Source organism: Pseudomonas sp. NPDC089395 (genome assembly GCF_044749525.1).
Lineage (GTDB): Bacteria > Pseudomonadota > Gammaproteobacteria > Pseudomonadales > Pseudomonadaceae > Aquipseudomonas.
Genome location: NZ_JBIVID010000004.1, coordinates 336,359 through 428,829, shown reverse-complemented (window position 1 = coordinate 428,829; position 92,471 = coordinate 336,359). Strand labels below are relative to the sequence as shown.

Genomic DNA, 92,471 nt, shown 5'->3' with positions numbered 1-92,471 from the left:
ATGCTGATAATCTTTGTGACTATCAGTCCGTACTCACAAGCACCCACACGAATTGCTTGATTCGATTTGTTAAAGAGCGTTTGGTTAAGAGCTTTCCGTCTCAACCGAGGTGCGCATTCTACGCTTTCCTCAGAGCCTGTCAAGCGTTTATTTTGAAGTTTTTTGCGAGAAACTCGTTTAGCTTCAAACACTTGGCTCGCTGCGATCTCTCGTAGCGGGAGGCGAATCATACAGCGTTTAGAAGCACTGTCAACCACCTTTTCAACCGCTATCGATCATTCGATCGAAGCACTTCCAGCATTACTTGGCTCGATTAACTCTTTGAATTTCAAGGAGTTTTTCGTTCCGACTACGCTGGAAGTGGGGCGCATTATAAGGGGATTCGAGAGCCCGTCAAGGCTTAATTCCAAGAAACTTCAATATCGCTGAAAAAGCGAAGCGGGGAGGCCTGACGGCCTCCCCGCTTTACATCTAATAGTAGCGTCACAGCACACCAGCACCGCGCAAGCGCTGCACGGCTTCGGTATCCAGCCCCAGCACATCGACCAACACCCGCTCGGTGTGCTCACCCAACAAAGGTGGCGCATGCCGATACTCGACCGGAGTCTCCGACAACCGAATCGGGCTGGCCACTTGCGGCACACTTCCAGCTAGGGCATGCGGCAGGCTTACCGCCAGCTCACGCGCCAGCACCTGTGGGTCCTGGAACATCTGCGCCAGATCATTGATCGGCCCGCAAGGCACCCCAGCAGCCTCAAGCTGCTGCACCCACTCAGCCGTGGTCTTGAAAACCGTAGCCTGGCGAATCAACGGAATCAGCTCGGCGCGATTGGCCACCCGCTGCTTGTTAGTGGCGAAGCGCGGGTCGTCCGCCCACTGCGGCTGCCCGGCCACTTCAGCGAACTTGCGGAACTGGCCATCGTTGCCCACGGTGAGAATGAAGTTGCCATCCGCCGTCGGGAAGTCCTGGTACGGGACAATATTAGGATGGGCATTACCAAGCCGACGAGGCGGACTCCCCGTGGTCAGGTAATTCATCGCCTGGTTGGCCAGGCAAGCTACCTGCACATCGAGCAGCGCCATATCGATATGCTGGCCAACGCCAGCTTGATCACGATGAGCGAGGGCGGCCAGGATCGCCACGGTGGAGTACAGCCCCGTGAGGATATCGGTAAGTGCCACCCCCACCTTCACCGGGCCCGCACCCTCTTCACCATCCGGGCGCCCGGTCAGGCTCATCAGCCCGCCCAGGCCCTGGATCATGAAGTCATACCCGGCACGCTTGGCATACGGCCCTGTCTGCCCGAAACCGGTGATGGAGCAATAGATAAGCTTCGGATTGACCGCCTTCAGACTCTGGTAGTCCAACCCATAGGCCGCCAAACCGCCAACCTTGAAGTTCTCGATAACGATATCCGACTTGGCCGCCAGCTCGCGCACCAGGCGCTGGCCTTCTGGCTGGGTGAAGTCGATCGTCACAGAACGCTTGTTGCGGTTGGCGGACAGGTAGTAAGCCGCCTCGCTGGTGTTCTCGCCTTGTTCATCCTTAAGGAAGGGCGGCCCCCATGAACGGGTATCGTCGCCATTGCCTGGGCGCTCGACCTTGATCACGTCGGCGCCCAGGTCAGCCAGGATCTGGCCAGACCAAGGTCCCGCCAGCACACGAGAGAGATCAAGCACCCGCAGATGTGATAGCGCTCCCATGGACGGGCTCCTTATTAGTAGAAGGCCTGGATGCCGGTTTGCGCACGACCCAGGATCAGCGCATGCACGTCATGGGTACCCTCATAAGTGTTGACCACCTCAAGGTTGACCAGGTGGCGAGCGACGCCGAACTCGTCGGAGATACCATTGCCGCCCAGCATGTCACGGGCCATGCGCGCGATATCCAGCGCCTTGCCGCAGGAGTTGCGCTTCATGATCGAAGTGATCTCAACGGCTGCAGTGCCTTCGTCCTTCATGCGCCCCAGGCGCAAGCACCCTTGCAGGGCCAGGGTGATTTCGGTCTGCATGTCTGCCAGCTTCTTCTGGATCAGCTGGTTGGCTGCCAGTGGACGGCCGAACTGCTGACGGTCCAGGGTGTACTGACGCGCGGTGTGCCAGCAGGCTTCAGCCGCACCCAAGGCGCCCCAGGAGATGCCATAGCGGGCCGAGTTCAGGCAGGTGAAAGGCCCCTTCAGACCGCGCACCTCGGGGAAGATGTTCTCTTCAGGGACGAACACATTGTCCATGACGATCTCGCCGGTAATAGAAGCACGCAGGCCGACCTTGCCATGAATGGCCGGGGCACTGAGGCCTTGCCAGCCCTTTTCCAGCACGAAGCCGCGGATGTCGCCAGCGTCATCCTTGGCCCAGACCACGAACACATCAGCAATAGGGCTGTTGGTGATCCACATCTTGCTGCCGCTGAGGCGGTAACCGCCATCGACCTTCTTGGCGCGGGTAATCATCGAACCCGGGTCGGAACCATGGTTAGGCTCGGTCAGACCGAAGCAGCCGATCCACTCGCCGCTGGCGAGCCTGGGCAGGTATTTCTGCTTCTGCGCCTCGGTACCAAACTCGTTGATCGGCACCATCACCAGCGAAGACTGCACACTCATCATCGAGCGGTAGCCCGAGTCGATACGCTCCACTTCACGGGCGATCAGGCCGTAGCACACATAGTTCAGCCCGCTGCCACCGTACTGCTCAGGAATGGTGGCGCCCAGCAGGCCGACTTCGCCCATCTCGCGGAAGATTGCAGGGTCGGTCTGCTCGTGGCGGAAAGCTTCCAGCACTCGCGGTGCCAGCTTGTCCTGGGCGAACTGATAAGCGCTGTCACGCACCATGCGCTCTTCTTCAGTGAGCTGCTGATCGAGCAGCAGCGGGTCGATCCAGTTGAAGCTTGCTTTACCGGCCATGAGCGAAATCCTCGTAATAGGGAGCATGTTCTTGTGCCATTGATCCTAGGCCTGTTCGGGCGTCGGGACAAACGAGGAATGCGCACGTATTAGTGATATTTTGTCACTCCGAAAGCTGAGAAAACCCAGTATTTACGACACCACGAGTGAGGTTGACGTACATGCGCCGCAAGATCCCCAGCACCACCGCGCTCATCTGCTTCGAGGCGGCCGCACGCCACGAGAGCTTCACCAAGGCCGCCCAGGAACTGGCCCTGACGCAAGGCGCCGTCTGTCGGCAGATTGGCGGCCTGGAGGGCTTTCTCAACGTGGAACTGTTCCGGCGCTCACGGCGTGGCGTGAAACTGACCGAGGCCGGCCTGTCATACAGCCGCCAGGTCGCTGCGCAGCTCGATGCGGTGGAGCGCGATACCTTGTCGGTGATGCGCCAGCAGGGCGCCAACGTGATCGAACTGGCGGTAGTGCCGACCTTCGGCACGCGCTGGCTACTGCCGCGGCTCAAAGACTTCCAGCACCACCACCCGGAAGTCACCGTCAACCTGACCAACCGCACCCGACCTTTCCTGTTCGCCGATACACCCTTCGACGCCGCCATCTATTTCGGTGATGCCGACTGGTCCGGCACCCAGTCCCAGCGCCTGATGGGCGAAAACCCGCTGCCGGTCTGCAGCCCGGCGCTGCTGGACGGGGAGGGCATGCTCGATGCCAGACGTATTGCCAGCCTGCCGCTGTTGCAGCAGACCACCCGGCCTTATGCCTGGCGCCAGTGGTTCAATAGCCAGGGCATGAATGTCGCCGGCGACATGACAGGGCCACGTTATGAACTATTCTCCATGCTTGCCCAGGCCGCGATGCACGAGATGGGGGTAGCCCTGATTCCACCGTTCCTGATCCAACGCGAGCTGGAGGAGGGCAGGCTGGTGGTCGCTAACAGGCACGCACTGTCCAGCGACAAGGCCTACTATCTGATGATTCCCGAACGCAAGGTGGAATCGGCTTCGCTGCGCGCCTTCCGCGATTGGCTGGCGGAGCAGGCACGCGGCTACATCGCTGCGCACAAAGGCGAAGTACCTGCCTGACCAATGTAGTCAATTATTTTAAACACCTACAGATATACGTTTTTGTCGCATAGACGCAAACTGTTCAGGTGAATCGAAAAACCCCAACAAAGCCGCTAAACACGCGGCTTTCAGAGGGTTTTACGACACTCGCGAGCTCATCCGCGAAATCATCGCAAAAAATTTCAAAAAAACCCCTAATCTGCCAATGGCCCATGTTTGACGGGCTGCTACCCGATTGTTGCGACATACGGTCACAGGGTGACTTGTAGTTTTGACTTCGTTTCGCTCCATAACCGGTTGAAGGCCCCTGGGTTCGTCTGCAAAATGCTCGGCCCGCCCAGGATTCGGCGGGCTGGCGCTCAACAGCCAACCCTGCGCACCACCCGAAGTGCGCGGGCTTTTATAAAGACAAAAAGGTCACCGCAGGAGAAATAGTCGTGCACATTGGTGTTCCTCTCGAGACGCAGACCGGTGAGACAAGGGTCGCTGCGACCCCCGAAACCATCAAGAAACTGATTGGCCAGGGCCATCAGGTCACCGTCCAACGGGGGGCAGGCCTGAACGCCAGCATTCCGGACAGTGCCTATGAGGCCGTGGGCGCTTCCCTTGGAAGCGCAGCCGATGCCTACGGTGCCCAACTGGTTCTGAAAGTGGTCGCGCCCAACGACCAGGAGCTGGCCCAGATCAACAGCGGCAGCCTCCTGGTAGGCATGCTCAACCCCTTCAACAGCGAGCTGATCGGCAAGATGGCCGAGCACGGCATCACCGCCTTCGCCCTGGAAGCTGCACCGCGAACATCGCGGGCCCAGAGCCTGGACGTGCTGTCGTCGCAGGCCAACATTGCGGGCTACAAGGCCGTATTGCTGGCGACCCACTACTACCCGCGCTTCATGCCCATGCTGATGACAGCCGCCGGCACCGTTAAGGCCGCCCGTGTGCTGATCCTCGGCGCAGGCGTTGCCGGCCTGCAGGCCATCGCCACGGCCAAACGCATGGGGGCGGTGATCGAGGCCTCGGACGTGCGCCCGGCGGTGAAGGAGCAGATCGAGTCGCTCGGCGCCAAGTTCATCGACGTGCCTTACGAAACCGATGAGGAACGCGAGTGCGCCCAAGGTGTAGGCGGCTATGCCCGCCCAATGCCAGCCAGCTGGATGCAACGTCAGGCCCAGGCCGTGCACGAGCGCGCCAAGCAGGCCGATATCGTCATCACCACGGCGCTGATTCCGGGCCGCAAGGCGCCGACCCTGCTCAGCGCCGAAACCGTGGCACAGATGAAGCCCGGCTCGGTGGTCGTCGACCTGGCCGCCGCCCAAGGTGGCAACTGCCCGCTGACCGTGGCCGATCAGGTGGTCGTGGAAAACGGCGTGACCATCCTCGGCCCGACCAACCTGCCAGCTCAGGTAGGGGCGGATGCTTCGGCGCTGTATGCACGCAACCTGCTGGACTTCATGAAGCTGCTGTTCGACAAGGACGGCGCACTGGTCATCAACCTCGAAGACGATATCGTCGCGGCCTGCCTCATGTGCCGTGACGGTCAAGTCGTCCGCAAGAACGGCTAAGGAGCACGACAATGGAAGACATGCTGATTTCCCATGGCATCTACAACCTGATCATTTTCGTGTTGGCCATTTATGTGGGCTACCACGTGGTCTGGAACGTGACCCCGGCACTGCACACACCGCTGATGGCGGTCACCAACGCCATCTCGGCGATCGTCATCGTCGGCGCCATGCTGGCTGCCGCCCTGACCGTGACCCCGGCCGGCAAGGTGATGGGCACCCTGGCGGTGGCCCTGGCCGCGGTCAACGTGTTCGGTGGCTTCCTGGTCACCCGCCGCATGCTTGAGATGTTCAAGAAGAAAACCAAGAACGAGGCGCAGAAGTAAGCATGAGCATGAATCTGGTAACGCTCCTCTACCTCGTCGCCTCGGTGTGCTTCATCCAGGCGCTCAAGGGCCTGTCGCACCCGACCACCTCGCGGCGCGGCAACCTGTACGGCATGATCGGCATGGGGATCGCCATCCTCACCACTGTCGGCCTCATTTATAAGCTGGGCGCTGAGCTGGGTACTGCTGGCATCGGCTATGTGATCGTCGGCCTGCTGGTCGGTGGTACCGCCGGTTCGATCATGGCCAAGCGCGTCGAGATGACCAAGATGCCTGAGCTGGTCGCCTTCATGCACAGCATGATCGGCCTGGCCGCGGTGTTCATCGCCATTGCCGCCGTGCTCGAACCCCAGTCGATGGGCATCGTCGCAGCCATCAGCGATCCGATCCCCACCGGCAACCGCCTGGAACTGTTCCTCGGCGCGGCCATTGGTGCCATCACCTTCTCAGGCTCCGTGATCGCCTTCGGCAAGCTGTCGGGCAAGTACAAGTTCCGCCTGTTCCAAGGGGCACCCGTACAGTTCACCGGCCAGCACAAGCTGAACCTGATCCTCGGCCTGACCACCATCGCCCTGGGCCTGCTGTTCACTTTCACCGGCCATTACAGCGCCTTCACCCTGATGCTGGCCCTGGCCTTCGTCATGGGCGTGCTGATCATCATCCCGATCGGTGGCGCCGACATGCCGGTGGTGGTGTCGATGCTCAACAGCTACTCGGGCTGGGCGGCGGCCGGTATCGGCTTCTCGCTGAACAACTCGATGCTGATCATTGCCGGCTCCCTGGTGGGCTCCAGCGGTGCGATCCTCTCGTACATCATGTGCAAGGCGATGAACCGCTCGTTCTTCAACGTCATCCTCGGCGGCTTCGGCGGCGATGTCGATGCCGGCGCGGCACAAGGTTCGAAAGAGCAGCGCCCGGTGAAATCCGGCTCTGCCGATGACGCCACCTTCCTGCTGAGCAACGCCGACAGCGTGATCATCGTGCCCGGCTACGGCCTGGCGGTGGCCCGCGCCCAGCACGCGCTCAAGGAGCTGACCGAGAAGCTGATCCACAACGGCGTCACCGTGAAGTATGCGATCCACCCGGTGGCAGGACGCATGCCCGGGCACATGAACGTACTGCTGGCCGAAGCCGAAGTGCCTTATGACCAGGTGTTCGAGATGGAAGACATCAACGCCGAGTTCGGCCAGGCCGACGTGGTGCTGGTGCTGGGCGCCAACGACGTGGTCAACCCGGCGGCGAAGAACGATCCGAAGTCGCCCATCGCCGGCATGCCGATCCTTGAAGCGTTCAAGGCCAAGACCATCATCGTCAACAAGCGCTCCATGGCCAGCGGCTATGCCGGCCTGGACAACGAACTGTTCTACCTGGACAAGACCATGATGGTGTTCGGTGACGCGAAGAAGGTCATCGAGGATATGGTCAAAGCGGTGGAGTAAGACCTTTCGTAGTAAACGTTGCGATATAAAAACCCCGGCGGAAATTCCCCGGGGTTTTTCATTTCATTGATCCAGATCAACGGCTCTATTTCCGGGCTTCTCATACGACCATGGTCGTGGGACGGCGACGGGCGAAATCTCTAGACTGCGCTGCAGTAGCCTCAGTAGCCCGAGATAACAATCCATGTACCGTGATCGTATCCGCTTGTCCTCCCTGCACAGCAAGGTAATGAGTGCGGCTGATGCCGCCGGCCTGATCGAGGACGGCATGACCGTCGGCATGAGCGGTTTCACCCGCGCCGGCGAAGCCAAGGCTGTGCCGCATGCCCTGGCCGAACGCGCCAAGCAGTCGCCTCTGAAAATCAGCCTGATGACAGGCGCCAGCCTGGGCAACGACCTCGACAAGCAGCTGACCGAAGCCGGTGTGCTGGCGCGTCGCATGCCGTTCCAGGTCGACAGCACCCTGCGCAAGGCCATCAACGACGGTCAGGTGATGTTCATCGACCAGCACCTGTCGGAAACCGTCGAGCAACTGCGTAACCAACAGCTCAAGCTGCCGGACATCGCGGTCATCGAAGCCGTGGCCATCACCGAAGACGGTCACATCGTGCCGACTACCTCGGTGGGCAACTCGGCCAGCTTCGCCATCTTCGCCAAGCAAGTGATCGTCGAGATCAACCTGTCGCACAACGCCAACCTCGAAGGCTTGCACGACATCTATATCCCGACTTACCGCCCGACCCGCACACCGATCCCGCTGGTGAAAGTCGATGACCGCATCGGCAGCACCGCCATCCCGATCGACCCGGCCAAGATCGTGGGTATCGTCATCAGCGACCAACCGGACTCGCCGTCCACCGTGCTGCCGCCGGATGACGAAACCCAGGGCATCGCCGATCACCTGATCAACTTCCTCAAGAGCGAAGTGGACGCTGGCCGCATGACCAACAAGCTCGGCCCACTGCAGGCTGGTATCGGCAGCATCGCCAACGCCGTGATGTGCGGCCTGATCGATTCGCCTTTCGAAGACCTGACCATGTACTCCGAAGTACTGCAGGACTCGACCTTCGACCTGATCGACGCCGGCAAGCTGAGCTTCGCCTCGGGCAGCTCCATCACCCTGTCGACGCGCCGCAATGCCGATGTGTTCGGTAACCTGGAGCGTTACAAAGACAAGCTGGTACTGCGCCCGCAAGAAATCTCCAACCACCCTGAAGTCGTGCGCCGCCTGGGCATCATCGGCATCAACACGGCGTTGGAGTTCGATATCTACGGCAACGTCAACTCCACGCACGTCTGCGGTACCCGGATGATGAACGGCATCGGTGGCTCGGGCGACTTCGCCCGCAACGCACACCTGGCGGTGTTCGTCACCAAGTCGATCGCCAAGGGCGGTGCAATTTCCAGCGTGGTGCCGATGGTCAGCCATGTCGACCATACCGAGCATGACGTGGATATCCTGGTCACCGAGCAGGGCCTGGCCGACCTGCGCGGCCTGGCGCCTCGCGAGCGGGCACGGGCGATCATCGATAACTGTGTTCACCCAGACTATCGCGCAGCCTTGAATGACTACTTCGAACGCGCCTGCCAGCGTGGCGGCCACACGCCGCACATCCTGCGCGAAGCGCTGAGCTGGCACGAGAACCTGGAAGAATGCGGGCGCATGCTCGCTAGCTGATCCGCGTAGACCCATCGCCGGCAAGCCGGCTCCCACACCGTAATGCGCTGCCCTCAAGGTCAGCGCGGTACCTGTGGGAGCCGGCTTGCCGGCGATGAGGCCAGCACAGTCAAACACCTCTCACCCCGCAGTCTGAAAAAACTGTTCTACTGTACTGGTATCCTCTCCAGTCCACTCCCTCCAAAACCCCCTCGCCATCCTTAAACGCACCACAACAGTGCGGACCAGTACAGTTGCGCCAATTTCGAGTGCAACAGTAGGGTTACACAGTTAACTGAGCTATCGTCTTTCAACAAAACTGTATCTACTGTTATGGACAACAGAGGAGGATCATGGGCACCAGTTAAATCACTACCTAATCCCGCCACAAGCGGAAGGATGAAACATCATGGAACGTACCCTCAGTTCCGGTCTGGTTTTCGAAAGCACCGCCAAACAATCCAACGCCTCGATGCCGCTGCGCGCCCTGTCGACCCTGCTGCTGTGGCAGCGCCGCATGGCTAGCCGCCGTCAACTGGCTCGCCTGGACGCCCGTCTGCTGGCCGACGCCGGTATCAGCGAGTCGCAGCGTTACGAAGAGCTCAGCAAGCCGTTCTGGCGCTAAGCCCGGTTCGCCGGCTACGGCTGGCACCGCGAATTCCCGAACCCGTTGCAGGACGCTGCAGCGGGTTTTTTATTGGCCGAAGCGCGTGCTAGACCGTTCGAAAGCCAGATAGGTACAGTTTCTTATATCTGCAATAATGACCAGCACAGTCAATTTCCGTGACGTTGGTTACCCTCTGAAAATCTCGCCACGTGATACGCTTGGCTTAGCAGCCTGGTTGAAGCCAGTTGCCCAAGTGCAGTAACGAACCGTGTGAACGTCTGATCTTGCAGATTCACCCGACCCTTCCCAGGAGTCCAAGACCATGTCCCGCAAATACCTGATTGGCGCCGCCCTGCTGCTTGGCCTGGCCGGCACCGCCAACGCCACCAGCTTCGTCGTCACGACCGATACCGTAGTACGTGCCTTCGCTGCGTCCACCGATGCAACCTCCGACCTGACCTCCTCGTTCCGTGACGACAAGATCGTCCAGGCCGCCCGCGACGACGCCGCCAGCTTCGTCGGCAGCCAAGGCGCCATTCGCGGTGCCAAGCTGGAAAGCGCCTTCATGCACATCCGCTCGAGCATGCCGACACTGCAAGCCAGCGATGCACAGCTGGCTCAGGCCATCCTGGCCATCTGATACACAGGCTGCAAGACGAATGCGCTGGCTCAGGCCGGCGCTTTCGTCTTAGTCTTCGCGCCGTCCCGTCCGGGCCGCAAACAAGCCCATGCATTAGCTGTTGCCGCATTCGTCGGCGACCTTGAACTGGCACGAACAATTCCCGTCCAACGACTACACCTGACTCCCTGTATTTTCGGAGATGCTCCATGCGTAAACCGCTGATCGCCGCGACCCTCGGCATGCTGTTGCTGGCCGACCTGGCCCAGGCGCAGACCTTGGTGGCCACCAGCAACATCATCGTGCGTGCCTTTGGTCGCTCGATCGATTTCACGTCCGATACCACCACGTCGATCCGCGACTCCAAAGTGGTGCGCGCAGCCCATGACGATGCCGCCAGCTTCGTCGCCAGCAACGGGGATATCCGTGGCGCCCAACTGGAGGCGGCCTTCGACACCCTGCGCGAGCGCGTACCCGAAGCGCGCGGCGCCAGCGACCAGGTACTGGCCGAAGCCATCCTCGCACTGTGACTGGCATGCGTACCTGGCTGCTCGGCTGCCTCCTGACGCTGCTGGGTACGCCCGCCCTGGCCGACCTGCAGCTTGAACTGCAGGCCTCCGGCCTCGACCCGCAGCAAGTCCGTGCCAGCCAGGACTTGCTGGATGAAGCACTGGGCAAGCTACCGCTACGCTTCAAGCAGCAACTGGACCGGCGCATCCAGGTCAGCTGGACTGACAACATGCCGGCCGATGCCTACGGCCAGGCTTCCCTGGTCTCGACCCTGGAACTCAATCGTCGCCTGCTTCCCGGCCTTGCGGACGGCAGCGCCGCCCATGAAAGCACCCACCGGCCACACGGTACGGTTCGCCAGGAATTGCTGGCCACCGTGCTGCATGAGCTCACCCACATCTACGACCGCGCGCGCCTTTGGCCCAGTCCTGAGCGCTTGCTGATCACCCGTTGCAAACGCCAGCAGGGCACTTTGGGCAAGGTCGGCCTGACCGAAGAATGCCGCGGCCAGGCCGAACGCCGCTTTACCCTCAGTGACGACCCACGCTTGCTCGACCTGGCGGGATGGCAGCAATACGTCGGCCGCCGAGGCGAACGCGAGCAGCACAATGGCCAACTCGCTCGCAGCCCGGACAGCTATGAGCTGAGCAGCCCCAAGGAATTCATCGCGGTCAACATGGAGTATTTTCTCCTCGACCCGAGCTATGCCTGCCGGCGCCCCGCACTCAACCAGTATTTCCGTGATCATTTTGGCTGGGGCCCACAGCAGGACAGTTGCGAAAAAGGCCTGCCATTTCTGAACGCCGGCAACGATTTTGCCCGCCAGCCATTGGGCGAGATCGACCCGGATCGGGTCTATGAAGTCGACTACCTGCTGGCCGAAGCCAACCAGAACTGGGTCAGCCGCTGGGGGCACAGCATGCTGCGCCTGGTCATCTGCAAGCCTGGCCGCCCACGCGGACCGGACTGCCGCCTGGACCTCGATCAGCACCTGGTGCTGTCGTACCGTGCCTTTGTCAACGACGTACAACTTTCCAGCTGGGGTGGCCTGGTCGGTGCCTACCCGTCGCGGCTGTTCGTGCTCCCCCTCAACCAAGTGATCGACGAGTACACCAAGACCGAACTGCGCAGCCTGGCATCGGTACCGTTGAAGCTCGACCGCAAGGAGGTCGAGAGCCTCGTGCGCCAGGCCGCCGAGATACATTGGGGCTACGACGGCAACTACTACTTCCTGTCCAACAATTGTGCAGTTGAATCGTTGAAGCTGCTGCGCACCGGCACCGCCAATCCACGCCTGACCGACCTCGACAGCATCATGCCCAATGGCTTGCTTGAGGTGCTCAAGGGCAGGGGACTGGCCGACACCAGCGTGCTCGACAACCCACGCGAAGCCTTGCGTCTCGGCTACCGCTTCGACTCCTACCGTGACCGCTACCAGGCCATGTTCGAGGTACTGAAGCAGCAGTTGCCGATCAAGCAGGACAAGGTAGAAGACTGGCTGGAGCTGGATGCCGAGCGGCGCCGCACGTGGTTCGCCCAGGCCAATTTGCGTACCAGCGCCGCGTTGCTGCTACTGGAGCAGGCCAGCCTGCGCAAGCAATTGTTGCTGGCCCAGGACGAAGTGAAGCAGCGCTACCTGAATGCCATCGAGCTCAAGGATGGCAGCATGAACAAGGCCAACCAGACCCTTCAGCAGATGCTCGCCAACAGTGGCTTCCTCAGTCGCCCGGCGGAGTTGCTCGATGCCAAGGGCTATGGCCTGCCACAGCCGGCTGAGCGCAAGCATCTGGAGAAGGTCAGCAGTGAGCGGCAGGCGCAGCTGTTGCGCTTGAGTACCGACCTGGACAAGGAAGTGCGGGCGCTGCTGGATCCTTCGCGGGCCAGGGAGATTGCTGCGGTCGAGGCCAATGTGAAGGAGATCGGTGAGCATTTGCGGGCGCTGCACAAGGCTGCCGGGGGCCTGCAGTTGCCGTAGCGCCTGCACGGGCCCTATCGCCGGCAAGCCGGCTCCCACATAAAGCCTGTGGAGCACCTGTGGGAGCCGGCTTGCCGGCGATAGGGCCCGAGAACCCGACACAAGGCCTACATGGCCTCCTCAGCCTCTCCCGGCAAATCTTCATCCAGATGCACCCAAGGCAAGCGGCTGCTGGTCCAGATATGCCGCTTGGCCCGCACCTGCTCGGGATGATCCAGCGTCGCCACCGTCACATCGATACTGCCCGGGCTGTGTTCGGTCACCAACGCCACATGCGCCCCGCATTCCCCACAGAAATAGCGCTTGCAACCCGCCGGCGCCACATAGCACTGAGGCCGCCCGGCCAGCCAACGAAAACCTGAGCGGGGCAGGGTAAGCCAGGTCACCACCAGCCCGCCGCTGACCCGCCGACAGATCGAACAATGGCAATGGGCGATATCCGTGAGCTCGCCCTGAAGCCGATAGCGCAAGGCGCCGCAATGGCAGCCTCCTTCGGTTACATCCGGCATCACTACCTCCTGTCGCCCTTTTCTCGGCGAAAGCTGGCTGAAAGCTTGTCCCCCTAGGATAGCCCCCACTACCGGCAGCAGACCGGTCAGCCAGGGCACCCGGATTTTTCCGCGCCCGGCCCAATCAACAACAACAATGGTGATTCCGATGTTTTCCCGTGCCCGCTCTTCCCTAGCTCCCCTCCGCTTGCTCCCTGCGCAGCGCTCGACGCGCTGATCCGCCCGAATAGCCATTCCTTTCGCCGCGCCCCGCCTGGAGTATTGCCATGCTGACCTTCCTCGGCTTTGCCATGGTCATCACCTTCATGTACCTGATCATGACCAAGCGCCTGTCGGCCTTGATCGCGTTGATCCTGGTACCGATCCTGTTCGCCCTGTTCGGTGGTTTTTCCGCCAAGATCGGCCCCATGATGCTCGAAGGCATCAGCAAGCTTGCGCCCACCGGCGTGATGCTGATGTTCGCCATCCTCTATTTCGCCCTGATGATCGACTCCGGCCTGTTCGACCCGGCCGTGCGCAAGATCCTCAAGCTGGTCAAGGGCGACCCGCTGAAGGTTTCGGTCGGCACCGCCGCGCTGGCCCTGGTGGTATCGCTCGACGGTGACGGCGCCACCACCTACATGATCTGCTGCGCCGCCATGTTGCCGCTGTACAGCCGCCTGGGCATGAGCCCGCGGATCATGGCCGGCTTGATCATCCTGGCCGGCGGGGTGATGAACATGACCCCTTGGGGCGGCCCCACCGCCCGCGCCGCCAGTGCCCTGCACGTGGACCCGTCGGACATCTTCGTGCCGATGATTCCGGCCATGCTGTTCGGCGTCGTGGCGATCCTGGGCATCGCCTACCTGTACGGCAAGCGTGAACGCGCCCGCCTGGGTGAACTGCACCTGCCCACCGATGACATCGACCACAGCGAAATCAGCGTTTCGCAGTTCCCGGAAGCCCGTCGCCCCAAGCTGCTGTGGTTCAACGGTGCCCTGACCGCCGCACTGATGGTCGCGCTGATCGCCGGCCTGCTGCCACTGCCGGTGCTGTTCATGATCGCCTTCAGTATCGCCATGATCGTCAACTACCCCTGCCTGCAACAGCAGAAAGACCGTATCGCCGCCCACGCCGGCAGCGTGCTGGCGGTGACCGGGCTGATCTTTGCCGCCGGTATCTTCACCGGCATCCTGTCGGGCACCGGCATGGTCGAAGCCATGTCCAAGAGCCTGCTGGCGGTCATCCCCGAAGCCCTGGGCCCTTACCTGGCGGTGATTACCGCCATCGTGAGCATGCCGTTCACCTTCTTCATGTCCAACGACGCGTTCTACTACGGCGTGCTGCCGGTGCTGGCAGAAGCGGCCAGCCACTACGGGATCAGCCCGGTGGAAATGGCCCGTGCGTCGATCGTCGGGCAACCGGTACACCTGCTCAGCCCGCTGGTACCCTCCACGTACCTGCTGGTAGCCCTGGCAGGTATCGAATTCGGCGATCACCAGCGCTTCACCCTCAAGTGGGCAGTGCTGGTCTGCCTGTGCATAATGGCCGCCGCGCTGCTGATGGGCATTTTCCCGCTGTTCAGCAGTCTTTAATCTAATCCGCATTGCCCCAACGCGAGGCGCCCGTTCAAGGGCGTTTCGCCATTACCGTTCGAAGGAATACACATGGAATGGCTGACCAGCCCGGAAATCTGGGTTGCCTTTTTTACCCTTACAGCGCTTGAGATCGTTCTTGGTATCGACAACATCATCATGATCTCGATCCTGGTCAGCCGCATGCCCAAACACATGCAGCCGCGCACCCGGATCTTCGGCCTGGCGCTGGCGATGGTCACCCGCATCATGCTGCTGCTGTCGATCACCTGGGTCATGCGCCTGACCGCCGACCTGTTCGTGGTCTTCGGCCAGGGCATCTCCGGACGCGACCTGATCCTGTTCTTCGGCGGCTTGTTCCTGCTGTGGAAAAGCTCCCAGGAGATCTACCACGGCCTGGAAGGCGAGGATGAAAGCGCCGACGAGCCGAAAGGCGCGAGTGGAAAATTCTTCTACACCATCATCCAGATCGCCATCATCGACATCGTGTTCTCTCTGGACTCGGTGATCACGGCGGTGGGCATGGTCTCCCATGTTCCAGTGATGATCGCGGCGATCGTCGTTGCGGTGCTGGTGATGATGCTGTGCGCTGGCGCCATCAGCAATTTCATCGACAAGCACCCGTCGCTGAAGATGCTCGCCCTGTCGTTCCTGATCGTGGTGGGTACCGTGCTGATCGCTGAATCCTTCGACGTGCATGTGCCGAAGGGCTACGTCTACTTCGCCATGGCCTTCTCCCTGGCCGTTGAAGCGATCAACATCCGCATGCGCACCGCCCTGGCGCGTAAAGCGGGCAAGGAACATGACCCGGTGAAACTGCGCAAGGACATTCCGGGTCAATAGATTCAGGAAGCACTGCAAAAAAGGCCCTCCGGGGCCTTTTTTCATGTCCGCGGTTTCATGACGGAAAGATTTCAAATGCTTGCCGAGCGTGCCAAGCTGGCGCGCGGTGTGCAAAACAACTAAAGCTACAGTGAGCACTGAATAAAAATACCCACCCCCGGGCCAGGCTCACGGCTTCACCTATTGGCTCTGCTTCTGGAGCCCGAATCATAAGGGGGGCTAGACCATGCTGATCCTGCTCAACCTGCTTTCCGCCGTGGCATTGCTGGTGTGGGGCACGCATATCGTTCGTACCGGCATCCTGCGGGTGTTCGGTTCCAACCTGCGCCGAGTACTCAGTCAGAACATGAACCGACGACCGCTGGCTTTCATCGCCGGCATCGTGGTCACCGCCGTGGTACAGAGCAGCAACGCCACCGCCATGCTGGTCACGTCCTTCGTTGGCCAGGGCCTGATGGCCATGACCCCGGCCCTGGCGATCATGCTGGGTGCCGATGTGGGGACGGCACTCATGGCGCGCGTGCTCACCTTCGACCTGTCGTGGCTGTCGCCGCTGCTGGTCTTCCTTGGCGTGATCTTCTTCCTTTCGCGCAAGCAGACGCGCGCCGGCCAACTCGGGCGGGTGGCCATCGGCCTGGGCCTGATCATTCTCGCCCTCGAGCTGATCGTGCAGGCCGCAGCACCGATCACCCATGCACAAGGCGTGAAAGTACTGTTCGCCTCGCTGACCGGCGACATTCTGCTCGATGCCCTGGTCGGCGCGTTGTTCGCCATGGTCACCTACTCCAGCCTGGCCGCGGTACTGCTGACCGCGACCCTGGCCGGTGCCGAGGTGATCAGCCTGCCGGTCGCCATCGGCCTGGTGGTCGGCGCCAACATTGGCAGCGGCTTGCTGGCCTTCATCAGTACCAGCATGCAGAACGCCGCAGGCCGGCGAGTGGCCTTGGGCAGCCTGCTGTACAAACTGATCGGGCTGCTTCTGATGATCCCGGTGCTGCATCCGCTGGTGGAGTGGATGGACTCGCTCAGCTTCAGCCCGCAGGAGCTGGTGATCGGTTTCCACCTGCTCTACAACACCCTGCGCTGCCTGATCATGCTGCCCACGGTGAAACCCATGGGCCGCCTGTGCAACGCCCTGTTGCCCGAGCGCGAGAACGGCAACGGCCAGGTGCGCCCGCGCCATCTCGACGCATCCGCTCTCACCACCCCCAGCCTGGCCCTGGCCAACGCCGCCCGCGAAACCCTGCGCCTGGGCGATATCGTGGACAGCTTGCTGGAAGCCATGCTCGGCGCCCTGCGCGGCACCCAGACGGCCTTGCCTCAGCAGGTTCGCGCCTTGGTAGAGGACGGCGAAGCCCTGTACAGCGCAATCAAACTGTATCTGGCCCAGATGCCCAGGGAAGACCTCAGCGACCAGGACAACCGGCGCTGGGCCGAGATCATCGAGCTGGCGATCAACCTGAAGCTCGCCTGCGACCTGATCGAGCGCATGCTGCGCAAGGTTCAGCAGCAGAAGACCAGCCAACGCCGGGAGTTCTCCCAGGTGGGTCTGGATGAGTTGACCGGCCTGCAGGAGCAATTGCTGGCCAATCTGCGCCTGGGCCTGTCGGTGTTTCTCAGTGCCGACCCCGAAAGCGCTCACCTGTTATTGCGCGAAAAGCGCCGCTTCCGCGCCCAGGAGCGGCGCCTGGCCCATGCCCATGTCAGCCGCCTACAACGCAAGGTGGTGCAAAGTATCGAGACGAGTTCGCTACACTTGGAGCTGATCGCCGACATGAAGCGGTTGAACTCTTTGTTCTGCAGCAGTGCCTATGTGGTACTGGGTGGGTCGGACACGGGCGGGCTGATGCTCGACACCGTACCGGACGAAGCCCGCCTGCCCTGACCTCGCAAACCCGGAGACCGAAGCTCGCCCATGCGTTGCCTGATGTTCGTTTGCCTGCTGATCTGCAGCCTGCACACACTTGCCCTCGATCGTTCGCGGGTCGAGGGTTACCTGTTGCCAAACGGTTTGCAGGTGATCCTCAAATCCGGCTACGAACGGGACCATGTGGCAATCCGCCTGGTGGTGGGGGTTGGCCTGGACGACTTCGGCTGCGAGCAGAAAGAGCTGCCGCATCTGCTCGAACACCTGCTGTTCAGCGGCATCGACGAAACCGGCGAAGGCGGCCTGGAAGAGCGCCTGCAGGCGCTGGGCGGGGAGTGGAATGCCTACACCAGCAGCGCCGACACCACCTTTGTCATCGAGGCCCCGTCGCGCAACCAGCGCAAGGTGCTCGACCTGTTGCTGGCGGTGATCCGCGACACCCGCATCGACGCCAAGAGCCTGGCCACCGCCAAGCGCATCATCGAACGCGAGGATGGTGGCCACTATGGCCACCTGCAACGCTGGCTCGACCGACAGGACATCGGCCACCCCGCCAGCGACCAGCTGGCTACCGAACTGGGCCTGAAATGCCCCGAACGCTCCAACCTCGACGACATGACCCTGGAGCAGGTGCAGGCCCTGCGCGATCGCTGGTATGCCGCCAACAACATGACCCTGATCGTCGTCGGCGGCCTCGATCGCCTGCTGCCGGCCTACCTGGAGCGCACGTTTGGCGAATTGCCGGCCACCGAACCGGAAGAGCGCCGCAACCTCGACGGCATCAGCCAGCAGGCCGAACAGCGTCGTGATCTGACCCGGGGCTTGCTGGGCGACAGCGCCAAGTTGCATTGGCTGTTCATCGAGCCGGTACTGGACAACGACCACCAGCAGACCCTCGACCTGCTCTCGCGCTACCTGGACTGGGCCCTGTACGACCAGTTGCGCCTGCGCAACGGCCTGTCCTATGGCCCGTCGGTGCAGCGCGAGAGCTTTGGTGACAGCGGCATGCTCAGCTTCAATGCCGACCTTGAGCGCGACGACGTCGATGCGGCGGTCAAGGTGATGCAGCAACTGTTCGATCACCTGCGCAAGGAAGGCCTCGATCCGGATACCTTTGCCCGCATCAAGGATGCCGCCGTTGCCAAGGAAAGCTGGAGCACCCAGGGCAACAGCGCGCTGGCCGACTATTACTGGGGGGCACTGAACGACTACAGCAACGGGCGCTTTGCCAACCCGGTGCGCAAGTTGCGCCAGGTCACCCTGGCGCAGGCCAACGAGGCGCTGAAGAATCTGCTCAAGGATGAGGGTTATCTGCGGATCGAGAAGCCGTTTCTGGGGTATGACGAACTTTATGGACTGGTGGCGTTGCTGTTGGGGCTGATCCTGGCGGCGGGGCTGCTGCGCTGGCGGCGCCATACGCCTGATCGACCGAGTGGCGCTACACGGGAGCGGTAGATCGGAGGTATCCTTTTGCCAGTACCGGCCCTATCGCCGGCAAGCCGGCTCCCACAGGTAGCCCACCGCCCTCAAGTACTGTGGCGTACCTGTGGGAGCCGGCTTGCCGGTGATAGGGCGGGCAGCCACTTCATACAATTGTTGCAGCCCCAATGCCCCCAATCCCCCATCTAGTCCAGCGCATCATCGAACTGCTCAAACGCTACCCCGGCATCATCGCGCTCGGCGGTTTCCTCTCCGGCATCGGCAGCTTCATCCTGGTCGACCGCCAGGCCGGCCTGGCCAGCTGGGTCGCCATCCTCATGCTGGTCAGCTGGATCTGGCTGATGCTGGAGAACACCCTGACCGGCCTGTTCGCCCGCACCTTCAAGCGCGAAATCCCGCAGCCGCTGCTGCGCTACGCGACGCAGATGATCCACCAGGAAAGCCTGTTCTTCGTCCTGCCGTTCTTCTTCATCACCACCACCTGGAACAGCCTGCAGCTGCTGTTCACCGGCCTGCTCGGCGCCGCCGGGCTGGTCTCGATCATCGACCCGCTGTACTACAAGTGGCTGGCCCCACGACGCTGGCTGTTCCTGGCGTTTCATACCCTGACGCTGTTCGCGGCACTGCTGACCGCGCTGCCGATCATCCTGCACCTGACCACTGCGCAAAGCTTCAAGTTGGCGTTGATCGCAGCAATGGCGCTGTCGTTCCCGAGCCTGGTCAGCAGCTTCCCGGTCAATACCTGGCGCCGGGGCGTGGCACTGGTGCTGGTGACCCTGGCCGTCGGTGGCGGTGGCTGGCTGCTGCGCTCCTGGGTGCCGCCGGCCACCTTGTGGATGACCGAGGTGGCGGTGAGTACCGAAGTGTTGAATCGCCAGCCCGGCAAATCGCTGGATGAAATTGCCGCCAGCCGCATCCGCAGCAGCGGCCTGTATGCCTATACCGCCATCAATGCACCGCGGGGGCTCAACGAACGCATCTATCACGTGTGGCAGAAGGACGGCCAGGAGGTCGACCGCATTGCCCTGGATATTCATGGTGGGCGCAAGGAGGGTTATAGGGCCTGGACCCACAAGCAGAACTTCCCGCCCAACCCGGTCGGCAAGTGGCAGGTGCGGGTGCTGACCGAGGATGGTCAGGTGATCGGGGTGCTGCGGTTCGAGGTGGTCGACGACGTACCGGCGGGGTAATGGAAAGGGGCTGCTTCGCAGCCCATCGCTGGCAAGCCAGCTCCCACAGGTTTCTCGCTGCCCTTGAGAACACTGGGGTATCTGTGGGAGCCGGCTTGCCGGCGATAGGGCCAAGACAGACTGGCTGCGCTATGATCAGCCTCTACGCCCCCGCGCGCAGTCAGATGCATGGAGCCTATGACCACCCCCAGCGCCACCCTGGACACCACCTGCCAGCCGGCCTGCCTGCGTATCGCCGGTGACTGGACCCTGGCCCACTACGCCAGCCTCAGGCGCGACAGCGAGCAGCTGCGCGCGCAATCCACCCGCGATGCCATCGCCGACCTCAGCCAACTGGGCAACCTGGACACCGCCGGCGCCTCGCTCTTGGCCGAGCTGCTGGGCGCCGAGCGCCTGTCGCACTGTACCGAAGACCTGCCCGAAGCCAGCCGCGCCCTGCTCAAAACGGTCTACTGCTCGGTGCAGGACTACTGCATCCCGGTCAAGGCACCCGAGCGCAATGTGCTGCTTCTGCTGCTGGAGCGCATTGGCAGTGCGGTCGACACGCTGTGGCAGGACAGCCTGCAGTTGCTCGGCTTCGTCGGCCTGATCCTGGAAACCCTGGTGCGCCGGCTGTTCCAGCCCCACCGCTGGCGCGTCACGCCGGTGGTCGCGCACATCGAACAGACCGGCCTGGACGCCGCCCCCATCGTTGCCTTGCTGACCTTTCTGGTGGGCGCGGTGGTGGCCTTCCTCGGCGCCACGGTGCTGGCCGCGTTCGGCGCGACCGTCTTCACCGTCGACCTGGTGGCGTTTTCGTTCCTGCGCGAATTCGCCGTGCTGCTGACCGCCATCCTCATGGCCGGCCGGACCGCCAGTGCCTTCACCGCACAGATCGGCTCGATGAAGGCCAACGAAGAAATCGACGCCATCCGCACCCTTGGCCTGAACCCCATGGAACTGCTGGTGGTGCCGCGGGTGCTGGCACTGCTGATCTCACTGCCTCTGCTGACCTTCGTCGCGATGATCTGCGGCATCGTTGGCGGCGCGGTAGTCTGCGCCCTGACCTTGGACATTTCGCCGGCGATGTTCCTCTCGTTGCTGCAGAGCGACATCGGCGTGCAGCACTTCCTCGTGGGCCTGGCCAAGGCGCCGTTCTTCGCCTTCCTGATCGCCGCCATCGGTTGCCTGGAAGGCTTCAAGGTCAGCGGCAGCGCCGAGTCGGTGGGTGCCCACACCACCTCCAGCGTGGTGCAGTCGATCTTTGTAGTCATCGTGCTGGATGCCGTGGCCGCGCTGTTCTGCATGGAGATGGGCTGGTGAGCGGCCGTGAAGCAGTAATCGAAGCACGCGGTATCTGCAACCGCTTCGGCAGCCAGAGCGTGCACGAACAGCTCGACCTGGACCTCTACCGTGGCGAGATCCTCGCCGTGGTGGGCGGTTCGGGCAGCGGCAAGTCGGTACTGCTGCGCAGCATCATCGGCCTGCGGCGGCCGAACGAAGGGCTGATCAAGGTGTTCGGCGAGGACCTCGCCAGCTTGCGCGACGAACAGCGCTCGCAGGTCGAGCGGCGCTTCGGCGTGCTGTTCCAGAAAGGCGCGCTGTTTTCCTCCCTGACCGTCACCGAGAACGTGGCCTTGCCATTGATCGAGCATGCCGGCCTGTCGCGCGACGATGCCGAGCACCTGGCCGGGGTCAAGCTGGCCCTGGCAGGTTTGCCGCTGTCGGCTGCCGACAAGTACCCGTCGTCACTGTCCGGCGGCATGATCAAGCGCGCAGCCCTGGCCCGTGCGCTGGCCCTGGACCCGGATATCCTGTTCCTCGACGAACCCACCGCCGGCCTCGACCCCATCGGTGCCGCTGCATTCGACCAGTTGATCCTGACCTTGCGCGATGCCCTGGGTCTGAGCGTGTTCCTGATTACCCACGACCTGGACACCCTCTACACGATCACCGACCGCGTCGCCGTGCTGTCGCAGAAAAAAGTGCTGGTCGCCGGCCCCCTGGCCGAGGTCGAGCAAACCAACGACCCGTGGATTCACGAATACTTTCACGGCCCACGCGGGCGAGCGGCCGAACACGCTGCCGCCAGTGCCGGGCAGGAGCGCTGAACGATGGAAACCCGAGCTCATCACGTTCTCATTGGCCTGGTCACCGTCGTGGTGGTCGTCGGCGCCATGCTGTTCGGTCTGTGGCTGACCAAGTCCAGCGTCGACGACGCATTCAAGGACTATGAAGTGATCTTCAATGAGGCCGTCTCGGGCCTGTCCCGTGGCAGCCCGGTGCAATACAACGGCATCAAGGTCGGCGACGTGACCAGCCTGCGCCTGGACCCCAAGGACCCGCGCCGTGTGCTCGCCCGGGTTCGCCTGAGTGGCGACACCCCCGTCAAGGAAGACACGCAGGCCAAGCTGACCCTGGCTGGGGTCACCGGCAACTCGTTCATCCAGCTCAGCGGCGGTACCCCGCAAAGCCCGGAGCTCAAGAGCAAGAATGGCAAGCTGCCGGTGATCGTCGCCTCGCCATCGCCGATCTCGCGCCTGCTCAATGACAGCAGCGACCTGGTGACCAACATCAACCTGCTGCTGCACAACGCCAACGCGATGTTCTCGGACAGCAACATCGAGCGCCTGAGCAACACACTGGCCAACCTTGAGCAGACCACCGATGCCTTCGCCAACCAGAAGGGCGGTATCGGCGTAGCCATCGAACAACTGGCGCAGGTCGGCAAGCAGGCCAATGCCACCCTGGCCGAGACCCAGGCGTTGATGCGCAACGCCAACGGCCTGCTCGACACCCAGGGCAAGCAGGCTGTCGACAGCGCCCAGCAGGCGATGCAGTCGTTGGCGCAAAGCACCGAAACCATCAACAGCTTGCTGCAGGACAACCGCCAGTCGATCGACGACGGCGCGCAAGGGCTCAACCAGCTGGCCCCGGCCATCCGCGAGCTGCGCGAGACCCTCAACTCGCTCAAGGGCATCTCCCGGCGCCTGGAGGCCGACCCGAGCGGCTACCTGCTTGGCCGCGACAACACCAAGGAGTTCCAACCATGAATCCGTCGCTGCGCCTGCTGGCCCTGACGGCTGCACTGAGCCAGGTCACCGCCTGCTCGATCCTGCCCAAGGGCGAGCCTGTGGACCTCTACCGGCTGCCAGTCAACCAGGCCAGCCGCCAGGCCACGCCGGTGGACTGGTCACTGCGCTTGAACAAACCGCTGGCCAGCGAGGTGCTGGCCGGCCCGCGCATCGCCGTGATTCCCCAGGGCGACGTGGTCAGCAGCTACAAAGGCGCGCGCTGGAGCGACCCAACGCCGTTGCTGGTACGTAACCGCCTGCTCGACGGTTTTCAGCGTGACGGGCGTGTACAACGCCTGAGCGCCGACGACAGCAACCTGCAGGCCGACTACGAGTTGGTGGGTGAATTGCAGGCGTTCCAGAGCGAGTACCGCGCAGGCGGCACGCTGGAGGTGGTGATCCGTTATGACGCGCGCCTGGTGCAGGGGCGCAGCCAGCGCATTCTCGCCAGCAAGCGCTTCGAGGTGCACCAGCCGCTGACCGACCAGCAGGTCGCTGCAGTGGTCGCAGGCTTTGGCGTGGCCAGCGACCAGCTAGCCGGGCAGGTAATCAACTGGACCGTTGCCCAGGGCACCCAGGCTCAGGCGAAGAACCAGTAGCAGATGCAGATGGCCGCAATCACCCCGGACAGCTCGGCCAGCAAGGCGCAGCCGACGGCGTGGCGCACACGCTGGATACCTACCGCGCCGAAGTAGACGGCCAGTACGTAGAAGGTGGTTTCGGTACTGCCCTGGACGGTCGCAGCCACCAGCGCCGGGAAGCTGTCCACGCCGTGGGTCTGCATGGTCTCGATCAACATCGCGCGCGCGGCACTGCCGGAGAACGGCTTGACCAAGGCCGTCGGCAGGCCCTCGACGAAACGTGTGTCCATGCCCAGCCAGTTCACGGCGTGGCGAATACCGTCCAAGGCCAGCTCCAGGGCCCCGGAGGCCCGCAGTACGCCGACTGCCACCAGCATCGCCACCAGGTAGGGCAGGAGGCTCTTGGCTACGTCGAACCCTTCCTTGGCCCCTTCGACGAAGGCTTCATACACCTTCACCCCCCTCAGTGCGCCGATCACCAGGAACAGGGTGATCACCCCAAACAGGGTGAGGTTGCCGAGGATCGACGACAGGCTGGCCAGCGCGGCTGCCGACAGGGTGCCAAGGAACGCCATGAAACCGCCCAGCAGCAGCGCACCCGGAATCATGTAGGCGAGCACCACCGGGTCCCACAGGCGCAAGCGCTGCATGACCGCCACCGACAGCAGGCCGACCAGGGTCGACACGCTGGTGGCCAAGAGGATGGGCAGGAACACCAGGGTGGGGTCGGTGGCGCCTTGCTGCGCCCGGTACATGAAGATGGTCACCGGCAGCAAGGTCAGGGACGAGGCGTTGAGCACCAGGAACAGGATTTGCGCATTGCTTGCCGTGGTGCTGCTGGGGTTGAGTTCCTGCAGGGCGCGCATGGCCTTAAGGCCAATCGGCGTGGCGGCGTTGTCCAGGCCCAGGCCATTGGCCGCGAAGTTCATGGTGATCAACCCCAGGGCAGGGTGGCCAGGCGGCACCTCGGGCATCAGCCGGGCGAACAACGGGCCCAGCACCTTGGCCAGCCATTCGACGATGCCGGCTTTTTCGGCAATCTTGAGAAAGCCCAGCCACAGGGTCAGGGTGCCGAACAGCAGGACCATGACCTCCACCGACAGCTTGGCCATGGCGAAGATGCTCTCGACCATCGCGGCGAAGATATTGGCGTTGCCACCGACCAGCCATTGGGTCAGGGCGCAGACGGCCGCCACCAGGAAAAATCCGAGCCAAAGGCCGTTGAGCATCCGTGTATTCCCCCTGAAAAATGCCTGAATAATAACTGGTTTGGTCTGTACCGACCTCATCGCCGGCAAGCCGGCTTCCACAAGGTATTGCACCGCCCTCCGGTTCAGTGGGGTACCTGTGGGAGCCGGCTTGCCGGCGATAGGGCCCATTCAGACAACAAAAAGCCCCGACAAGTCGGGGCTCTTTATTTCAGTGCATCAGGCTCAGCGCTTGGCGTGCTCGCCAACCACAGCCGCTTCCTGCTTGCCCGCCATCAGCGAGGCATAGTACTGCTCGCCCTTGGCGGCGTCGTACATGCCTTCCCAACGTGCGATCACCAGAGCGGCCAGGGCGTTGCCGATCACGTTCAGGGCGGTACGCGCCATGTCCATGATGCGGTCGACACCGGCGATGAAGGCCAGGCCTTCCAGCGGGATGCCTACGCTGCCCAGGGTCGCCAGCAGGACCACGAACGATACGCCCGGCACACCGGCGATACCTTTGGAGGTGACCATCAAGGTCAGCACCAGCAGCAGCTGCTGGCTCCAGGACAGGTCGATGCCATACAGCTGGGCGATGAAGATCGCCGCGATGCTCTGGTACAGGGTCGAACCGTCGAGGTTGAACGAGTAGCCGGTCGGTACCACGAACGAGCAGATCGACTTCGGCGCACCGTACTTCTCCATCTTCTCGATCACGCGCGGCAGCACGGTCTCGGAGCTGGAGGTGGAGTAGGCGAGGATCAGCTCATCTTTCATGATGCGCATGATCTTGATCACCGAGAAGCCGAACAGGCGTGCGACCAGGCCCAGCACCATGAAGGCGAAGAAGGCGATGGCGAAGTACACCAGCAGCACCAGCTTGGCCAGCGGCAGCAGCGAGCTGAAGCCGAAGTTGGCGACGGTCACGGCGATCAGGGCGAAAACGCCGATCGGAGCGTAGTTCATGATCATGTGGGTGACCTTGAACATGGTCTCCGACACGCCCTGGAAGGTACGCACAAGCGGTTCGCGCAGGTCGGCCTGCAGGCTCGACAGACCGAGGCCGAACAATACCGAGAAGAAGATGATCGGCAGCATTTCGCCACGCATCAGCGCCGCGAAGATGTTCGACGGGATCAGGTTGAGCAACGTCTCGATGAAGGCATGCTCATGCTGCACTTCGGCCGCAGTGGCCTGGTACTTGGAGATGTCGACGGTACCCAGGGTGCTCATGTCGATGCCGGCGCCCGGGTGGAACAGGTTGGCCATCACCAGGCCGACAACGATGGCGATGGTGGTCACCACCTCGAAATAAACGATGGTCTTCAGACCGATGCTGCCCAGTTTCTTCGCGTCGCCAACCCCGGCGATGCCCACGATCAGCGACGAAATCACGATCGGGACGACGATCATCTTGATCAGGCGAATGAAGATGTCACCGGCGGGCTGGAGAACGTTGCTGATCCACCATGCCTTTTCCGCACTGAAGTGGTTCAGCAGCGCGCCGATTGCAACGCCCAGGACCAGACCGATGACGATCTGCCAGGCGAGGCTCAGTTTTGCCTTCTTCATGTCTTTACCCTTTGTTCTAGTGGTCACGGGCACCGACCGGAAAAGCGCGTAACAGAGCCGTTGGCAACGTCACGGGCAGCATACAGCTTCCGTCCGGAGACCTCATGTAAGGACACCGCGAGCGAGCGACAGGGCGCTCGGGCCAGCGAAAAGGCGGCAACTATTGCGATGGGAAAGGATGAAATCTAATGCCGGAAGCGTATACCCCATACCGATTACGCATACTGATCTGCGTCAAAATGAGGCGTTTGCAAGTCATTGATTTATAACGTTCGGAATCCCGAACAAGACCAAACCGCCATTTTTAGGCAGATTTGGCAGGGTAGGAAAGGGGTTGGAGATGGCTTGTTCGACAATCCGAATGGCCAAAATGGCACTTGTTTAACTGAACGGACGTTCGAAAAAAAGTTGATGTACGGTCAAGACAAAATGTGTCCTGACAGCAAAAAGCGAAAAGTACGACACGAAAAAGAGATGGCGCCTCGGAAGCCAGGCCTGATTGCCATGGCGTGAAACACGCCTGGCCTGAAACTTCCGATTCTGCCTTTTCCTGACCCGGCCCAATCCTGGAGGCACTCCCTGTACCCCTAGGCCACTCCGATCCTGCAACAATCAGAACAGCCCGGCCCCTTGGTCATGTGTCGCCCCTCCTCGGGGCGGCGCATCATAGAAGCGTGAAAGATAGAAAGGTTCCGCTTCTATTACATGACAGCGCGCGACCGCTCGTCGGTGACGCTCAATACCACTTCGGATCGCGCTTGAGTTGCTCCTGCAACATCGTCTTCATGCCTTCGTCCGGTTTCCCCAGCCAACGGTACTGCGCGTGGCGGGTGGGCGACTTGTCACTGGGCAAGCCCTCGGGTACTTCAACGAGCATCCCGTAGGCATCGTCCTTGTCCCAACTGAACGCCACGATCAGGCGTTTGTAGGTGCAGTTTTCCTCGGATTCGCACAGCGGGCCGACCAGGTACTTGTCGCCATCTTCAGTCACCGCCGACATCTGTTGCTCGGCGCTGCCCGTGAGGTTGATCACCCAGTCGGGCAGGCGTTCCTCGCCTTTGAGTGCGTCCTGCCAGGTTTCCTGGTACTCAGGGTCCGAGCCGAGCAACTGGTCGACCCGGACCTGGCCGTCATTGGCCGCCATGGCTCCCGCGCTACCCGTCAATACCAGGGCGGCAGCCAACGTCGTGCAAAGCTTCCTGCCCATCTTCAACCTCGACCACGTCCAAAGAAGAAGGAGGCTACGAACAGGACCAGGAAGACAATGAACAGGATCTTCGCGATACCCGTAGCGGCGCCAGCGATACCACCGAAGCCAAGTACGGCGGCGATGATGGCGATGATGAGGAAAGTGATAGCCCAGCTAAGCATGATGCTTCTCCTTTCTTTTTTGAGATCGATCCAGCCTGACCGTCAGAACACCCAGCGTTCCTGGGGCACGACATTTGCCACGGTGGCTGGCGAGGTATTGGCTGCTGGCAGCGATTGGGCTGCCTTCACCAAGGTGTTGGCACGCGTTGCCTGAATGTGCGTCAGCAACGCGGTTTGCGCCGCGACCTGTTCGGCCAGTCGGGCGGTCTGCCAGCTGTAGTAGAAGAGGCCGGCAGCCAGCGTCAGCAGCATCGCCATCCCGAGTAACAGGACCTGGCGCAGGGGGAGTGCGACATTTTGCGAGCGGTTGACGGATTGGCGGTTCATGCCGGTTCTCCTGCTGTAATTTTTCTATACAAACCTGAATAGGTAATTGCAGCCTGCATGCCAGCCGTTAGATTCAAATAAAATCCTTATAAATCAATAATTTATTTGAATTTCACATCCCCCTTGAGGACGTATCCTGCACGATGGCGCCTTTGTCGTCGTGCGAATTGCACGATTCAGCCCTCGACCTTGGTCGCCACTTTCAATAGGTCAGCATCCACGCCGCGCACCCCAATGATCTGCCGGGCAATCTCTACTGCGATGGTTTTCTGCTCACTGCTGAGCACCTCGCCTGACAGCCGCACCATGCCTTCTTCACTGGCCACCTTTATATTCAGGCCGTCCAGATTGCGGCTGAAGCGGAAGCTGTTCTGGATCTTGTCGATCACCCAGCTGTCACGGGGTTGCGGCCCGGTGGGCGCATCGACCGGGGTTTCCCGCGCCTTGGCCATGGCCACGGTATCCAGGCTGACCAGGTTGTTCACCAGGTGCACCCCATCGGTGGTCCGCGCGACCACCCCAGCCAACTCCTTGGCCTCGGTACTGTCGACCTTGCCGCGCAAGGTCACCACGCCATCGCTGCTTTGCACTTCGATGGCGGCCTTTTCCGTGATACGGCTCCACAGCAGCCGAGCGCGGATCACCGCGGCCAGGGTTGCATCCGTCAGGCGCTGGGCGTACGCGCGCAGCTCGAGTGGGCGCTCGACCAATTCGGCATTGACCCGCAGTTGGTTGTCGACCTGCTCGATGCCTCGGGTAGCCAGCGCCACCTGCTCGGCCAACTGGCGCTCGACCTCGTTTTCCACTTCACCCGAAAGGCGTGCCTTCGGCCCTTCGACCTCGACATCTATACGAAACGGATTGAGCATCTGGTTGAGCGAAAGCGCCGTTTGCAACGAACCCTGCAGGCGAGCGTCCTGGATCGGGTCGGCCATGGCCGAGGTGCAAATGGAGAGAAGGCTGACCGTCAGCGCGGCCATTCGGATGGAAAAGGGCATGACTGCACTCCTTTTATGGGCAAAATCCGTAAATCGTCGCAACCAATGTGCCAGCGCGTAGCTCTAAGGAAATCATCGATATATCAGTGAAGAGCGCCGCTACTTGGCCATTGGCTAGCATGCAAAGGACAGAATCCTTCAGAATTGACCATGCAACTTGCCCGATTTTTCCCACACTAATTGAAGAGCTATCCTAAGGAGCGCAGGAAAATGGAATCAGCCCAGGACAACCAAGGCCGCATTCTGCTGGTGGACGATGAGTCCGCTATCCTGCGTACCTTCCGCTATTGCCTGGAAGACGAAGGCTACAGCGTGTCCACCGCCAACAGTGCCACTCAGGCCGAAGCCTTGTTGCAACGCCAGGTGTTCGACCTGTGCTTCCTCGACCTGCGCCTGGGTGAGGACAACGGCCTGGATGTACTGGCGCAGATGCGTATCCAGGCACCGTGGATGCGCGTAGTGATCGTGACCGCGCACTCCGCGATCGATACGGCGGTCGATGCCATTCAGGCGGGGGCCGCCGATTACCTGGTCAAACCCTGCAGCCCCGACCAATTGCGCCTGGCCACCGCCAAGCAGCTGGAAGTTCGCCAACTGTCGGCACGCCTGGAAGCGCTGGAAGGCGAAGTACGCAAACCCAAGGACGGCCTCGACTCGCACAGCCCGGCCATGATGGCGGTGCTGGAAACTGCTCGGCAGGTGGCCACCACCGACGCCAACATCCTCATCCTTGGCGAGTCGGGCACTGGCAAGGGCGAACTGGCCCGGGCCATTCATGGCTGGAGCAAACGGGCGCGCAAGGCCTGCGTGACCATCAACTGTCCATCGTTGAATGCCGAACTGATGGAGAGCGAGCTGTTCGGCCACACCCGTGGCGCCTTTACCGGTGCCAGCGAGAGCACCCTTGGGCGGGTCAGTCAGGCTGACGGCGGCACGCTGTTTCTCGACGAAATCGGCGATTTCCCACTGACCTTGCAACCCAAGCTGTTGAGGTTCATTCAGGACAAGGAGTACGAGCGCGTCGGCGACCCGGTAACCCGCCGCGCCGATGTGCGCATCCTCGCCGCGACCAACCTGAACCTTGAAGAAATGGTGCGCGAAAGCCGTTTTCGCGAAGACCTGCTGTACCGCCTGAACGTCATCACCCTGCACCTGCCGCCGCTGCGCGAGCGCAGCGAGGACATCCTGACCCTGGCCGACCGCTTCCTGGCACGCTTCGTCAAGGAGTACTCACGCCCGGCCCGCGGTTTCAGCGACGAGGCCCGCGCGGCGCTGCTCAACTACCGCTGGCCCGGCAACATCCGTGAACTGCGCAACGTAATCGAGCGCGCCAGCATCATTTGCCCGCAGGAGCGCGTGGAAATCAGCCACCTGGGCATGGGCGAGCAGCCCGCCAGCAATGCCCCCCGAGTGGGCGCGGCACTGAGCCTGGATGAGCTGGAGCGCGCCCACATCGGTGCGGTGCTGGCGACCAGCGACACGCTCGACCAGGCGGCCAAGACGTTGGGCATCGATGCCTCGACGCTCTATCGCAAACGCAAGCAGTACAACTTATGAGATGGCCCATGAAGCTGCGCACGCGGCTTTTCCTCAGTATCTCAGCACTGGTCACCGTTGCCCTGCTGGGCTTGATACTGGGCCTGGTCAGCGTGTTGCAGATGGCCACGGTGCAGCAGCAGTCGGTGCGCGATACCACCCAAGCCCTGGAAACAGGCCTCAAGTTGCGGCAGAACCTTGGCGAACAACTGACGCTGATTCTCGATGAGGATACCGCTCCGGAAAACCTCCAGACGTTGCAGGAGAGCTTTCAGAGCCTGCTGCATCAGGGGCTCGAACAAGGCGGAGAACGCACCGGCTTCAGCAAGGCCAACAGCAACTACCAGGCCTTCCTCCAGGCTTACCGCGACAGCCCGACACCGGCACGCAGCATGGGGGTCGAGCAGCCACTGGGCGCCGCGTTCAATCAGGTTCGCACCGACCTGATCGATTCCCACAAGCAAGCCCTCGAACAGATCACCCGCAGTGAAGAACGCACGCGCGACCGCGCCTTGCTGGTCAGTGGCGCGCTCGGCCTGATGGGTTTGGTGGTGGTGATCCTGGGCTTCATCACCGCGCACAACATCGCCCGTCGCTTTGGCCAACCGATCGAAGCCCTGGCCAAGGCGGCAGACCAGCTTGGCCAAGGCAACTTCGACGTTACCTTGCCGGTGACACAGGCCATCGAGCTCAACCAACTGACGCGTCGTTTCGGCTTGATGGCCGATGCACTGCGCAAGCACCAGGCCACCAATGTCGATGAGCTGTTGGCCGGCCAACAGCGCCTGCAGGCGGTGCTTGACAGCATCGACGACGGTTTGCTGATCATCGACCGCCAAGGCCGCCTCGAGCACCTCAACCCGGTTGCCCAGCGCCAGCTGGGCTGGAGTGACAGCCGCGTCGGCAGCGGCCTGGCCGAAGCCCTGCAGCGACCGGAACTGGAGCAACAGCTGCGCCAGGTGTTGCGCGGCGGCAGCCTGGATCGCCCACCTGACGACCTGAGCATCGAGGTCGATGAAGAGTCACGCCTGCTGACGTACAGCCTGACCCCGGTCAGTCACCCGCAAGGGCCGATTCTGGGGGCCGTAATGGTGTTGCATGATGTCACCGAACAACGTGCCTTCGAGCGTGTGCGCAGCGAGTTCGTGCTGCGCGCCTCGCATGAGTTGCGCACCCCGGTCACCGGCATGCACATGGCCTTTGGTTTGCTTCGCGAGCGCATCAAGTTCCCACCTGAAGCGCGCGAAAGCGACTTGCTGGAAACCATCGGCGAAGAAATGCAGCGCCTGACCCAGCTGATCAACGACCTGCTCAACTTCTCGCGTTATCAAAGCGGGCTGCAGAAGCTCGACCTCGCACCCTGCGCCATCGATGCGTTGCTGGAACGGGCCCAGTCACGCTTCAGCGAACCGGCCTCTGCCAAACAGATCGAGCTGCTCAAGGAGCTGGATATGCCGCTGCCTCGCATACAAGCCGACATCGCCCAACTCGACCGCGTGCTCGATAACCTGCTGCACAACGCCATCCGCCACACCGCCCGCGGCGGGCGCATCCGCCTGCATGCGCGGCGGCATGCGGAGCGGGTGATCATCAGCGTCGAAGACAACGGCGAAGGTATTGCCTATGGCCAGCAGGGACGGATCTTCGAGCCGTTCGTGCAGGTCGGGCGCAAGAAAGGCGGGGCAGGGCTGGGGTTGGCGTTGTGCAAGGAAATCGTCCAGTTGCATGGCGGGCGCATGGGGGTATTTTCTCGACCGGGGCAGGGCACGCAGTTCTACATGGCGCTGCCCGTCTAAGGCTCATCATCGATTCGCTGCCGCCTGACTTGCCGGCCGCGAGTCACCAGCTCGGCAAACTGGCGTGCATTCAACGGGTGGGCAAACAACCAGCCCTGGCCGTAGTTGACCCCTTCGCTGTTGAGCAGCACCGCTTGCGCCTCGCATTCGATACCTTCGGCGATCACTCGCAGATGAAGGTCATGGGCCATGCGGATAATGTGCGGTGCCACGCCACTGCTGGCCGCATCGTGCCCCAAGGCATCGATGAACGCCTTGTCGATCTTCAGGCAGTCGACCGGCAAGGTCTGCAGGTAGGCCAGGCTGCAGTAGCCGGTGCCGAAATCATCGATCAGTACCTGATGGCCTACAGCACGCAGTGCTTGGAGGTTGTCACGGGCCACGACCACATCGATCAGCCCGCGCTCGGTCACCTCGAAGGCGATCTGGCTGGCCGCGACTCGGTGCAGCGCCAACAACCGCGCCGCCACCCGGCCGATGCGTGGCGCCATCACATCGCAGGCGGCAAGGTTCACCGAAATGTACAGGTTGCGGTGCGAACGCAATAACTGCCCCAACTGCTCCAGCACGCGCTGCAGGACAAAATCGGTGATCTGGCGGATCTGGCCAGTGTTCTCAGCCAGCGGAATGAACAAATCCGGACTGGTCAGCGTGCCATCCGGTCGCCGCCAGCGCACCAGCGCTTCGGCCCCCACACACCGCCGGCTGTCGAGTTCGATGATGGGTTGGTAGAGCACCTGCAATTCGCCGCGACGCAGCGCATTTTGCAGCTCCGAACTCATCGAGCGGCGCTGCAGGATCAGTTGCAGCACCAGCCACCCGATGCAACAGGCCGCCAGCACGCTGCCGGGGAACAACAGCCAGAGCATGCCGTTCATCCTCAGCGGCAGGCTGGCCCGTGGCGCGATCAGGACGAGTTGGTAGTCCGGTGATTTGGTCGGCATGCGATAGACCAGGCGGTCATGCAGTTCGAACAGCGAATTGCCGCTGGGTGGCGGCCAGCTGTTGGCAGGCGGCCAGACTTGCGGCGGGCCCAGCACCGGGATAGCGCGCGTGCCATTGTCGAGCACTACCAACAGGCTGCCGCCGGGTGGCAGGTCGACCACATCGGTCAGGTGCCCGCGCGAGGTGGACACCAGGAAATTGCCCCGTGCGAGCATCAGCGCGGCGAGGTTTTCGTTGGGTTCGGTGGTGGTGTTGAGCCAGTAGCTGTAGGTCGGGCCTTGGATATCCGGCGCGCGCGTGGGAACGAAGGCCCTGGCGCCGCCGCGATTGGAACAGGCGACATTGACGTCGACGTAGGCCGCCTCGTAGATGAAGCGTGAACCTAGCCCAACCTGTTGCAGTAGCGCCAACATCGCCGGGCTGCACCCTCGAAGCGGCTGACCCTGCAGCTCATCGACGCCCTCACGCAGCTGGCCGAACACCTGCTCCAGGCGGTCGAGAAAGCGCTCGCCCTGGGCGTTCATCTGTGCGCTCTCGCTTTCCTTCATCTGCTGCAGGGCAATGCCGATGCTGGCAGTCAGCAATACTGCGGCGCTGGCTACCGCTGCCAAGGCAGCCAGCATCCAGGGTCGGTAGAAAAATTGGCGCAGTGCAGTTATTAGGGCCGACATGGGCAGCATCCGGTTGATATACAAGATATAGCAACTGAAGCGTGGATTAGCCTGGCCGTTGGGCGGAGGAATTACCGCATGCGGTTGAGCACCTGCAGCATCGCCGCCGTCTGCGCATCGGGCGTGCCATCGAAACGCTGCGGACGGAAGCGCATCTGGAAGGCCGCGATGACATGGCGCGTGGCCACATCCAACTGCCCTGTCTGTTCAATAGCGTAGCCAAAACGGGCCAGTTCTTGCTGATACCAGCCGATGGTTGGCGGGTTGACGTTGAAGTAGGCCTGCTGCCGGGCCACCGCGTTGGCGTCGGGCCAGATGCCAATCCCCGCTTCGGCCAGACGCTTCCAGGGGAACAGCGGCCCCGGGTCGAGCTTGCGCAACGGCGCGATGTCACTGTGACCGATGATGTGCCGCGGTTCGATGTTGTTGCGTTTGACGATGTCCTTGAGCAAGGCGATCAGCGACTGGATCTGCGCTTCGGTGTAGGGGTACCACACACGGCCATTCGGGGTGTCATCGAATCCTGGGTTGACGATCTCGATACCGATGGAGCTGGAGTTCAGCCAGGTCCGGCCCTGCCACTGGCTTTCGCCGGCATGCCAGGCACGACGGTTTTCGTCGATCAGTTGATAGACCGTGGCCGGGCCGTCGCCGATCAGGTAATGGGCACTGACCTCTCCGTGGGTGAGCAACGCCAGTGAGCGCTCCAGCGAGGCATTCGTGTAATGCAGAACGACGAACTGGATGCGGTCGTCCTGGTTGGCCGAGGGATGGCTGCGGTCGATGCGCAGGCCCGTGGAGCAGCCTGCCAGGACGATCAGCAGCAATGCAGAAAACAGCGCTTTCATAGGGGAAGCCAGATGATGAGCCGGTAACGCATCAGCATAACGTATGCGCGCCCAGCCCACCCGCTCAGCTTTGTTCCACCCGATTGCGGCCTTGGCCCTTGGCCCGGTACAGCGCCGCATCGGCGCGCTTGAGTACCTGGTCGCCACGCTCGCCGGAACGGAAAGCGCTCAGGCCAATGGAGGTGGTGATGACCACGCGTTCGCCTTTGAAATGGAACGGGCAGGCCTCGATGGCGGCGCGCAGCACCTCGGTGACCTGGGCAGCGGCTGCAGGTGTTGTCTGCGGCAGCAGGACGACGAATTCCTCACCCCCGAAACGGGCGATGAAATCACGCGCCCGTAGACGCTTGCGCAACTGCTCGGCGACGATCTTCAGCACCTTGTCGCCCGCCAAGTGCCCATAGTTGTCGTTGATGCGCTTGAAGTGATCCAGGTCGAGAATCGCCATCGCCAGATGACCACCCTTGTCCTGCCAATCGAGCATCTCGCGCTCGACTTGCTCGCTCCAGGCGGCGCGATTGGGCAGGCCGGTCAGCGGGTCGATCAGGGCCTTCTGGCGCTGCTCTTCCAAGTGCTCGCGATAGCCAAGGGCCTCCTGCTCCATGCTCGCGACCCGTTCGGCCAGGCCCTGCAGGCGTCCGGCCAGCTCTTGTTCGCGGCGGGCACGTACTTGCTGGTGGTCGTCCATGGTCGCCAGCAGGCCTTCCAGTCGGCTTTCCAGGATGTGCTTGAGGCTGCCCACATCGGCCGCCCCCTGTACGCTGCTGTGCAGGCCATCGACCTGCTCGCGCAGCTGGCTGTCCAGTTCGCGTGCGGCAGTACTGTTATCGGCATGACCGGCGCTGGCTTCGTGCAAGTGGCTCTGGAAACCTTCCAGGCGCTCGTTGAGCTGCTGCAGGTAGGTTTCAAATTCGTGCTGGCCGCTGTCGGTGATGGCCAGCATGAGCACGGCCAGGTCATCGAGCACCGGAATCAGTTCGTACCAGTTCAGCCCGCGCGCCACGCGCTCGCGCATCGCCAGGGCCTGAGCCTTGTGACGCTCCGGCAGGCTGAGATCATCGAGCAGGCCGAGCAGCGTCTGCTCGATATGCGCGGCAACCTGGCTGTAGGGCGGCTCGACTGCGTCCGGGAGCGAGTAGGGGCCATCTTCGCCGAAGGTTTGCTCAAGGCTCGCCAGATCTTCGGCCTCGGCTACCAGCGTCTGAGACGGTGCTGTCGACTCTGCGGATTCGCCAGCAACGGGCTCGACATCCGGCACTTCAGGCGATGGCTGGCCTGGGTCATTTTCCGGCGACGACACAAGCGGGCGCAGCTCATCAGCATCGAGTGGCGGCAAGTCCACCAGAACGGGGCCATCAGGCAATGGCTGAGACGGGGTGTCGTCCTGTGCATCGGCTACCGAAGGCACCGATTCGCAAGCGTCCTTCGTCTCAGGGTCGCTGTCACGATTACCGAACAACCGCTGCAGGAATCCTGACCTGGCGTGTTCATCCGCCTTGCTCAGCGATGTCAGCGCGCGCCCCTGCAGCCCGCTGAGCTCACCCAGCAAGGGCGGCAATTCGCGCGACTGGCTGACGCCTCCATCGAGTTTCTTCGCCAGCTTCTTCAGCGGACGGGCAACATCACCGGGTAGCGGCAGGCCTTGAAGCTGGGTAACCAGCGCCGTCAGCGCATCGCTGACCTGGCTCATGCGCGTATCCCGACGCTGCTCGGAGTCCAGCACGGCCTGTTCCAGGCGCGGGATCAAACCGGCAAGGCCGGCGTCCATGTTGTCGGTGCGGATGACTTCGCGCATTTCCTTCATGCATTCGTCGACAACCTTGTCGCTGCCCTCGGCGGCGAGGGAGCTGCGCACCAGGCCCCGACGCAGCAAATCGAGCCGGGCGGCCCAGCGGCGTTCGAGCTTTTCCTGCTGTTCGATGCTTTTGAGGTATTTTTCTTTCCAGCGCTCGGCTTCTTCGGTCATGCCTGGATCCGCGACGGGTAATGCATCTGTGGGACGTGAATACAGGCTGTCGGCGCGTACCTCGAACACTTGAGGGGGCAAGCGCCGTTAGCTGATCTAGCTCAAGACCGGCAGCGTATCCACAGTCAGTGCATCAGGCAATCGGATCTCCACGGCGACCGGGAGGTGGTCGGAAATCGGCTGCGCCAGCACCTCGACCCGCTCAAGAGTCAGGCTCGAGCTGAGCAGGATATGGTCCAGGCAGCGCTGTGGGCGCCAACTGGGGAAGGTCGCTTCGACCTGAGGGGCGATCAGGCCCAGGTCGCGCAAGGGGGAATGGTCGAGCAAGTCGGTGGCATGGGTATTCATGTCGCCCATGAGAATCTGATGGCGGTAGCCGCCGATCAGCTCACGAATGTAGGCCAACTGCCGGGCGCGGGTCTTGGCGCCCAACGCCAGGTGCATCATGACCACGATCAGCGCATCTTCACCTTCGCCGAAGCGCACCAGGATCGCGCCGCGACCCGATGGGCCGGGCAGGGGATGGTCTTCTAGCAGTTGTGGCTTGAGACGGCTGAGCACGCCGTTGCTGTGTTGGGCAAAGCGCCCGAGGTTGCGGTTGAGCTGCTGGTACCAGTAGGGGAAGGCGCCCAGATGGGCGAGGTGTTCCACCTGGTTGACGTAGCCCGAGCGCAGGCTGCCGCCATCGGCTTCCTGCAAGGCCACCAGATCGAAGTCGTTGAGCAGGTCGCCAATCTTCTGCAAGTTGCCCGCCCGTCCATTGTGCGGCAGCAGGTGCTGCCAGCTGCGGGTCAGGTAATGGCGGTAGCGCTCGGTACTGATGCCGACCTGGATGTTGAAGCTGAGCAGCCGCAGGCGACCATCCTCGGGCAGGCCGGAAGCCTGCAGGTGATGTTCGTTGACCTGCGGCTGGTGCAGGCCAATGCCACGCGCGGATCTGAAACGGCGCATGGGATACGCCGCTTACTTAGCGGCGCGCTCCTTGGCGATCAGTTGGTCGGCGACGTTCAGCACGCCTTCCGGCCCTTGAGCGGTGCCAAGGTCAAAGCGGTATTTGCCGTTGACCACCATGCTCGGTACGCCGGTGATTTCGTACTTCTTCGCCAGTTCCTTGGCCTGATTGACCTGGCCTTTGATGGCGAAGGAGTCGAAGGTGGCAAGGAACTTGTCCTTGTCGACGCCCTGGGTGGCCAGGAAGTCGGCCATATCGTTCTTGTCAGTCAGGCGCTTGCGCTGGTTCTGGATGGCATCGAACACCGCAGCGTGAACCTTGTGCTCGACGCCCATGGCTTCAAGGGTCAGGAACATCTGGCCGTGGGCATCCCAGGGACCGCCGAACATGGCCGGCACGCGCTTGAAGTGGACGTCCTGGGGCAGTTTTTCAACCCATGGGTTGATCACCGGCTCGAAGGTATAGCAGTGAGGGCAGCCGTACCAGAACAGTTCGACCACTTCGATCTTGCCGGGGACGGATACCGGAACAGGTTTGCTCAGCTCGAGGTATTCCTTACCGGCCGTAATAGGCTCCGCGGCCTGGATGGCGGCCATACCGAACACGCTGGCAGCGACCAGCGCGGCGCTGAGAATCAGTTTACGCATGCTTTACTCCTGAGCAGTCATTGGTCGCCTCGACACGACCCGTTCTGAGACCGGTCGGGAAGGGCCCGAGTTCTGTAGTGTAACGGCTGCGGACAGAAAAAAGGGCGGTCCGCGCCGCCCTTTCATCTTTACCGTTGACGCATTAACCGAATGTTAATGCAGACCCTGGATGTAGCTGGACAAGGCCTGGATGTCATGGTTGCTCAGCTTGCTTGAGATGGTGCGCATGATGGCCGCATCACCATCGTTGGTGCGGTCGCCTTCTCGGAAATCGGTGAGCTGCTTGGCCACGTACTGCGAATGCTGCCCCCCCAGATGCGGGAAACCGGCCAGTGCGAGACCCGCGCCATTGGGCGAGTGGCAGCCGGTACAGGCAGGCATGCCTTTTTCCAGGTCGCCACCATTGAACAAGGCGCGGCCTCGCTCGACCAGCTTGGGATCGGCGGCGCCGACGCTACCCTTCTGGCTGGAGAAATAAGCGGCGATATCGGCCAGATCCTGATCGCTGAAATTGGCCAGCATGCCGGTCATTTCCAGCACGGTACGCTTGCCCGACTTGATGTCGTGCAGCTGTTTTTCCAGGTAGCGCTGGCCCTGGCCGGCCAGTTTCGGGAAGTTCGGCGCCAGGCTGTTGCCGTCGGGGTTGTGGCAGGCCCCACAAACGGCCGTTTTGGCCTGGCCGGCGGCGGCATCGCCTTTGATGGGGTCCGCAGCAGTGGCTGCACCGGCGACACCCATGGTCAACAGCAGACTCACGACTAGTTTGTTCATCAGCTAATCCAACACGGCTAAGGGTGAAATGTTATGTATCGGGACTGCCGCTCATCCAAAGGATGACCAAACGGTAGTCCTCGGCACTGCAGTCCATGCACAATCCACGCGGCGGCATAGCCTTGAAACCCTGGGTAACATGCGTCTGGAGTATCTCCATGCCTTTCGCCAGCCTTGGCTCCCACGCTGCCCGGTCGCCCTTCTTGGGTGCCTGTGGCAACTGCCCGGCGTGACAGGCCGCACACGTGCGGTTGTACAACGCCTCGGGATCCTGTGTAGCCTGTGCGCTGAAAAACGGCAGGAACATACCGACAGCAAGCAGCCATTTCGCCATGCGAAACGACCTGACAGGGTTGGGGGACGCGCTGCGTTCTGATGCGCGAGCTATTGTTCGACACCCCATGCTCGTTCTCCTTCGCTGGGAGAATGAGCACACAAAAACTGGGGCATTATATACTTCCGCCATCCAAACGGAAACGACACCGCTTGCCGGCCTAGGCTTTGGCAACACCCACATCGGATATCCCATGCAAGTCAAGAACCCCATCCTCGGCCTCTGCCAGAAAGCCAAATTCGCCCTCAGCGCTGCCAAGGTCGAACAATGCCCGGACGATCAGGGTTACGAGGTGGCTTTCGCCGGCCGTTCCAACGCCGGCAAATCCAGTGCCCTCAATACCCTGACTCATGCCAGCCTGGCGCGTACCTCGAAAACTCCAGGGCGCACCCAGCTGTTGAATTTCTTCAGTCTGGACGATGAACGGCGTTTGGTCGACCTGCCGGGCTACGGATATGCAAAAGTCCCGATTCCGCTCAAGCAACACTGGCAGCGCCACCTGGAAGCCTACCTGGGCAGCCGCGAGTGCCTGCGCGGGGTGATCTTGATGATGGACGTGCGCCATCCCATGACCGACTTCGACAAGATGATGCTCGACTGGGCCAAGGCCAGCGGCATGCCAATGCACATCCTGCTGACCAAGGCCGACAAGCTGACCCACGGCGCGGCCAAGAACACGCTGCTCAAGGTGCAGTCGGAAATTCGCAAGGGTTGGGGTGATGGTGTGACCATCCAGCTGTTCTCGGCACCCAAGCGTTTGGGGCTGGAAGAGGCCTACAAAGTGCTGGCCGACTGGATGGAGTTGGAAGACAAACCAGTAGCCTGATGTAGGAGCGGCCTTGTGTCGCGAAAGGGCCGCAACGCGGCCCCAGCAACATGTGCAGCACTGCTGAAATCCTGGGGTCGCTTCGCGACCCTTTCGCGACACAAGGCCGCTCCTACAGCATTCGCGTAGCACTTGCCCAAATTCCGGGCAAAAAAAACCCCGGACTTCGTATGGGGAGGGGGAAGTTCGGGGTCCAAGTCCGGACCGCTAGGGCGGGGTCCGGGTATCTGCCAACACTTAACACAACATAGGAGCATCGAAGGGCTTCACCAGCCATTCAGTTACTCTGAGTTCCGCTTCACCCATTTAGTTCCGAAGCCCTGAAAACTATTTGCGATAGTTTCATGAAACTTCAGAACCAGTGGCATAGGGCCACTGCGGGATCCGCGTCACTACGCCGCAGATCCTACACAGCTTTCCCTGCTCAATCAGTGAGCTTCGTCCCAATTCGCGCCAATACCCACTTCGACCAGCAGCGGCACATCCAGTTGCGCGGCACTGCTCATGTGCCCACGAATTTCATCTTTCACCTGCTCGACCAGGTCTGCACGCACCTCCAGCACCAATTCGTCGTGCACCTGCAGGATGACGCGCGCGTCCAGGCTGCTCTGGCTGAGCCAGTTGTCGACGTTGACCATCGCCCGCTTGATGATATCGGCGGCAGTACCCTGCATCGGCGCGTTGATCGCGGTGCGCTCGGCGCCCTTGCGCAGGGCCGGGTTCTTGGCGTTGATGTCCGGCAAGTACAGGCGACGGCCGAACAGGGTCTCGACGAAACCTTGCTCCGCAGCCTGGGCGCGTGTGCGCTCCATATAGGCCAGCACGCCCGGATAGCGAGCGAAGTAACGGTCGATGTAATCCTGCGACTGCTTGCGGTCGACACCGATCTGCTTGGCCAGGCCGAAGGCGCTCATGCCGTAGATCAGGCCGAAGTTGATGGCCTTGGCGCTACGGCGCTGGTCGGTGGTTACCGCTTCCAGGGCCACGCCGAATACTTCCGCCGCGGTGGCACGGTGCACATCGAGGTCGTTACGGAAGGCATGCAGCAGGCCTTCATCCTTGGCCAGGTGGGCCATGATGCGCAGCTCGATCTGCGAATAGTCCGCCGCCAGCAGCTGGTAGCCCGGGCTCGCCACGAAGGCCTGGCGAATGCGCCGTCCCTCCGCGGTGCGGATCGGGATGTTCTGCAGGTTCGGGTCGCTCGACGACAGGCGACCGGTGGCCGCCACCGCCTGCTGGTACGAGGTATGAATGCGCCCGGTGCGCGGGTTGATCTGGCCCGGCAGCTTGTCGGTGTAGGTGCTCTTGAGCTTGCTCAGGCTGCGGTACTGCATCAGTACCTCGGGCAGCGGGTAGCCCTGCTCGGCCAACTCGTCGAGTACCGCTTCGGCCGTGGAGGGCTGGCCTTTGGCGGTCTTGCTCAGCACTGGCATGCCCAGCTTGTCGTAAAGGATCGAGCCGAGCTGCTTGGGCGAACCGAGGTTGAACTCCTCACCGGCCAGCTCGTAGGCGCGACGTTCCAGCTCGGCCATTTTCACGCCCAGCTCACCGCTCTGCACCTGCAGCAAGGCAGCATCGACCAGCGCACCCTGGCGCTCGATCTTGGCCAGCACCGGCACCAGCGGCATCTCGATGTCCATCAGCACCGGCTGCACGCTCGGCGTCTTGGCCAGGCGCGCCTGCAGTGCCTGGTGCAGGCGCAGGGTGATGTCGGCATCTTCGGCCGCGTAAGGGCCCGCCTTGTCCAGGTGGATCTGGTTGAAGGTCAGCTGCTTGGCGCCCTTGCCGGCGATGTCCTCGAACGAGATCGTCGCGTGGTCGAGGTACTTCTGCGCCAGGCTGTCCATGTCGTGACGGGTGGCGGTGGAGTTGAGCACGTAGGATTCAAGCATGGTGTCGTAGGCCACGCCGCGCATCTCGATGGCCGGGGCGCCATTGGCCAGGATGTTGATGTCGTACTTGGCGTTCTGCCCGACCTTGGCCTTGGCCGGGTCTTCCAGCAGCGGTTTCAAGGCCAGCAGCACGGCTTCACGGTCCAGTTGAACGGGCGCTCCTTCGTAGTCGTGGGCCAGCGGCACATAGGCCGCTTCATGGCCTTGCACGGCGAAGGACAGGCCAACCAGCTGCGCTTTTTGCGCATCCAGGCTGGTGGTCTCGGTGTCGAAAGCGAACAACGGCGCCTGGCGCAGTTTCTCCAGCCAGGCGTCGAAACGGGCCTGGTCGAGAATGGTCTCGTACTTCGGCTCGACCTTGGCCGCAGGCTCCTCGACCGGCACAATCTCCGTGCCAGCCTTGGCCGCGTCACGCTGCACATCAGCGACCCAGCTCTTGAACTCCATCTCGGTGTACAGCGCCAGCAAGGCTTCGCGGTCCGGCTCGCCACACACCAGCGCATCCACTTCGATATCGAGCGGCACGTCGAGCTTGATGGTCGCCAGCTCATAAGACAGGAACGCTGCGTCGCGGTGCTCTTCGAGCTTGGCGGGCAGGGTCTTGGCGCCACGGATGGCCAGCGTCGGCACCTTGTCGAGGTTGGCGTAGAGGTCGCTGAGACCACCGCCGATACCGGTCAGCAGGCCTACTGCCGTCTTTTCACCAACGCCCGGTACGCCAGGAATGTTGTCGACCTTGTCGCCCATCAGGGCGAGGAAATCGATGATGTGTTCGGGACCAACGCCAAACTTCTCGTGCACGCCAGCGACGTCCAGCACGCTGCCGGTCATGGTATTGACCAGGGTAACGTGGCCGTCCACCAGCTGCGCCATGTCCTTGTCGCCGGTCGAGATGATCACTGGCCGGCCCTGGGCGGCACTGCTACGCGCCAAGGTACCGATCACGTCGTCGGCCTCCACACCCTCCACGCACAGCAGCGGGTAGCCCAGTGCCTTGACGCTGGCGTGCAACGGCTCGACCTGGACCCGCAAGTCATCCGGCATGCTCGGGCGGTTGGCCTTGTACTCGGCGAACATAGCGTCACGGAAGGTGCCGCCCTTGGCGTCGAACACCACGGCGAAGAGGCTGTCGGGATATTGTTTGCGCAGGCTCTTGAGCATGTTCAGCACACCCTTGACCGCGCCGGTGGGCATGCCCTTGGAGGTGGTCAGCGGCGGCAGTGCGTGGAAAGCGCGGTAGAGGTAGGAGGAACCGTCCACCAGGACGAGAGGCGCTTGGCTCATGAGGAGAATCAACCTTTTCGGCGGGTCCGGGGCTAGAATAGCCGGATCAATGACGACAAAGGGACAAGGTTATCATGCGTACACTCAATCGCCTGTTACTGCTCGGTCTGATGGCAACCATGCCAGTCGTCACCCTGGCGGCGGACGACGCCCCCTCGGCCGATCCCGAGGTGACCATTCGCACGGAAGGCGATAAAACCATCCAGGAATACCGCCAGAACGGCTTCCTGTATGCGATCAAGATCACGCCGAAAAACGGCAAACCTTATTTTCTGGTACGCGCCGATGGCTCTGATGGCAATTTCATTCGTTCCGACCAGCCGGACATGCTGATCCCGTCCTGGAAGATCTTCGAGTGGTAATCTGACGCGTATCGTTCACATCAACCCGGCACTTCCCGGCGGAAGTGCCCGTATGGGCATCTTTTCATCATGTCAGTCTTCACCCCCGTGACCCGGCCTGAGCTGGAAACCTTTCTGGCGCCTTACGAGCTGGGCCGTCTACTCGACTTCCAGGGCATTGCCGCCGGCACCGAAAACAGCAATTTCTTCGTCAGCCTCGAACAGGGGGAGTTCGTCCTGACGCTGATCGAGCGCGGGCCCAGCGAGGACATGCCGTTCTTCATCGAACTGCTCGATACCCTGCACGCCGCCGACATGCCGGTGCCCTATGCCCTGCGTGATCGCGACGGCAACGGCTTGCGCGAGCTGTGCGGCAAGCCTGCCCTGCTGCAGCCACGGCTGTCGGGCAAGCACATCAAGGCGCCGAACAACCAGCACTGCGCCCAGGTCGGCGAGCTGCTGGCGCACATTCACCTGGCCACCCGCGACCGAGTGATCGAGCGCAAGACCGACCGCGGCCTGGACTGGATGCTGGCCTCCGGCGCCGAGCTGATGCCGCGCCTGACCCCCGAGCAAGTGGCGTTGCTGCAGCCGGCACTGGACGAAATCACTGCGCACAAGGCCCAGATCCTCGCCTTGCCGCGGGCCAACCTGCATGCCGACCTGTTCCGTGACAACGTGATGTTCGAAGGCACCCACCTGACCGGTGTGATCGACTTCTACAACGCCTGCTCCGGGCCGATGCTGTATGACATCGCCATCACCGTGAACGACTGGTGCCTGGATGAGCAGGGCGCGATCGATGTGCCACGCGCCCAGGCGCTGCTGGCGGCCTACGCGGCGTTGCGACCGTTCACGGCGGCCGAGGCCGAGCTATGGCCGGAAATGCTGCGGGTAGGGTGTGTGCGCTTCTGGCTGTCGCGCCTGATCGCGGCGGAGTCGTTTGCCGGGATGGATGTGATGATCCATGACCCGAGCGAGTTCGAGGTGCGTCTGGCGCAACGTCAGCAAGTGGCTTTGCACTTGCCGTTCGCCTTGTAACCGAGGCGACCCCTTCGCGGGACAAGCCCGCTCCCACAGGTACAGCGGAGCACTCAAGTGCCGTGGAGAACCTGTGGGAGCGGGCTTGTCCCGCGAAAGGGCCGGCACAGCATCAAAGCTGCTCCAGGCACCCCGCCAGATCACCGCCCAGCTTCTCCAGCAAGCGCTCATACCCCTTGGCATCCACCGGGTCGGCGCCCCCCAGGGCATCCAGTTCAGCCAACCGCACCGGCAGCCCGGCCGTCAGCGTTTCAGCCAGACGCGGCCGCAGCGGCGGCTCGCTGAACACACAGGTCTTGCCCACTTCCTGCAGGCGCTTGCGCATGGCGGCGACATGCTGTGCGCCAGGCTGCACCTCCGAGGCTACGCTGAACACACCGGCGTGCTTCAGCCCATAAGCCGACTCGAAGTAGTCGAACGCTTCGTGGAACACGAAGTAAGGCTTGTCGGCGATACCCGCCACACGCGCCTTGATGCGTGCATCCAACCCGTCGAGACGCTCGCTGAACGCCTTCAGGTTGCTCTGGTAGCGCGCCGCGTTGGCCGGGTCCGCCGCCGCCATGTCCGCCGCCATCTTCGCCGCGATGACCCGCGCGTTGGCCGACGACAACCACAGGTGCGCATCCAGGCTGCCCGGGCGGTGATCGTGGTCATGCTCGTCGTGGTCGTCTTCCTCGTGGGAATGGCTGTCCTCGCCGAAGTGGCGCAGCTGCAGGCCTGTCAGCGACTGCACGGCGACCGTGGGCTTGCTGCGGCTGCCGAGCACCCGTGGCAGGAAGCTCTCCATGTCCGGGCCGATCCAGTACAGCAGGTCGGCATCGCCCACTCGCCGCACATCCGAAGGGCGCAGCGCGTAGTGGTGCGGCGAGGCGCCGGGTGGCAGCAGCACGTCAGGGCTGCCTACGCCGTCCTGCACGGCGGCGGCAATCTGCTGCAAGGGCTTGATACTGGTCAGCACGCGCACGTCGGCCTGCGCCGAGCAGGCGATGAATGCGACAAAAAGCACAAGGAATCGGGACACGTTGAATACTCGACTCGTCAGAAACAGGTAACATAATAACGTCTCCATCCAGAACCGTCGCTGACCATGTCCATCACGCCGCTGGCTCACCGCCCCCACGATCACTCCCATTGCGTACACAGCGCCCTGGCCGAAGCCGACGCCTTGTGCACCCGCCAAGGCCTGCGCCTGACCGCACTGCGTCGCCGTGTACTGGAACTGGTGTGGCAGAGCCACAAGCCGCTGGGCGCGTACGACATCCTCGCCGTGCTCAGCGAGCAGGACGGCCGCCGCGCCGCCCCGCCCACGGTGTACCGCGCACTCGATTTCCTCCTGGAAAACGGCCTCGTGCACCGCATCGCCTCGCTCAACGCCTTCATCGGCTGCAGCCACCCGGAACACGCGCACCATGGCCAGTTCCTGATCTGCCGCGTGTGCCACGTGGCCATCGAGCTGGAGCAGGACAGCATCAGCGACGCCATCATCACCAGCGCCAAGGGCGTGGGCTTCACTGTCGAGACCCAGACGGTGGAAATCGTAGGCCTGTGCGGCAACTGCCGGGGCACAGCATGAGCGACGCCCTGATCCGCCTTGAGCAGGTCGGCGTCACCTTCGGCGGCGAGGCGGTGCTCGACAGCATCGACCTGTCAGTGGCACCCGGCCAGATCGTCACCCTGATCGGCCCCAACGGCGCCGGCAAGACCACCCTGGTGCGCGCCGTACTCGGGTTGCTCAAGCCGCACCGCGGCAAAGTGTGGCGCAAGCCGAAGCTGCGTATCGGCTACATGCCGCAGAAGATCCAGGTAGATGCCACGCTGCCGCTCTCGGTGCTGCGCTTTCTGCGCCTGGTGCCCGGCGTAGACCGCGCGGCAGCCCAGTCAGCCTTGCAGGAAGTCGGAGCCGAACAGGTGATCGACAGCCCGATCCAGACCATTTCCGGTGGTGAGATGCAGCGCGTGCTGCTGGCCCGAGCGCTGCTGCGCGAACCTGAGCTGCTGGTGCTGGACGAACCCGTGCAGGGCGTCGACGTGGTCGGCCAGACCGAGCTGTACAACCTCATCACCCGCCTGCGCGACCGCCACCGCTGCGGCGTGCTGATGGTGTCGCATGACCTGCACCTGGTGATGAGCGCCACCGACCAGGTGGTCTGCCTCAACCGTCACGTGTGCTGCTCGGGCCACCCCGAGCAGGTCAGCAACGACCCGGCCTTCGTCGAGCTGTTCGGCCAGAACGCCCCGAGCCTGGCCATCTATCACCACCACCATGACCACAGCCACGACCTGCACGGTTCGGTCGTTGCCCCTGGCGCCCATGTTCACGGAGAGCACTGCAAGCATGGCTGATTTTCTTCTCTACGCCTTGCTTGCGGGTCTTTCCCTGGCGCTGGTGGCGGGCCCGCTTGGCTCTTTCGTGGTGTGGCGGCGCATGGCCTATTTTGGCGACACCCTGTCCCATGCCGCACTGCTGGGCGTGGCCTTGGGCTTCGTGCTGGACGTCAGCCCGGCGCTGGCGGTAACCGTCGGCTGCCTGCTGCTGGCCATCCTCCTGGTCACCCTGCAACAGCGCCAGCCGCTGGCCTCGGACACCCTGCTCGGCATCCTCGCGCCGAGTACCCTGTCGCTGGGCCTGGTGGTGCTGAGTTTCATGAAGGACGTGCGCATCGACCTGATGGCCTACCTGTTCGGTGACCTGCTGGCCATCAGCCCCGGCGACCTGGGCTGGATCCTTGGCGGCAGTGCGCTGGTCTTGCTGCTGCTGGCTGCATTGTGGCGGCCACTGCTGGCGATTACCGTGCATGAAGAACTGGCCATGGTCGAAGGCTTGCCGGTGGCCGGCCTGCGCATGGCGCTGATGCTGCTGATTGCCGTGGTGATTGCCGTGGCCATGAAGATCGTCGGCGTGCTGCTGATCACCTCGCTGTTGATCATCCCGGCTGCCGCCGCGCAACGCCATGCCCGCTCGCCCGAGCAGATGGCGCTGGGCGCCAGCCTGCTGGGCGTTGCAGCCGTTTGCGGGGGCCTTGCCATGTCCTGGTTCAAGGACACCCCCGCCGGCCCATCGATCGTGGTCTGCGCGGCGGTGCTATTCTTGCTGAGCCTGGCCCTGCCAAAACGCTGAAAACCGGGGTACACGAGCGTGTGCCCTGCAACTTTTTCGCGGGTAAAGGGTCTGTAAGACCTGTTTTCGAGCGTGCGCACCTGGGTGTAGACTTGCTCGCTTTTTGCGCAAATAGAGAGTCGCAGGAATGAAGCCGTTCGCATCCCGTTATCTGCTTGTTGCCGCGTTTTCCCTGTTCCTGGCCGCCTGTTCCAGTGCGCCTGTCGATCAGGCCGATGCACCTGCCCAAGCTGATGCCTGGCAGCAGCTGCAGCAGAATATCGCCAGCAATGAGCTGGCCACCGCCGAAGACCAGCTGGCTGCCCTGCAGGGCCAGTCGCCCAATGACGCACGCCTGGAGCAATACCAGCGCCAGTTGGCCGAGGCTTACCTCAAGCGCAGCCAGATCGTCCTGCAGAAGGGCGATGTCAACGCGGCGGCGACCGCGCTGGCCCGGGCCCGTGCGCTGATGCCGCAGGCACCGGCCGTCACGGGCGGTGATGCAATCTCCCAGGCACGCAAGGCCGAGCTTGAGAAAGCCGAAGCGGCCTTGAAGGCGGCCGAAGCCAAGCCGAAGGCGCGGGTGATCGACCCGACTGCGCCGAGCACGGTGATTGCCCTGAAGACCACGGATATTGCCGCCATGCGCCGCCAGCTCGATGAAATTGCCAAGGACGTGGTGAATTACCAGTGCGAAGTGGTGTTCCAAGTGCCGCGTACCGAGGATGCGCCTTGGTTGAAGAACCTGCTGGAGAAGCGGGTTCACAAGATCGACAGCGGCTTCAAGCTGAAGCAGAAGCATGAGATTCAGCGCAAGTTGCCGGCTCAGGTGGTACTGGTTCCGCATCAGCAGTGAATTCATCGCGGATAAATCCGCTCCTACAGGGACCTTGTAGGAGCGGATTTATCCGCGATGAAGACGACTCCGATCAGGCAGGAATAGCCTCAGCCGCCGCCTCCCGCTCCCACACTCGATGCCCTTCGACCGCTCTGACAAAGGCATCCACAGTCTTCTGGTCATCCCCCAGCAACAACCCCTTGTCCTCCTTCAGCCCCAGGCTGCCCAGCAATGCCTTGGCCTCCTTGGCCAGCACCATCGCCTTCAGGTGCTTGTAGCCCTCAAGCAGGAAATGCTTGGCCACGCCGCTGGCTGCCAACCCATCGATCGAACCCTGCCCACCCGGAACGACGATCCCGTCGAACATGATCGACGGCATCCCCTCGATCGACGCCGCCACCGGCAATGCCTTGCCATCGGCCGTCTTCACCGGCGCCGAAGTCGGCCCCAGCAGCATGGGCCGCGCGCTTTGCGCCTCAAGCGCCTTCACCAGCGCATCGACACTCGAAGCATTCACTCCATCGGCCACCACGACCGCGATCTTGCGTCCCTTGATGCCCACATCACCGAGGTGGTTCATCTGGCTCAAGGCCTTGGACTGCGCGGGTTTGCTGCCTTTTACCTGAACCGTGCCCTGCTTGGGCGCAGGCAGCCCGAGGTTGGCCGCCACCGCCGCTGCCAGCTTCAGGTCGATGTTGGCGAGGATCTCGTTCACCTCGCGGGTGCGAATCTCCTCACGCTCCACCTTGCCCAGCTCGAAGCTGTAAGCCTTGATGATGTGCTGCTGCTCGTTCGGGCTCATGCTCTGGAAGAACAGCCGCGCCTGGGAAAAGTGATCGCCGAACGACTCGCTGCGCTGGCGGATCTTGTGCGCCTCGATGCGCTCCTGGTAGCTCTCGAAGCCACCATCCTGTGCGGCGGGCGGGGTTTCTCTCGGCCAGCCGCCGTCGATCGAATTGGGTTCGTAGGACGCACGCCCCTTGTCGATGGTCATGCGGTGCATGGCATCGCGCTGGCTGCTGTGGTTCGGCGCCACCGGCCGGTTGATCGGGATTTCATGGAAGTTCGGCCCACCCAGGCGACTGATCTGGGTATCGGTGTAGGAAAACAGCCGGCCCTGCAGCAAAGGGTCATTGCTGAAGTCGATGCCCGGCACGATGTGCCCGGGGCAGAAGGCGACCTGCTCGGTTTCAGCGAAGAAGTTGTCCGGGTTGCGGTTGAGCACCATCTTGCCCAGCAGCGTCACCGGCACCAGTTCTTCGGGAATGATCTTGGTGGGGTCGAGCAGGTCGAAGTCGAATTTATGCTCATCGGCCTCGGGGACGATCTGCACGCCCAACTCCCATTCCGGGTAGTCCCCTTTCTCGATCGCTTCCCACAGGTCGCGACGGTGGTAGTCGGTGTCCTTGCCCGCCAGCTTCTGGGCTTCGTCCCACAGCACCGAGTGCACGCCCTGGCGCGGCTTCCAGTGGAACTTGACGAAGCTGGCCACGCCTTCGGCGTTGATCAGGCGGAAGGTGTGCACGCCAAAGCCTTCCATCATCCGCAGGCTGCGCGGAATAGCCCGGTCGGACATCGCCCAGATGACCATGTGCGCCGACTCCGGCACCAGCGAGACGAAATCCCAGAAGGTGTCATGGGCCGAGCCGCCGGTGGGCATTTCGTTGTGTGGCTCGGGTTTCACCGCGTGCACGAAGTCTGGGAACTTGATCGCATCCTGGATGAAGAACACCGGCATGTTGTTGCCGACCAGGTCGAAATTGCCTTCATCGGTGTAGAACTTCACCGCAAAGCCGCGCACATCGCGCACCGTGTCACCCGAACCGCGCGGCCCCTGCACGGTGGAAAAGCGCACGAATACCGGGGTGATTTTCTCAGGGTCCTGCAGGAAGCCAGCCTTGGTCAGCTCGGCGTGGTTGCCGTAGCTTTGGAAATAGCCATGGGCCCCGGTACCGCGGGCGTGGACGATGCGTTCGGGTATGCGCTCGTGGTCGAAGTGGGTGATCTTCTCGCGCATGATGAAGTCTTCGAGCAGCGACGGCCCACGGGCCCCAGCCTTCAGGGTGTTCTGGTTATCGGCAACTTTCACCCCTTGGTTGGTGCGCAGCGCCTGGCCGGTGGCATCGCTGCGAAAAGCCTCCAGGCTCTGCAATTTGGCATTGGTATTGGCCCGGTCAGGGGTCTGGGTGCCGGCGGCCTCACTGTGCTTGGGCGCGTCCGTTTTCTTGCTGGGCATGGTCGGCTCTCCTCATCAGTCTTCAGGCGTGCCCGTAGCGGGCTTGTTCCACTAGTGACTGGAAGGCTTTGCCGAGCGTTCAATCGGGATTACCAGTTGTCGCGTTATGCCCGATGGATTGGAGCATTACGAAATAAATGCTAAGAACAGCTATGGGAAAAGGCTAAAATGCGCCACCCCAGCTAACCGCTGACCCCAAATTCCATGCGCCCCACAAGGTTCGCTACGTGATCGAGTTCCAACATGTACACAAGACCTACCGCGTCGCCGGTAGGGAAATCCCCGCCCTGAACCCGACCAGCCTGACCATCGAAGACGGCCAGGTGTTCGGCCTGATCGGCCATTCCGGCGCTGGCAAAAGCACCATGCTGCGCCTGATCAACCGCCTGGAAGAGCCTTCCGGTGGCAAGATCATCGTCGACGGCGAAGACGTCACCGCGTTCAACGCCAACCAGCTACGCGGCTTCCGCCAGCAGGTCGGGATGATCTTCCAGCACTTCAACCTGCTGGCCTCCAAGACCGTCGCCGACAACGTCGCCCTGCCGCTGACCCTGGCCGGCGAACTGTCGCGCCGCGAGATCGACCAGCGTGTCAGCGAACTGTTGGCCCGCGTGGGCCTGCAAGACCACGCCAAGAAGTACCCGGCTCAGTTGTCTGGCGGCCAGAAGCAGCGCGTCGGCATTGCCCGTGCCCTGTCCACCAACCCGAAGATCCTGCTGTGCGACGAGGCCACCAGTGCCCTCGACCCGCAGACCACGGCGTCGGTGCTGCAACTGCTGGCCGAGATCAACCGTGAGCTGAAACTGACCATCGTCCTGATCACCCACGAAATGGACGTGATTCGCCGGGTCTGCGACCGCGTGGCCGTGATGGATGCCGGGCTGATCGTCGAGCAGGGCTCGGTGGCCGAGGTGTTCCTGCACCCGCAGCACCCGACCACCAAGCGCTTCGTCCAGGAAGACGAGCAGATCGACGAAGGCGAACAACGCGACGACTTCGCCCATGTGCCGGGCCGCATCATCCGCCTGACCTTCCAGGGCGATGCCACCTACGCGCCGCTGCTGGGCACCGTGGCCCGCGAAACCGGTGTGGACTACAGCATCCTCGCCGGGCGTATCGACCGCATCAAGGATGTGCCCTATGGGCAGCTGACCCTGGCCGTCACCGGCGGCGACATGGAAGCGGCGTTCGACCGCTTCAAGGCAGCTGACGTACATATGGAGGTACTGCGTTGATGGACGCCCTGAATTTCTTCGCCAACGTCGACTGGGCCGAAATCTGGCTGGCCACCGTCGATACCATGATCATGCTGTTCGGCTCGCTGTTCTTCACCGTACTGCTGGGCCTGCCGCTGGGCGTGCTGCTGTTCCTCTGCGGCCCGCGTCAGATGTTCGAGCAGAAGGGCGTGTACGCGCTGCTGTCGTTGATCGTCAACGTCCTGCGCTCGCTGCCGTTCATCATCCTGCTGATCGTGATGATCCCGATCACCGTGCTGATCACCGGTACTTCGCTGGGTGTGGCCGGGGCCATCCCGCCGCTGGTGGTCGGTGCCACGCCGTTCTTCGCGCGCCTGGTGGAAACCGCCCTGCGTGAAGTGGACCGCGGCATCATCGAGGCCACCCAGTCGATGGGGGCCACCACCCGCCAGATCATCACCAACGCGCTGCTGCCAGAAGCCCGCCCGGGCATCTTCGCCGCCATCACCGTCACGGCCATTACCCTGGTGTCGTACACCGCGATGGCCGGTGTGGTCGGCGCAGGCGGACTGGGCGACCTGGCCATCCGCTTCGGCTACCAGCGCTTCCAGACCGACGTCATGGTGGTCACCGTGGTGCTGTTGCTGATACTGGTTCAAGTCCTGCAGAGCGTGGGCGACAAACTGGTCGTGCATTTTTCCCGTAAGTAACCCCAATGGGGTCGGCCCGGCCGACCCGTTCGGGGGCCGTCGCGGCCCTCACAAGGAGTGATTCATGAAGAAGCTGCTTGCTGTTGCTGCCGCCGTTGCGGCCTTCTCGGCCCATGCCGGGGACCTGACTGTCGCCGCCACCCCGGTGCCGCACGCCGAGATCCTCAACTTCGTCAAACCGCAGTTGGCAAAGGAAGGCGTGGAGCTGAAGGTCAAGGAGTTCACCGACTACATCCAGCCGAACGTGCAAGTGGCCGAAAAGCGCCTGGACGCCAACTTCTTCCAGCACCAGCCGTACCTGGATGAGTTCAACAAGGCCAAGGGCACCCACCTGGTGAGCGTGGCCGGCGTGCACATCGAGCCGCTGGGCGTTTACTCGAGCAAGATCAAGAAGCTCGACGAGCTGTCTTCCGGCGCCACCGTGGTCATCCCCAATGACGCCACCAACGGCGGCCGTGCCTTGCTGCTGCTGGACAAGGCCGGCGTGATCAAGCTCAAGGACAACAAGAACATCCTGTCGACCGTCAAAGACATCACCGGTAACGACAAGGGCTTGAAGTTCCGCGAGCTGGAAGCGGCCACCATCCCGCGCGTGCTGACCCAGGTCGATATCGCCCTGATCAACACCAACTACGCGCTGGAAGCCAAGCTGAACCCGGAGAAAGACGCGCTGGCCATCGAAGGCAGCGACTCGCCTTATGTGAACATCCTGGTTGCCCGCCCGGACAACAAGGACTCGGAAGACATGAAGAAACTGGCGGCGGCGCTGCACTCGCCAGAGGTGAAGCAGTTCATCGTCGAGAAGTACAAGGGCGCTGTCGTTCCGGCGTTCTAAGCCGCAGCACCTCGTTGCCCTCATCGCCGGCAAGCCAGCTCCCACAGGTACAGCGCAAGTCTCTGGCTGTGCACTATCTCTGTGGGAGCCGGCTTGCCGGCGATGCTTTTGCAGCGTGCGTCAATCCCGCTTGACCAGCCCCGGCAACTGCGCCACCAGCTTCTGGTTATTGAACGGCGCACGAATGAACCCCCGCTGACGCCCATCCGGCCCGACAACGGCCAGGTTACCGCTGTGATCCACGGTATACCCCGGCTTGCTGGTATCCGCCGGAATGAACGGAATGCTCAAGGCATTGGCGAGCTTCTGGGTATCCTCGATCGACCCCGCCACCCCCACGAAATCCTTGTCGAAGTAGCCCAGGTACTGTTTGAGCTGGTTCGGCGTATCGCGATTCGGGTCCACGCTCACCAGCACCACCTGCAAACGGTCCACGGCCTCCTTCGGCAGCTCGCTCTTCACCTGGCGCAGCTGGGCCAAGGTGGTCGGGCAGATGTCCGGGCAGTAGGTGTAGCCGAAGAACAGCAGCGACCATTTGCCCTTGAGATCGTCCAGCTGCACCGGCTGGCCATCCTGGTTGGTCATGGTCACATCGGCCACCGTGCGGCTCTGCGGCAGGAGGATGATGCCGGCGTCGATCAGCTCGGTCGGGTTGGGCTGATCGTGGCCATTGAGCACCTTGTTGACGGTCAGGCCCAGGATCAGCGCGACGACGGCAACGAGGATGAAGACGGTTTTCTGGGTTCTGGTCATAGGCTCAGCAACAGGTAGTGGTCAACGAGCAACGCGACGAACAGCGCGAACAGGTAGCCGATAGAGTACTTGAAGGTGCCGATCGCCGCGTGCGGCCGGCTGCCACGGTACAACACCCAGGCCCAGTGCAGGAAGCGCAGGCCCAGGGCGAGGGCGCAGGCCAGATAGAGCGGGCCGCTCATGTGGATGGCATAGGGCAGCAGGGTCACCGCCAGCAGAATCAGGCTATAGAGCAGGATATGCAGCTTGGTGTAGCGCTCGCCGTGGGTCACCGGCAGCATCGGGATATCGGCCTTGGCGTATTCGGCCTTGCGGTGCAGGGCCAGGGCCCAGAAATGCGGGGGCGTCCAGGCGAAGATGATCAGCACCAGCAGCAAGGGCTCGGCGCTGATATGCCCGCTCACCGCTACCCAGCCGAGCAACGGCGGGGCCGCCCCGGCCAGGCCACCGATGACGATGTTCTGGGGCGTGGCCCGCTTGAGAAAGCCCGTGTAGAGCAGCGCATAACCGAGCAGCGAGGCCAGGGTGAGCCAGGCGGTGAGGGCGTTGGTGAACACCAGCAGCAAGGCCATGCCCAGTAGCGCCAGGGCAAGGGCGAACAACAGCGCCGGCAGTGGCTCGACCCGTCCTTGAGCGACAGGGCGTTTGTGGGTGCGCGCCATCAGCGCGTCGATACGCCGGTCCACCACGTGGTTGACCACTGCCGCACCGCCTGCGCACAGGCCGATTCCCAGATTGCCGAACAGCAGCACATGCCAGCTCACGCCAGCCCTGGTTGCGAGCAACATCCCCACCAGCGAGGTGATCAGCATCAGCACCACGACCTTGGGCTTGGTCAGCTCCAGGTAGTCGCGCCAGCCGGCACACCAGGCACTCAGAAGCGTCGCCACGAGCCGTTCCTCATGTGCTGGGAGATGGCCACGCCAGCGACCGGCCGCAAGCGCCAACCCTGGCCGACACCCATGCGCACCTTGTCGACCACGCGGATGCGGTAGTTGACCAGCACCATGCTCAGCAGCAACAGGGCGCCGCCGGCGTTGTGCGCCACCGCCACGGCCAGCGGCAACTGGAACACCACGTTGCTGATGCCCAGGCCAAGCTGCAGCGCCAAGGCGCACAGCACCAGCCGCGCCAGGCCCGGCAAGCCACAGCGATACAGCTTCCAGCTGAGCATCAGCAGCACGCAGGTGACCAGCAGGGCACCGAGGCGATGGCTGATATGGATGGCCGTTCGCGCATCGCTGTCCAGCTGCCCACCCAGGTAGTTGGGGCCGACGTGCTGGGTCAGGTGGAAGCCGTTGCTGAAGTCCGCTGCCGGCCACCACTGGCCATGGCAAGTGGGCAAGTCGATGCAGGCGACCGCCGCATAGTTGGCACTGACCCAGCCGCCCAGGGCGATCTGGCCGATGACCACCAGCAACGCCAACGCAGCGATCCGGCGCAGGCTCAAGGGCAACTTCGGCAAGGGCGCAAAGGCCCGGGATAGACGCAGGGACAGCAGCAACAACAGGCTCAGGGTGGTGAAGCCGCCGAGCAGATGCGCGGTGACCACCTGCGGCCACAGCTTCAGCGTCACCGTCCACATGCCGAACGCCGCCTGGGCCAGCACCACGCCCAGCAACAGCACGGGCAGGCGGTAGGGCTGACCGTCGCGGGCATGGCGCCGAACAGCCTGCAAGGCCAGCAGGGCAATCACCAGCGCCAGGGTTCCGGCGAAGTACCGATGGACCATCTCGGCCCAGCCCTTGGCTTCTTCCACCGGGTGCTCGGGGAAGTGCAACTCGGCATGGGCCAGCTGGGCATCGGTCTTGGGCACGCTGATGAAGCCATAGCAACCCGGCCAGTCGGGACAGCCCAGGCCGGCATGGGTCAGGCGGGTGTAGGCACCGAGCAGGACGACCAGCAGTGCCAGCAAGGTGGCGAACACAGCAAGGCGAAATCCAGGTCTGGCCATGGCAGGCTCCTAGCCGATGTTGGACAGCTTGAGCAGGTGGCGCAGGTCGTCCAGCACATGCTTGCCGTTGACCTTGGCGTCATAGCGCAGCACCAGGTTGCCGTGCGGGTCGACGATCCACAGCTGCGGACCGGCTTCGCCGACCTTCTGCACGTAGTGCGGGGCATCCAGTGGATAACGTTGCAGCTGCGGGTACTCCCGCCCCAGCAGGTCCTGGTAATCCGCGCTCAACGGCTGGGCAGCGGCCAGGGCATGGCTGGCGCGGCTGGCGTCACGGCCCAGGCCGACCTGGATCTGCCGGGCCAGGTACACCAACCGCTGGCAATCCTCGGCACAGGCCTCGGGCGCCGCGACCAGCAGCTGCCAACGTGCGTCCTCGCCCGCGATTCCGATATCGGCGCGGGCCTGGCCGTTGCCGATCATCGCCCCGTGATAGCTGCGCCCGTCCGGCACCCAGAACTTGAGCTTGTACATGCTGGTGGCCAGGATCATCGGGCCAAGCACCACCAGAAGGATCAAGATCAGCTGCAAACGCCCGCGGGCTCTGGGTTTGCCACGTTCAGGCGCGTCCAGTGGAGTGGTGGCGGCGGCCATGGTGATTCTCCTTTTTGTCGTGCCAGCCAAAGTAGAGGTAGAGCAGCACCAGGGCGCAGGCCAGGGCAAACCACTGCACGGCGTAGCCCAGGTGCTTTTCCGGGCCCATGGCGACTACCGGCCAGTCCAGGCGGTAGCTGGCCGGGCCGGGCTGCAGGCGCAGTTCGTAGGCAAAGCCCTCACGGTCGAGCTGCTGCCACAGCTGTTCGGGGTGTATGGCCGTCAGCAGGTGCGGCCACTGGCCGCCCGCCGGATCGGGGTGCAGCTGGAAGGTGCTGCCCGGCGCCACGTAGACCGAGGCATCCAGGGCCAGCGCCTGACTGGGTGTGTCGAAGTGCACCGGCACGCGCCGGTCGGGCCACGCCAACCAGCCACGGTTGACCAATAGCCACAGGCCGCTGGGCTGGTCGTGGAACGGCTGCAGCAGCTCGACACCGGCCTGTCCGTCACGCATGCGGTTGTCCAGCAGCAGGCTGTGCTCGGCATCGAAACGGCCATACAGGTGGACCTGGCGGAAGGCCGGGTCGCTGCTTTGCTGCAAGCTGGAAGTGGCCAGCGGCGCATCAGCGCTGCGCTGGGCGTAGGTAGCCAGGAGCGCGCGCTTCTCGTCGGCCCGGCCAAGCTGCCAGCAGCCCAGCGCAATCAAGCCCGGCAGCAGGACGAGCACCACCAGGGTCGGTATCCAGCCCGGACGGAATGGCCTCATCGAAGGCTCGTCGGGTCAGTCGCTATACTTGTGTTCATCACCGCATTTCCCCCGGAGTTGTCGCCATGCTCAAGGCCGCGATTGTCCTGCTGCTGTTGGCCACGGTTGCCAGCCTGTTCAGTGGCCTGGTGTTTCTGGTCAAGGACGATGAGAACTCGACCCGCCTGCTGAAGGCGCTGACCGTGCGTGTCACCTTGGCCAGCCTGACCATTGGCCTGGTGGCGTATGGCTTCATCAGTGGCCAGCTTGTTTCTCATGCGCCTTTCTAGTAGCTGCACCGACCCTCTGTAGGAGCGGCCTTGTGTCGCGAAAGGGGTGCGAAGCAACCCCACAATCCCATCGTCACAGCAAAAATCGCGGGGGCCGCTTTGCGGCCCTTTCGCGACACAAGGCCGCTCCTACAGCACATACACAAAGATGAACAACCCCACCCACACCACGTCGACGAAGTGCCAGTACCAGCTGGCCGCTTCGAAACCGAAGTGCTTCTCAGGGTTGAAATGCCCGCGCAGGATGCGCACGAACATGACGATCAGGATGATCGTGCCCAAGGTCACGTGGGCACCGTGGAACCCCGTAAGCATGAAGAACGTCGCGCCGTAGATCCCCGACCCCAGGGTCAGCCCCAGCTTGGTATAGGCCTCGTGGTACTCGTAGGCCTGCAACGTGATAAAGCTGATGCCCAGAATGATGGTCAGCGCCATCCACAGCTTCAGCGCACCGCGATGATCACGACGCAGGGCGTGGTGGGCGATGGTGATGGTCACGCTGGAGCTGACCAGCAGAATGGTGTTGATCAGCGGCAGGTGCCACGGGTCGATGACTTCCTTGGGCGGCGGGAACAGCTTGGGGTCTGGCGTGTGCAGCAGCGGCCAGGTGAATTCGAAGCTGGGCCAGAGCATGTGCGCGACCCCCTTGGCACCCTCGCCACCGAGCCATGGCCCGGCCAGCACGCGCACATAGAACAGCGCGCCGAAGAAGGCCATGAAGAACATCACTTCAGAGAAGATGAACCAGCTCATGCCCCAGCGGAACGAGCGGTCAAGCTGCGAGCTGTAGAGCCCGGCTCGGCTTTCCTTGACCACCGCCCCGAACCAGCCGAACAGCATGTAGACCAGGAACAGCGCGCCGACGAAGAAGATCAGCGGCCCGTGGGAGTCGGGGTGGCCGGCCTTGAGGTCGTTGAACCAGGTACCCAGGCCGAACACGGTGATGAACATGCCGATGGTGGCGATGATCGGCCACTTGCTCTGCGCCGGGACATAGTAGTGCTCGTGACTTGCCATTGCTGTTCTCCTTCCCTTAACGGGCGCCCTGGACGTCCTGGGCCGCGTTGTGGGCGACCGGCGGGTGGCGAGCGGTGATGTCGAACAAGGTGTAGGCCAGTGTCAGGTGCTTCACGCTGGCCGGCAGGTCGCGGTCGACGATGAAGCGCACCGGCATTTCGATGCGTTCGCCGGGCTGCAGCACCTGCTGGGTAAAGCAGAAGCACTCGGTCTTGTGGAAGTACGCCGCGGCTTCGGCCGGGGTGATGCTGGGGATGGCCTGGGCACTCATGGGCCGGTCGGTCGGGTTGTGGGCGATGAAGATCATCTGGTTGACCGCCCCCGGGTTGACCTCGAGCTGGTCGGCGGTGGAATAGAAGTCCCAGACCATGTCGCTGGCATTGGTGGACATGAACTGCACCCGCACCGAGCGCGTGGTGTCGCTGACCTGGCTGCCCTCGTACTGCCCACCGGTCTTGCCGTTGATGCCGAAGGCCTTGCACATCACGTCGTAGATCGGCACCAGGGCGAAGCCGAAGGCGAACATCACCACCGTCAGCATCAGCAGGCGCAGCACCAGGCGTTTGAGCGGTTGGCCGGTCATGGCGGTTCCCTATTTCACTTCCGGTGGCGTCTGGAAGGTGTGGTAGGGCGCAGGCGAGGGGATCGACCACTCCAGGCCCTCGGCACCGTCCCACGGCTTGGCCGGTGCCGGCGCGCCGCCGCGGATGCATTTGATGACGATGAACAGGAAGAAGATCTGCGTGGCGCCGAACATGAAGGCGCCGATCGACGACACCATGTTGAAGTCGGCGAACTGCAGGTTGTAGTCGGGGATGCGCCGTGGCATGCCGGCCAGGCCAACGAAATGCATGGGGAAGAAGGCCATGTTCATGCCGACGAACGACAGCCAGAAGTGCAGCTTGCCGAGGGTTTCGTCGTACATGTGCCCGGTCCACTTCGGCAGCCAGTAGTAGGCCGAGGCGAAGATGCCGAAGATCGCCCCCGGCACCAGCACGTAGTGGAAATGCGCCACCACGAAGTAGGTGTCGTGGTACTGGAAGTCGGCTGGGGCAATCGCCAGCATCAGCCCGGAGAAGCCACCGATGGTGAACAGGATGACGAAGGCGATGGCGAACAGCATCGGTGTCTCGAAGGTCAGCGAGCCTTCCCACATGGTGCTGACCCAGTTGAACACCTTCACCCCGGTGGGCACGGCAATCAGCATGGTGGCGTACATGAAGAACAGCTCACCGACCACCGGGATGCCGACCACGAACATGTGGTGGGCCCAGACGATGAACGAGAGGAAGGCGATAGCCCCGGTGGCATAGACCATCGAGGTGTAGCCGAACAGTGGCTTGCGTGAAAACGCCGGGATGATCGAACTGACCGCGCCGAAGGCCGGCAGGATCATGATGTACACCTCGGGGTGGCCGAAGAACCAGAACACGTGCTGGAACAGCACCGGGTCGCCACCGCCTGCCGCGCTGAAGAAGCTGGTGCCGAAGTGGATGTCCATCAGCATCATGGTCACCACGCCGGCCAGCACCGGCATCACCGCAATGAGCAGGAACGCGGTGATCAGCCAGGTCCAGACGAACAATGGCATCTTCATCAATGTCATGCCGGGTGCGCGCAGGTTGAGGATGGTGGCGATCACGTTGATCGCGCCCATGATCGAGCTGATGCCCATCAGGTGTATGGCGAAGATGAAGAAGGTGACGCTGGCCGGTGCGTAAGTGGTCGACAGCGGCGCATAGAAGGTCCAGCCGAAGTTGGGCCCGCCGCCTGGGGTGAACAAGGTCGAGACCAGCAGCAGGAACGCCGCCGGCAACAGCCAGAAACTGAAGTTGTTCATCCGCGGCAGGGCCATGTCCGGCGCACCGATCATCAGCGGGATCATCCAGTTGGCCAGGCCGACGAAGGCCGGCATCACCGCGCCGAACACCATGATCAGGCCGTGCATGGTGGTCATCTGGTTGAAGAACGCAGGTTCCACGATCTGCAGCCCGGGCTGGAACAGTTCGGCGCGGATGACCATGGCGAACGAGCCGCCGAGCAGGAACATGATGAAGCTGAACCACAGGTACATCGTGCCGATGTCCTTGTGGTTGGTGGTCAGCACCCAGCGCATCAGGCCCTTGGCCGGGCCGTGGGCGTGGTCATGGCCGTGGGCGTGGTCGTCGATCACTGCACTCATGTCCTGTCTCCTGCAATCCATTGATTGCCGCGAGTAACCCGGTTCATTGCGCTTCTGCCTGCTTGAGCGCCAGCACGTCCTTCGGCGTGACCATGTCGCCCTTGTTGTTGCCCCAGGCGTTGCGCTCGTAGGTGACCACGGCGGCGATGTCGACTTCCGACAGCTGCTTGCCGAATGCGGCCATGGCAGTGCCAGGCTTGCCATGGAAGACGATGCCCAGGTGGCCTTCCTTCGGCCCGGTGGCGATCTTCGAACCCTTGAGCGCCGGGAACATCGGCGGCAGGCCCTGGCCTTCGGCCTGGTGACAGGCGACGCAGGTGGTGTGGTAGACCTTGTCGCCGCGCTCGACCAATTCTTCGAGGGTCCATTCCTTGCTGGTCAGTTCCTTGAGCTTGGCCGCCTCGGCCTTGCGCTCGCCGAGCCAGGTGTCGTAGTCGGCCTTGGACTTGACCTCGACCACCACCGGCATGAAGCCGTGGTCCTTGCCGCACAGTTCGGTGCACTGGCCGCGGTAGATGCCGGGTTTCTCGATGCGCGTCCAGGCTTCGTTGACGAACCCTGGGATAGCGTCACGCTTGACCGCGAAGGCCGGCACCCACCAGGAATGGATCACGTCGGCGGCGGTCACCAGAAAACGCACTTTCGCCCCCACCGGCAGCACCAGCGGCTGGTCGACTTCGAGCAGGTAATGCTCGTCCTTGGCGGCCTTGTTGTGGATCTGGTCGGCAGGGGTAGCCAGGTTGCTGAAGAACTCCACGTCCTGGCCCAGGTATTTGTAGTGCCATTTCCACTGGTAGCCGGTGACCTGGATGTCGATGTCCGACTCACTGGCGTCGTAGATGTCGATCAGGGTCTTGGTGGCGGGAATGGCCATGGCCACGAGAATCAGGAAGGGGACCACGGTCCAGAGGATTTCCACCCAGGTATGCTCGTGGAAATGCGCGGCCTGCTGGCCAGTGGAGCGCCGGTGCAGGACCATGGACCAGAACATCGCGCCGAACACCACGACGCCGATGATCACGCAGATCCAGAAGATGGTCATGTGCAGGTCGAACACGGCGTTGGAGACTTCCGTCGCCCCTGGCGCCATGTTCACGGTCCAGGCGGCGTTGGCCTGACCGAAAACCGACCACAACAGAAGGCCCATCCAGACATGTGGATGTCGCATCATTGCGGGTTCCCCTTCTAGTTCTTGTTGTCCCGAAGGCGTGGCCTGCGGCAAGCGGGAACGGCGGTCAAGACTGCTGGCTTCGACGACCGAGCCCCCTGCGAAAGCAGACGGGCCTCATCAACGAATCACGTTCAACCCGAGTATAGACACCGACCAATGGCACGCAACGCGAGGGGAGAAATGAACTGAATGAAATCGTGAAATGACGCGCAAGCCGCGCGCTAGATAGGGTCTGGCATAATGGTGGCACTTGGTTATACCCAACAGCGCACACGTTTGCGAGATTTATAACAAATGAGTCTTAGGTATTCGGTATACCGAGCTAATTTAGTGTCTTCCGTTTGAAACGTCTTGTCCCTGGAGTTGTCATGAACATCGCTGCTGTACGCGAGCAAATTAGCCAAGCCCACGATCACGAAGGCCGTACCGGTCAACTGAAAGAGCGTCTCGAGCTGCAACTGCCACACCTGCACCCCTCGATCCAACTGCCTGAGCAGGACGCCCAGGGTACTTTGGCGCGCTTCGTCAGCGCTTACATCGACCAGGTTCCAGAGCTGATCGAGGCGGCCCATGAGGTAGCCCGCGAAGCCGGTATCGAGTCGCAGATCAAACCGGTTCTGAAGATCGCCGAGGCCTATTTCCTGCAACCACCGAGCGTGATGCAGGGACAGGTGGGCCTGGACTGCCTGCTGGATGAAGCCTACCTGGCGCATCGCCTGGTGGAAGAAGTGAATGACCTGTACATCCGCCATTTCCAGCAGCCGCTGATTCCTTTCGATACCACCCTGGCCAACCTGATCGCGCATCAGCTGATCGGCGAGACCTTTGCCAACCAGCTGGATGAGGTTGTGCACCATTCGGTGGATGAGATGCTCAACGACGAAAGCTTTGCGGCAGAGTCGGTAGAGGCCTATCGCGAGGCCCTGTGCAGCCCGGAAACCGGCGCCGCCTGGAAGCGCTGGCCATGCCTGTCGCGCCAGCTGGGCGTGGAGCTGGGCCAGCCCGCCTGATTTCGACGTTGATGGTTTCTGAGCTGGCCTCTTCGCGGGACAAGCCCGCTCCCACAAGTACGGTGTTGCTCTGAAGAGCAGTACATAACCTGTGGGAGCGGGCTTGTCCCGCGAAGAGGCCAGCTCAGTCTACGAAAATGGTCGCAACTAGGCGCCAATCCCAGCAGAAGTGCGCATCCGCCCCTCGATCCGCCGCTTCAACCGCCGCTGCTCGATCACCAACCTCGACCCATGAGCGGCATTGCTCCGGCTCCAGTCCTCAAGCAATTCAAGGCAAGCGTGGTCGATATAGCTGAGGTTGCCCAACGGCACATGCAGCGTGGTCCCCGCCGGTACGGTATCCAGCACCTGGGTCAGCGCAGGCACCTTGAGGAACGTGGCGGCACCTCCCAGGCGCAGTTCCATGTGCCCGGCCTTGTCCAGGCTCACCAGGTTGATCTTCAGGCGTGCCGCCTTGAAGGCCAGTTTCAACAGTGTCAGGGCAAAGCCCAGCAGCACCCCCGTCAGCAGATCGGTAAAGATGATCGCCAGCGCAGTCGCCGCGTAGGTGAACATCGGCATCCGCCCGTAGCGCCCCAACCCACGCAACGCCTTCACATCCACCAGCTTGACCCCCGTGAACACCAGCACACCCGCCAGACTGGCCACCGGAATCTGCTGCAGCACACTGCTGAGCACCACGACGAAGGCCAGCAGCCACAGGCCGTGGAAGATGGCTGAAGCGCGGGTCCGCGCACCGGCCTGAACGTTCGCCGAGCTGCGCACGATCACGCCGGTCATCGGCAAGGCGCCAAGCACACCGCAGAGCATGTTGCCGATTCCCTGGGCCGACAGCTCGCGGTCGAAGTCCGAACGCTGGCCGCTGTGCATGCGGTCCACGGCGGCGGCCGACAGCAGGGTCTCGGCACTGGCGATGAAGGCGAGGGCGAAGGCCGCCACCAGCAAGGTGGGGTCGGCGAGCTTGAGCAGGTCATCCGGGCGTATCCAGTCGATGGCTTGCGAGAGGTCTGCCGGAACCTGCACCCGGTTCACCGGCAGCGCCAGCCACAGGCTGATGGCCGTCATCGCGGCCACGCCCAGCAGGGCACCGGGAATGAAGCGCAGCTTCTGCGGCCGCAGGCGCTCCCAGGCCCACATCACGGCGATGGTGCCCAGGCCAAGCGCCCCGGCCTGCCAGCCTGCGCCTGCGCTTTCCAGTGGCAAGGCAGCGGCGACGGTCGCGGGAAACGCCAACAGGTTCTGCATGCCGGAGGGCTGCGGCGCCGTGTCGAACATCACGTGCACCTGTGACAGCACGATCAGCACGCCAATACCGGCCAGCATGCCGTAGACCACCGCTGGCGCCGTGACGCGGAACCAACAACCCAGGCGCAAGCGCCCGGCCAGCAACTGCAAGACCCCGGCCAGCAGCAGAATCGGCCCGAGCATGGCCACGCCATGCAGGCGCACCAGCTCGAACACCAATACCGCCAGGCCTGCGGCGGGCCCGCTGACCTGCAGGGGCGAGCCTGCCAGGAAGCCCACCACGATACCGCCGATGATGCCGGTAACCAGGCCCTTCGCCGGCGGCATGCCAGAGGCGATGGCAATACCCATGCACAACGGCAGGGCGACCAGGAAGACCACCACCGACGCCAACAACTCACGCGGCAGGGCCGCTTTCAACTGTGTCATGTTCACCGTGTTTCTCCTTTCTCAGTCACACGGCCATTCCTCTGGCCGTGGGCACGTTGGCCCCTGACACGCGCCCAGGCGCAAGCCGCCAGCGAGGATGCCGGCAGGGCAATCAGGGAATTCAAGGCAGCAGAAGGCCGCGCCACACCCTAATGGGTGCAGCCGGCTATCAAGGTTCTAGCGTGGGACGGGTCGCTTAGTAGCGGCCTCTCGGAGTGGCGCAGGGGACCGGCTCGCCAGCAGCCAAAGGCAGGAAGCTGTCGCTGAGGGCGTCGTAGGCTTCGATCTTGCTGGTTTCGATGTCGTACACCCAGCCGTGGATGTACAGCTCGCCAGCCGCCAGGCGCGAAGCCACGGACGGGTGGGTGCGCAAGTGGTGCAGCTGGGCGATGACGTTTTCCTTGGTCAGCACCTGCATGGTTTCATGCTCGCTGCCGCAGGAGCAGTTGTTCTCGACCACGGTGCGTGCCACTTCGGCGTGACGCAGCCAGGCGGAAACGGTCGGCATCTTGGCCAGCGACTGCGGGTTGAGTACCGCGCGCATGGCACCGCAGTCGGAGTGTCCACAGATGATGATGTGGTGCACCTTCAGCGCCGAAACCGCGTACTCGATGGCGCTGGAAACGCCGCCGTTCATCTGGCCATAGGGCGGCACCACGTTGCCGACGTTACGGGTCACGAACAGGTCGCCTGGCGAGCTCTGGGTGATCAGCTCGGGGACGATGCGCGAGTCGGCACAGGTGATGAACATGGCGCGTGGGGTTTGCGCCGTGGCGAGCTTCTTGAACAGCTCTTGTTGCTCGGGAAAGACGTCATGGTGAAAACGCAGGAAGCCGTCGACGATGTGCTTCAGGGCGGCATCGGCGCTTTCCGCCGGGGCCTGCGGAATGACCTTGGATGGGTCCTTGACGGGCATGATTCATCCTCTTGACGGTGTTTTGGTAAATCCAGTTTACCGGTGAAAGATTCTGGCTATGCAGGGATTTAGATGACACGCACAAGCCATAGATCACAGTCTTCGTGGACTGGTTTCCTACGCTAGCGGGGAAAACTTAACTGAAACTTAATTCGAAGGCTCTAGAACGGCTGTTCCAGAAGAGAAAGGCGGGATCTGAATAATAGCAAAAAAGCATCAACTGCCAAGAGCCCTGAATGAAATTATGAGCTTGGATTAGTTGGATTGAGGGATCAGAACAGCGCCATCTGCCCGCCGGGTGGACAGAATGCCGAACAATCCAGTGCCTGCGCTTCCCGCCCTTCGAACTGCAAGCGCCGCATCGCCTTGGCAAAGCGCTGCGCCAGCAGCTCGGCGAACACACCTTCTCCCCGCATTCGCGCACCGAACCGGCTGTCATACAGCTCGCCACCCCGGCTTTGCCGAATCAGGCTGAGCACATGGGTCGCCCGCTGGGGGTAATGGTCCTGCAGCCACTGCTCGAACAACGGCGCCACTTCCAGCGGCAGGCGCAGCATCATGTAGGCCGCGCTTTGCGCGCCAGCCTCCTTGGCCGCTTCGAGCAGGCGCTCCAATTCGCGGTCATTGATCATCGGAATCATCGGCGAACACAACACGCCCACCGGTACGCCTGCCTCGCGCAACACCCGGATCGCCCTCAGCCGCGCCTTGGGCGACGCCGCGCGCGGCTCCAGTACCCGCTTGAGGTCATCGTCCAGCGTGGTCAGGCTGATCATCACCCGCGCCAGCCGCTGGCTGGCCATCTCGGACAACAGGTCGAGATCGCGCAACACCAGCGAGCCCTTGGTGACGATGGTCACCGGGTGGCGAAAGCGCAGCAGCACTTCCAGCAGACGCCGGGTCAGTTGCTGCTCGCGCTCGATGGGTTGGTAGGGGTCCGTGTTTGAGCCCAGGTTGATCGGCGCGCAAACGTAGCCTGGCTTGCTCAGCTGCTGCGCGAGCACGTCGGCGGCGTTGGTCTTGGCGATCAGCTTGGTTTCGAAGTCCAGGCCCGGAGAAAGGTCCCAGTAGGCATGGGAAGGGCGGGCATAGCAGTAGATGCAACCATGCTCGCAACCGCGATAGGGATTGATGGAGCGGTCGAAGGGCAGGTCGGGCGAGGTATTGCGGGTAATGACCGTCTTGGCCGTCTCGATGCGCACCTCGGTGCCCTGGGTGAGCGGCACTTCCTGGTACCAGCCGTCATCCTCCGCCACCGAACGGCTCGGGGCAAAACGGTTGTGCGGATTGTGCGCCGTGCCACGGCCTTTTTGCGGTGCTGGAGGAATCATCGCTCACCCCGATACTGTATTCATATACAGTATCGCGACAAGAAGGATTCTTCCAGCGCCTCTGGTCAGCCAACGGAGCGCTTAGTCGGCCGGTTTCTTCAGCTTCGGGTTGGGGAAGAACTGCACCGTCTGCACCTTGGCCGGAGCTGCCTTGGGCGCCAGGTGGTTGACCCGGGTGCCCAGCTCCTTGGGTACTGACAAGCCCTGTTCATTGAGGGTGTCGGTAAAGCCGCAGGCCACGCATTCGCGGTGCGGCACGTCATCCTCGCTCCACATCATCAGCTTGTCCGGCTCGCTGCACGCCGGGCAAACCGCCCCGGCGATGAAGCGCTTCTTGGTCTTGTTCACAACTACCTCGCTCATGCCGCCGCGACCTCGCTCAGGCCGCAGTGGCGCAACAGTGCATCGATGGAAGGTTCGCGGCCGCGGAAGTCGACGAACAGCACCATCGGTTCGCGGGAACCACCACGGGCCAGAATCGCCTCACGGAAGGCCCGGCCTGTTTCAGCATTGAGCACACCTTCTTCCTCGAAGCGCGAGAAGGCATCCGCCGACAGGACTTCGGCCCACTTGTAGCTGTAGTAGCCCGCCGCGTAGCCGCCGGCGAAGATGTGCGCAAAGCTGTTGGGGAAGCGGTTGTACGCCGGTGGACGCATGACCGACACCTCGTCGCGCACGCCTTCGAGCACCTGCAGCACACTGCGGCCATCGCCATGGCTGGCGTGCAGCTCGAAGTCGAACAGCGAGAACTCCAACTGGCGCACCATCATCATGCCCGACTGGAAGTTCTTCGCCGCCAGCATCTTGTCCAGCAGGTCCTGGGGCAGGGCGGTGCCCGTCTCGTAGTGGCCGGAGATCAGTGCCAGGCCTTCCGGCTCCCAGCACCAGTTCTCCATGAACTGGCTCGGCAGCTCGACCGCATCCCAGGCCACGCCGTTGATACCGGAAACACCGGCATGCTCGATGCGGGTCAGCAAGTGGTGCAGGCCGTGGCCGAACTCGTGGAACAGGGTGGTGACTTCGTCATGGGTCAGCAACGCAGGCTTGCCGGGCGCGGCCGGGGTGAAGTTGCACACCAGGTTGGCCACCGGGCTCTGCAACGCGCCTTCGGCAGTACGGCGACGGTCGCGGGCGCCGTCCATCCAGGCGCCGCCACGCTTGTTGGCGCGGGCATAGAGGTCGAAGAAGAAGCGGCCGACATGCTGGCCGTTTTCCTTGATCTCGAACAGGCGCACGTCCGGGTGCCAGCTGTCGAAGCCCTTGAGCTCGGCGATTTCGATGCCGTACAGGCGCTGGACGATGCTGAACAGGCCGGACAGCACCTTGTCGATCGGGAAGTACGCGCGCAGGGTTTCCTGCGACACGCTGTAACGCTGTTCGCGCAGTTTCTCGCCAAAGTAGCCGGCGTCCCAGCTGGCCAGCTCGGCGCAACCTTGCTCGGCGGCGTAGGCCTTGAGCTGCTCCAGGTCCTGGGCGGCGAAGGGCTTGGAACGCTTGGCCAGGTCACGCAGGAAGCTCAGCACCTGGTCGCTGGATTCGGCCATCTTGGTGGCCAGACTCAGTTCGGCGTAGTTCTTGTAGCCCAGCAGGGCGGCCAGTTCCTGACGCAGGTCGAGGATCTCGTGCATCACCGGGCCGTTGTCGAACTGGCCGGCATTCGGACCTTGGTCCGAGGCACGGGTGCAGTAGGCGGCGTACAGCTCTTCACGCAGGGCGCGGTCGCTGGCGTAGGTCATCACCGCGTAGTAGCTGGGGAATTCCAGGGTGATCAGCCAGCCTTCGAGGCCCTTGGCCTGTGCAGCGGCGGCCATCTGCGCCTTGGCCGAATCGGTCAGGCCGGCGAGGGCCGCTTCGTCAGTGACGTGCTTGGTCCAGGCCTGGGTGGCGTCGAGCAGCTGGTTGGAGAAACGGCTGCCCAGTTCGCTGAGCTTGCTTTGCACCTCGGCATAGCGCTGCTGCTGGTCGGCCGGCAGGTCGATACCCGACAGACGGAAGTCACGCAGGGCATGCTCGAGGATGGTCTTTTGCGCCACGTCGAAGCCTGCGGCCTCCGGACTGTTGATCAAAGCCTCGTAGGCTTCGAACAAGGCACGGTTCTGGCCCAGTTCGGTAGAGTAGGCACTCAGCGCCGGCAGGCAGGACTCATAGGCCTCGCGCAATTCCTGGCTGTTGCACACCGCATTGAGGTGGCTGACGGGGCTCCAGGCGGCGCCCAGGCGGTCGTTCAGTTCGTCCATGGCCAGCACCAGGCCAGCCCAGGTGGGGTTCTTGCCTTGCTTTTCGAGGATCTCGGCAATGGCCTTGCGGTTATCGGCCAGGATCTGTTCGATGGCCGGCAGCACGTGTTCGGCACGGATCGCCGAGAAGGGCGGCAGATCATAGGATTGCAGAAGCGGGTTGTTGGCACTCACGGTTTGGATACCTTGGCAGAAGAAACACTGCCCCATCTTAATTACAATCGACGCCGACCGCAGCAGGCAGCCTGCCTATCGGCACAGATGAGAGACGCTATCATGGCCATCCGACGCTTCCAGCAACACACTCCGAAAGTTGCACCACGGGCCTTTGTCGACCGTTCGGCGGTGGTGCTGGGCGACGTGGAAATCGGCGAGGACAGCTCGGTGTGGCCGCTGACCGTGGTGCGCGGCGACATGCACCGTATCCGCATCGGTGCGCGCACCAGCGTGCAGGACGGCAGCGTGCTGCACATCACCCATGCCGGACCGTTCAACCCGGACGGTTTCCCGCTGATCATCGGCGACGAGGTGACCATCGGTCACAAGGTCATGCTGCACGGTTGCACGCTGGGCAATCGCATCCTGGTCGGCATGGGCAGTACCATCATGGACGGCGCCATCGTCGAAGACGAGGTGATCATCGGCGCCGGCAGCCTGGTGCCGCCGGGCAAGCGCCTGGAAAGCGGCTACCTGTATGTGGGCAGCCCGGTGAAGCAGGCCCGTCCCTTGACCGACAAGGAGCGCGCGTTTTTCCCCTACAGCGCCAGCAACTACGTGAAGCTCAAGGACCAGCACCTGGCCGAAGGCTACGACCAACCTGAATGACTTGAGTGGAACCTCATACATGCACCAGCAGAACATCCTTTTCGACCTTGACGGCACCCTGACCGACCCGCGCCTGGGCATCACCCGCTCGATCCAGTTCGCCCTGGCCAAACTGGGCATCGACGAGCCGGACCTGACCCGTCTGGAGCACTTCATCGGGCCGCCCCTGCTGCAAGCTTTCATGCAGTTCTACAGCTTTGACGAAGCCAAGGCATGGGAGGCGGTGAACTTCTACCGGGAACGTTTCCGCGTCACCGGCCTGTACGAGAACCTGGTGTTCGACGGTGTGCCGGAGCTGCTCCAGGCGCTGAATGGACAGGGCCGCACCCTGTACATCGCCACCTCCAAGCCTTGGGAGTTCGCCCGCGAGATCGCCCGTCACTTTGCCTTCGACCATCATTTCAAGGTCATCTACGGCAGTGAACTGGACGGTACGCGTACCAACAAAGTCGAACTGATCCGCCATTTGCTCGATGAGGAAGGGTTGGACCCGGCGCAGACGCTGATGATTGGTGACCGCAAGCATGACCTGATCGGCGCGCGCAGCAATGGATTGCAGGCGGTGGCGGTGGGGTATGGGTTTGGTAGCGAGGAGGAGTTGAGGGCCCACACGCCAGAATTTCACTTCGCAACCGTGGCCGAGATGCATCAGGCTTTCATCAAAGCCTAAGGCGCAATGGGGCCGCAAAGCGGCCCCAAAATCTCACAGACTCCCCGCCAATCGCGTCAACGCCGCCTTGCGCTCTGCAACCGGCAACCGCCCCAACGCTTCAACCCGCTCGTAGAACCGCGCCCAATCCCTCCCAACCTCCCGAAACAGCGCCGCAAACGCTGGCACCCACTGGTCATACAGCCCAAACGGCAGCAGCTTGGCATTGTTCATCGGCCCATAGATCCAGGCGTCGTAGCGCTTGTCTCCGCCCCATTCACCGTCACGCACTTCGCGATACTCCCGGCGCAGACGCGCGAACTCCGCCTGCTTGGCCGCACGCTTGTGCGCATCATCCAACGGCCCGGCATAAATCCCCTGCAGCCGCTCACGGCTCGCCAGTACCAGCCGGGTGAACTGCTCGCGCTGCCCGGCCTGGCTATCGTCAGTCGCAGCAAGCCCACGCGCGGCGCGCCATTGCCGCGTTCCCTCCTGCTCAACGAAGGTGGCAAATGACTCGTTGAACGCGGTGTCGTCCTGCAGGTAGAAACGCTGGTGCGCCAACTCATGGAAGATCAGCGTGGCCAGGCGCTCGTCTCCCCAGCCGAGCATCGTCGACAGGATCGGGTCATCAAACCAGCCCAGGGTCGAGTAGGCCTCCACACCGCCCACGTACACGTCCATGCCGTCCTGGCGCATCAACGCCGCCGCACCACGAGCCGCGCCCTTCTGGTAATAACCGCGGTAGGCGACGCAGCCGGCAATCGGGAAGCAGTGGGTCACCGGCTGCAGCGACAGCTCAGGCGTGGCGAACACGTTCCACACCACGTAGGGCCGTCCCAGGTCGGCATACACCCGGTAGCTGCGGTTGTCAGGCAGGGCAAGGTGCCGGCTGGCGAATGCCCGCGCCTGCTCGGCATGCTCCAGGCGGACACGCAATTGCGCGCTGCTGGCCGGGTCGGCAAGCACTTTTTCTACCGGCTGGCGCGCGCGCAGCAGTTGCCATTGGCCCTCGGCCAACTGGCCGTAATAGCCAAGGCTGCTGCAACCGTTCAGCAGAAAAATGCCCAAAACGGGAACCAAAGCGCTGAAAACGCGGTCGAGTGGCGCAGGGCCTGAGCACTTCAAAAGAAAAAACCAAACCATCTTGGGCTGTCCAACTCGCTCACGGCCGATACGCTCCAAGACTATCTCGCCAATGGGGAGTTTCGCCATGCGTGCACTGTTCGTCGCCGGCTCACTGTTACTGGTATCGGCCTGTTCGACCCTGCCCAACCCGGACCCGAACCAAGCCTGGATCGACCTGACCCCGCACGACAACACCTCCCTGCACGCCGTCCAGGTCGACGAGCGTGACTGGTCCGAAAGCCGCTATTTCGAGGTTCAGCCAGGCAGCCACGAGCTGACCGTGCGTTACCAGTTCCCGGTCACACCGAGCAATATCGGCCCGGACGCCGAGCCGCTGTGGCGCGATTGCCAACTCAATCTGACCTTCAAGGATTTCAGCGCTGGCCAGCGCTACCAGCTGCAGGCGGGCAGCATCGGTTTCCGCCCGTGGATCAAACTCTATGACGAGCAGCAGAAATTGCTCGGCCAAGGCATACCGGCAGGCTGCCAACGCACCTGAACCGCGCAAACGGCGCTATGCTTGTACCTTGTGAGTCGCAAGTGGGAGTTTCACCATGCGCCAGCCCATGATGCTGATCGCCCTCAGTGCACTGGGGGCTTGCGCCAGCCCCTTGCCGCCCGTCGACCCCAAGCAGGCCTGGATTGACCTCTACACCATGACCCCAGGCCGGGTCATCATGGCCGACCGCCTCGACGGCAAACGGCTGGATGACGGCCGCTACTTCCAGGTCACGCCTGGCAAGCACGAGCTGGTGGTACGTTTCGATTACGAAATCTACGCCGGCGGCATGCTGACATCGCCGAAAGACCGCACCTGCTACCTGACCGTACGCTTCGACGACTTCAAGGCCGGCGAGCGCTATCGACTGGAAGCCCGCGCACCGGTGATGGAGCCGCAAGTGCTGTTGTATGACGCCAGCCGCAAGGTGCTGGTGAACGAGCCCAGCGATGTGTTCTGCATCCCTTAAATCCCTTAAAATGCGGGGCCGCCACGCGGCCCCATCAGCTACCGGCCATTCTTCTGGTAGATGATCTTCTTGGTCCCGCCATCACAGCTGCCAACGACCATGTTCTGATCCTTCACTTCACTGTTGGGCACGATTTCCAAGGTGTATGTCTGTACGCCCTGGGCCTGGATCTTGGCTTCGATCTCGGCTTTCAGTTCCTCGCACGGTTTGACCGCCGCCAGTGCAGATGTGGCCAGCAGGGACGCCAGCACGGCGATTGCTACGCGGATCATGGAACGGCTCCTGGAAGGGCAGCTGTGCTGCCGATACCTCTTAGACTACAGGAAACCGCTCCCGTTGCGCCGCTTAGCCCACCAGCGTGGCGTCCAGGCTGATAGTGGCGTTCAGCACCTTCGATACCGGGCACCCGGCCTTGGCCTTGTTGGCGATTTCGAGGAACTGCGCTTCGCTGGCCCCCGGCACCTTCGCCTTGAGGATCAGGTGCACGGCGGTGATGGCAAAGCCATCGGGTTGTTTGTCGAGGCTGACCTCGGCGATGGTGTCGATCCGCTCTGCGGTCAGGCCCGCCTCGCCAAGCATCATCGACAGCGCCATCGAGAAGCAGCCCGCATGGGCGGCACCGATCAGTTCCTCCGGGTTGGTCCCAGGCGAGCCTTCGAACCGGGTGTTGAACCCGTAGGGGTTCTGCTTGAGCGCGCCGCTTTCCGTCGAAAGCAGGCCCTTGCCGTCCTTCAGGCCACCTTGCCAGATCGCCGATGCTGTCTTTTTCATGATGCCTCCTGGTCACTTGGTTACATGCCTAAAGTTCAGAGGACGGCGCCCTACGGCAAGTTCAGAGCAATCTCGCTGCAGCCATTGAATACACCGAATATGCCCATACAGAGTTGAAAAGGCCTAAGGCCAACCCTGTTCCAGGAGACTTCGATGACGCTGCTGCGCGACCTGAAAATTTCCACCCTCGACCTGGTGCCGGTGCGCGCCGACGCCGGGCCCGCGCAATCGCTGCGCAATTCCCTGGACCTGGCCCAGCACGTCGAGCGCTTTGGCTATCACCGCTTCTGGGTGGCCGAACACCACAACATGGACGGCATCGCCAGCTCCGCAACGTCGGTGCTGATCGGCTACCTGGCGGGCGGCACCTCGACTATCCGCGTGGGTTCCGGCGGGGTCATGCTGCCCAACCATGCGCCGCTGGTAATTGCCGAGCAGTTCGGCACCCTGGCCAGCCTGTATCCAGGACGTATCGACCTGGGCCTGGGCCGTGCGCCAGGCTCCGACCACATGACGGCCCATGCCCTGCGCCGCGAGCGCTCGGGCAGTGCCGACGACTTCCCGGACGATGTCGAGGAGCTTTCCCGTTACCTGGGCCCGCGCCTTGATGATCAAAAAGTGATCGCTGTGCCCGGCCACGACACCGAGGTGCCGATGTGGCTGCTCGGCTCCAGCCTGTTCAGCGCCCAGCTGGCCGGCATGCGCGGCATGCCCTATGCCTTCGCCTCGCACTTCGCCCCGCGCTACATGCATGAGGCGATCCGCATCTACCGTGACCATTTCAAGCCGTCCACCACGTTGGACAAGCCTTACGTGATGCTCGGCGTGCCGATGGTGGTGGCGGAAACCGACGAGAAAGCCGAATACCTGGCCACCTCGGTGTACCAGCGCATCCTTGCGCTGATTCGCGGGCAAAGCCTGATGCAGCGGCCGCCGGTGCAGAGCATGGACGGGCTGTGGCTGCCCCATGAGCGGGACGCGGTGGGCAGTTTCCTGGGGCTGGCGATGATCGGCAGCCCGCAGAAGGTGCGGGCCAAGGTGCAAGTGCTGCTGGAACAGACCGGGGCGGATGAGCTGATCTTCACCTGCGACTTGTATGAGCATGCCGACCGGGTGCGGTCTTATGAATTGATGGCGCAGGCGCTGAAGGCCGAGTAGGACCCGATCGCCGGCAAACAGGCTCCCACAGGGATATCACCAGGCCCAAGGGCAGTGGGGTACCTGTGGGAGCCGGCTTGCCGGCGATCGGGCCACCGCTCAACCGCGACGATAGACAATTTCCTTGGCGCCACCTTCACAGGTGCCCACCACCTTGCCAGCCGGGTCGCCCTTCTTGACGATCTCCAGGGTGTAACCCTTCACCCCTTTGCCATCCAGCTTCGCCGCAATTTCCGCCTTGAGTTCCTCGCACGACTTCCCAGCCGCCATCGCACCACCCGCCAGTGCCATCAGCCCTACTGCCAGAACCAGTTTCTTCATCGCTCGCTTTCCTTGTTCAGATGAAAATCAAAAAGGGCGCCGGCCAGGCGCCCCTTTGACTGTATTACGCCATCACGTCGGGCTTTGCCAGCCCCACGCCGCTCAGCTGTTGGCGATGCGGAAGCCCACCTTGAGCGTGACCTGAAAGTGCGCCGCCTTGTCGCCGCGGATATGGCCACGGGTATCGATCACCTCGAACCATTCCAGGTGCTTGATGCTCTTGGCCGCTTCGGCCAAGGCATTGTTGATCGCCTCTTCGATGCTGGTCGGCGAAGACCCCACCAGCTCGATCTTTTTGTAGGTGTGATGATCGGACATGAGCGCACTCCTTGATTGACGGTGAGATTGAGCCTAGCAGCGCAGGCCTGGTTTACCTGCGAACCATCGCCGCCGGGTAAAGTTCGATCGCACTTTCGCCAGCCCACGCAGTCGCAATCCTTACAGTCCATTCTGTAAAGGAGAGTCAACATGCACCGCAACTCGCTGCGTAAAACGTCCCTGGAAAGCATGGAAGCGGAGATCGAAAGCCTTCTGAAAAGCCTGGAAAACCTCAAGCACGATGCCTCGGAGGAATCCCAGAAGTCGGTGAAGGCCATCCGCAGCAACGCGGAAAGCGCGCTGAAACACTCGCGCAGCCTGCTCAGCGATGCTTATGAGGAAGTGAAGACCCGTACCCGCCAGACGGGCATCGCCACCCGCGACTACGCCCAGGAACACCCCGTCACCACCGCCGGGGTGGCGATTGGCGCGCTTGGCCTGCTGGCGGCCTATTTGCTGTACCGCCGCAACTAACCGGCCTGCCGGCCCAACTCGCGGCGCAGCCACTGCGCCAACTGCTCGGCGCGCCCATCCGCGGCGCGCCGTGGCACCCACAGCGCCAGTGCCGCAGGCGTCGGCGAAAAGCCCCAGGGCGCGCACAGCCGCCCGGCGCGCAAGTCGTCCGCCACCAACGGCTGAGGCGCGATAGCCACGCCCAGGCCAGCCACCGCCGCTTCGAGCAAGTAGTACAGGTGCTCGAAGGCTTGACCGTATTTCACCTCGGCGACCTCCAAACCCTGTTTCTCGACCCAGGTCGGCCACGCCTGCGGGCGGGAAGTGGTATGCAGCAACGCCTCGCCGAGCAAGGCTTGGGCGGGCGCACCCCGCAAGCGCTCGAAGCCGCCGTAGTGCGGGCTGAGTACCGGCCCGATGCGCTCCTCGGCCAGCACATGCACCTGCATGTCCGCAGGCCACGGCGGCTCAGCGTAGACCAGCAGTGCATCCAGCCCCGGCCGCCGCGGATCGAGGTCGCCTTCGCCCGCCGACAGGTGCAGGCGCAACTCGGGCAAGTCGGCATTGAGCCGCCCGAGCCTGGGGATGAACCAGCGCGCCAACAGGCTGCCGGAGCAGCCCAGCACGAACGGTGCCTCGCTGGTATCCCGGCTCAACTCGGCACACACCCCGCGCAGCTTGTCGAAGGCTTCGCCGCTGGCATCGCGCAGCCTGATGCCGGCATCTGTGAGTTTGATGCCACGCCCGTCCTTGACGAACAACGCCACCCCCAGGTGCTGCTCAAGCACCTTGATCTGCCGGCTCACGGCACCATGGGTCACGTGCAGCACTTCGGCAGCCTGGCTGACACTGTTGAGCCGAGCAGTCGCCTCGAAGGCCCGCAGGGCGTTGAGGGGAGGGAGGTCCTGGGCCATATGACGTGTGAGTTTTCCTGACAGGTTTGCGCAATCTTATCGGTTTTCAGCCGGGCTTGCCGTGGTTAGAGTAAAGCCCATCACTCATTGCTAACGCCCTGGAGCGCCCCATGACCCAGACCCAATACCGCGCCGGCCCAGACGCCAACGGCCTGTTCGGCTCGTTCGGCGGCCGCTACGTGGCCGAAACCCTGATGCCGCTGGTGCTGGACCTGGCCCGCGAGTACGAAGCGGCCAAGGCCGACCCCAAGTTCCTCGAAGAACTGGCCTACTTCCAGCGCGACTACATCGGCCGCCCCAACCCGCTGTACTTCGCCGAGCGCCTGACCGAGCACTGCGGCGGCGCGAAGATCTTCTTCAAGCGTGAAGAGCTCAACCACACCGGCGCGCACAAGGTGAACAACTGCATCGGCCAGGTGCTGCTGGCCAAGCGCATGGGCAAGAAACGCCTGATCGCCGAAACCGGCGCCGGCATGCACGGCGTGGCCACCGCCACCGTCGCCGCCCGCTTCGGCCTGCCCTGCGTGATCTACATGGGCGCCACCGACATCGAGCGCCAGCAGGCCAACGTGTTCCGCATGAAGCTGCTGGGCGCCGAGATCGTGCCGGTCACCGCCGGTACCGGTACGCTGAAGGACGCCATGAACGAGGCCCTGCGCGACTGGGTCACCAACGTCGACGACACCTTCTACCTGATCGGCACCGTGGCAGGCCCGCACCCGTATCCGGCCATGGTCCGCGACTTCCAGTCGATCATCGGCAAGGAAACCCGCGCCCAACTGCAAGAGAAGGAGGGCCGCCTGCCTGACAGCCTGATCGCCTGCGTGGGTGGTGGCTCCAACGCCATGGGCCTGTTCCACGACTTCCTCGACGACGCCAGCGTGCAGATCATCGGCGTCGAAGCCGGCGGCCACGGCGTCGATACCGACAAGCACGCCGCCAGCCTCAACGGCGGTGTACCGGGCGTGCTGCACGGCAACCGCACCTACCTGCTGCAGGACGACGACGGCCAGATCACCGACGCCCACTCGATCTCCGCCGGCCTGGACTACCCCGGCATCGGCCCGGAGCACGCCTACCTGCACGAAGTGAAGCGCGTGGAGTACGTCAGCATCACCGACGAAGAGGCCCTCGACGCCTTCCACACCACCTGCCGCCTGGAAGGCATCATCCCGGCCCTGGAAAGCTCCCACGCGCTGGCCGAGGCGATCAAGCGCGCGCCGACCCTGCCCAAGGACCATTTGATGGTGATCTGCCTGTCGGGCCGCGGCGACAAAGACATGCAAACCGTGATGAACCACATGGCCGCCCAGGAGAAACAGGCATGAGCCGTCTTGAACAACGCTTCGCCGACCTGAAAGCCGAAGGCCGCGCCGCCTTGGTCACCTTTGTGACCGCGGGTGACCCTGGCTACGACGCCTCGCTGCAGATCCTCAAGGGCTTGCCGGCTGCCGGTGCCGACGTGATCGAACTGGGCATGCCGTTCACCGACCCGATGGCCGATGGCGTGGCCATTCAGCTGGCCACCCTGCGCGCCCTGGAAGCCGGCCAGACCCTGGCCAAGACCCTGCAGATGGTGCGTGAATTCCGCATTGGCAACCAGGCTACGCCGATCGTGCTGATGGGTTACTACAACCCGATCCACCGCTTTGGTGTGGAGAAGTTCGTCGCTGAGGCCAAAGAGGCCGGCGTCGATGGCCTGATCATCGTCGACCTGCCGCCGGAGCACGACGCCGAGCTGGCCACCCCGGCACAAGCCGCCGGCATCGACTTCATTCGCCTGACCACCCCGACTACCGACGATGCGCGCCTGCCGCGCGTGCTGGAACGCAGCTCCGGGTTCGTCTACTACGTTTCGGTGGCGGGTGTGACCGGTGCAGGCTCGGCGACCACCGAGCACGTGACCGAGGCGATTACCCGCCTGCGTCGGCATACCGACCTGCCGATCAGCGTTGGTTTCGGTATTCGCACGCCGGAGCAGGCGGCGGCGATTGCCCGTTTGGCCGATGGCGTGGTGGTGGGGTCGGCGCTGGTCGACAAGATCGCTCAGGCCAAGGATGCCGATCAGGCTGTCAGCGATGTATTGAGCCTGTGCTCGGCCCTGGCTGAAGGGGTGCGCGGCGCGCGTTCCTGATCCGCGTCGCCTTCATCGCCGGCAAGCCGGCTCCCACAGGGTCATGTGCAACGCACCCCCTGTGGGAGCCGGCTTGCCGGCGAGAGGGCCACCTATTTCTCAAAGATCGACAGATCCAAAGGCCTGACAGCCCCCATCCAGATCGCATGATCCCGGTGATCGGCCAGCTCATCCCCCGTCAGCGGATGCAGAAACACCACCAGCCCCTTCCGATACAACGCCAACCACGGCAACACCACCCCCACCACCTCCGGCTCGAACGCCAGCTGGCAGCTCCAGTCCGGGTGCGGCCCGACCGGCTTCTGGTGCAGGCGGCCCATGGTCACGGGAAACAGCCGCGCCGCTTCCTCACACAGGTTGCGGGCCTGCTCGAGGGTCGATGCGTCGTAGTAAACGTGGGCGTGATAGCCCTTGATCCTCTGCACGATATCTCCTGATTGCGGTCAAACCATCACCACCTGCGAAGGGAGTGACGTGGTGAAAAATGCCGAAACCCCAGTGTTCAAACTGGTCCTGTTCGGGGCTGAAAGCAGCCTGGGCAGTGCCCTGATGGTCGAGCTGCTGTCGCGCCAGCATGAAGTCACGGCCGTGGTCGATGACCTCAATCGCCACGCCCCGCGCCCGGGCCTGCACTTTAAGATAGGCGGGCTGGCTGACGCTGACCAGGCGGAGCAGGGCGCCGCAGGCGGCTCGGCAGTGATTGCCCTGCTTCCCGCGCTGGCGCCGGGTGATCTGCCTGCACAGTGGCGCATGAGCGAGGCGCTGGTGGCCGGGCTAGGTCGCACGACTATACGCCGGCTGCTGCTGGTGGGCGATTTCGCTGTACTGGATACGCCGGGCAGCTACTCCGACGAGGAACGCGGGTGCGTCGATCAGGTGGTCGATGCACTGCAGCGCAGTGCCCTGCACTGGACGCTGATCAATGCGCCGCAGGACTACCCTGGAATGGGGATCGAGCACTTTCGCACGGCCAGCGGTACGGTGGAGCCGGAGCTGGATGAGCCGTTGCGGCGCTTGTCCGGGGTGGCGGCGGGGATGGTCGACATGCTGGAGCTGGGGCTGCATCGGGGTGAGCATCTGAACTTCGTTTGATAGATCGCTGGGGCTGCTTTGCAGCCCTTTCGCGACACAAGGCCGCTCCTACAGAGGTCGCGGTGCCTTTGTAGGAGCGGCCTTGTGTCGCGAAAGGGTCGCAAAGCGGCCCCAAAAGCCTCACTGCCCCCGCTCATTTTCCAGCCAATCCACGAACCGCTCAATCAGCGCCCCCCGCCGCTTGCGCGGCGGCAGCACCACGTAATACCCACGCTTGGACCGCAAACTCCCCTCCAACGGTCGACACAACAACCCTTGCTCCACCAACCCATCGACCAGATGCCCCCAGCCAATCGCCACCCCCTGGCCGGCAATCGCCGCCTGGATCAGCAACGTATAGTTATCGAACCGCAACTGCCCAGCCGAGGGTGGGCTAGCCACCCCAAACCCGCGAAACACCCCCGCCCAATCGAACCAGCCACTGGACTGTTCGCCCCGCAAATGAAGCAAGGGCAAACGCTGCAAAGCCACGGCTGACAAGGGTTTGCCATGAATCAGCCGAGGGCTGCAGACCGGGAAGACTTCCTCATCGAACAGCCAGCGGCTCTCCCCCTGATGAAAGCGCCCATCGCCGAACAGCACCGCCACGTCGATATCCGGCCGCAGCATGGCCTGGCTGCGCTCACCCGTCACCAGGCTCACATCGACCTGTGGGTAAGCCTCATGGAAGCGCTGCAGGCGAGGCATCAGCCAGTAGGCTGCAAAGGCAAAATCGGTGGCCACCTGCAGCACCTCTCGCTGGCCACGCCCACTGACTTCGGCAATGCCATCGTCCATCGCCTGCAGGCCCTGGTGGACCTGTTCGAACAACTGCTGGCCCGCCTCGGTCAGTTCGATGCCTCGGTAGATGCGGTCGAACAACCGCGTACTCAACTGCGCTTCCAGGCGTTTGACCTGCTGGCTCACCGCCGGCTGCGTGGTGCCCAGCTCCAGCGCGGCGGCCGTGAACCCGCGCAGGCGTGCGGCGGCCTCAAACACGCGCAAGGTATCCAATGACAGCTCGGCGAGGTGATCAAACATAAGCTCGGCTAATCCCAGTCATTGCCCGCCATGGGCTTTACCCATGTTATCCCCAGTCGCATCTTGGTAGGCAAGCGGTTCGCATAACCCTAAACAATGGAAGCCTCCCATGACGCGCCCGAATATCCTGTTCATCATGGCCGACCAGATGGCCGCCCCCCTGCTGCCGATCTACGCCCCATCGCCCATCCAGATGCCGCACCTGAGCCGCCTGGCCGAACAGGCGGTGGTGTTCGATTCGGCCTACTGCAACAGCCCGTTGTGCGCACCGTCACGCTTCACCCTGGTCAGTGGCCAGCTGCCCAGCCGCATCGGCGCCTACGACAATGCCGCCGACTTCCCCGCCGACATACCCACCTACGCCCACTACCTGCGCCGGCTCGGCTATCGCACGGCGCTGTCGGGCAAGATGCATTTCTGCGGCCCGGACCAGTTGCATGGATACGAACAACGCCTGACCAGCGACATCTACCCTGCCGACTACGGCTGGGCGGTGAACTGGGATGCCCTGGACGCGCGCCCGAGCTGGTACCACAACATGTCGTCGGTGCTGCAAGCCGGCCCCTGCGTGCGTACCAACCAGCTGGATTTCGATGAGGAGGTGGTGTTCAAGGCGCGCCAGTACCTGTACGACCATGTGCGTGAAAACGATGGCCGGCCGTTCTGCCTGACCGTGTCCATGACCCACCCGCACGACCCGTACACCATTCCCAAGCGCTACTGGGATCGCTACGAAGGTGTGGATATCCCCATGCCCCGCGCCGCGTTCAGCCAGCAAGCACTGGACCCGCATTCACAACGCCTGCTCAAGGTCTACGACCTGTGGGACAAGTCCCTGCCTGTGGACAAGATCCGCGACGCCCGCCGCGCCTACTTCGGCGCCTGCAGCTACATTGACGACAACATCGGCCAACTGCTGCAGACCCTGGAGGAGTGCAACCTGGCCGACGACACCCTGATCGTGTTCTCCGGCGACCATGGCGACATGCTGGGCGAGCGCGGGCTCTGGTACAAGATGCACTGGTTCGAGATGTCGGCACGAGTGCCGCTGCTCATCCACGCGCCCAAGCGCTTTGCAGCTGCGCGGGTGAGCGCGTCGGTGTCGACCTGCGACTTGCTACCGACCCTGGTCGAACTGGCCGGCGGGGCTGTGGATAAATCCCTGCACCTGGACGGCCGCTCGCTGCTCGGCCATTTGCAAGGGCAGGGTGGCCACGACGAGGTGATTGGCGAATACATGGCAGAAGGCACGGTCGGCCCGCTGATGATGATCCGCCGCGGCGCCTACAAGTTCGTGTACAGCGAAGACGACCCCTGTTTACTCTATGACCTGAGCCGCGACCCGCACGAACGGGAGAACCTCACCGGCAGCCCTGACCACCAGGAGCTGCTGCAGGCATTTGTCGATGAAGCCCGCGCGCGTTGGGATATCCCCAGCCTGCGCCAGCAGGTACTGGCCAGCCAACGGCGCCGCCGCCTGGTGGCCGAGGCGCTGGCAATAGGCACGCTGAAAAGCTGGGACCACCAACCCTGGGTGGACGCCAGCCAACAGTACATGCGCAATCACATCGATCTCGACGACCTCGAGCGCAAGGCACGTTACCCACAGCCCGCACCCATGGATTGATGAAGAGAGGCCGCCATGCACAAGTTCTCCACCGCCGTGATCGCCCTGGCCCTTGGCTTGGCCAACGTCACGGCCCACGCCGACGACGCGCAATGCAGCACCGTGAAGCTGGCCGACCCCGGCTGGAGCGACATTGCATCCACCAATGCCATTGCCCGGCTGCTCCTGGAGCGCCTGGGCTACCAGGTCAAGGTCGACAGCCTGGCAGTGCCGATCATTTACGGCGGCCTGAAGGACGGCAAGGTCGATGCCTTCTTCGGCAACTGGATGCCGGCGCAGCAGGGCTTCCATGACAAATTCATCGCCAATGGCGATGTGCAGCAGCTCGCGCGCAACCTGGAGGGAACCGAATTCACCCTGGCGGTGCCCGACTACGTGTGGAATGCCGGCGTGAAGGATTTCGCGGACTTGCAGAAACACGCCGACCAGTTCGACAAGAAGCTTTACGGCATAGGCTCCGGCGCCCCCGCCAACCTGTCGCTGAAGGCGATCATCGACAAGAATGAGTTCGACCTCGGCCAGTGGAAGCTGGTGGAGTCGAGTGAACAGGCAATGCTGGCGCAGGTCGACCGCGCGGTGAAGAAGCACCAGTTCATCACCTTCCTCGGCTGGACACCGCACCCGATGAACGTGAAGTTGAAGATGCACTACCTGACGGGCGGGGAGCAGTGGTTTGGCAGCAAAGGCGAGGTCTACACCCTGACCCGCAAGGGTTATCCACAAGCCTGCCCGAATGCGGCTAAGCTGCTGGGCAATCTGAAATTTACCCTGGACATGGAAAACAGCATCATGGCCGAGGTTGTGGATAAGAAGATCAGCTTTGATGAGGCGGCCAAGGCTTGGGTCAAGGAGCATCCCGAAGTCCTGGAAAGTTGGTTGGCTGGAGTGACTACTCAAACGGGCAGCGATGCAAAAGAGGCTGTCATAGCCAAACTGTGATTTTTACGCCTGTGGGAGCGGGCTTGCCCCGCGATGAAGACCCCGCGGTGCATGGCACCGGCTTCGCCGATGTTCGCGGGGCAAGCCCGCTCCCACAGTGTTCGGCGCACCGACAAGGATCCTGGAAAACTCATGCTTCGCCTCATCCACCTGCTGCCCTTCATCGCCTGGCTCCCCTGCCAATCGGGCCGCAGCCTGCGTCAGGACCTGCTGGTGGGCCTGAGCGGTGCGATTCTCGCCCTGCCACAATCGATCGCCTACGCCCTGATCGCCGGCCTGCCCGCCGAATACGGCCTGTACGCCGCCATCGTGCCGGTGCTGATCGCCTGCTTGTGGGGCTCCTCCTGGCACCTGATCTGCGGCCCCACCGCCGCCATCTCCATTGTCCTCTACGCCAGCATCAGCCCTTTGGCCGTGGCCGGGAGCGACGACTACGTCACCTTGGTGTTGCTGCTGACGTTCCTCGGCGGCATTTTCCAATTGCTGCTCGGCCTGCTGCGCTTCGGCGCGCTGGTCAATTTCGTCTCCCATTCGGTGGTGCTCGGGTTTACCCTGGGCGCCGCCATCGTCATCGCCCTCGGCCAGTTGCCGAACCTGATGGGCATGGACCTGCCGAGTCAGGCCACGGCGCTGAAGACCGTGCAGGACCTGACTAGCCATGCCGGCGAGGTCGACCTGCCATCGCTGCTGCTTGGTTTGGCGACCGTGGTGATCGGCGTGGCCTTCAAATTGTGGCGCCCGCGCTGGCCGAGCCTGTTGATAAGCCTGATCATGGTCAGCTTATTGGCCTGGCTGCTACCCGGCTTCTTTGGCCATGTAGCGCGCGTGCCAGCCTTTACCGGCCAGTTGCCGCCGCTCAGCCCATTGCCGTTGCTGGACCTGGAGTTGGTCCTGCGCTTGCTGCCCAGCGCCGTTGCGGTCGGCATGCTCGGCTTGGTAACCAGCCTGTCGATCGCCCGCTCGCTTTCGGCACGCTCGGAACAACTGATCGACGTCGACCAGGAAATCCGCGCCCAGGGCTTGTCGAACATCGTTGGCGCCTTCTTTTCCGGCTATCTGTCTTCCGGCTCGTTTACACGATCGGGCCTGAGCTACGACGCCGGCGCCCGCTCTCCCCTGGCTGGCGTGTTTTCGGCGTTGTGGGTGGCGTTGTTCGCGGTGACGGGCGCCGGCCTGATCGCGCACCTGCCGATCCCAGCCATGGCGGGCAGCATCCTGCTGATCTGCTGGGGGTTGGTCGATCACCGGGCGATTCGTGCGCTGTTCCGGGTCAGCCGTTCGGAATTCCTGGTCATGGCCCTGACCGCTGCGGCGACCTTGCTGCTGGAGCTGCAGACGGCGATTTACGCCGGGGTGCTGGCATCGCTGTTCTTCTACCTCAAGCGCACGTCACGGCCACGGGTGCAGCAGAGCCGTGAAGGGCAGGCCGACGTGCTGCGGGTGGGCGGGTCAATCTTCTTTGGCGCGGCGCATTACCTGCAGGTACGCTTGCAGCGCTGCCAGGGGCCGCATGTGGTGATCGATGCGCGGCAGGTGAACTTCATCGATTACTCGGGAGTGGACATGCTGCACCGCGAGGCGCGGCGGTTGATGCGCTCGGGCGGCAGCCTGACCTTGCACCGTGCTCGGCCGCAGGTGATCGAGGAGCTGCTGAAACTGGAGGGTACAGCCTGCCCGATACGCTTCGAGGAATAGGTACGCAACTAGCATTTTTACCAGTTGTCCTGCGCGAACCGAACAGTAAAAGTAGCTGCGACCCCCTCTCGGCAGGACCCAGACATGAATATCTCCAGGGCTCGGATTGCCTTCGCTTTGCTGCCTTGTCTGGCAGCCACGGCTTCCGGTTCGCCTATGGAGGACTGTTGGTCAGTTGCCGATGCGCAAGCTCGCATAGTTCGCCTAGAAGCAGACATGTCTGCCCGCGAAGCCTATACGGGCAAGGAACAATCAACGGCCAAAGTGGCCTACTACCGCGAGCAGATCGCACTCGAACGGCGCTTCATCGAGCAAGCCAACAGCCCTTCAGGCCTCAATTGCGCGCCAGCTGTCGCCGCAACTCAGCCAGCACAGGCGCCGTGTCCGGCCGCACGCCACGCCAGATGAAGAACGCCTCGGCCGCCTGCTCAGCCAACATCCCCAGCCCATCCAGCACCTTGGCCGCACCCAACCGAGAAGCCCACAGGCAGAACGGTGTCGGCTCCTTGCCATACATCATGTCGTAGCACACCGTGCGCCCTGCCTCGACCAGGCTTTCGGCAATCGGCGGCAACTCGCCGGACAGGCTCGCCGAGGTGGCGTTGATGATCACGTCCACCGGCTCCTGCAACCAGCCAAACCCGCTGGCCACCACCGGCCCCAGCTCAGCGAACTCACGCGCCAGCTGCTCGGCCTTTTCCACCGTGCGGTTGGCGATCACCAGCGATTGCGGGTCGAGGGCCAGAATCGGCTCCAGCACACCCCGTACCGCACCCCCGGCGCCCAGAATGAGAATGCGCTTGCCGGTGAGCTCGACCCCGGCATTCACCGTCAGGTCACGCACCAGACCGGCGCCATCGGTGTTGTCACCTTGCAACGTGCCGTCCGCCAGCTTGCTCAGCGTATTCACCGCCCCGGCACGCTGGGCGCGTGGGGTGAGGCTGTCGCACAGCCGGTAGGCCTCTTCCTTGAACGGCACGGTCACGTTGGCGCCGCTGCCTTGCTTGAAGAAGCCACGGGCGCAGTCGCTGAACTCATCCACCGGCGCCAGCAGGGTGGTGTACTCCAGGTCCTGGCCGGTCTGTTCGGCGAACAGCCGATGAATCAGCGGCGACTTGCTGTGGCCAATCGGGTTACCGAAAACGACGTACTGGTCCATGGGGGCTCCTCGGTTATCCACAGGCTTACTGGGCGAGCCAGTCGCGGTCTTGCAGGAAGTATTCGGTCAGGCGTGCTTCCTCACTACCCGGCACGGCCTTCCAGTCGTAGCCCCAGCGTACCTGCGGCGGCAGCGACATGAGGATCGACTCGGTGCGACCGCCTGACTGCAGGCCGAACAGGGTGCCACGGTCGTAGACCAGGTTGAACTCCACGTAGCGACCGCGGCGGTACTCCTGGAACTCGCGCTGCTCAGGGGTGTAGGGCGTATCCTTGCGGCGCTGGACGATGGGCAGGTAAGCATCGATGTAGGCATCGCCGATGGCGCGGATGAAGGCGAAGCAGGTGTCGAAGTCCCACTCGTTCAGGTCATCGAAGAACAATCCGCCAATGCCGCGCGGCTCGCCCCGGTGCTTGAGGTGGAAGTAGCGGTCGCACCAGGCCTTGTAGCGCGGGTAGACGTCGGCGCCGAACGGCGCGCAAGCCTGCTCGGCCACGCGGTGCCAGTGGATGCAATCTTCTTCATTGCCGTAGTACGGGGTCAGGTCGAAGCCGCCACCGAACCACCAGACCGCTTCTTCGCCTTCCTTCTCGGCGATGAAGAAACGCACATTGGCGTGGGACGTCGGCACATGCGGGTTGTGCGGGTGGATCACCAGCGACACGCCCAGGGCTTCGAAACCACGGCCCGCCAGCTCGGGGCGGTGGGCGCTGGCCGACGGCGGCAGGCCGGCACCGAACACGTGGGAGAAGTTCACGCCGCCTTTCTCGATCAGCTTGCCCTCGCCGATGACCCGCGTGCGCCCCCCGCCGCCAGCTTCGCGCACCCAGGCATCCTCGACGAAGCGGGCGCCGCCGTCTTCGGCTTCGAGGGCAGAGCAGATGCGGTCTTGCAGGTCGAGCAGGTAGGCTTTCACGGCCTCGGTGCGGCTAGTCATCGGGTCACCAGGAACGGGCAGGGAAGAATTCGCCGCGTAGCATACCACCGCCAGAGCGCGCGCCGCAGTTGACGGCGGTCAAGCAAAGGCGTCCGATAGAAGGCCTTTTCCGATCCCGACAACAGGAGTGCGAGATGGCCAAGCGTATCCAGTTCAGCCAGCATGGCGGCCCCGAAGTGCTGCAGCTTGTGGAGTTCGACCCCGCACCACCCGGGCCGCAGCAAGTACGCGTGCGTAACCATGCAATCGGCTTGAACTTCATCGACACCTATTTCCGCAACGGGCTGTACGCACCGCCTGCGCTGCCTTCTGGCCTGGGCACCGAGGGCGCCGGGGTGGTCGATGCGATTGGAGAGGGCGTGACTCGCCTGAAAGTGGGTGACCGGGTGGCCTACGCCGTCGGCCCGCTGGGCGCCTACAGCGAAGTGCATACGCTGCCGGAGGCCAACCTGGTGAAGCTGCCCGACAACATCAGCTTCGAACAGGCAGCGGCGGTGATGCTCAAGGGTTTGACCGTGCAGTACCTGCTCAAGCAGACCTACGCCGTGCAGCCGGGCGACGTGATCCTGTTCCATGCTGCGGCAGGGGGCGTGGGCTCGCTGGCGTGCCAATGGGCCAAGGCGCTGGGCGCCAAGCTGATCGGCACCGTCAGCTCCGCCGAGAAGGCCGAACGGGCCAAGGCATTGGGGGCGTGGGCGACCATCGACTACAGCCGCGAGGACGTGGCCAAGCGGGTGCTGGAACTGACCGATGGCAAGAAATGCCCCGTGGTGTATGACGGCGTCGGCGCCGACACCTGGCTGACCTCGCTGGACTGCCTGCAGCCGCGTGGGTTGATGGTGAGCTTTGGCAATGCCTCGGGCGCGGTGAGTGGGGTGAACCTTGGGATTCTGGCGCAGAAGGGCGCGCTGTACGTCACCCGGCCGACCTTGGCCAGCTATGCCAACAATGCCGAGAACACGCAGGCCATGGCGGATGATCTGTTTGCCATGATTGGCAGTGGCAAGCTGGTTGTGGATATCCAGCAGCGTTATCCGCTGAGCGAGGCGGCCAAGGCGCAGACTGAGCTGTCGGCACGGCGGACTGTGGGGTCGACTGTTCTACTGCCTTGAACCCTGGGGCCGCTTTGCGGCCCATTCGCCGGCAAGCCGGCTCCCACAGGATCTATGCCGCTCTTGCAGGCGACGGTGTACCTGTGGGGGCTGGCTTGCCAGCGATAGCGCCAGATCAGCCAGCGGCAGTGTTCGCCATTGGCGCGCCTTCAATGCCCGGAGAAGACAGGCGACATGATCAATTATCGTAGTGGTATCTGCACTGCAAGATAGTCATCTGCCCACCTTCAAAGAGGTAGACCAGTCGGTGTTCGCGGGTAATACGACGAGACCAGAATCCTGAAAGATCACCCTTCAGAGGCTCAGGTTTGCCAGTGCCCTTGAAAGGGGTACGCAGGCATTCCTTGATCAATGTGTTGATCGTTGCAAACACATCAACGTCAGCATCTTTCCAATGACAGTAGTCTTCCCAGCCTTCCGCAGTAAACGCAACGCTCACAGAATTGCGCGCTTCAGTCTTGTTCCGCTGCTTTGACTTCATGTTCATCTATGGACAGCTCATGGCAAGCCGCTTTACCCGACCGCAGCTGATCGATGGATGCGCGCAAGCGCTTGGCATTGGCTGAAGAGCCCAACAAATACAGGGTCTCTTGCATGCCGTTGTAGTCCTCGAGCGAGATCATGACCACCGGCTCACCACGCTGTCGCGTGATGATCGCGGGTTCGTGATCCCGGCATACATCATCCATCGTCTGCTTCAGGTCGGCGCGAGCCTGGCTAAAAGTCAGTACATGCATTTTTTCAAATCCTTCCCAAGCAGGGCCTGGATCAGGTTTTTCTCAACCCAACCAGGACAACTGGATGGGCAATAGGCTTGGTTCTGCAAACACAAACATTGTACAAGCCTAGGTACAAACCTCAACGTCTCATGGTCGGATACCAAGAAAACACGAAGCATAGAATGGACGACTGAGAGCAGGGAGGTGATTGCCCTCTACAGTGCGTGTAGGAAACATCTGTGTTGGAAGGATCGCTGACAAGCTGGCTCCCACGGATGCAGATCTGCTCTCAAGAGCGACTGATGAACCTGTGGGAGCCGGCTTGCCGGCGATAGCGCCAGATCAGCCGACAGAGTTGTTAGACACAGGTGAGGATTCAATGCCATCCAGCATCGCCTCTACCAACCCCTCTGCCATTTCGATCGCATGCAGGTTCGACCAGTACATGCCGCGGCCTTCTTCGCGCAAGTAATCGAGTGTCTTGTAACCCGTCTCGTAGGCGCAGCGCAGGTAGAGCGCTACATGCACCAGCGCGTCGGCGGCGGGGATGTTCGGATTTACGCTGAAGAGCGCTTCATGGCCGGCGTCGCAGCGGCCGAAGGAGCGAGCGCAAGTGCAAGGGAGTGGTGGATCGGGGACTATCTTTTTCATTGGAAACTCTCACTTCAATGCCCCACCTAGTCGTTACCACACGATTAGGTGGCAGCTGTACACGGGGTGGTAAACCGGAGAGAGTTCCCAAACCCGGCAGGCACGAAGCCTCCCGCGTACAGCCGCCATTGACTGCGAGGAACTCTCTCCATTCGGGTTACCACACCCGATCGCCAAGTTATTCGGCGACGGTCTGAAGCCTAGAGGCAGGAGTTCCTACTGAGAAGGTGATGGTATTCGATTCGAGTTGTAGGAATTTTCCCAAATTCGTATTTGATAAGACACTTCAGAAAAGCCAGCGCCCCTTTGTAGGAGCGGCCCTGTGTCGCGAAAGGGCCGCAAAGCGGCCCCCGAGTGCAATGCCGGTGCGGAAATTGATGGGGCTGCTACGCAGCCCTTTCGCGACACAAGGCCGCTCCTACAGCAATTAGCGCTCACCCAAGAGGATCAACCCGGGCGAACAACCTCGCCGGTTGCCAGATCGCGAATCACACTCGGATTCTTCCGCCCCCCCAGCGCCCCACCGAGCACCAGGTCCAGTTGTCCGTGGAAATACTGCTCCACCCGCAACCGCGTCTTCGCCGCCGGCCGCCCACCCGGGTTGCACGACGTGGAAATCAACGGCCCCACCAACGCACACAACTCACGCACCTGCGGATGATCACTGACCCGCAGCGCCACCGTGTCATGCTGCCCCGTCACCCACTCCGGCAACAGCTCCTGATGCGGCACCAACCAGGTATTGGGCCCGGGCCAGGTACTGCCCATGCGGTCGATCCAGTCTTCCGGGAAATCCTCGAACAGGAAATCGAACTGGCGGATGTTGTCGGCGACCAGAATCAGGCCTTTATCCACAGGCCGCGACTTGAGCGCCAGCAGGCGATACACCGCGTCCTCGTTCCACGGGTCGCAGCCCAGGCCCCAGACCGCTTCTGTCGGGTAGGCGATTACCGCGCCCGCCCGAATCTCACGCGCGGCTTGTTGCACACGCCAACTGCTCACCATTTGTGTTTCTCCGCATTTAAGCCATGACGGCAGTTTACTTAGCCCACGCGGGCAAACCAACGCCCAGCTTCATTACTCACTCGGCCTTCGAGCTCCAGCTCGGTCAATTGCGCCAGTACCTGCGCCAGTGGTTGCTTGCTGCAAACCGCCAGCGCCTCGCTGGTCTGCGGTGCGGCATGCAGCAATGCCAGCAGGGGATGCGACGTTTTATCCACAATCACCGGCGGCATGTTCTGCCAACCCTGCAAGGTTTCCAGGATCTGTTCCACGCTTTCCACCAGCAACGCACCGTCGCGGATCAACTGGTGGCAACCCTTGGCACCGGGATGGTGGATCGAACCGGGAATGGCATAGACCTCACGGCCCTGCTCGGCTGCCAGGCGGGCCGTGATCAACGAACCACTGGCCAGGCTCGCCTCGACCACCAGAACGCCAAGCGACAGCCCGCTGATAATGCGATTGCGCCGCGGGAAGTTGCCCGGCAGCGGCCCAGCATCCAGCGGAAACTCCGAAATCAGCGCGCTACCGCTGTCGACCATCGCCTTGGCCAGCTCACGGTGGCGCTGTGGATAAAGTTTTTGCAGCCCCGTACCGAGTACGCCGATAGTCCCTCCTCCAGCCTGCAAGGCAGCCCGATGAGCGGCACCGTCTATCCCCAAGGCAAGGCCACTGGTGATGGTGAACCCGGCTTGCGACAGGTAACGGGAAAATCCTCTGGCGTTATCGATGGCGGGGGGTGAAGCACGCCTGCTGCCCACAATTGCCAGCTGCGGGCGGTCGAGCAACGCGGGCTCACCGGCCACGAAAAGCAGCGGTGGGGCATCGTCTATTTCGGCCAGCAGCGCGGGGTAACTTGGGCTGTCCCACATCAGTAAATGCTGGCCCGGCCGCTCTAACCAGGCCATTGCGGCCAATGCCCCGTCGCGCACCTGGGCACTGCGCCGGGCATCGATGGTGGCCTGCGCCATGCCCAGCGCACGCCATGCCCCGGCCGGGGCGCTGAGCGCCGAAGAGGCGCTGCCAAAAGCTTTCAGCAAGGCGTGAAAGCGACGCAACCCGACCTCGGGGAGGCGATGCAGACGCAATCGGGCCTCGATTTCGGCAGGCGAACAAAGCGACGAGTGGTGGTTGG

At 62.8% G+C, this 92,471-nt stretch carries 93 protein-coding genes (1 of these 93 cut by a window edge); 45 read left to right on the top strand and 48 right to left on the bottom strand.

The features are described from left to right. Positions 1–483: 483 nt before the first annotated feature. Both ACIPZG_RS12770 and ACIPZG_RS12765 read right to left on the bottom strand, forming a co-directional pair. On the bottom strand, positions 484–1,704 hold the full coding sequence (locus ACIPZG_RS12770; protein WP_400714075.1) for a CaiB/BaiF CoA transferase family protein: 1,221 nt from the start codon (positions 1,702–1,704) through the stop codon (positions 484–486). A 14-nt stretch (positions 1,705–1,718) separates the two neighbouring features. After that, positions 1,719–2,900 carry an acyl-CoA dehydrogenase gene (locus ACIPZG_RS12765; protein ID WP_400714072.1) on the bottom strand — a complete coding sequence of 394 codons (1,182 nt, stop codon included), beginning with the start codon at positions 2,898–2,900 and terminating at the stop codon, positions 1,719–1,721. Positions 2,901–3,061: 161 nt separating this feature from the next. On the opposite strand from ACIPZG_RS12765, the gene ACIPZG_RS12760 reads away from it, so the two are divergent. From ACIPZG_RS12760 to ACIPZG_RS12720, 9 genes are all read left to right on the top strand, one after another. Beyond that, on the top strand, positions 3,062–3,979 hold the full coding sequence (locus tag ACIPZG_RS12760; RefSeq protein WP_400714069.1) for a LysR family transcriptional regulator: 918 nt from the start codon (positions 3,062–3,064) through the stop codon (positions 3,977–3,979). A 419-nt stretch (positions 3,980–4,398) separates the two neighbouring features. Then, positions 4,399–5,520 (top strand): Re/Si-specific NAD(P)(+) transhydrogenase subunit alpha, encoded by a 1,122-nt coding sequence (locus ACIPZG_RS12755; RefSeq protein WP_400714066.1) that lies wholly within the window; start codon positions 4,399–4,401, stop codon positions 5,518–5,520. 11 nt (positions 5,521–5,531) lie between these two features. Then, on the top strand, positions 5,532–5,846 hold the full coding sequence (locus tag ACIPZG_RS12750) for an NAD(P) transhydrogenase subunit alpha (RefSeq protein ID WP_008097413.1): 315 nt from the start codon (positions 5,532–5,534) through the stop codon (positions 5,844–5,846). Between the two features lie 2 nt (positions 5,847–5,848). Continuing rightward, entirely contained in the window at positions 5,849–7,285 is a 1,437-nt protein-coding gene (locus ACIPZG_RS12745) for an NAD(P)(+) transhydrogenase (Re/Si-specific) subunit beta (RefSeq protein WP_008097411.1), read from the top strand. A 184-nt stretch (positions 7,286–7,469) separates the two neighbouring features. Next, the gene (locus ACIPZG_RS12740; RefSeq protein ID WP_008097409.1) at positions 7,470–8,963 is read left to right on the top strand and encodes an acetyl-CoA hydrolase/transferase family protein; all 1,494 of its coding nucleotides are present in this window, start codon (positions 7,470–7,472) and stop codon (positions 8,961–8,963) included. A gap of 388 nt (positions 8,964–9,351) precedes the next feature. Then, the gene (locus ACIPZG_RS12735) at positions 9,352–9,567 is read left to right on the top strand and encodes a DUF1127 domain-containing protein (protein WP_008097407.1); all 216 of its coding nucleotides are present in this window, start codon (positions 9,352–9,354) and stop codon (positions 9,565–9,567) included. Between the two features lie 304 nt (positions 9,568–9,871). Then, positions 9,872–10,189 (top strand): DUF2388 domain-containing protein, encoded by a 318-nt coding sequence (locus ACIPZG_RS12730; RefSeq protein ID WP_400714063.1) that lies wholly within the window; start codon positions 9,872–9,874, stop codon positions 10,187–10,189. A 188-nt stretch (positions 10,190–10,377) separates the two neighbouring features. Continuing rightward, positions 10,378–10,698, top strand: a complete 321-nt coding sequence (locus ACIPZG_RS12725; RefSeq protein ID WP_400638516.1) for a DUF2388 domain-containing protein — start codon at positions 10,378–10,380, stop codon at positions 10,696–10,698. 5 nt (positions 10,699–10,703) lie between these two features. Beyond that, the gene (locus ACIPZG_RS12720) at positions 10,704–12,653 is read left to right on the top strand and encodes a DUF4105 domain-containing protein (protein WP_400714060.1); all 1,950 of its coding nucleotides are present in this window, start codon (positions 10,704–10,706) and stop codon (positions 12,651–12,653) included. Positions 12,654–12,760: 107 nt separating this feature from the next. On the opposite strand, the gene ACIPZG_RS12715 is transcribed toward ACIPZG_RS12720, so the two are convergent. Beyond that, on the bottom strand, positions 12,761–13,162 hold the full coding sequence (locus ACIPZG_RS12715; RefSeq protein WP_400714057.1) for a GFA family protein: 402 nt from the start codon (positions 13,160–13,162) through the stop codon (positions 12,761–12,763). A 266-nt stretch (positions 13,163–13,428) separates the two neighbouring features. Here ACIPZG_RS12715 and ACIPZG_RS12710 point away from each other — a divergent pair, with 266 nt between their 5' ends. The 9 genes from ACIPZG_RS12710 (at position 13,429) to ACIPZG_RS12670 (ending at position 23,728) form a co-directional block, all read left to right on the top strand. Continuing rightward, positions 13,429–14,736, top strand: coding sequence for a CitMHS family transporter (locus tag ACIPZG_RS12710; RefSeq protein WP_400714055.1), 1,308 nt, complete (start codon positions 13,429–13,431; stop codon positions 14,734–14,736). 72 nt (positions 14,737–14,808) lie between these two features. Beyond that, positions 14,809–15,579 carry a TerC family protein gene (locus ACIPZG_RS12705; protein WP_400638519.1) on the top strand — a complete coding sequence of 257 codons (771 nt, stop codon included), beginning with the start codon at positions 14,809–14,811 and terminating at the stop codon, positions 15,577–15,579. Positions 15,580–15,805: 226 nt separating this feature from the next. After that, positions 15,806–17,464, top strand: coding sequence for a Na/Pi cotransporter family protein (locus ACIPZG_RS12700; RefSeq protein WP_400714052.1), 1,659 nt, complete (start codon positions 15,806–15,808; stop codon positions 17,462–17,464). Between the two features lie 30 nt (positions 17,465–17,494). Next, complete coding sequence (locus ACIPZG_RS12695; RefSeq protein ID WP_400714049.1) at positions 17,495–18,901, top strand: M16 family metallopeptidase; 1,407 nt, start codon at positions 17,495–17,497, stop codon at positions 18,899–18,901. A gap of 152 nt (positions 18,902–19,053) precedes the next feature. After that, positions 19,054–20,076 carry a DUF5924 family protein gene (locus ACIPZG_RS12690; protein ID WP_400638522.1) on the top strand — a complete coding sequence of 341 codons (1,023 nt, stop codon included), beginning with the start codon at positions 19,054–19,056 and terminating at the stop codon, positions 20,074–20,076. Positions 20,077–20,244: 168 nt separating this feature from the next. Continuing rightward, positions 20,245–21,378 (top strand): ABC transporter permease, encoded by a 1,134-nt coding sequence (locus tag ACIPZG_RS12685; RefSeq protein ID WP_400714046.1) that lies wholly within the window; start codon positions 20,245–20,247, stop codon positions 21,376–21,378. Beyond that, entirely contained in the window at positions 21,375–22,166 is a 792-nt protein-coding gene (locus ACIPZG_RS12680; RefSeq protein WP_008092049.1) for an ABC transporter ATP-binding protein, read from the top strand. The genes ACIPZG_RS12685 and ACIPZG_RS12680 overlap by 4 nt, the downstream gene beginning before the upstream one ends. 3 nt (positions 22,167–22,169) lie before the next feature. Continuing rightward, positions 22,170–23,108, top strand: coding sequence for an MlaD family protein (locus tag ACIPZG_RS12675; RefSeq protein WP_400714043.1), 939 nt, complete (start codon positions 22,170–22,172; stop codon positions 23,106–23,108). After that, the gene (locus ACIPZG_RS12670) at positions 23,105–23,728 is read left to right on the top strand and encodes an ABC-type transport auxiliary lipoprotein family protein (protein ID WP_400714040.1); all 624 of its coding nucleotides are present in this window, start codon (positions 23,105–23,107) and stop codon (positions 23,726–23,728) included. The genes ACIPZG_RS12675 and ACIPZG_RS12670 overlap by 4 nt, the downstream gene beginning before the upstream one ends. Here ACIPZG_RS12670 and ACIPZG_RS12665 read toward each other — a convergent pair. The 6 genes from ACIPZG_RS12665 to ACIPZG_RS12640 all read right to left on the bottom strand — a co-directional run bounded on the left by ACIPZG_RS12665 (position 23,710) and on the right by ACIPZG_RS12640 (position 29,168). Next, the gene (locus ACIPZG_RS12665; RefSeq protein WP_400714037.1) at positions 23,710–24,939 is read right to left on the bottom strand and encodes a nucleoside recognition domain-containing protein; all 1,230 of its coding nucleotides are present in this window, start codon (positions 24,937–24,939) and stop codon (positions 23,710–23,712) included. The two genes, ACIPZG_RS12670 and ACIPZG_RS12665, sit on opposite strands and share 19 nt — an antisense overlap. Positions 24,940–25,143: 204 nt before the next feature. After that, positions 25,144–26,472 (bottom strand): glutamate/aspartate:proton symporter GltP, encoded by a 1,329-nt coding sequence (gene gltP / locus ACIPZG_RS12660; protein WP_008092057.1) that lies wholly within the window; start codon positions 26,470–26,472, stop codon positions 25,144–25,146. Positions 26,473–27,208: 736 nt separating this feature from the next. Continuing rightward, positions 27,209–27,679, bottom strand: coding sequence for an inhibitor of vertebrate lysozyme family protein (locus tag ACIPZG_RS12655; protein WP_400714034.1), 471 nt, complete (start codon positions 27,677–27,679; stop codon positions 27,209–27,211). A gap of 2 nt (positions 27,680–27,681) precedes the next feature. After that, on the bottom strand, positions 27,682–27,843 hold the full coding sequence (locus ACIPZG_RS12650; RefSeq protein WP_008092060.1) for a DUF1328 domain-containing protein: 162 nt from the start codon (positions 27,841–27,843) through the stop codon (positions 27,682–27,684). 42 nt (positions 27,844–27,885) lie between these two features. Further along, on the bottom strand, positions 27,886–28,170 hold the full coding sequence (locus tag ACIPZG_RS12645; protein WP_400638528.1) for a hypothetical protein: 285 nt from the start codon (positions 28,168–28,170) through the stop codon (positions 27,886–27,888). 176 nt (positions 28,171–28,346) lie between these two features. Further along, a complete protein-coding gene (locus ACIPZG_RS12640; RefSeq protein WP_400714031.1) occupies positions 28,347–29,168 on the bottom strand; it encodes a BON domain-containing protein in 822 nt (273 codons plus the stop codon). A 210-nt stretch (positions 29,169–29,378) separates the two neighbouring features. Between ACIPZG_RS12640 and algB the strand changes: the two genes are divergently transcribed. Both algB and ACIPZG_RS12630 read left to right on the top strand, forming a co-directional pair. Then, positions 29,379–30,725 carry a sigma-54-dependent response regulator transcription factor AlgB gene (algB, locus tag ACIPZG_RS12635; RefSeq protein WP_400638530.1) on the top strand — a complete coding sequence of 449 codons (1,347 nt, stop codon included), beginning with the start codon at positions 29,379–29,381 and terminating at the stop codon, positions 30,723–30,725. Then, positions 30,722–32,500 (top strand): KinB sensor domain-containing domain, encoded by a 1,779-nt coding sequence (locus tag ACIPZG_RS12630; protein ID WP_400714028.1) that lies wholly within the window; start codon positions 30,722–30,724, stop codon positions 32,498–32,500. Before algB ends, ACIPZG_RS12630 begins: the two co-directional genes overlap by 4 nt. Here the strand turns inward: ACIPZG_RS12630 and ACIPZG_RS12625 are convergent. From ACIPZG_RS12625 to ACIPZG_RS12595, 7 genes are all read right to left on the bottom strand, one after another. Then, a complete protein-coding gene (locus tag ACIPZG_RS12625) occupies positions 32,497–34,116 on the bottom strand; it encodes an EAL domain-containing protein (RefSeq protein ID WP_008092068.1) in 1,620 nt (539 codons plus the stop codon). The two genes, ACIPZG_RS12630 and ACIPZG_RS12625, sit on opposite strands and share 4 nt — an antisense overlap. Before the next feature lie 71 nt (positions 34,117–34,187). Continuing rightward, complete coding sequence (locus ACIPZG_RS12620; protein ID WP_400714025.1) at positions 34,188–34,964, bottom strand: N-acetylmuramoyl-L-alanine amidase; 777 nt, start codon at positions 34,962–34,964, stop codon at positions 34,188–34,190. Between the two features lie 64 nt (positions 34,965–35,028). Next, a complete protein-coding gene (locus ACIPZG_RS12615; RefSeq protein WP_400714022.1) occupies positions 35,029–36,930 on the bottom strand; it encodes a GGDEF domain-containing protein in 1,902 nt (633 codons plus the stop codon). Between the two features lie 96 nt (positions 36,931–37,026). Next, entirely contained in the window at positions 37,027–37,881 is an 855-nt protein-coding gene (locus ACIPZG_RS12610) for an endonuclease/exonuclease/phosphatase family protein (RefSeq protein WP_400714019.1), read from the bottom strand. A gap of 12 nt (positions 37,882–37,893) precedes the next feature. Then, complete coding sequence (gene dsbA, locus ACIPZG_RS12605; protein ID WP_400714016.1) at positions 37,894–38,529, bottom strand: thiol:disulfide interchange protein DsbA; 636 nt, start codon at positions 38,527–38,529, stop codon at positions 37,894–37,896. Between the two features lie 153 nt (positions 38,530–38,682). After that, positions 38,683–39,300, bottom strand: a complete 618-nt coding sequence (locus ACIPZG_RS12600; RefSeq protein ID WP_400638536.1) for a c-type cytochrome — start codon at positions 39,298–39,300, stop codon at positions 38,683–38,685. Positions 39,301–39,331: 31 nt separating this feature from the next. Continuing rightward, positions 39,332–39,634, bottom strand: a complete 303-nt coding sequence (locus ACIPZG_RS12595) for a c-type cytochrome (RefSeq protein ID WP_400714013.1) — start codon at positions 39,632–39,634, stop codon at positions 39,332–39,334. Positions 39,635–39,827: 193 nt separating this feature from the next. Between ACIPZG_RS12595 and yihA the strand changes: the two genes are divergently transcribed. After that, entirely contained in the window at positions 39,828–40,460 is a 633-nt protein-coding gene (gene yihA / locus ACIPZG_RS12590; RefSeq protein WP_008092077.1) for a ribosome biogenesis GTP-binding protein YihA/YsxC, read from the top strand. Between the two features lie 428 nt (positions 40,461–40,888). Here the strand turns inward: yihA and polA are convergent, their stop codons facing one another. Continuing rightward, the gene (polA, locus tag ACIPZG_RS12585; protein ID WP_400714010.1) at positions 40,889–43,636 is read right to left on the bottom strand and encodes a DNA polymerase I; all 2,748 of its coding nucleotides are present in this window, start codon (positions 43,634–43,636) and stop codon (positions 40,889–40,891) included. Positions 43,637–43,710: 74 nt separating this feature from the next. Here polA and ACIPZG_RS12580 point away from each other — a divergent pair, with 74 nt between their 5' ends. Beyond that, positions 43,711–43,998: a DUF2782 domain-containing protein gene (locus ACIPZG_RS12580; RefSeq protein WP_346612818.1), complete on the top strand. Its 288-nt coding sequence runs from the start codon at positions 43,711–43,713 to the stop codon at positions 43,996–43,998. Between the two features lie 69 nt (positions 43,999–44,067). Beyond that, positions 44,068–45,018 carry a homoserine kinase gene (locus ACIPZG_RS12575; protein WP_400714007.1) on the top strand — a complete coding sequence of 317 codons (951 nt, stop codon included), beginning with the start codon at positions 44,068–44,070 and terminating at the stop codon, positions 45,016–45,018. A 112-nt stretch (positions 45,019–45,130) separates the two neighbouring features. Here the strand turns inward: ACIPZG_RS12575 and ACIPZG_RS12570 are convergent, their stop codons facing one another. Then, entirely contained in the window at positions 45,131–46,087 is a 957-nt protein-coding gene (locus ACIPZG_RS12570) for a zinc ABC transporter substrate-binding protein (protein WP_400714004.1), read from the bottom strand. An 18-nt stretch (positions 46,088–46,105) separates the two neighbouring features. On the opposite strand from ACIPZG_RS12570, the gene zur reads away from it, so the two are divergent. The 4 genes from zur (at position 46,106) to ACIPZG_RS12550 (ending at position 48,971) form a co-directional block, all read left to right on the top strand. After that, on the top strand, positions 46,106–46,591 hold the full coding sequence (gene zur, locus ACIPZG_RS12565) for a zinc uptake transcriptional repressor Zur (protein WP_400714001.1): 486 nt from the start codon (positions 46,106–46,108) through the stop codon (positions 46,589–46,591). Continuing rightward, positions 46,588–47,361 carry a zinc ABC transporter ATP-binding protein ZnuC gene (gene znuC, locus ACIPZG_RS12560; protein WP_400638541.1) on the top strand — a complete coding sequence of 258 codons (774 nt, stop codon included), beginning with the start codon at positions 46,588–46,590 and terminating at the stop codon, positions 47,359–47,361. The genes zur and znuC overlap by 4 nt, the downstream gene beginning before the upstream one ends. Next, on the top strand, positions 47,354–48,136 hold the full coding sequence (gene znuB / locus ACIPZG_RS12555) for a zinc ABC transporter permease subunit ZnuB (protein ID WP_008092086.1): 783 nt from the start codon (positions 47,354–47,356) through the stop codon (positions 48,134–48,136). Before znuC ends, znuB begins: the two co-directional genes overlap by 8 nt. 127 nt (positions 48,137–48,263) lie before the next feature. Continuing rightward, complete coding sequence (locus tag ACIPZG_RS12550; protein ID WP_400713997.1) at positions 48,264–48,971, top strand: PA5502 family lipoprotein; 708 nt, start codon at positions 48,264–48,266, stop codon at positions 48,969–48,971. 73 nt (positions 48,972–49,044) lie between these two features. Here the strand turns inward: ACIPZG_RS12550 and katE are convergent, their stop codons facing one another. Further along, entirely contained in the window at positions 49,045–51,189 is a 2,145-nt protein-coding gene (katE, locus tag ACIPZG_RS12545) for a catalase HPII (RefSeq protein WP_400713994.1), read from the bottom strand. A gap of 227 nt (positions 51,190–51,416) precedes the next feature. On the opposite strand from katE, the gene ACIPZG_RS12540 reads away from it, so the two are divergent. From ACIPZG_RS12540 to ACIPZG_RS12530, 3 genes are all read left to right on the top strand, one after another. Beyond that, on the top strand, positions 51,417–52,424 hold the full coding sequence (locus ACIPZG_RS12540) for a methionine ABC transporter ATP-binding protein (protein ID WP_400713991.1): 1,008 nt from the start codon (positions 51,417–51,419) through the stop codon (positions 52,422–52,424). Then, on the top strand, positions 52,424–53,095 hold the full coding sequence (locus tag ACIPZG_RS12535) for a methionine ABC transporter permease (protein ID WP_400713988.1): 672 nt from the start codon (positions 52,424–52,426) through the stop codon (positions 53,093–53,095). The genes ACIPZG_RS12540 and ACIPZG_RS12535 overlap by 1 nt, the downstream gene beginning before the upstream one ends. Positions 53,096–53,159: 64 nt before the next feature. Continuing rightward, positions 53,160–53,930, top strand: coding sequence for a MetQ/NlpA family ABC transporter substrate-binding protein (locus ACIPZG_RS12530; RefSeq protein ID WP_400713985.1), 771 nt, complete (start codon positions 53,160–53,162; stop codon positions 53,928–53,930). A 120-nt stretch (positions 53,931–54,050) separates the two neighbouring features. On the opposite strand, the gene ACIPZG_RS12525 is transcribed toward ACIPZG_RS12530, so the two are convergent. From ACIPZG_RS12525 to ACIPZG_RS12505, 5 genes are read right to left on the bottom strand one after another with little or no spacing between them, the layout of a single operon-like run. Further along, the gene (locus ACIPZG_RS12525; protein WP_008092092.1) at positions 54,051–54,683 is read right to left on the bottom strand and encodes an SCO family protein; all 633 of its coding nucleotides are present in this window, start codon (positions 54,681–54,683) and stop codon (positions 54,051–54,053) included. Further along, on the bottom strand, positions 54,680–55,573 hold the full coding sequence (gene cyoE, locus ACIPZG_RS12520; RefSeq protein WP_400713982.1) for a heme o synthase: 894 nt from the start codon (positions 55,571–55,573) through the stop codon (positions 54,680–54,682). Before cyoE ends, ACIPZG_RS12525 begins: the two co-directional genes overlap by 4 nt. Then, a complete protein-coding gene (locus ACIPZG_RS12515) occupies positions 55,558–56,637 on the bottom strand; it encodes a heme A synthase (RefSeq protein WP_400713979.1) in 1,080 nt (359 codons plus the stop codon). The genes cyoE and ACIPZG_RS12515 overlap by 16 nt, the downstream gene beginning before the upstream one ends. A 9-nt stretch (positions 56,638–56,646) precedes the next feature. Then, positions 56,647–57,231, bottom strand: a complete 585-nt coding sequence (locus ACIPZG_RS12510; protein ID WP_400713977.1) for a hypothetical protein — start codon at positions 57,229–57,231, stop codon at positions 56,647–56,649. Further along, positions 57,197–57,937 (bottom strand): SURF1 family protein, encoded by a 741-nt coding sequence (locus ACIPZG_RS12505; RefSeq protein WP_400713974.1) that lies wholly within the window; start codon positions 57,935–57,937, stop codon positions 57,197–57,199. Before ACIPZG_RS12505 ends, ACIPZG_RS12510 begins: the two co-directional genes overlap by 35 nt. A 65-nt stretch (positions 57,938–58,002) precedes the next feature. On the opposite strand from ACIPZG_RS12505, the gene ACIPZG_RS12500 reads away from it, so the two are divergent. Further along, on the top strand, positions 58,003–58,206 hold the full coding sequence (locus tag ACIPZG_RS12500) for a twin transmembrane helix small protein (RefSeq protein WP_008092098.1): 204 nt from the start codon (positions 58,003–58,005) through the stop codon (positions 58,204–58,206). A 129-nt stretch (positions 58,207–58,335) separates the two neighbouring features. Here the strand turns inward: ACIPZG_RS12500 and ACIPZG_RS12495 are convergent, their stop codons facing one another. The 4 genes from ACIPZG_RS12495 to coxB are packed head-to-tail and all read right to left on the bottom strand — an operon-like array spanning position 58,336 to position 62,576. Continuing rightward, the gene (locus ACIPZG_RS12495) at positions 58,336–59,223 is read right to left on the bottom strand and encodes a cytochrome c oxidase subunit 3 (protein WP_400713971.1); all 888 of its coding nucleotides are present in this window, start codon (positions 59,221–59,223) and stop codon (positions 58,336–58,338) included. A gap of 16 nt (positions 59,224–59,239) precedes the next feature. Beyond that, positions 59,240–59,806, bottom strand: a complete 567-nt coding sequence (locus ACIPZG_RS12490) for a cytochrome c oxidase assembly protein (RefSeq protein WP_400713968.1) — start codon at positions 59,804–59,806, stop codon at positions 59,240–59,242. A gap of 9 nt (positions 59,807–59,815) precedes the next feature. Next, positions 59,816–61,405: a cytochrome c oxidase subunit I gene (ctaD, locus tag ACIPZG_RS12485; protein WP_400638554.1), complete on the bottom strand. Its 1,590-nt coding sequence runs from the start codon at positions 61,403–61,405 to the stop codon at positions 59,816–59,818. Between the two features lie 43 nt (positions 61,406–61,448). Further along, complete coding sequence (gene coxB, locus ACIPZG_RS12480) at positions 61,449–62,576, bottom strand: cytochrome c oxidase subunit II (protein ID WP_400638555.1); 1,128 nt, start codon at positions 62,574–62,576, stop codon at positions 61,449–61,451. A 368-nt stretch (positions 62,577–62,944) separates the two neighbouring features. Between coxB and ACIPZG_RS12475 the strand changes: the two genes are divergently transcribed. Then, on the top strand, positions 62,945–63,586 hold the full coding sequence (locus ACIPZG_RS12475) for a hypothetical protein (RefSeq protein ID WP_008092107.1): 642 nt from the start codon (positions 62,945–62,947) through the stop codon (positions 63,584–63,586). A gap of 147 nt (positions 63,587–63,733) precedes the next feature. On the opposite strand, the gene ACIPZG_RS12470 is transcribed toward ACIPZG_RS12475, so the two are convergent. The 5 genes from ACIPZG_RS12470 to prlC form a co-directional block, all read right to left on the bottom strand. After that, complete coding sequence (locus ACIPZG_RS12470; RefSeq protein ID WP_400714087.1) at positions 63,734–65,260, bottom strand: SulP family inorganic anion transporter; 1,527 nt, start codon at positions 65,258–65,260, stop codon at positions 63,734–63,736. A 196-nt stretch (positions 65,261–65,456) separates the two neighbouring features. Further along, positions 65,457–66,176 (bottom strand): carbonic anhydrase, encoded by a 720-nt coding sequence (locus ACIPZG_RS12465; RefSeq protein WP_008092112.1) that lies wholly within the window; start codon positions 66,174–66,176, stop codon positions 65,457–65,459. Positions 66,177–66,448: 272 nt separating this feature from the next. Beyond that, positions 66,449–67,507: a PA0069 family radical SAM protein gene (locus ACIPZG_RS12460; RefSeq protein ID WP_400713965.1), complete on the bottom strand. Its 1,059-nt coding sequence runs from the start codon at positions 67,505–67,507 to the stop codon at positions 66,449–66,451. Positions 67,508–67,588: 81 nt separating this feature from the next. Beyond that, positions 67,589–67,870, bottom strand: coding sequence for a YheV family putative zinc ribbon protein (locus tag ACIPZG_RS12455; protein ID WP_008092114.1), 282 nt, complete (start codon positions 67,868–67,870; stop codon positions 67,589–67,591). Further along, a complete protein-coding gene (prlC, locus tag ACIPZG_RS12450; protein ID WP_400713962.1) occupies positions 67,867–69,954 on the bottom strand; it encodes an oligopeptidase A in 2,088 nt (695 codons plus the stop codon). Before prlC ends, ACIPZG_RS12455 begins: the two co-directional genes overlap by 4 nt. 66 nt (positions 69,955–70,020) lie before the next feature. Here prlC and ACIPZG_RS12445 point away from each other — a divergent pair, with 66 nt between their 5' ends. Further along, complete coding sequence (locus ACIPZG_RS12445) at positions 70,021–70,569, top strand: gamma carbonic anhydrase family protein (protein WP_008092117.1); 549 nt, start codon at positions 70,021–70,023, stop codon at positions 70,567–70,569. A 19-nt stretch (positions 70,570–70,588) separates the two neighbouring features. Continuing rightward, a complete protein-coding gene (locus ACIPZG_RS12440) occupies positions 70,589–71,239 on the top strand; it encodes an HAD family hydrolase (protein WP_400713959.1) in 651 nt (216 codons plus the stop codon). A gap of 33 nt (positions 71,240–71,272) precedes the next feature. Here ACIPZG_RS12440 and ACIPZG_RS12435 read toward each other — a convergent pair whose 3' ends face one another. After that, positions 71,273–72,346 carry an aminopeptidase gene (locus tag ACIPZG_RS12435; RefSeq protein WP_400713956.1) on the bottom strand — a complete coding sequence of 358 codons (1,074 nt, stop codon included), beginning with the start codon at positions 72,344–72,346 and terminating at the stop codon, positions 71,273–71,275. A gap of 85 nt (positions 72,347–72,431) precedes the next feature. Here ACIPZG_RS12435 and ACIPZG_RS12430 point away from each other — a divergent pair, with 85 nt between their 5' ends. Together ACIPZG_RS12430 and ACIPZG_RS12425 are read left to right on the top strand one after the other, a co-directional pair. Continuing rightward, the gene (locus ACIPZG_RS12430; protein WP_400713953.1) at positions 72,432–72,845 is read left to right on the top strand and encodes a hypothetical protein; all 414 of its coding nucleotides are present in this window, start codon (positions 72,432–72,434) and stop codon (positions 72,843–72,845) included. Positions 72,846–72,900: 55 nt separating this feature from the next. After that, positions 72,901–73,314 carry a hypothetical protein gene (locus ACIPZG_RS12425; protein WP_400713950.1) on the top strand — a complete coding sequence of 138 codons (414 nt, stop codon included), beginning with the start codon at positions 72,901–72,903 and terminating at the stop codon, positions 73,312–73,314. A gap of 38 nt (positions 73,315–73,352) precedes the next feature. On the opposite strand, the gene ACIPZG_RS12420 is transcribed toward ACIPZG_RS12425, so the two are convergent. Together ACIPZG_RS12420 and ACIPZG_RS12415 are read right to left on the bottom strand one after the other, a co-directional pair. Continuing rightward, on the bottom strand, positions 73,353–73,586 hold the full coding sequence (locus ACIPZG_RS12420; protein WP_400638561.1) for a DUF1161 domain-containing protein: 234 nt from the start codon (positions 73,584–73,586) through the stop codon (positions 73,353–73,355). 73 nt (positions 73,587–73,659) lie between these two features. Further along, complete coding sequence (locus tag ACIPZG_RS12415; protein WP_008092126.1) at positions 73,660–74,085, bottom strand: OsmC family protein; 426 nt, start codon at positions 74,083–74,085, stop codon at positions 73,660–73,662. A gap of 153 nt (positions 74,086–74,238) precedes the next feature. Here ACIPZG_RS12415 and ACIPZG_RS12410 point away from each other — a divergent pair, with 153 nt between their 5' ends. After that, positions 74,239–75,243 (top strand): LLM class flavin-dependent oxidoreductase, encoded by a 1,005-nt coding sequence (locus ACIPZG_RS12410; protein WP_400713947.1) that lies wholly within the window; start codon positions 74,239–74,241, stop codon positions 75,241–75,243. A 99-nt stretch (positions 75,244–75,342) separates the two neighbouring features. On the opposite strand, the gene ACIPZG_RS12405 is transcribed toward ACIPZG_RS12410, so the two are convergent. Both ACIPZG_RS12405 and ACIPZG_RS12400 read right to left on the bottom strand, forming a co-directional pair. Beyond that, positions 75,343–75,564: a DUF1161 domain-containing protein gene (locus ACIPZG_RS12405; RefSeq protein ID WP_008095446.1), complete on the bottom strand. Its 222-nt coding sequence runs from the start codon at positions 75,562–75,564 to the stop codon at positions 75,343–75,345. A 102-nt stretch (positions 75,565–75,666) separates the two neighbouring features. Then, positions 75,667–75,882 carry a dodecin gene (locus ACIPZG_RS12400; RefSeq protein WP_008095448.1) on the bottom strand — a complete coding sequence of 72 codons (216 nt, stop codon included), beginning with the start codon at positions 75,880–75,882 and terminating at the stop codon, positions 75,667–75,669. Positions 75,883–76,032: 150 nt separating this feature from the next. On the opposite strand from ACIPZG_RS12400, the gene ACIPZG_RS12395 reads away from it, so the two are divergent. After that, positions 76,033–76,356 carry a YqjD family protein gene (locus ACIPZG_RS12395; protein WP_008095450.1) on the top strand — a complete coding sequence of 108 codons (324 nt, stop codon included), beginning with the start codon at positions 76,033–76,035 and terminating at the stop codon, positions 76,354–76,356. On the opposite strand, the gene ACIPZG_RS12390 is transcribed toward ACIPZG_RS12395, so the two are convergent. Next, positions 76,353–77,249 (bottom strand): LysR family transcriptional regulator, encoded by an 897-nt coding sequence (locus ACIPZG_RS12390; protein ID WP_400713943.1) that lies wholly within the window; start codon positions 77,247–77,249, stop codon positions 76,353–76,355. The genes ACIPZG_RS12395 and ACIPZG_RS12390 overlap by 4 nt on opposite strands. A gap of 110 nt (positions 77,250–77,359) precedes the next feature. On the opposite strand from ACIPZG_RS12390, the gene trpB reads away from it, so the two are divergent. Both trpB and trpA read left to right on the top strand, forming a co-directional pair. Continuing rightward, positions 77,360–78,577, top strand: coding sequence for a tryptophan synthase subunit beta (gene trpB / locus ACIPZG_RS12385; protein ID WP_400713940.1), 1,218 nt, complete (start codon positions 77,360–77,362; stop codon positions 78,575–78,577). After that, positions 78,574–79,383 (top strand): tryptophan synthase subunit alpha, encoded by an 810-nt coding sequence (gene trpA / locus ACIPZG_RS12380; protein ID WP_400713937.1) that lies wholly within the window; start codon positions 78,574–78,576, stop codon positions 79,381–79,383. The genes trpB and trpA overlap by 4 nt, the downstream gene beginning before the upstream one ends. 92 nt (positions 79,384–79,475) lie before the next feature. Here trpA and ACIPZG_RS12375 read toward each other — a convergent pair whose 3' ends face one another. Continuing rightward, positions 79,476–79,808, bottom strand: coding sequence for a DOPA 4,5-dioxygenase family protein (locus ACIPZG_RS12375; protein WP_400713934.1), 333 nt, complete (start codon positions 79,806–79,808; stop codon positions 79,476–79,478). Between the two features lie 52 nt (positions 79,809–79,860). Here ACIPZG_RS12375 and ACIPZG_RS12370 point away from each other — a divergent pair, with 52 nt between their 5' ends. Next, positions 79,861–80,475, top strand: a complete 615-nt coding sequence (locus tag ACIPZG_RS12370) for an NAD(P)-dependent oxidoreductase (RefSeq protein ID WP_400713931.1) — start codon at positions 79,861–79,863, stop codon at positions 80,473–80,475. A 120-nt stretch (positions 80,476–80,595) separates the two neighbouring features. On the opposite strand, the gene ACIPZG_RS12365 is transcribed toward ACIPZG_RS12370, so the two are convergent. Beyond that, on the bottom strand, positions 80,596–81,495 hold the full coding sequence (locus ACIPZG_RS12365) for a choline sulfate utilization transcriptional regulator (protein ID WP_400713928.1): 900 nt from the start codon (positions 81,493–81,495) through the stop codon (positions 80,596–80,598). 109 nt (positions 81,496–81,604) lie between these two features. On the opposite strand from ACIPZG_RS12365, the gene betC reads away from it, so the two are divergent. The 3 genes from betC (at position 81,605) to ACIPZG_RS12350 (ending at position 85,756) form a co-directional block, all read left to right on the top strand. Continuing rightward, on the top strand, positions 81,605–83,122 hold the full coding sequence (betC, locus tag ACIPZG_RS12360) for a choline-sulfatase (RefSeq protein WP_400713925.1): 1,518 nt from the start codon (positions 81,605–81,607) through the stop codon (positions 83,120–83,122). A gap of 15 nt (positions 83,123–83,137) precedes the next feature. Next, positions 83,138–84,061 carry a choline ABC transporter substrate-binding protein gene (gene choX, locus ACIPZG_RS12355; RefSeq protein WP_400713922.1) on the top strand — a complete coding sequence of 308 codons (924 nt, stop codon included), beginning with the start codon at positions 83,138–83,140 and terminating at the stop codon, positions 84,059–84,061. Between the two features lie 132 nt (positions 84,062–84,193). Continuing rightward, positions 84,194–85,756 (top strand): SulP family inorganic anion transporter, encoded by a 1,563-nt coding sequence (locus ACIPZG_RS12350; protein ID WP_400713919.1) that lies wholly within the window; start codon positions 84,194–84,196, stop codon positions 85,754–85,756. Positions 85,757–86,090: 334 nt separating this feature from the next. On the opposite strand, the gene aroE is transcribed toward ACIPZG_RS12350, so the two are convergent. Continuing rightward, the gene (gene aroE / locus ACIPZG_RS12345) at positions 86,091–86,915 is read right to left on the bottom strand and encodes a shikimate dehydrogenase (RefSeq protein ID WP_400713916.1); all 825 of its coding nucleotides are present in this window, start codon (positions 86,913–86,915) and stop codon (positions 86,091–86,093) included. Between the two features lie 25 nt (positions 86,916–86,940). After that, the gene (gene hemF / locus ACIPZG_RS12340) at positions 86,941–87,852 is read right to left on the bottom strand and encodes an oxygen-dependent coproporphyrinogen oxidase (protein WP_400638573.1); all 912 of its coding nucleotides are present in this window, start codon (positions 87,850–87,852) and stop codon (positions 86,941–86,943) included. Between the two features lie 134 nt (positions 87,853–87,986). Between hemF and ACIPZG_RS12335 the strand changes: the two genes are divergently transcribed. Further along, complete coding sequence (locus tag ACIPZG_RS12335) at positions 87,987–88,964, top strand: NADPH:quinone reductase (protein WP_400713913.1); 978 nt, start codon at positions 87,987–87,989, stop codon at positions 88,962–88,964. Between the two features lie 178 nt (positions 88,965–89,142). Here the strand turns inward: ACIPZG_RS12335 and ACIPZG_RS12330 are convergent, their stop codons facing one another. The 5 genes from ACIPZG_RS12330 to dprA form a co-directional block, all read right to left on the bottom strand. Beyond that, complete coding sequence (locus ACIPZG_RS12330; RefSeq protein ID WP_400713910.1) at positions 89,143–89,451, bottom strand: Txe/YoeB family addiction module toxin; 309 nt, start codon at positions 89,449–89,451, stop codon at positions 89,143–89,145. Then, positions 89,417–89,701: a type II toxin-antitoxin system Phd/YefM family antitoxin gene (locus tag ACIPZG_RS12325; RefSeq protein ID WP_400713907.1), complete on the bottom strand. Its 285-nt coding sequence runs from the start codon at positions 89,699–89,701 to the stop codon at positions 89,417–89,419. The genes ACIPZG_RS12330 and ACIPZG_RS12325 overlap by 35 nt, the downstream gene beginning before the upstream one ends. Before the next feature lie 324 nt (positions 89,702–90,025). Next, positions 90,026–90,334 (bottom strand): hypothetical protein, encoded by a 309-nt coding sequence (locus ACIPZG_RS12320; RefSeq protein WP_400713904.1) that lies wholly within the window; start codon positions 90,332–90,334, stop codon positions 90,026–90,028. Positions 90,335–90,781: 447 nt separating this feature from the next. Then, positions 90,782–91,339: an L-threonylcarbamoyladenylate synthase gene (locus ACIPZG_RS12315; protein ID WP_400713901.1), complete on the bottom strand. Its 558-nt coding sequence runs from the start codon at positions 91,337–91,339 to the stop codon at positions 90,782–90,784. 38 nt (positions 91,340–91,377) lie between these two features. Continuing rightward, positions 91,378–92,471, bottom strand: partial view of a DNA-processing protein DprA gene (gene dprA, locus ACIPZG_RS12310; RefSeq protein WP_400713898.1) — the 3' portion only. 4 nt of this gene lie beyond the right edge of the window; the window shows 1,094 of its 1,098 coding nt (coding positions 5–1,098); its start codon lies beyond the right edge, outside the window; its stop codon occupies positions 91,378–91,380.

Bases quoted from the DNA above. Each gene is read 5' to 3' on its own strand.
- ACIPZG_RS12705 (WP_400638519.1), top strand. From the start codon at position 14,809: ATGGAATGGCTGACCAGCCCGGAAATCTGGGTTGCCTTTTTTACCCTT.
- ACIPZG_RS12600 (WP_400638536.1), bottom strand. From the start codon at position 39,300: ATGAACAAACTAGTCGTGAGTCTGCTGTTGACCATGGGTGTCGCCGGT.
- ACIPZG_RS12530 (WP_400713985.1), top strand. From the start codon at position 53,160: ATGAAGAAGCTGCTTGCTGTTGCTGCCGCCGTTGCGGCCTTCTCGGCC.
- ACIPZG_RS12580 (WP_346612818.1), top strand. From the start codon at position 43,711: ATGCGTACACTCAATCGCCTGTTACTGCTCGGTCTGATGGCAACCATG.
- ACIPZG_RS12365 (WP_400713928.1), bottom strand. From the start codon at position 81,495: ATGTTTGATCACCTCGCCGAGCTGTCATTGGATACCTTGCGCGTGTTT.
- ACIPZG_RS12575 (WP_400714007.1), top strand. From the start codon at position 44,068: ATGTCAGTCTTCACCCCCGTGACCCGGCCTGAGCTGGAAACCTTTCTG.
- ACIPZG_RS12720 (WP_400714060.1), top strand. From the start codon at position 10,704: ATGCGTACCTGGCTGCTCGGCTGCCTCCTGACGCTGCTGGGTACGCCC.
- ACIPZG_RS12475 (WP_008092107.1), top strand. From the start codon at position 62,945: ATGAACATCGCTGCTGTACGCGAGCAAATTAGCCAAGCCCACGATCAC.
- ACIPZG_RS12430 (WP_400713953.1), top strand. From the start codon at position 72,432: ATGCGTGCACTGTTCGTCGCCGGCTCACTGTTACTGGTATCGGCCTGT.
- ACIPZG_RS12625 (WP_008092068.1), bottom strand. From the start codon at position 34,116: ATGTCGGCCCTAATAACTGCACTGCGCCAATTTTTCTACCGACCCTGG.
- ACIPZG_RS12700 (WP_400714052.1), top strand. From the start codon at position 15,806: ATGCTGATCCTGCTCAACCTGCTTTCCGCCGTGGCATTGCTGGTGTGG.
- ACIPZG_RS12765 (WP_400714072.1), bottom strand. From the start codon at position 2,900: ATGGCCGGTAAAGCAAGCTTCAACTGGATCGACCCGCTGCTGCTCGAT.
- ACIPZG_RS12400 (WP_008095448.1), bottom strand. From the start codon at position 75,882: ATGTCCGATCATCACACCTACAAAAAGATCGAGCTGGTGGGGTCTTCG.
- ACIPZG_RS12320 (WP_400713904.1), bottom strand. From the start codon at position 90,334: ATGAAAAAGATAGTCCCCGATCCACCACTCCCTTGCACTTGCGCTCGC.
- ACIPZG_RS12405 (WP_008095446.1), bottom strand. From the start codon at position 75,564: ATGAAGAAACTGGTTCTGGCAGTAGGGCTGATGGCACTGGCGGGTGGT.
- ACIPZG_RS12315 (WP_400713901.1), bottom strand. From the start codon at position 91,339: ATGGTGAGCAGTTGGCGTGTGCAACAAGCCGCGCGTGAGATTCGGGCG.
- ctaD (WP_400638554.1), bottom strand. From the start codon at position 61,405: ATGAGTGCAGTGATCGACGACCACGCCCACGGCCATGACCACGCCCAC.
- ACIPZG_RS12725 (WP_400638516.1), top strand. From the start codon at position 10,378: ATGCGTAAACCGCTGATCGCCGCGACCCTCGGCATGCTGTTGCTGGCC.
- ACIPZG_RS12495 (WP_400713971.1), bottom strand. From the start codon at position 59,223: ATGGCAAGTCACGAGCACTACTATGTCCCGGCGCAGAGCAAGTGGCCG.
- algB (WP_400638530.1), top strand. From the start codon at position 29,379: ATGGAATCAGCCCAGGACAACCAAGGCCGCATTCTGCTGGTGGACGAT.
- znuB (WP_008092086.1), top strand. From the start codon at position 47,354: ATGGCTGATTTTCTTCTCTACGCCTTGCTTGCGGGTCTTTCCCTGGCG.
- ACIPZG_RS12420 (WP_400638561.1), bottom strand. From the start codon at position 73,586: ATGATCCGCGTAGCAATCGCCGTGCTGGCGTCCCTGCTGGCCACATCT.
- ACIPZG_RS12325 (WP_400713907.1), bottom strand. From the start codon at position 89,701: ATGCATGTACTGACTTTTAGCCAGGCTCGCGCCGACCTGAAGCAGACG.
- ACIPZG_RS12740 (WP_008097409.1), top strand. From the start codon at position 7,470: ATGTACCGTGATCGTATCCGCTTGTCCTCCCTGCACAGCAAGGTAATG.
- ACIPZG_RS12440 (WP_400713959.1), top strand. From the start codon at position 70,589: ATGCACCAGCAGAACATCCTTTTCGACCTTGACGGCACCCTGACCGAC.
- ACIPZG_RS12655 (WP_400714034.1), bottom strand. From the start codon at position 27,679: ATGGGCAGGAAGCTTTGCACGACGTTGGCTGCCGCCCTGGTATTGACG.
- ACIPZG_RS12455 (WP_008092114.1), bottom strand. From the start codon at position 67,870: ATGAGCGAGGTAGTTGTGAACAAGACCAAGAAGCGCTTCATCGCCGGG.
- ACIPZG_RS12735 (WP_008097407.1), top strand. From the start codon at position 9,352: ATGGAACGTACCCTCAGTTCCGGTCTGGTTTTCGAAAGCACCGCCAAA.
- znuC (WP_400638541.1), top strand. From the start codon at position 46,588: ATGAGCGACGCCCTGATCCGCCTTGAGCAGGTCGGCGTCACCTTCGGC.
- ACIPZG_RS12570 (WP_400714004.1), bottom strand. From the start codon at position 46,087: ATGGAGACGTTATTATGTTACCTGTTTCTGACGAGTCGAGTATTCAAC.
- dsbA (WP_400714016.1), bottom strand. From the start codon at position 38,529: ATGCGTAAACTGATTCTCAGCGCCGCGCTGGTCGCTGCCAGCGTGTTC.
- ACIPZG_RS12630 (WP_400714028.1), top strand. From the start codon at position 30,722: ATGAGATGGCCCATGAAGCTGCGCACGCGGCTTTTCCTCAGTATCTCA.
- betC (WP_400713925.1), top strand. From the start codon at position 81,605: ATGACGCGCCCGAATATCCTGTTCATCATGGCCGACCAGATGGCCGCC.
- ACIPZG_RS12645 (WP_400638528.1), bottom strand. From the start codon at position 28,170: ATGAACCGCCAATCCGTCAACCGCTCGCAAAATGTCGCACTCCCCCTG.
- trpB (WP_400713940.1), top strand. From the start codon at position 77,360: ATGACCCAGACCCAATACCGCGCCGGCCCAGACGCCAACGGCCTGTTC.
- ACIPZG_RS12650 (WP_008092060.1), bottom strand. From the start codon at position 27,843: ATGCTTAGCTGGGCTATCACTTTCCTCATCATCGCCATCATCGCCGCC.
- ACIPZG_RS12395 (WP_008095450.1), top strand. From the start codon at position 76,033: ATGCACCGCAACTCGCTGCGTAAAACGTCCCTGGAAAGCATGGAAGCG.
- coxB (WP_400638555.1), bottom strand. From the start codon at position 62,576: ATGATGCGACATCCACATGTCTGGATGGGCCTTCTGTTGTGGTCGGTT.
- ACIPZG_RS12715 (WP_400714057.1), bottom strand. From the start codon at position 13,162: ATGCCGGATGTAACCGAAGGAGGCTGCCATTGCGGCGCCTTGCGCTAT.
- ACIPZG_RS12335 (WP_400713913.1), top strand. From the start codon at position 87,987: ATGGCCAAGCGTATCCAGTTCAGCCAGCATGGCGGCCCCGAAGTGCTG.
- ACIPZG_RS12415 (WP_008092126.1), bottom strand. From the start codon at position 74,085: ATGAAAAAGACAGCATCGGCGATCTGGCAAGGTGGCCTGAAGGACGGC.
- aroE (WP_400713916.1), bottom strand. From the start codon at position 86,915: ATGGACCAGTACGTCGTTTTCGGTAACCCGATTGGCCACAGCAAGTCG.
- ACIPZG_RS12690 (WP_400638522.1), top strand. From the start codon at position 19,054: ATGCCCCCAATCCCCCATCTAGTCCAGCGCATCATCGAACTGCTCAAA.
- ACIPZG_RS12750 (WP_008097413.1), top strand. From the start codon at position 5,532: ATGGAAGACATGCTGATTTCCCATGGCATCTACAACCTGATCATTTTC.
- ACIPZG_RS12525 (WP_008092092.1), bottom strand. From the start codon at position 54,683: ATGACCAGAACCCAGAAAACCGTCTTCATCCTCGTTGCCGTCGTCGCG.
- ACIPZG_RS12675 (WP_400714043.1), top strand. From the start codon at position 22,170: ATGGAAACCCGAGCTCATCACGTTCTCATTGGCCTGGTCACCGTCGTG.
- ACIPZG_RS12610 (WP_400714019.1), bottom strand. From the start codon at position 37,881: ATGCGCCGTTTCAGATCCGCGCGTGGCATTGGCCTGCACCAGCCGCAG.
- ACIPZG_RS12595 (WP_400714013.1), bottom strand. From the start codon at position 39,634: ATGGCGAAATGGCTGCTTGCTGTCGGTATGTTCCTGCCGTTTTTCAGC.
- hemF (WP_400638573.1), bottom strand. From the start codon at position 87,852: ATGACTAGCCGCACCGAGGCCGTGAAAGCCTACCTGCTCGACCTGCAA.
- polA (WP_400714010.1), bottom strand. From the start codon at position 43,636: ATGAGCCAAGCGCCTCTCGTCCTGGTGGACGGTTCCTCCTACCTCTAC.
- yihA (WP_008092077.1), top strand. From the start codon at position 39,828: ATGCAAGTCAAGAACCCCATCCTCGGCCTCTGCCAGAAAGCCAAATTC.
- prlC (WP_400713962.1), bottom strand. From the start codon at position 69,954: ATGGGGCAGTGTTTCTTCTGCCAAGGTATCCAAACCGTGAGTGCCAAC.
- ACIPZG_RS12535 (WP_400713988.1), top strand. From the start codon at position 52,424: ATGGACGCCCTGAATTTCTTCGCCAACGTCGACTGGGCCGAAATCTGG.
- trpA (WP_400713937.1), top strand. From the start codon at position 78,574: ATGAGCCGTCTTGAACAACGCTTCGCCGACCTGAAAGCCGAAGGCCGC.
- ACIPZG_RS12640 (WP_400714031.1), bottom strand. From the start codon at position 29,168: ATGCCCTTTTCCATCCGAATGGCCGCGCTGACGGTCAGCCTTCTCTCC.
- ACIPZG_RS12505 (WP_400713974.1), bottom strand. From the start codon at position 57,937: ATGAGGCCATTCCGTCCGGGCTGGATACCGACCCTGGTGGTGCTCGTC.
- ACIPZG_RS12330 (WP_400713910.1), bottom strand. From the start codon at position 89,451: ATGAACATGAAGTCAAAGCAGCGGAACAAGACTGAAGCGCGCAATTCT.
- ACIPZG_RS12670 (WP_400714040.1), top strand. From the start codon at position 23,105: ATGAATCCGTCGCTGCGCCTGCTGGCCCTGACGGCTGCACTGAGCCAG.
- ACIPZG_RS12745 (WP_008097411.1), top strand. From the start codon at position 5,849: ATGAGCATGAATCTGGTAACGCTCCTCTACCTCGTCGCCTCGGTGTGC.
- ACIPZG_RS12410 (WP_400713947.1), top strand. From the start codon at position 74,239: ATGACGCTGCTGCGCGACCTGAAAATTTCCACCCTCGACCTGGTGCCG.
- ACIPZG_RS12685 (WP_400714046.1), top strand. From the start codon at position 20,245: ATGGAGCCTATGACCACCCCCAGCGCCACCCTGGACACCACCTGCCAG.
- katE (WP_400713994.1), bottom strand. From the start codon at position 51,189: ATGCCCAGCAAGAAAACGGACGCGCCCAAGCACAGTGAGGCCGCCGGC.
- ACIPZG_RS12760 (WP_400714069.1), top strand. From the start codon at position 3,062: ATGCGCCGCAAGATCCCCAGCACCACCGCGCTCATCTGCTTCGAGGCG.
- ACIPZG_RS12350 (WP_400713919.1), top strand. From the start codon at position 84,194: ATGCTTCGCCTCATCCACCTGCTGCCCTTCATCGCCTGGCTCCCCTGC.
- ACIPZG_RS12465 (WP_008092112.1), bottom strand. From the start codon at position 66,176: ATGCCCGTCAAGGACCCATCCAAGGTCATTCCGCAGGCCCCGGCGGAA.
- ACIPZG_RS12510 (WP_400713977.1), bottom strand. From the start codon at position 57,231: ATGGCCGCCGCCACCACTCCACTGGACGCGCCTGAACGTGGCAAACCC.
- ACIPZG_RS12515 (WP_400713979.1), bottom strand. From the start codon at position 56,637: ATGGCCAGACCTGGATTTCGCCTTGCTGTGTTCGCCACCTTGCTGGCA.
- ACIPZG_RS12490 (WP_400713968.1), bottom strand. From the start codon at position 59,806: ATGACCGGCCAACCGCTCAAACGCCTGGTGCTGCGCCTGCTGATGCTG.
- ACIPZG_RS12425 (WP_400713950.1), top strand. From the start codon at position 72,901: ATGCGCCAGCCCATGATGCTGATCGCCCTCAGTGCACTGGGGGCTTGC.
- ACIPZG_RS12550 (WP_400713997.1), top strand. From the start codon at position 48,264: ATGAAGCCGTTCGCATCCCGTTATCTGCTTGTTGCCGCGTTTTCCCTG.
- ACIPZG_RS12460 (WP_400713965.1), bottom strand. From the start codon at position 67,507: ATGATTCCTCCAGCACCGCAAAAAGGCCGTGGCACGGCGCACAATCCG.
- ACIPZG_RS12445 (WP_008092117.1), top strand. From the start codon at position 70,021: ATGGCCATCCGACGCTTCCAGCAACACACTCCGAAAGTTGCACCACGG.
- ACIPZG_RS12665 (WP_400714037.1), bottom strand. From the start codon at position 24,939: ATGCTCAACGGCCTTTGGCTCGGATTTTTCCTGGTGGCGGCCGTCTGC.
- ACIPZG_RS12710 (WP_400714055.1), top strand. From the start codon at position 13,429: ATGCTGACCTTCCTCGGCTTTGCCATGGTCATCACCTTCATGTACCTG.
- ACIPZG_RS12615 (WP_400714022.1), bottom strand. From the start codon at position 36,930: ATGACCGAAGAAGCCGAGCGCTGGAAAGAAAAATACCTCAAAAGCATC.
- ACIPZG_RS12770 (WP_400714075.1), bottom strand. From the start codon at position 1,704: ATGGGAGCGCTATCACATCTGCGGGTGCTTGATCTCTCTCGTGTGCTG.
- ACIPZG_RS12695 (WP_400714049.1), top strand. From the start codon at position 17,495: ATGCGTTGCCTGATGTTCGTTTGCCTGCTGATCTGCAGCCTGCACACA.
- ACIPZG_RS12390 (WP_400713943.1), bottom strand. From the start codon at position 77,249: ATGGCCCAGGACCTCCCTCCCCTCAACGCCCTGCGGGCCTTCGAGGCG.
- ACIPZG_RS12730 (WP_400714063.1), top strand. From the start codon at position 9,872: ATGTCCCGCAAATACCTGATTGGCGCCGCCCTGCTGCTTGGCCTGGCC.
- choX (WP_400713922.1), top strand. From the start codon at position 83,138: ATGCACAAGTTCTCCACCGCCGTGATCGCCCTGGCCCTTGGCTTGGCC.
- gltP (WP_008092057.1), bottom strand. From the start codon at position 26,472: ATGAAGAAGGCAAAACTGAGCCTCGCCTGGCAGATCGTCATCGGTCTG.
- ACIPZG_RS12620 (WP_400714025.1), bottom strand. From the start codon at position 34,964: ATGAAAGCGCTGTTTTCTGCATTGCTGCTGATCGTCCTGGCAGGCTGC.
- ACIPZG_RS12470 (WP_400714087.1), bottom strand. From the start codon at position 65,260: ATGACACAGTTGAAAGCGGCCCTGCCGCGTGAGTTGTTGGCGTCGGTG.
- ACIPZG_RS12500 (WP_008092098.1), top strand. From the start codon at position 58,003: ATGCTCAAGGCCGCGATTGTCCTGCTGCTGTTGGCCACGGTTGCCAGC.
- zur (WP_400714001.1), top strand. From the start codon at position 46,106: ATGTCCATCACGCCGCTGGCTCACCGCCCCCACGATCACTCCCATTGC.